The organism is Methylomonas sp. MgM2, assembly GCF_054172045.1.
This window is the reverse complement of the sequence record NZ_JBSYXO010000009.1, coordinates 1-115343: the sequence shown is the minus strand read 5'-3', so window position 1 is coordinate 115343 and position 115343 is coordinate 1. Positions and strand designations below refer to the sequence as shown.

Here is a 115343-nt window from a genome sequence, read left to right as displayed (position 1 = left end):
TGAACGACCGCTAAACTTCGAGACTTGTCGGACGACTCATAAGTGGGTAGCTTATGAGACGGGTAAAATCGTAAATCACTGATCTATTGTGATCCGCTGGTAATTTCGCTCGGCGAGTTGTCGCATTGGTACCGAGCTCTCCATCAAGCGACAACAAGGTCGCAATTGCCAATGATCAAAAACAATGCCATTTTTAGATTTCTCTCTCAAGCGTCCGGCGATCATATTCGATGGATTTTAATTGCCACGGACTTTTAGCCATTGACTCGTTAATTCGGGAATTTAGAAGCAATTAAATGATGCAAATGTGCCAATTCCAGGTTTTCGTGCTCGGCCTGGGTGTAGATTTTGATTAGGGTTAAACAATGAGGTATGAATTCGTTATACGCTTCATCATCTTTAGGAAGAAGTGCTTGGTATTCTGCCAAACGCTTTTTGTGTTCTTCTGACATCGCTTTCATTTCACGGGCCATCTGTTCATAATGGGCCGCAAGTGCCTCGTGCTCAGCCTTTGTCTTAGCTTTTTCGATGGCCACGGTCATATCCATGCGGTGAGGATATTGTTGGGCGCAACTTACCAGCAAGCTTAGGATAGCGGCGCTTACTATCATTTTCAGGATGCTCATAGCGTATCTCCTTCTCATTGACTACATAAATTCCGTGGCATTGAGCTTTGTGCGGCATATCGTGCTTGCATCACAGTTTCATCCGATTCAATCGGAGTGCATTACTGATTACCGATACAGAACTAAAACTCATCGCGGCGGCGGCAATCATCGGCGAAAGCAAGATGCCGAAGAACGGGTACAGCGTACCTGCGGCAATCGGCACACCCAATGCGTTATAAATGAAAGCGAAGAATAGATTTTGTCTAATATTACGCATGGTGGCTCGACTTAATTGCCGTGCGCGGACGATACCGCGCAAATCGCCTTTGACGAGTGTCACTCCCGCACTTTCCATCGCCACATCGGTACCCGTACCCATGGCAATGCCTACATGTGCTTGGGCTAAGGCCGGAGCGTCGTTGATGCCGTCACCCGCCATCGCTACAATAAAGCCCTCAGTCTGTAATTGCTTAACGATTTCAGCTTTCTGTTCCGGCAATATTTCGGCCTCAACCCGATCTATGCCGAGGTTTTTGGCGACTGCATGGGCGGTGGTTTTATTGTCGCCGGTCAGCATGACCACTTTGATACCGGCTTCGTGAAGAGCCTTCAGTGCTTCCGGCGTTGTCGATTTGACGGGATCGGCAACGCTGATAAGTCCGGCAAGTTTACCGTCCACACCCACGAACATGGCCGTCTGCCCCGCTTGACGTAACTCCTCTGCTTGTTGTTTCAAAGGGTTGATATCGATGTTCCGTTCATCCATTAATTGAATATTACCCAGTGAAACTAGGTGACCATCTATGTTGCCGCAAACGCCTTTGCCAGTGAGCGATGTAAAGCGCTCGCTGGTTGACAGTTCGATGTCTTTTTGTTCAGAACCTTTGACGATAGCCTTAGCTAAAGGGTGTTCACTGGCCTTTTCCAGACTAGCGCCGAAATACAAAACCTGCTGCTCCGAAAACACGGGAGTGGCCATTACCGCCATTAAACTTGGCTCGCCCTCTGTCAGGGTGCCAGTTTTATCGACCACCAGCGTGTCGACTTTTTCCATGATTTCCAGGGCTTCGGCATTTTTAATCAATACACCCAGCTGTGCGCCTTTGCCAGTGCCAACCATTATTGAAACGGGTGTGGCGAGACCCAGCGCACAGGGGCAAGCAATAATGAGTACCGCAACCGCATTAACAACGGCATGTGCCAAACGAGGCTCCGGCCCCCATTGCCACCAACAAGCCAATGTCACAATAGCCACTATCACAACAGCCGGTACAAAATAAGCCGCTACTGTATCGGCTAGCTTCTGAATGGGAGCCCGACTACGTTGCGCTTCACTGACCATTTTGACAATCTGGGCCAGCAAAGTATCGCTACCGACTTTCTCCGCCCGTAACATTAGGCTGCCTGTCGTGTTCATGGTCGCCCCTATCAACGTATCTCCCACATTTTTTGCCACCGGCATCGGTTCGCCTGTCACCATGGATTCATCGACATGGCTCGCGCCTTGGTACACCACTCCGTCTACAGGAATCTTTTCTCCGGGACGAACGCGCAGTATGTCGCCCTGTTGGACCTGTTCCAGTGCAATATCTTCCTCTCTGCCATCCTCATACACCCGCCGCGCTATTTTTGGTGCCAGTTCGAGTAACAGCTTGATGGCCATATTGGTGCGGCTCCGTGCTCGCAACTCCAATACCTGTCCAAGCAAAACCAAGGTCGTAATCACTGCGGCGGCCTCGAAATAGACCGCCACCTGGCCTAGGCTGTTACGCATAATGGCCGGGAATATTTCCGGCGCTAACAGTGCCACCATGCTATAAATCCAGGCAACCCCGATACCCAGTGCAATCAGGGTAAACATATTTAAGCTGCGATTTACCACGGAACGCCAACCTCTCTGGAAAAAAGGCCATCCGCCCCATAAAACCACTGGCGTCGCTAAAGCACATTCAAACCATTGCAGCCATTGATTGACGAAAGCATTGTTAATCAACGTCGGCAAAAGATCATGCGTCATCGCTAAAGTGAACACAGGTAAGGTCAATACTGTACACAACCAAAATCTTCGACTCATCGCCGCCAACTCGGTGCTATCCTCCGTTTCCCCCAGAAGGTTTCGAGCTTCCAGTGTCATGCCGCACTTGGGACAAGCACCGGGTTGTCTTTGCACCACTTCCGGATGCATGGGACACACGTATTCGGTAAGCGGTTGCGTTTCCTCGGTCTCTATCAACGCTAAAGTCATACCGCATTTTGGACAACTCCCTGGCTGTATTTGTCGAATTTCCGGGTGCATGGGGCAGGTATAGACTTGCGCTTGCGAGAGTGTTTTCATGACCATCTCCTATATTGTTCTGCCGAAAGATCATTCTTTCAGAGTACAAATCGCATCATCGGTAAAATGCCAATGCTAATTGAGGCCGCACGTTGATGACGCTAAACCGGTTCGAATTAATTTCATAGTGAAGTTCTTTATGTACATGATTTTTTGGAACATCTTTCAAAGTCTGTTTTTAAAAAATACGGGGCAATAAGCTGATGTAGCATGACTTCAATTTGTTGCTCTTCCAGCCTACCGATTTCATCATACAGCCGGCGTGCAATCGGCGTAAACGCACTGACTAAGCGTGGATCAAAGTGCTTGCCGCTACCCTGTTCAAGCGCATCGATGGCATCGGTTACAGACCATGGTTTCTTATATGGGCGTTTCGAGGTTAAGGCATCGAATACGTCCACGACGGCAAATATCCTCGCATTCAAAGGGATTGCCTCGCCACTTAAGCCTTCCAAATAGCCGCTACCATCGAATTGCTCATGATGATAGAGGACCACGTCCTGTGCCCCTTGCAGCCAACTCGATTTGTTCAGGATGTTGACCCCTAACGCTACATGCGACTTCATGTCCTCGAATTCTTCCGGCGATAATTTCCCGGGTTTCAGCAAGATCAGGTCGCGGATACCGATTTTGCCGACATCGTGTAAAAAAGCGCCTGCAATTAGATCGCGGATGTCGGTTTGAGCGAGACCGATAGCTTCACCTAGACGTAAGGCATAAAAGGTTACTCGATAGTTATGGCGATTGGTGTCGGAATCGCGTTCGGCAATCGCTCCGCCGAGCACATTCATCAGTTGGAGATTGCCTTTTAGCAAGTCTGCGGACAGTCTGATCAATTCTCTGTTCAGCATTAAGATGATCGGATATATCAATAGCGCCGCGAACGTAATGCCTAGCGTCGCAAACATTAATTTGCGAAACAGTCCGTACTTAATCGCGACGAGAGTCTCTTTGTCGACTTGATAAACCCCTTCGAAATAACCGATAGGGCTATTTTGAGCATCCAATAAAGGGACTAGAATCACCAAAAGCAATTTGCCTTGTATCAGGTGAAACTGATGTGAAAATTCACCTTGTTGCGGAAACCGATGGCGGAAGCGATTAAGGTCATGTTCGACAACCTCAAGTCCTTGCCGAATGGTTTCAAGTTGGAGTTGTTTGTTGAGGTCATATAACTCAACCACCAAAAAATGTTGATTAACTAATTGTTCCGCCAAATTTCGAAGATGAAGCCTGGCACCGGTATCCAAACTGTCCATATTATGAGCGGATTCACCGCTAAAACTTGCTGACTCTTTGAGCGCAAGTTCATGCACAAAATGTCGAACGCGATTGACCTCCAGCCAAAGGACGATGCCGCCAATCGCTAGGCTGAGACATAACCATCCGAAAAACAACCTGGTCAAAATCAATCGGTGTACCGTTCGACTGACCGAGTGAGTCGGAATCGATTTAAACTTAGCTTTTGTCTTTGACATTCTCAGACGAAGAAACGCTAATCGGGAAATCTGCATCAGGCATCACGGCGAAGGAGCAAATCCGCTCCTTCGCCAGCTGATAAGCTTCACATTTCGCGATGTGCTTTTGCCATACTTAAATTTGCTTCAACGGCGTTTTCATAGATTGAAATCAACGTTCTGCAATGGCCTTTTAAGCTTTCCGCTTGCTTCCCATACAAATAGGCGTGTGACTCATATTGACGCAGCAATTTTTTATGTTCATCGACTTTAAGCTGCATCTCTTTCGCAGTTTCTTCATAGTGTTGAGCCAACGCTTCGTGATCGGCTTTGGTCTTTGCGTCTTGAACGGCTTGACTCATGTCCATGGGATGCGGGTTTGTCTCGGCGCAGCCAGACAGTAAGCCAAGGGTAAAAAACAGGGGTATCAGTACTTTGGTTTTCATGGTGTCTCTCCATTAAAAGATGATCGTTGAATATCCAGCAATTATTAGATTAATACCGACTTATCATGGGCTTGGCTCCTTGTGACTGTTGTATGGATGAAATGATTCCGCTGATCTGTCATGGCACATTTCCTTGAATGAGAGATTCAGCTCGACAAGTTGTGCTTTTCCTGAAATTGCAGCACCAGACTGTAAATCACTGGAAATACCAACAGACTCAACATCAAAACCGTCAGCATGCCGCCGAGTACCGGCGCAGCGATGCGCTGCGTGACGTCGGCGCCGGTGCCGGTGGCCCACATGATTGGGACCAATCCCAGCATGGTCGTGAAGGCCGTGATCGCAACCGGCCTGACCCGCAAGGCTGTGGCCGTTTCGACGGCTTCCCGGATTTCAAGCCCCGTTAACGGCGACTGTTTCTCCGCACGGAGTTTGGCGATTTCAATGTCGATGAAATTCAGTACCATCGCGCCGGTCTCGGCGGCGGTTCCGGCCAGGGCGATAAAGCCGACGTAGACGGCCACCGATAAATTAAATCCGTACCAGTAAATGGTCCAAATGCCGCCGATCAGGCCGAATGGAATCGTCAACATGACGATGATGGGTTCGACGAAATTCCGGAACGAGAAATACAGTAGCAAGAAGATCAACAGCAAGGTTATCGGTACGACGACGCGCAGCCGCTGTGCGGCCCGTTCCATATATTCGAACTGGCCAGACCAACTCACCGTGTAGCCCTTTGGTATCGCGACCTGTTGTTCTAGTGTTTTTTTGGCCTGCGCGACAAACCCGCCGATATCGGACGTTTTGATATCGACGTAAATCCAGGCATTTAGGCGTGCATTCTCGCTTTTGATTGAAGGCGGGCCGCGTCTGAGTTCCAATTTGGCAATCAAGGCCAACGGTATTTGCGCACCGGTCGGCGTGGGAATCAGAACCCGTTTAAGACTTTCCAGATTATCGCGCAGTTCGCGCGGGTAACGCAGATTGACCGGATAACGCTCCAAGCCTTCTACCGTTTCGGTTACGTTCATGCCGCCGATTGCGCTTTGGATAATGTCTTGGACGTCGCCGACCGTCAAACCATAGCGCGCGGCCTGATCTCGGTCGATATCGAAATCCAGGTAATACCCGCCAACCGAGCGGTCGCCGAAAGCCGACAGTGTTTCCGGCAAGGTTTTCATCGTCTGCTCGATCTCCTTGGATAATCGTTGCAATTCATCCAAGTCCGGTCCGGATACTTTAATGCCGACTGGCGTCTTAATACCGGTAGACAGCATGTCGATTCGGGTTTTAATCGGCATGGTCCAAGCGTTGGCGATGCCGGGAAAATGAATGGCTTGATCCATTTCCTTCATCAGTTGCTGTGTGGTTTTGTTCGGGTCCGGCCACTCACTCTTGGGTTTGAGTCGAATCGTGGTTTCTATCATCGACAAGGGCGCAGGGTCGGTCGCGCTTTCCGCTCGACCGATTTTGCCGAACACGTGATGGACTTCAGGAAAGGTTTTTAAGATTTTGTCGGTTTGTTGCAACAGCTCTTTTGCCTTCGTGATCGATATGCCCGGAAACGTCGACGGCATATACAGGATGTCGCCTTCATCCAGAGGCGGCATAAATTCGCTGCCGGTCTTGGACAAAGGATACGCGGTCGACCCAAGCGCAATGGCCGCAATCACAAGCGTGACAACACGCCAACGCATGGCGACTCTTAACACGGGCGAATGAATGAGATGCAGAAAACGGTTAGCCGGGTTTTTATGTTCCGGAATAATGTGGCCGCGAATAAAATAACCCATCAATACCGGCACAACGGTGACCGTCAATATTGCCGCCGCCGCCATCGCATAGGATTTGGTAAAGGCTAGCGGACTGAACAGCCGGCCTTCCTGCGCCTGCATGGCGAAAATAGGGATAAACGAAACGGTAATCACCAACAACGAAAAAAACAGCGTAGGGCCCACTTCTTTCGACGCGGCGGCAATGGCCTGCCAGCGCTCTTGTTGTGTGAGCTCGGCTTTTTTCTTTTCGGTCGCTTCGACTAAATGCTTGTGCGCGTTTTCGACCATGACGATACCGCCGTCAACCATATCGCCGATGGCAATGGCGATGCCGCCCAAGGACATGATGTTGGCGTTGAGTCCTTGCAGTTTCATGACGATAAACGCGATCACCACACCCAGCGGTAAGGTGATGACGATGACCAGCGATGAACGCAAGTGCAGCAGAAACAAACTGACCATCACGCAGACGATGATCAGCTCTTGGGTCAACGCGTCGTACAAGGTGGCAACCGCGCGTTCAATCAGGTCGCCTCGGTCATAAACGGGAATGATTTCGACACCTTCCGGCAGGCCTTTGCTCAGTTCCTCAAGCTTGGCTCTGACCCCGATGATAGTATCCTTGGCGTTTTCGCCGAAGCGCATGATGACTACGCCACCGGCTACTTCGCCTTCGCCATTCAGTTCCACCACACCTCGGCGCAGTTCAGGTCCTATATGAACATGGGCGATATCCTGTATCCGAATGGGAGTACCGTTGGCGTCAACACCGACCGGTATGCTGTTGATATCGTCGATATTTCGAATGTAGCCCAGGCCGCGCACCATGTATTCGGTTTCGGACATTTCGATCAAACGGCCGCCGACATCGTTATTGGATCGCTGTATCGCCTGTTTGACTTTGCTCAGAGATATACCGTAGGCAGGCAGCGCGTTAGGATCGACTTCAATTTGGTATTGTTTGACGTAACCGCCGACAGAAGCCACTTCGGAAACGCCAGGCACGGTTTGCAACGGATAACGCATATACCAGTCTTGGATCGAACGCAGTTGGGATAAGTCGTGTTTGCCTGTTTTGTCGATCAAAGCATACTCATAGACCCAGCCGACACCTGTGGCGTCCGGTCCTAACGAAGGACTGACGCCTTTAGGCAAGCGACCGCTGACATAGTTGAGGTATTCGAGCACTCGCGAACGAGCCCAATACATATCCGTGCCGTCTTCGAAAATGATATACACGAACGAAAACCCGAAGAAGGAATAACCGCGAACCACCTTGGTTTTCGGGACAGCTAACATGGCCGTCGTCAAGGGATATGTAACTTGGTCTTCGACGACTTGTGGCGCTTGTCCGGGGTATTCGGTGAAGACGATCACTTGCACATCGGATAAATCCGGTATGGCGTCCAAGGGTATGTTTTTGAACGACCACAATCCCGCTAATCCCAGGATAACAGCGGCCAACAGCACGATGAAGCGATCTTTGAGCGAGCCGTTGATTAAGGCATTAATCATGTTGATGACCTCCCTGTTGCACGGCATGTGCTTCGCTATCCATGTTTTCTGACAAGCCAGGCGAGTGCCGATGTTCGGGTATGGTGTCCTCGGCCATCGGTTCGGTCGATTGGCCGGGCGCAATCATCTTGGCCGTAGCCTCGCGCAATTTCGACTCCGAATCGATTAGAAATTGTGCCGAGGTCACTACTTCTTCACCGACTTTGATACCGTTCAATACCGCGACTCGGCCGTTTGAGGCCAGTCCCAGCGTCACTGGGCGTGGTTCGAATTGGCCAGGAGCCCGCTTCACGAATACCTGATTGCGGGTACCGGAACGAACGATGGCTTCGCTCGGAATCGTCACCGCTTCGATTTGTTTACCGGCCAGAATGTCAACTTGAGCATACATATCCGGTTTCAAAAGCAGCTCCGCGTTATCGAACGCGAGCCGTACTTTGATGGATCGGGTTTTTGCCTCCGCATAGGGATAGATATAAGCCAAGCGGCCTTTGAAGATGTGGCCCGGGACGCCGGCCAACTGCATTTCCACGGAGTCGCCTACTCTGACCCAGGGTAATTCGTATTCATAGATATCGGCGTAGACCCAGACGGTGGACAGATCGGCGATCATGTAAAGTTCGGTGGCCGGCGTGACATATTGACCCTCGCGGACGCCAATATTCATGACGATGCCCGCCGCCGGAGAATGAATATGTAGACTTTTTTTGATTTGCTGCGTACGAGTCAGGTCGTGCAGTTGATGGGTTGGCACATCCAGTAGTTTCAGGCGTTCACGCGAACTTCTGAGCAATTCCTCGGCTCCACGGCGAATATCCTCGATAGGACTATTTTCCAAGGCTTTGAGGTTGTTCAGCGCTAGAATGTATTCCTGTTGGCTCGCCACCAATTGCGGTGAATAAATACTGAGCAAGTCGTCGTCCTTTTTGACCCATTCCCCGGTTTTATCTATCCGCAAGGTTTCTATCCAGCCTTCGGTTTTTGGATGTAGTCGAACCAAGCGCTCTTCGTCGTAGGCAACTCGGCCGACCGCCCTAACAATGTGCGATAGCGTTTCTTGGCGAGCGATGGCCGTACGGACACCGATATTTTGTTCGGTCACCGGATCGATTTTGACGGTGCCTGGCGGCGTGCTGGCGTCGCTTGCGCCATCGGCGTAGACCGGAACATAATCCATGCCCATGGGGTCTTTCATCGGCACCGGCGAAGTCACCGACGGGTTCATCGGACTGCGGTAAAACAAGGGGCGTCTGGTTACGCCGTTGGTTTTTGTATGGTCTAGGCCATCATTAGACTCGGGGCGAGTCGATGTATTTTGACGGTATCCGGTCAACCAACTTCCTATGCCGATTCCTATCGTTAAGGTTAAAACGGCAACCAGCCATATTGTCTTATTCATAAATTTCTTCCTCGCCGACCATAGCACTCAGTTGAGCAAGCGCCTGATTGGCTTCGCTTAAAGCCTTCCAGTATTGGGTTTCATAGTTGTATAAGGTGATTTGGCTGCGCACCAGATTCAAAAAATCGACCTTGCCCACCTGATAGCCGGCCAGCATAGAGGCAACGGTCTGCCGGGCCTGGGGAATGATGCCGCTTTTAAATAGAACCACCTGATTTTTGGTTTGATGAAAGTCGCTATAGGCGGTTGAAATATCCGCTCGCACCCGATTCCACTCGTCTTGTAATTCATACCGTTGCTGCATCAATTCGCTGGTACGTTGATCGACGGCCTTGGCCTGTTTGCTGGCCAAGAATATCGGCACCGTCACGCTTAATCTCATGCTGAGGAAATCCGCGCGATCGGCATTCGTGGGCGTGTTGTCACGAAGGCCATAAGAAGCGCCGACATTGAAATCCGGAAAATAGTCTTTTTTGGCTAGTTCCAGACGCGTTTGCGCCGCATTGACCGACTCGCGTCTGGATGCAAGCAATGCCCTGGAATTTTCCGCTTGCTCGAATAAGGCGGACTCCGACGTTAAGTTGGGCAATGTTTCCGGCACCGATAGCGGTAAATTGATTTGCCGGTCGGCCGGCCTATCGAGCAAGGCATTCAATTGTGCTCTGGCTTTTTCTCGTGTGCTGAGGAGAATCAGTTCGTTATCAAGCAGGCGGGATAATTCCAGCTGTGCTAACAACACATCCTGTTGTAGGCCTTCGCCCACTTGATATTTAGTTTGTGCGATCTCAACGAATTGCCGGAGTAAGTCCTGATTGGCTTTAATGATTTCCAGTGCACGGTCCAGATAAAACAGCGACCACCAGATCTTTTTGACGTCGCGCAATAATCGCCACCTCGCTTCGGTGACATCGTGCGCGGCGGCTTCAGCCGCATAGCCGGCGGCTTGTTCGCTTAAGTCCAATTTGCCGGGAAAGGGTATGCTCTGCGATACACCGAATAGCATTTGCGTCATCGGTTCCTGCCGGGTATCGAAGGTATCGGTCGGCAGGTTTAGGGCTCCGAAACTGATAACCGGATCGGGCAATGTGCCGACTTGCGACGGGATGGCGGACATGGCGAGTGCCCTTGCGTTTATTTGTGCCAAACCTGGATTATCCTGCACGGCAAGTTCTGTGGCGGCCTGTAAAGACAAAACAGGCTGCTCCGTACCGTAGGCGACACTACAGGCGAGCCACAATACCGCTATCAAACGACAGCGGGTAACGGGTAAATCTGACGACATAATGATCCTCAAAACGTCATATTGGGAACGACAATCGATGCAATCCGGCTGATCAACGATAGCGCGCTGAGAAACCTGAACCGCGATTGCCTTGAATGGCCTTATTAACTGACAAAGTCGAAAAAGGCCGTTCTAAAACGCTTAAAGGGTTGCTGTCGGTGGCTTAGTGTGAGGTGGGAGATGGACGGAGAGGAATTCCGGCTTTGTAGACGTGAAGTAGTTCGTTCCTCTCCGGAGTAAAGCTAATATGAACGACGAAGCAAGCGCACAATCGACGCAAACATGGAAATTGCAAGTAGAAGAATGATATTTACCGGGATGGCAGTGATGGTCGTGGCCAACGTTCGACATGCTGCTGTCGGTCGCCAAATCGTCAGCGGAAATGGCATGCACTATAGAAAATAGTTCGGAGCCGGAGTAATGCGCATACGTCACCCCGACAGGCATGACTGCCATGATGAGCATCAACAATACGACTAGCCTTCGTCTGAACATTTTAGATATCTTAGATTCTATCGTCGCTCAAATGAGCCTTTTTAAACCTATACCTAATTCGTTAGGAAAGCAAATACTTTTGAGATTTAAATCCCTTATGGTCTGTTGATTTACTGCGTATTACCGAATTTAGTAGCTTTCAGTGTTTCGGGATGAGCCCATCGCATCCTGTTGCGAAAACAACTCTGCGGCGAAACCAATTCTGGAGAGGCAGCGCGGCACATTAATCAAGGCTTTGGTGATCAACGCCGCCATATTCGCGGTCATTGTGCTGGCTGCTCGGTATGGGAAATCCGCACCTTTGCTATCCGATTCTCTGGATAATTTGGACGAAGCGATGACTTAGGGCCTGAGGCGGTTTGTTCTCGCCCGCAGCTCCCAAACCAAAGCTCGCATTGCACTGTTGAAAGGCGGATTGGTTTTTACTGCATCGGCGGGCGTGGTAGCACAAATTGTCAATCGCTTGACAAACCCTGAGTTACCGTCTTAATACGTCATAGGTATTTTCAGCTTGGCCGCTTTAGTTACCAATGGAGTTTTTATCTGCTTTGGCAGCATCGACATGAGTTCCAGTGTCCACGCAATGACATTGTCTCCAATTTGGTGGTCATTTCAAAATTACCAAATATGTCGATCGGACTTTGCTTTATGGGTTCCAACGCGATGTTTCGATATCGGTCACAAATATTAAGCATGAAACTTTAGTTTTCCGGCTAGGTCTCAGTTTGAGTTGGGAGATCGGGTCAACGCTAAGTCCGCTTGATCCTTGAACCTTTATCCAGCACTTTTGAGATCAGTACTCGCTTTTATTCAATGATTTGTTCACACCGGTTGTTTTTTAATCGACTTTAGTTGTTACTGCAAGTGTGCGTGGTAGCTAATTTCTATTGTCAAACTGATTCAAGGAGTCAATGATGGCCGCGAATAAAAAAAATATTATTGCCGAAACCACCAGTGAAGACTGTACTAACGAAGGTTGTTGCCCGTCCGATTTAACCACTAACATTGCTGAATGCGCCTATTACAAGGCCGAAAAAAGAGGGTTCGCGCCTGGCCATGAAATGGAGGACTGGTATGAAGCGGAACAAGAAATGCTTGCGAGTAAATCCGGCGTTTCATAAATATTCCGGTTAGGTTTTGAAATCTGACCTCCGCCGATAACTGCAAGTTACGGTAGATGGAACTGGTTGGCAAGAAAACGCTGTTCGGCGATGGTTTGACTCCAATTAATGTCAGAATGAACTGTACCCTAACCTGATGTCAGGCTGTGCCGTCAGGATAGAGTACTTTGAGCGTCTGTTTGGTAACGAATACCTGCCGTAAAAACACAGGTATATTGACTGTCGGGTTGGGGTCGTTGTTTGTCTCCCAACCCCCATTAGCCAACGTCAGCTAAGTGTTTGAAGATCAATATGCGTCTTCTGAAAACGTCTCTGCATATAGTTTAGGCAAAATTTCACCAGCCTTACCACACAAATTAGAGCGGGCAATGGAATTGAAACTCGTGGTTGTCGGATTGATTTGTACGATAGGAATGTTAGTTTTATCAGCCATATAGGGCAAATTGGCTGCTGGCCACACTAAACCTGAAGTACCGACGATAAACATCAAGTCGCAATCCTCGGTGGCATTTACTGATTGTTCCCATTCATGCATCGGCAAGCTTTCACCAAACCACACTACACCTGGCCGGATAAGTCCGTCACACTGCGCACAAGTAGGCGGGTCGATACGACTGTCATGATCGGCTATTGTTGTATCTGTTTCCGGCAATTGATAAGGTGTTCCACAACGTATGCAGCGTGGTTTATGTAGACTACCATGTAAATGCAAAACATCGTGACTGCCGGCGCGTTCGTGCAGATCGTCAACATTCTGAGTAACCAGTGTAAGCTTCGGTATTCGTTCTACCAGCTTAGCAATCGTCAAATGCGCTGGATTAGGTTTCGTCTTTAGCACGCGGTTTCGTCGCCATTCGTACCATCCCCAGACTAAAGCAGGATCAGCCAGGAAGCCGTCTTCACATGCAAGCTGTTCGGCATCGAAGTTTTCCCATAATCCGGTTAATGCATCGCGAAAGGTCGGAATGCCCGATTCCGCTGAGACACCCGCACCGGTCAGAACCACTAGATGTTGGGTCCGTTGTAGTCGCTCAATCAGTTCGCTCGGTATCATGATTAAAATGGAACAGTTAGGACAAAGCTTGAATCTACCGGTTTAGTCGACACTTCGCTGTCAGCTTTGCAAGACGAATCATTGCAATTCAATCAACCATTCTCTAAATATTGCTTTATCCAATATCGCCCAAATAATCCTTCTTGCCGATTTCTAACCCGTTATGCCTCAGAATGGCATAGGCGGTTGTTACATGAAAATACACATTCGGCAACACGAAGTCAGTCACGTAGGCTAATCCACTAAATGTCGATGTTCTATCATGTCGTGGTAACTGAATGGTGTTGGACTCAGTGCTATCGATTTGCTCGGCAGTAAACGAATGAATATGCTCCAGCGTTTTATCAATGCGTTCGATCAACTCGGGAAAAGAGGCTTCAATGTCATCGAACTTCGGCGGCTCTTGACCGGCTAACCGTGATACAGCGCCTTTGGCGACATCACTTGCAATCTGCACTTGGCGCTTCAATGGGTACATATCTGGATAAAGCCTGGCGTTGACTAACACAGAAGGATCAATCTTTTTTTCTTCTGCATAATTCATGGCTTTTTCCAGAATCAAACGTAGCTGATTCAGGCTGCGAACTATAGGAAGGACAGTGATGGCATACATGGATAACGACATTTGAAGGCTCCTAGGAAAATAGCTGATAGGTTAAATTCTACTGTTTTGCTTAAAATCCAGCACCGGGTGTTTTTAAATAGTCGTTTTCTTCAGGGGTTGATGGTCTGCCCAAGATCGCATTGCGATGGGGATAACGCCCAAATTGGCGAATAACCGCTTGATGCTTGACCTCAAAATCCCAAAAGGACTGAATCTGATTGTTTTCATACAACGTTGTTGCCACCTCATGAATAACCATCGACTCGCTGTGCATAAATGGCATATACAGGAAGCCGCGTTGTATTGCGGTAAGTTCTTGATCGGCACCTACGGCTATTGCTTCCTGAGCAAGAGCTAACGCCAAGGCATCATAGGCAAATGCTATCGCTGAGTCACGGTACATGTTTCGGGAGAACTGATCCAAAACAATGATTTCTGCTAACCTTCCTGTCGCCGTTGTTCGCCAGTTGAAGAGCTCACAGCGTATAGCCCTTGCGTGAATATCGGTAAAGCGTTTGGTTATGAGCTGATCGAATTCAACATTCTTAGCCCACCACAAGGATTTATCAATGTCTTCAAACCAAAAGTCGATGATCTGTTGTGGCATTTGGTTCTCCATTCAGTTATCAGCAATGACGTTGGCGTAAGATATTAACCGTTGGGGGGTAAGTAGGACCTTATGATATTTGCAGAACTGGAATACCCTGAGCATTATTCGGATTTCCACGACGAGTTGGTCGAATTTATACAATCAATCTTCCCAGATATTCAATACGGGCATCAAGGCGATTCGTGGATATGGATTACCGATGGCAAAGACAAAGTGGAAATAGATACATTTACGTCAATGAAACATCAGATCAAGTCTGCTCATAACGGCCTACTTGTCCAGAAGGTAATGGGCGTATTGTCTGCGAAATATAAAGTTAGGGTGTTTGAAATCCCAGAGCCTGAGGCTCATGAAGATTAAGCTCGTATTTAACTACCGCGGTGTAAAGTAAAAATGCTGGTATTGCGTTGTACCAAAAAGCTGCAAACGGCTATCAAATTGAAAAAGACCGACTTGGTTGATCCCAATGTCGAAACATCTAATTTTTGCTCGTGGTTCCTCAATTTAATCGAGATTGATGGTCGCCCCTGTCTACTGGCGGCTAACGATCAAACTCTTTTTAACTTTTTAATTACCGACATTCCTAAACTTGATACAGCCCAACTGATCGAACTGTTTAAATCATACCTGCATTGCGTATTAGCGGAAGAAGGATTCGACCAGACCTTTATTCACAAGCTGATGGATGATTTCGCAGATGTTCGGTTTGCTAACACCAATAGCCGACGGGTATTGGGCTCATTAAACGAGTTGGCCTTTTTCTACTTGTGCCGTAACTACTCGCCCCTCATTCGCAAGCCTTTCCGGCCAAAGCTAATTGAATGGCGGTGAGCGGGTTGTAGCCTTTATTGGCCATGGTCTGTAAATAACTCGAAATCCGGCAATAGGCCTGGGCATATTCTTCAGACCGAAAACAGCCGGAGACCTTTTGCTTGACCTTAGCCATTCTCAAATCTTGTTCAGCCCGGTTATTGGTAAACGCAACCGCAGGATGCCGGGCGAATAGCAACACGGAGATTTCATGGGCTTTCAATCGCTCCCACAAATTGTGGGCATCGGATTTAGCGATTTTACCGCGCTTGCCGCTGGGCTTGGGCGGAATCGGGGGCAATTCCTTTTCGCCCCGGGTGAGAATCGCGCGGTAGCGTTTTTGCAAGTTAGCCAGTTCCTGGTCGGACAGACATTTCTCCTTCTTTTTGGAGACTTGAATGCAAGTCTCCTGTAACAGCCGTTTCATGTTTTTCGCCCAGCGATACTGATGAGCATCCACGATAAAAGTCAGCTCGCGTAACAAGTGCGAGCCGCATAAGCCATGCTCGCAATCCTCGTACGCAAAATAAGAAGCCCAGCAATCATGAATGATCACTCCACCATAACGCGGAATGATATGAATGGCTTCAATCGCGGCTTTGCCTCGCTTTCGATGCAGCCGCTTGAGGGTAACATCACCGGAAGCATAAACATGAATCCACTGATTTTTCCGGTCGACCCGCAGCGAGGTTTCATCGACATGCATCACGGGGGTCGCCAATAGCTGTTGAATAGCTTGTTGCTCCCAAGTCTCCAGCGCTTGATGTAAACGCAAAACCCAGTTCAGCAAGCTGGCTTCGGCAATCACTTTGTCCATCATGACCCCGATCAGCTGTTGAACCCGGTTCAAGGCGACCATTTGACCGACCAACAGGTTGATCACGAACGCCTTCAGGCCATCGCCGTATTGCAGCGGCCCGACCAAGCCATCGGGAAACCGTCCTTTCACCGTAGCGTGGCAGCGGGGACAGACCTTGACCTCGGCGTCGACGTGCTCGACCACTTTCTCGAATACGATATCGATTTTGGTGCGGCGCTCATGATGAAGGCAAGGCACTTCCGTTAATGGTTCACCGCACACCTCGCAGATCGTCACCGTTGACACACTGACCGTTTCCACGGTACGCGAATTGATCGCGCTCCGTTTATCCAGCTGTTTGCCTTTACCTTGGCTGCCTGATATGAGGGCCGATTCATCCAGACCGGTTTGCGACGAAGGCAGGCTGGAGTTCCGATTATCCTTCCGGGTCGTCCTTTCCAGGAAAATCGCCAAGATTAGCTCAACGATCATAAACAGACTGTTCATTACCGCCAGGCTTTCCGGCGTGACTTTACCGGCTGCCCGGAGCGCTTCAAAATCGGCTTTTACCCGATCGAGTTCCTGTCGAACTGAGGATTTATCGAGGGCTGCCATTCACCATAACTACGTCTGTTTTCATGACGCTATTATCGCATGGCCTTTTTTCGACCTTCAGAGTGCTCACTGAACGACCGGAAATCAGAATTTTGAAACACGCCTTGCGTAACCCTCACGAAATCGCTTGGGCGTGATAGAACTGGTGAATTGATGGGGTATTAGCCGCTATCCCGGAAAACGGCTTTTCTGTATCGAAAAACCTGTCAAGTCTTTTTTGGCTTTTTTTCTTGGGGAAAGGGGGTGAGTAGTTACCTTGTGCCATTTGGAAGATGAAGGCGTTCACAGCCCACGTCTACCAGAGATCATTAAGAAAATGAATCGGGTGGTTATGGGTATGATTGATACTTATGCCATTCATGAAGTACACGATTTATTTGGATTAGAGCGACAAAAAATTGAATGGTGAGCGGAGGTTAAACATATACTCCAACCACACACTGATACCTAAACAAGGCAACTGCCGATTGATTCATCGCCCGAACCAGGCGCCATTGAACCTATTCTGCGGCAACTTGCCGCGTGACAACATGTCACATCCAAAATATTAGAGAACATTGATATTCTATCTTCATTGCAGAGATGTTTAGTTTATTGCAATAACTTCCTCCTCATAAATCCGGCCAATGTGCCGGATTTTTTTTGTGGCAATATGGCACCTACCTTCTCTTTTTGTTGCCTAATTTCCATAACTGGTAAGATATAAGGCAAATCAGCCGTGCCAAGATAGCTGTTTAACTTGCAGCAATTCGCATGGATAAATGTTTTAGCACCGCTTTACTTTATAAAGCGATAATGGATGCTTTATGACTCTCATCACATTAAAGGACTTAGAAGCCCATCTTTGGCATGCCGCGCATATCCTTACCGGCCCAATTGACGCCTCAGACTATAAAACATACATCTTCCCGGTATTATTCTTCAAGCGTATATGCGATGTGTACGACGAGGAATTTGCAGAAGCGTTAGAACAAATCGGTGACGCAGAGCTTGCCAAAGGCGATATGTTTCACCGCATTCAAATTCCAGAACAATGTCATTGGCGGCACGTATTCAATAAAACCAAAGATGTCGGTCAAGCGCTTAAAGAAGCGTTTCGCGGTATAGAACTGGCAAACGAACGCTTACACGGTATTTTTGGTGACGCAGGTTGGACCAATAAAGAACGGCTTTCAGATGAATTGCTGGGCACGTTATTGAATCATTTCAACAAAGTCAATTTGGGTGTATCCAGTGTTCGCGATGATGACATGGGTCGCGCTTACGAATACCTGATTAAACGCTTTGCCGATAAAGCCAATAAAAAAGCAGGCGAGTTCTATACCCCTCGTACCATTGTTCGCTTGATGGTCAACATTCTTGACCCTCAAGCTGGCGAAAGTGTTTACGATCCTGCTTGCGGTACAGGTGGCATGTTGCTGGAAACCATCCATCACGTTAAAGAACATGGTGGTGATCCTCGCTTATTAAAAATCAAAGGCCAAGAAAAGAATCTCACCACCGAAGCCATTGCCCGCATGAACTTATTTCTACACGGCATGGAAGACTTTGACATTGTGCGGGGGGATACCTTACGTCATCCCAAGTTCATCAAAAGCGATAAGCTAGAAACCTTTGACAACGTTATTGCCAATCCACCATTCAGCTTGAAAGAATGGGGTTACGAGCTATGGCAAAACGATCCTTATGGACGTAAACAATTTGGTTTAGCACCGCAAACCAATGGCGACTTTGCTTGGGTACAGCACATGTTTGCATCGTTAAACGATAACGGGCGCATGGCCGTAGTACTTCCGCATGGTGTGCTTTTTCGTGGTGGAGCGGAAGGCAAAATCCGCAAAAAACTTCTGGAAGAAAATCGGATTGAAGCCATTATTGGCGTTGCAACGAATTTGTTTTACGGCACCGGTATTCCCGCTTGCATTCTGGTTCTCAGAAAACAACGTCCGGATGAACATCAAAGTCATGTACTGATCATTAACGCTGAAGAAATCTTTACCAAAGGTCGTGCGCAAAACACATTGTCAGTTGCTCAAGCTGACGAGATTTATCAAATCTACCAAAGCCAAGAACAAGCCGGACCGCAGAATGCCAAGGAAATTGAAGGTGTCGCACGATGGGTCAATATGTCTGAAATTGAAGAAAACGACTTCAATTTAAATATTGCCCGTTACGTGCAAAAGCCGTTAGAAGAAGAAACCATCACCGTTGAACAAGCCTTGTTAGATTTTAAAAATAAACTAGCTGCCTTAGAACATGCGGAGCAAGAGCTTGAAGACCTGTTAATCAAAGAGGGCTTTGAAATATGACAAAGAGCTCCAGCAGGTTCTCTTCGCTTGTAGATGCCATTACCGAAGATATAAAAACGCATGGCTATTTATACAGCGGCATTTATTCTGACAAGCTCGTTGAAATCGGCGCAGACATTGCTGTTGGCTCCGGCCGATTAACACGAAACGTAGAGCAAATTGTCTCAGGCATGATTCACTCTTTGACATTTGATATACAAGTTTTTATCTGGAATGAATGTTTTGCGACGCGATCTGAAAAAGACTACCTAATAAATGAATTATCCAATCACATTACACATGGCGCCGGATACAATCTTTTTAAAGATGAAAATATCACGGCAACTCTTTGCACCGCATTTACAGAGGCCGTTTTAGAAAAGGCCAATATTGCCTATAGCAATTATCAACATGACTTTTGGTCAGATGGTTGCCATGATGAAAAATAAAAACGCATGAGCACCTTAAACAAAAAGAAACTAGAAGACCTGCTTTGGGGCGCGGCGGAATATTTACGCGGCCAAATAGATGCTTCGGATTACAAACAGTACATTTTTCCATTGCTGTTTTATAAACGGCTGTCGGATGTCTATTTGGAAGAATACAACGAAGCACTGCAAATTCACGAAGGTGATGCTGAATATGCTGCGATGCCGATGTTTCACCGCTTTAACATTCCAACCGAAGCGCGTTGGGAGGGGGTGCGTAATACCACTAAAAATATCGGTGAAGCGATTCAAACGGCTTTGCGCTTAATTGAATCCAGCAACGAACGCTTGCACGGTGTGTTTGGTGATGCGCAATGGACTAACAAAGAGCGCCTACCGGATCATCTGTTAGCTGATCTGATTCAACATTTCAGCAAAATTCCATTAGGTATCAACACTGTCAATCAAGATGATCTTGGCGAAGCTTACGAGTTCTTGATTAAAAAATTTGCGGACGATTCCGGTCATACCGCAGCAGAGTTTTACACCAATCGTACCGTTGTCCATTTGATGACACGCATCATGGAATTACAACCCGGTGAAACCGCTTACGATCCGACTTGTGGCACAGGCGGGATGTTGTTGAACGGCGTAATGGAACTGCGTAATCAAAACAAGGAATGGCGTAGCGTTAAGCTGTATGGGCAAGAGGTGAATTTGCTGACTTCAGCGATTGCTCGCATGAACATGTTCTTGCACGACATTGAAGAATTTGAAGTGCTGCGCGGTGATACGCTCAGCGAACCAAAATTTATTGAAAACGATCAGCTAAAACAGTTTGATGTCATTTTTGCCAATCCGCCGTACTCCATCAAAAAATGGAACCGCGATAAGTTTGCCGCTGATCCTTATGGTCGCAATCTGTATGGTGTGCCACCGCAAGGCTGTGCGGATTATGCGTTTTATACCCACATCATCAAAAGTTTAAATCCCAAAACCGGACGTGCTGCGATGTTGTGGCCGCATGGTGTGTTGTTTAGAGATTCTGAGCAAGCGATTCGTAAGCAAATTATTGAAGCGGATTTGATTGAAGCCGTCATCGGTTTAGGGCCCAACTTGTTTTATAACTCGCCCATGGAATCGTGCGTGGTGGTGCTGCGTCGCAACAAACCCTTAGAACGCAAAAATAAAATTCTGTTTATTAATGGCGTGGAACAAGTCACCCGCGAACGAGCGCATAGTCGTTTATCCGATGAAAATCTAAGTGTACTGACTGAAGCGTACTTTGAGCCTGATAAGCAGCCCACTATCGCGGCATTGGTGGTGATAGAAGATATTCGCGCTAATCAGCACAACCTGTCTATACCGCTCTATGTGCAAAACGATAGCGGTCACGAAGCGCAAGATATTGAACATGCCATTGAAGCTTGGAAAATCAGCCGCGTGAAGCTTAAAAAGCAGACTATTGAATTGTTTAAGATACTTCGTCGGTTTGATTCAAACTTAAATGAAAGCTCTAATATGTTAGAAAATAGCAATACTGATGTAAAGGAATTTATTAGTGTTGAACAATAAAATAATATTACCCGAGGGATGGAAAATCGTAACATTTGGCGAAATTGCCAAACATGTTTCAGAGCGTGTAAATCCAAAGCCAGGAGATGAAGTTCAGTATATAGGGTTAGAACATTTAGATTCTGGTTCGCTTTCAGTGAAAAGATGGGGCTCCGAAGTTCCTTTAAAAGGCCAAAAAATTAGGATGCTGAAAGGCGATATATTATTTGCAAAACGAAACGCATATCTAAAGAGAGTCGCTATTTCGCCTTTTGATGGTATTTTTTCTGCTCATGGCATGATTATCAGGCCAAAAGGAAATTTGATAATCCATGATTTTTTGCCTGTTTTTATGCAAACAGATCAGTTTATGAGCCGGGCTATAGCCATATCTGAAGGCTCTCTTTCCCCGACGATAAAATGGAAAACATTAGAAAGACAGAAGTTTTTTATTCCTCCAATAGATCAGCAACAAGCCACCTTAGAGTTAGTGAATATTTTAACCAAAGTGGAAGAAGCAAAGTTTCATGCTTTACTAGCTAGCAAAAGATTATTAAATATTCTTCTTAAAAACATAACAAATGGCAGCATTGAGTTTAAAAATTACAAGACTGGTATAGTTGGTGATTTTTTAACTCTTCAAAGAGGTTTTGATATAACAAAAAAGAATGCTAGTGATGGAAACATACCAGTCTGGTCTTCATCAGGTTTTTCTTATTATCACGATGAAGCAATGTTATATGGCAAATCTGTAATAACTGGAAGAAAAGGAAAATTAGGTGATGTATATTTTGTGGAAGAGCCTTGCTGGCCACATGATACGACTTTATTTGTAAAGAATTTTAAAGGAAATGATCCGAAATACATATATTGGTTTTTAAAATCCCTCAACCTAGAGAGACTTGATGCTGCTACTGCTGTACCTACCTTAAATAGAAATTCGGTTCATAGTTTAAAGTGCAAGTTTCCAGATAGTGAATCACAGATTGAATTCGCACAAGTGTTAGATGTCGTTGATGCAACAACTCAACATATTGAAGACTCCTATGTTTTATTCAAAGCTACAAAGATGGCGATAATTAACGAAAGACTTAGTATTATAGATGCGCTTGAATAGGAAATATAAATGTTCACAGAACAAACCGTCACCGAAAATGGAATTATTGACCGTTTAAAACAAATAAGCGGTATAAACTGGAATTACTGTCACGGTGATACTCTGCCTAAACAGGTCAGTGACATCTTTGTGGATGAATGGCTAAAAGCGGCTTTGTGTTCGTTAAATCCTGATATTGCCGCCAATCCCGATTATGCCGATGAAGTGATTTATAAGCTTCGCGGCGTTATTTATGAAGCTAGACATACCGGCCTTGTTAAAGCGAATGAAAACTTTAACGAATGGCTGATGGCGGAAAAGACTTTGCCGTTTGGTCAAGATGGCGATCATGTCACCATCAACCTGATTGACTTTAATACGATTGAAAACAACCATTTTGTGGTGTCGCAGCAGGTGCATTACCTTGCGGCCTCTGAAGTGTATTTTGATATTGTGCTGTATGTGAATGGCATTCCGTTAGTCGTCGGTGAAGTCAAATCGGCTACGCGTCCTTCTATCAGTTGGCAGGACGGTGCTGCGGATTTCATGGGTGGTCAAAAACACTACTGGAAAAATGTTGAACCGTTCTTTGTACCTAATCTATTGTGCTTTGCCAGTGAAGGCAAAACCTTTGCTTATGGTGCCATCAACGCCAGTGTTAAAGACTGGGGGCCTTGGCATAAAACCAGTCAACGCGATGAAATCCCATTAACGTTATCGTCTGTATTGGATAGCGCGGAAGGCTTGTTAAATCCGCAGACGTTGTTGCAGTTATTACATTCCTTCGCCCTGTTTTCTACGATTAAAACCGGTAAACACACACCACCCAAGCGAGCAAAAATATTACCTCGCTACCCGCAATTTGAAGCAGCCAAACAAATAGTGGACAGAGTTAAAGCCGGTTATCCGCGCAAAGGTTTGATCTGGCATTTTCAAGGCTCTGGTAAGTCGCTGCTGATGCTTTACGCTGCTCGCATGCTACGCGCGGACAATGAGTTAAAAAACCCGACCGTGTTGGTCGTAGTGGATCGTCGCGATTTGGATACCCAAATCAACGAAACCTTTGGCGGTGCGGATGTAAAGAATCTGATCAAGGTGCGCAGTTGTAAAAAGCTAGGACAACTGATTGAACAAGATAGTCGTGGCATTTTGATTACCACCATCTTTAAATTTAAAGACGTTGAAATTGACGTCAACGATCACAACGGTTTGAACGCACGCGATAACATCATCGTGTTGGTGGATGAGGCACATCGCACTCAAGAAGGCTCGTTAGGTGACAAAATGCGCTGGGCTTTACCGAATGCGCACTTTTACGGTTTAACGGGTACGCCTATTTCAAGCTTGGAGCGCAATACCTTCAAGCTCTTCGGCGCTGACGAAGACGAAGGGCGCTATATGAATCGTTACAGCTACAAACAATCTATTCGTGACGGCGCGACTAATCCAGTCAAGTTTGAACCGCGCTTGGCTGAACTTCGCGTTGATCAAGCAGCGATTGACGAAGAATTTCAGCGACTCATTGAAGAGAACAATCTGGATGACGACGAGAAAGCAGCGCTTTCCAAACGAGCCGGCAAACTGGCAATTTTGCTGAAAGCACCTAAACGGATGGAGGCCATCAGCGCGGACATTGCCGAGCACTTTGCAAGCCACGTTAAACCCAAAAAGATGAAAGGCATGGTGGTGGTCTACGACCGCGAAGCGTGTGTTCAGATGTATTACCTGCTGGGCAATTTAATGGGGTTTGATGCGGTAGAAGTGGTCATGAACATTGACCAAGCTCCCATCAAAGCCACTGAAGGCGATAAGAAAGGTAAGCAGAATAAAGATTGGCTGCGTTGGAAAGAAGAATTAGAACTGCCGGTTCAGGAAGCGGATTTTGAACGCTGGCAACAATACGACGGCGATGATCAAAAACAAAAAGACTTGATTGAAGATTACAAAGACTCAACTCATCCGTTACAACTAATTATTGTCACCGCAAAATTATTAACGGGCTTTGATCCACCTATATGTTATTGCATGTATCTGGACAAGCCACTCCGCGACCATACTTTGCTACAAGCAATGTGTCGCACCAATCGCTTATTTGAAACTGATGGCATCCGCAAAGAGCTGGGATTGATCATTGACTATCTCGGTGTATTTGAGAATTTACGTTCTGCTTTAGCTTATAACCCGGAAGAAATTGAAGGTGTTATCGAAGGTATAGAGGCGTTTAAAGAACTATTTCCACCGCAATTAGAAAAGTGTTTGGCATTTTTTCCCAATGTTGATCGCACGGTAGACGGGTTTGACGGCATTATGGCCGCGCAAGAATGTTTACCGACCAATGAAAAGCGTGATGCTTTTGCTGCCGCGTTTGGGGTGTTAAATAAGCTGTGGACTGCCATTAGTCCAGATCCATTTCTAGCACCGTATCGTAAAGACTTTAAGTGGTTGGCACAGATTTATGAATCAATCCGCCCAGTAGGACAAACCGGTGCTTTAGTTTGGGCGGCGCTTGGTTCAGAAGTGATAAAGATGATTCACGAGAATACCGACATAACACGCATTCGTGATGATATTGACGACTTGGTAATGGATGAGCACGCAGTATTTGTCCTGACTGAAAAGGAGCAGGAAAAGCGCGCAAGACAACTAGAAATCAATTTAATGGGTCGTTTACGCGGTCACGAAAATCCCAAGTTTGTGGCACTAGGCGAACGCCTGGAAAAACTACGTCAAGATTATGAAGCAGGTGTTATTAAAGCTATCGATTGGCTAAAAGGATTGTTGGATGCTGCAAAGCAAGCGGTACATCTGGAACGTGAGCTAGATGAAAAAGTCGTCACTGAAGAAGATAACATCCAAGCATTAACTAAACTCTTTCTGGAAACAAGGCCCGATAGCACGCCAAAAGTCATTCACGACATTGTGGAACAAATAGACAAGATCGTTAAAGCAACACGTTTTGACGGCTGGCAAAATTCAAATAGTGGCCCGCGTGAAATTCAGAAAGCGTTGCTATTGACCTTGGCACAATTTGGTTTGGGCAAGGACAAGGAGCTTTTTAATAAGGCTTATGGGTATATCGAAGAGCATTATTGATATGAATTTTCACTTAATTCCACGCGGGGACACAATACCAAAAACGGGTGTAAATACTGTGTACTTACAGGTAGACAGGTGGAATGATTATTCTTTCGTAACAATGTTTTATATGTCGATTCATGATGCAGAGGGTAATTACCATGAAATTGGCAATGTAAAAATTGGTTTTAAAGGCCAAACAACAGAAATTAGTACGCATACCACTCTCCAGGATAGCTTTGAGGCACTTGAAGAAAATTATTTTTCACTAGGCCAAGATATTGATTACTACCGGAGAATAGCAAACTTACCTGTCCAAATTCGAGTAACTGTACTGACTGGTCTTCGAGATATTGTGTATAACCCTGATCTCATTAGTATTGCGCGTGAGGAAGGTGTATTTAGTGTTTCATTGTTAAGGGAAGTTAGTCTGTCTGTTATCAAAGGTCAGTTTGCAAGAGTTTTGGTAGGTCAACCACCGCTTACAAATTTTGAATTTAAATTCGTTAAGCCAAAAGAGCATAACATAGCAGAAGTTGCTCTTAATTTCAAAGTAAAAGTTAATTCAACGCCCAGTACAAATATTCACGCAATTATCGGTAGAAATGGCGTTGGTAAAACTACGCTATTGAATAGCATGATTGAAGCCATTACAAGCAAAGGTAATGCTTCGGCAAAGTTTTTCAATATTGAAGGGTGGCAAGCACAAGCGATTAGCAGCGATTACTTTAGTAGTTTAGTTTCAGTATCGTTTAGCGCATTTGATCCATTCAGCCCCCCTCAGGAACAACCTGATCCAGCCAAAGGTACTTGTTATTTTTATGTTGGCCTGAAAGATCGTGAAGTGAACGGAAAGCATCGAACAATACCTGAACTCCGAGAAGACTGCGTTAGAGCATTAGTCAATTGTTTTTCTAGATCAGATAAAACTTCTCGCTGGTTACGAGTGATAGAGAAGTTAGGTTCCGATGATAATTTTTCATCAATGGAGTTAAGTCGATTAGAGGATCGTTACAGACAGTTGCGAAATACTTCAAATTCAGAACAAATTGATTCAAACGAATTCAGGAAACGATATTACGAAGATGTCGAAACTTTCTTATCCAGAATGAGTTCGGGTCATGCAATTGTTCTCCTCACTATTTCGCGTTTAGTAGCAACCGTTGAGGAAAAAACATTAGTCTTGATTGATGAGCCTGAGAGCCATCTTCATCCACCTTTATTATCAGCTTTTGTCAGAGCTCTTGCTGACCTGTTGCATGATCGAAATGGTGTAGCAATAATTGCGACTCATTCACCTGTTGTGCTTCAAGAAATTCCAAAATCATGTGTTTGGAAAATTAATCGTATCGGTTTATCGGTTGACTGTAGACGGCCAGAAAAAGAGACGTTTGGTGAAAACGTTGGAGTGTTAACTAGGGAGGTTTTCGGCTTGGAGGTTGTGAAATCTGGTTTTCATGACTTGCTGATAGCATCAGTTGATGATGGCGGTTCCTATGACGAGATTATTGATCTTTACAAAGATCAGCTTGGATTTGAGGCCAGAGCGATTTTAAAAGCACTAGTTACGCATCGTGATAGGAGTTTAAACAATGATGCAACTGAGTGAACCGAAGGATGACTTCACTAAGGTATTAGATGCTTGTTGGGAAGGTATAACAGGAAACAATTCGTTAAAAAATCGTTTAAGTGACAGTAGGGCCGCATTAGAAAATGAAGCTACGAATTATGTTGCACTAGGGGCGGTGGGTGAGCTTTATTCAATACATGCTACTGTCCATGCGAAAGACGTTGATCCAATAGTGGTTGCTGATCTGAGAAAGTCAGAATTAGTTAACTTATATGAGACATACTTCCGCGGTATAGAAAAACCAGGGCGCATTATTTATGATGCTTTGCTTGCATCAGCAAATGAGAAGTGCCCTTTTTGCGGTGGTATTGGTAGACCCCGAAATTTGGATCACTATTTGCCTAAAGCTTATTTCCCACAATTTTCAGTATTGCCTAAAAACCTGATTCCTTCATGCCGAGACTGCAACATGGATGGTAAAGGACCAGGTTTTGCAACAACCGCTGGCGATCAGATCATTCAACCTTATTTAGACAGTGCCCACTTCTTTGAGGAACAATGGGTTTTTGCAAACTATAAGCCAGGGAATAATGAACCCGGGGTTATCGAATATTTTGTAAATCCTCCTGAGCATTGGGACGAGTTTGACAAATGCAGGGTTAAAAAGCATTTCAATGATTTTGACATAAGCATTCGATTTTCTAAAGAAGCTGGTGCAAGGCTAATTACCCTGATGCCACAAATTGACTCCCTTTTGTCGATTGGATTAACTATTGAAGAGATTAAGACGACCCTACTCCAAACAAGCATTGACTCATCGCCTTTTGTGAATCACTGGGAAAGGGTCATGTGTTTGGCGTTAATGAATGCTTTGTAGTTAATGACTAGATAAACAAATATGAATTAAACGATGAACTTTGCATAAGCCGATGGATGGATTCACTATTACATTGATCTTAATGTAATTCAGAGTCGCAGTCAGATGACGCTGAGTGTTGGAACCCAATCTTTACTAGCGTTAATATAGATTAATACCAATAATCTAACCCCGGCTAATAAGCCAGGGTTGATTCGTATTTATTTGACGGCTAAATCTTTTTGAAGGCCTTGAGAAAGTTGTTGGGATGGGCGTGAAATCGAATGTGTCCAGCTGAATTCAACCGTTTAGAGTTTTCCTCAAATGCGGGCGCAATATAGCCCCATTCCGCGGTTCGAGAAAAATAGATGACATAGTCAATTTTGGCGCCTTTCCATTTATTCTCAACTTTGATTGATTCGTCGCTCGACTCAACTGTTTTAATCTGAATTCGATAGTAGTTGGTGTCGTCGGCAACAACTAAATCTGTTTTTTTGCCATGATCAATAGCTGGAATTAAGACTTCCCAACCATCACCCAACAACCAGGCGGCGACTAGATTTTCGTAGGAAAGCTGTTTGTGAACAGCAAGCGTTTGTTCTTTGATACTGGAATTTTTTACAGGCATAAGCATTACCGTGATTAAAGGTTATGCCGTATGACAGCCGTTGGTGGCCTCCTGTATACGGACCGAGGTAGCTCTTGCTAGACCTCCCGGTTACATCACCATACTGCTGTAACAGTATCGAATAGCTCAGGCTGCCAACCTTACGGTTTCGGTCGTATCCTATTTCCGTATTAAAGCTACTCTCAGACTCGCATGAGCCGTGATGGGGTATAGATAAAGGATAAATTACAAATTATCTGACTGTCAACTTTCGTCTAATAACATCGAAGAAGACATTAGTTGATCATTAACCGGCTAAAGGTCTTTAATTGTCGGATATTTTTCCTTCGAAGAATTCACACGCTCGCGTAAATCCAGTCCTGGTTTAAAATGTGTCGTATAGCGGTTAGGCAGGCTGACTTGCTCACCGGTTTTGGGATTACGACCCATTCTGGCGACACGTTCGGTAATCGAAAATCCGCCAAAGCCACGAATCTCGATGCGTCCACCATTTGCCAAGTTGGTGATCATATGATGAATCAGGCTATTGACCGCAAGATCGACATCACGTTGTTGTAAATGCGGTAGTTTTAAGACAAGGCTTTCAATCAATTCGGATTTTGTCATCAGTATGGCTTGCAATGGAGTTGTCACTAAGATTAGCCAAAAGATTTAGGTTTGCTTGATTCATACTCGTCGCCGATATTGCTTTCGGATTTTTATCAGTCGAGTACTCGAAAACCTATTTAGACTAGGTCCAATAATCCGGTCACCATAATCCCAGTTATTGACACGAATTCACCATTGACACTCTATTGGATTTACGTCCCACTGATAGATCGAGACAGCTCCATTGGTGTATTTATTGCTTAGATATACCTGGCAAAATCGCTAAAATTGATTTCGGTATTTTTTACTTGCCTAGTAAACGAACTGAATAGCAATAAAAACCCAATTAGGATTGATGTTATGCCATCACCGAAACCCGTTGAGCAACCTCTATTTCCCCTGAATACGCCCTTGTTCCCAAAATGCACTTTACAACTGCAAATATTCGAACAGCGCTATCTCAAGATGATATCTACGTGCCTGCGAAATGGATCGGGTTTTACCGTATGTTTACTGCGCGAGGGGTTTGAAAAACAGGAAGTGCTTACTAATGCCGATTCACCCACTCAGAACGAGCCGATTTTTTATTCAATGGGTACCATGGCTAAAATCATAGACTTTGGCCAAATGCCCAATGGTTTGTTATCTATTTCTTTACAGGGTGAGCAACGCCAACGTCTGGATCAAATTCACCAACAAGCCGACGGACTGTGGCTTGCCCAAACGAGCAAATTGGAGGAAGTAAACACCTGCAAAGGAGAAATTCTACCCGTTTGGACAGCGGTTTTAAAAAGCTTAACCGAAAGCGGAATTGTCACTGATTCTGAAGCGGAGCTGCACAACAACCCGGAACTAGCGATGAATTATTTTGCCATGTACGCTCCATTGCCATCCTATTTGAAACAATCGTTACTGGAAATAGACGATCTACAAATCCGTTGGCAGCGTTTGCAATATTTTACCGATCAAAGTTTAATGCAAGTCTAAACATTGATCATCGTTGCTCAAAATGGCTCGTAGGATATGTTGAACGAGAGTGAAGCATATCGACATTACCAAGCCAAGGCCTCCACCCAATCCGTTGCGGTCTATCGTTTAATTTGATTGTTATCGGTTATATCTACCCGTCTCCGATGATATGCAGGAACGAAAATCACATAATGACCATTAATCTAACAATTCGAGGTTACGATGTTTATCGCTATGAACAGATTCAAAATCAAACCCGGCCACGAACAAGAATTTGTTGAAGTCTGGAAAGGCCGTGATTCATATCTTCATACCGTTCCTGGCTTTTTAGAATTTCATCTTTTACAAGGGCCGAGCAACGACGAGTTCACGCTGTTCTCTTCTCACGCCAAATGGGAGTCACGTGACGATTTCGAAGCATGGACAAAATCCGAAGCCTTTAGGAAAGCACATGCAAGTGCTGGGAGCAAAAAAGATATTTATATAGGCCCGCCGCAACTCGAATGCTTCGAGGTTGTTTTATAGGGATATAGTTGCTGCTAATGAATGGAGCGCTTAACGAACCGGTCAAACTGATACATTAGGTGTGGAGCTAACTGTACCGAGACAAAAGTGACGCTCGATCAATTCATCTTCCTGAGTGTTAGCGATCGAAGTATATTTTGACAATCGACACTATTGAAACGGGATTTTGCGATGGACTATACCGCAATTCTGCAAGCGCTCAATCAGGCCTCGCTGTTTGATTTGCACCGCCTCCAATCAGCTATTTATCAAGAACTCATCAACCCCGAGCGAGTAGAGCATGTCAAGGCGCAGTTAAAAGTGGGGCAAGCCATCAGCTATTTCGATCCTCAGGCCAATGGTTTAATCGATGCCGTGATTTTGAAGATTCAGAAAACCCGTTGCCTGGTCAGAAACGTCAAAGACCAAAAGAACTGGAACATTCCGTTTTACTATATCAATGTCGATGATGTAGATACCGCTATACAGCCAGCACCCAACGCACGCGGCATTCCCAAGTCGGCATTACAAATTGGCGCTAGGGTTGGCTTTAAAGACCGGCACAACCAAGAGTTTTTTGGGGAAGTCATTCGGTTAAATCCTAAGACAGCGACCGTCAAAGTCAGCGAGCAACATACCTGGCTAGTCCAATATCAGTATCTGTTCTACGTGATTGATGGAGAATCATGCGATTCATACCCCACTCAGGAATCGCTATTCATTGATCACGATAGTTAGCGTGCAATGAATTCTCAGCCAACCGCAACCCATTCCGCCGATAATCCCGTTGAAAAGCTACATGGTTCGATTGAACGCGTGACTTTCCATAGTGAAGCCTCTGGTTTCTGTGTGTTGCGTGTCAAGGTCAAAGGTTATCGCGAACTGATCACGGTGGTTGGCTCGGCTGCAAGCGTCACTGCCGGCGAGTACATTGAGTGTTTGGGCTGTTGGGTCAACGACCGGCAACATGGTCAGCAATTCAAAACCATTTCGCTCAGAACCGTTCCACCAACGACCTTGGATGGCATTGAAAAATATCTCGGCTCCGGCATGGTCAAGGGTATCGGTCCGCACTTTGCCAAGAAGCTGGTCAAAGCGTTTGGCGAACAGGTATTTGATGTGATCGAACAAACGCCCGAACGTTTACTGGAACTGCCAGGGATTGGCAAGAAACGTCAGGAGCGGGTAACCAGTGCTTGGGCCGAACAGAAAGTGATTCGCGAGATCATGATGTTCTTACAATCGCACGGTGTTGGTACTTCCCGTTCGGTCAGAATCTACAAAACCTACGGCGAACAAGCCATCGAAAAGGTACGTGAAAATCCTTACCGACTCGCGCTCGATATCCATGGCATCGGTTTTAAGACGGCTGATACATTAGCTCAGAAATTGGGTATCGCGGCCAATTCTCTGATACGAGCACAAGCTGGTGTACGTCATGTGCTACAGGAGTGGTCTGGCGAAGGTCATTGTGCCGCAGTACGAAAAACGCTATGTGACATGACGACCAAGCTACTAGAGATTCCAGAGCCTATTGTTCAAGACGCCATTACAGCGGAATTAACAGAGGGCAACCTGTTTGGTGAAATCAGTGGAGCTGACGAATTTATCTTTTTGACGCCACTTTACCGGGCTGAAGTCGGTTGTGCGGCAAACCTGCAACGACTCAATCAAGGCGAGCCACCTTGGGGCAGCATCGATGCCGATAAAGCCATTCCTTGGGTGGAAGCTCAAACCGGCATGACGTTGTCGGAATCCCAAACTGTGGCAGTGCGTTTAGTGCTGCAACATAAAGTTTCCGTTATTACTGGTGGACCGGGTGTCGGCAAAACAACGCTGGTCAACAGTCTATTGAGAATCTTAACCGCCAAACGCATCAAGATTGGACTCTGTGCGCCGACTGGACGTGCAGCAAAGCGTTTAGCCGAATCGACGGGCATGGAAGCCAAAACCGTGCACCGCTTACTCGAGTTCGACCCGACTCAGTTCGCCTTCAAACATAACGATGAAAACCCTCTGGACCTGGATTGCTTAGTCATCGACGAATCCTCGATGATGGATGTCGTTCTGATGAATCAGTTGCTCAAAGCCATTCCAACGGACGCAGCGTTACTGATCGTCGGCGATGTCGATCAATTACCCTCGGTTGGGGCTGGGGCGGTTCTGGCCGACATTATCGATTCCGGTCAGATAGCAACGGTTAGGCTGACTGAAATCTTCCGCCAAGCCAGTACCTCGAAAATCATTACCAACGCCCACCGCATCAATCAAGGCCAGATGCCAGTTGCCGAGAAAACGGAAGGCTTGAGCGATTTTTATTGCCTGTATGCCGACACGCCTGAAGAAATCTTCGCCAAGCTGATGCAAGTCGTACTCGAACGCATACCACAGCGCTTCAAATTCCATCCTGTTAACGACGTACAAATCCTGACACCGATGAACCGTGGCGGCCTCGGTGCTCGGTCGTTGAATATCGAGTTACAAGCTCGATTAAACGGCCATAGCGAACCCAAGATCACGCGTTACGGCAATACGTATGCGCCGGGTGATAAAGTCATTCATCGCATCAACAACTATGACAAGGAGGTGTTCAATGGCGATATCGGCGTAGTCAAGTCGGTGGATTTAGAAGACAGCTTGGTCAAGATTCAGTTCGACGACCGGGAGATCGATTACGAATTTAGCGATCTCGATGAAATCTCATTAGCCTATGCAACCAGTATCCACAAGTCGCAAGGCTCCGAATATCCCGTCGTCGTGATCCCTTTAGCCATGCAGCATTACATGCTTTTAGAGCGTAATCTTCTTTACACTGGTGTCACACGGGGCAAGCAATTAGTCGTCGTCATCGCTCAACCCAAAGCGCTGGCTATGGCGGTCAAGAATCAACAGTCGCAACGCCGAATCACACATCTCACAGCTAGACTTAATCAAGCGTGAGCACTCAACATACTGACAGACTCATGCTAGACGTTGAGGTTACTTACGTTAATGCTAATTAACGCAAGTAATAACATCGAATACTGAATTACCGTTGTTACCCAAAAGATTTATTTACCCTATTTACGAACAAGGGTCTTCAAAGCAAAATTAATTCAACTTCACTTCTTATCCTTTTTTATCATTATAAAAACTATTAAATCATTTGCATATTGTATTGTAGCCACCTCCTCATAAAATAGATTTTTTTAACTTTTATGAGGTTCATAAGATGTCTAAATCACACAAAACAAATGAATATTATGACGAAGAGCATTTTTCGCAAATTCTTCCGGTCATTGGGTATGACTTGCCCCCTAGCAACAAAGCAGAAGCTAAATACTGGGTCGATCATGCTATAAATTTAGGGAAGGCAATTAAAGAAAACCATCATGAAATTAGAAGAGTTATATTTTTCTTAGTTTACTTTGAGGTTTATAAAAAATTGGGACTAGACGAACTTGAACTCTTTGAAAAAATCCGTCGCAAAAGCGGCCTTAATAAATCTACTATTTATGATTATATGAATGCAGCAATAGTAGAAGTTGAATTAGATATTACACAAGGAGTTATGTCCGTTGATGCATTAACTTATTTATACCATCATACAGAAGAAGATGAACGTAAGGATATTTTTGAATTAGGCATGGAAACTAAAAAGGTTGCTGAAGAGATAAACAAGAGTAGCAACAAAAAGAAAAAGAAGCGATCTCGCAATACAAAATCAAATGAATATTTGACCAAAAAACAAGTAGTAGAAGCCATCGAACAATATAATAAACATGATGGTGAACTACGTATATCCATTGATGATTCTGATCAAAAAAAACATCGACCGAAAGGTAATACAGCTAAATTAAATAAAGAAGAAGCGTATGACACTTCGATATATGAAACTCCTTTAGTTATTACATCGACCAAGGATAAATCCACTAAGGATTTAGGTACTAAACGTGAGCGTCCTTCTCAGCTAATAGAAGCTAAAAAAGACAAACTTTTTCATTTAAGTATTGTGAGAATGAAAGCCGCGTTAAAAATATTAGAACATCCTAAAACTGAAGGGAAAATAGCCTATTTTCTACTGCGTAAATTAGACAAAGAGGAAATTTCGAAAATAATTACTGCACTGAAAAAAGAGGTTCGAAGTCAATCATAAAATTAATTAACTATCCGACAAGTCCCCCTCTCTATCGGGGGGCTTCCAAGCCGCATCTTATCTTCACAGGACAAGGAAGTCTTGCATCAAGACCTCACTATCTCACACAGAAGCAAAATCGTGCCAACTTCAATCTAGCATGCCTGCACACCTATATCGGAGGTGTGTTAGGAGCTTAGCAATTTGCAACACAAATCATTACTCCCAACTAAATTGTCGTGAGTCACGACAGACCATCATCTTTGTGAAGTTGTTAAGCCAATTTAACGTGTCGTGAGTCACGACTCTCACCATCTTAACGTGGAGTGATTGCCCAAGTGCTGGGCGTTATAGGAGCGCAAAAAGTATTACCTACAATTCCCTCTGAATGGTTTAGCGGTTACACCGCTCACGGCCACTAGCCTACGCCCCTGTAGCAGTTAAGTGCTATCTACAACAGCTGGCTACCTAGCTTTCGAAGGATACGCGCAATCCAAGTAAGGAAAGACTGTCTTAAACCATATGGACAATTAGCGATATCCCTATGAATCTGTTTAACACTAAATCCGATAGCAAAATGCTTGATTATCGCGACCACCTAATCAATTTCGCGTCAACATGTAAAAACAACAGTTTAGAGACACGTCTATATATATAAATAATATAAGAAAGTGTCTCTAAACTAAAATGTGCACTAGACTGACGTGATTAACGGAATAACTTAATTTTGCAACTATTCTCGTGAATGCGCTGCAATGCTCGAACAACAACTTTATCGGGTGTTTCAGCCCTATGAAGACAATAGGATGGCCTACCTCCCCTAGGATTGAAACTGTATTTACTTACCACATAATCTCGCCCTGATATTCGAGCATGGTTGTCTTCATCTTGAAATAGATCCTTCCACCGCTGAACAGTTTTTTTAGTATCATCTTCCGATGCAAACATGTCGTCGTAATCACGATATAAATATTTAGAGTGCAAACTGATAACGTTATTTTCAGCCTTCTTTACGATCCGATTAATTTTGATTTCTGCCCTAGACCCAAATACCAGCTGATACACATCGATATCAAGTGGAACATTGCTTATGTTGATAATTGGACGCCTAGAATCGAAATGTATCAAACGCAATCGGTCGATGCCCTGCAGGGTTTCACATTCGCGCACCTGCCGAGTGATTACTTGTAAACGATGATCAGCAGGAAATAGAACAGGAACGCCTATTTGCTTCTTACCGACAAGCCGGTAGCCAACTGGTATTTTTACGACATTACCCAGTGTAAGCGGCTGATCGTGGTCATACCATAATCCTATCCCATACCGATCAATGGCATCTATTGGAGGATAAAATCGGCCAATCACGACACAGGCATCATAATTCTTGTATCTATCGACTCCCCGATAACTTCCAAAGTATATGGCTGTGCAATTATCAGGTAGCTCAAGCTTTTGTTCATCTAATAATCCTTTATACGTAATCACTAGAACGTTTTTATCTTTTTCGGAGTCATAAAAATAGTCTGCAACGAAGTTAATGCGATCTTGCGCTATTGCCAGTAACTCTGAATTATCCCTTTTTAAGGCTGTATAGGAAAAAGTTGCCGATACATACTGCCAAAGGCGGCACTGACGCTTGGCATAATATTCTTTGAATTCGTGGGCAGGGAAAAAGACATCCGCAATTTCGGAATCTAAATCGGCATCAATATAAATTGTTGGAATTAGCTTTTGGGAACGGTCTGGAAGAGTCCAATATATACGTTCCAATTTCTTCCTTTTCTGTACGCAATGCCAAGCAACAGTATCTCCATCACTCTGGTCAATACGCTTTTTGCTTACCTGCCGGTATAGAAAAATCGGCGCCAATCCTTGGTTAATTCGCTCATAATCGGCTTTTAACGTTTCGAGTAACACAATGCTCTTTTGGTAATTGTTCGCTTTCTTACTTGACTGAACAGCTGCCTTGAGCATGGTTTTAGGAGTAATTGACTTAATGCATTTACTTCGTTTACTTTTCAGTTCCGCTAATTGCGTTATGACTAAGTCAAATGGGCTATCATCATGCTTATTAAGTTCATGATAGAGATCGTCCGTTAGTAATGCTTGCTTGATGCAATTAGGTACTTTTAATGATGCAATCTGGGACGGCTTAATTTCGGTACTCTCTAATGCAGCTCGCCAAAATGATTCATCAATAATGAGTAAATCCGGTTTTCTTTTCCGTTCGTCGCTATTCCGCTTCAAAAAAAGATGTTGATGGGTGTAAATCGCTACAGCTGCGGATTTAGTATATTGCTTCCTATAGCCACATTCATCATAGAACGTGCAAAATTCAGTGCTGTCATTATTTCTGCAAAGCAAATCGGGTAGCGGGACGTTATTTTTCGACAATGACGTTGCAACTTTCCGCTTTGGACAATGACCTTCAGGGGCATCTTTCGAATCGCGGCCATATAGAATTTTGACGCTCCCTGTAAATTCCTGTGCTTGTTGAATGCGCTTTTTGAATTCTTTGGCAAGCTTAATGGACGGTAGATAGACCTCAACGAATCCATCATCGTTCGTAATTTCGACAATCTTGTCGATGACTTCACGAGTTTTACCAACTCCTGCCGAAGCTTTGATTGAAAGAACGTGTGAACAATTGTCTTTTTGGCTCCGATAATATGCGCGAATAGCCTTACGAATTTCACGACAGGCTTGTTCGGGCTCCAGGTACTGAGGCATTTGGTAATAAGGAGGCATATCCCTAATTAACCCATAATCGTTGACTGAAGCCTTTGTAACAATCCTCTGTATATCCTTCCAAACCTGATCCGAAGAGCTATAACGTGCACTCAAGTCGAACTTAGAGTCCAGAATAATACTGAATATGTTTTCATCCGATACTCCATACCGGTTTAGCTGGACTACCACATCGTTGACATATTCCGATCGCGATTGGTATTTTTGACTATCATATCCACCCCTAATTAGCTTTTTTAAGCTTTTTGGTATCTCCAGTTTATTTAAGTTGACTATCTGCTTTCTAGGGCACTTAGAGACAGTTTTGGGGTTAGACTGCTTATTTGGTATCGCTTGTTTTGGCTTCGATGATTGATTTTGAACAATAGAAGTATCAAATAGAGCACCATCGTTGACTTCAACGTGATAGTGATCAATTTGATCTTTTGGGCAAGATGGATAAAAAGACAGTCGACAAGGATCTTTTGTCTGAGAATCGACCGCATTTCCAAGCTTCGTAGAAAAATATTCGAATACATTAGCGTAGTCATCCTTGTTAATTGGTTTAACAAAAAAGATTATCACTCGTAGTCTTGGATGCTTATCAGAAGAAGTGTGCGTTGTATAAATAATGTTGAAAATATCTGGAAAAGCAGCACGAACTTGTTCAATCGTCAGTACGTTACCTTCTTCCTTGTTATCAATATCTAAACTAATTCCATATAACTTCCTGACATTTGCAGTATTTCTATAGGTCTTGCCTTCGCCTTTATCGCTTCCATAACTTGCTAGCGAATAACACGGACCATTTTTAAGAACAGTTTGTTCGCGTTTAGTTTTATCCTGATAATGCTTTAACGTATGCTCTTTAACCTCTACTTTTAAAAATCGCTTAATAAAGCTGGCAATAGTGACCTGTTCTGTTGTCATTCCTCCGCTTTGGACATTATCAAAATTAGTCACCCGGATTTTTTTCTTGCGCACATCTGGACGAACGTGCTTGGCATAGATACCTTGAACTTTGTGAATCTTAAGGATGTTGCTTTTCATTAAAATAACTCAGGCTATGTGTGTCCACCACACCACAGGATGTAATGCAAAAGGGCAGCTAAAAAATTAGTAACAGTTTTTTGCCAGAGGTTGGTGAAACACATTGCATAAAAAGGACTGAGCAAATACTCCGATTAAATATCAAAGTCGTTTCGTTCCGATGATTTAATGCCTCTGATTACTTTTAGGGACTATCGCAATTTGAGCGGATTCGGTTACTACCTGAATTATTGGCTTTAGTAACAAGCCTATTAATGTCGAATTTACCATCTAGCCTTTATATTTCCTGTTACCGTTAGTTGGGTTGGATCATCCCCGACTTAGTCGGGGAGCATCATCAATAATTTGACCGAGGCGCCAAACATTTATGAAATTTTCTCATATGCAGTCAATGTCACTGGTATTGCTGCAATGCTAATTCCGTCATTTAGCGCCACAACTTTTGGAAGCTATGAGTCTTCATCCGAATCATCCTTCAAGGATTTTAATTGTGCCGTGCTAGTTACCGGGCAAGCTCCCATAAATTCAAGCACTTCTGCTTTTTTGTACCTAACCCTGCCAATCGGCTTGTAGAACGGAAGATCTATTGCGCCGCTACTTCTCCAATTTGCAAGAGTTTTATCTGAGACTCCAATAATTTTTGCCGCATGTGCTGCGCTAATATAAATGTCATCGATAGCTTGGTTACTCATGGCTTTCACCTTTAGCGATTAGTAAATAATAATTTCTTTCATTCTGAACTTTGGCTACCATTAATCCGTATTTGAATTTGAAGCAAATTCATCCTCAAAGAACGGATTGTAGGCACCAAAGAACAAGGAATTCGTAAGGATTAATTTAATTGTTTTACAATGTATTCATTTCACCCTCCCATACGACTGATGAGCATTACGACGCCTATCGGCGCTAACATACTTGCCAAGTGTTTTAGCGAGAACAAAGAAAAATTACGCCACACATAGTTTTTGCTAAGCATTAATAGATCGCACGACTTATCACTTTTTGCCATCGGTTGAATAAGCTTTAAACTCTGTAAATTTAAGTTTTATGCGATCTAAAGAGATGCTTACCTTTTTTCCCTTTGACTCAGGAACCAATTAAGAAAATTTGTTTTATCTATATATAAGCGCCTCCCCACTTTTAGTATCGCGTCGAACTGTTGAAGACCGTTCTTGTTGCGTGTTTTGATTAACCAATTGATCTGCCGCTCGGTAAACAAGTCCGGATATAACGCGACAAAGTCTTTTACAGTTGTAATGTTGATTACTGCATCTTTATTGGTTTCGTATTTCTCTGCCATTGGCTTGTTCCTTCAGTACATCAATTACTGAGGCATTATCCAGGTTGCTGAAGGGGCGGCACCCCTCGATAATCGCCTTATTTACGAAGTAGTGGGGTTGACTAATGCTTGGATTTGCGCTATCTATAAAAGATAAGCTTCAAAACAGAGGATGCTGATGAGGCAATTGATAGCAATCAGAAAGTTGCCGAGTTTTGATCGTGGCTTTATCTCTCTCGCCACTAATAATTGGACTAAATCGTCACTATGGTCATGGCCTGCCTAGTCGGTGCCATGGTGTTCGCGACACATCATATTTTAAGTGAATCATGTAGACGACTCAATTGGCCAGGCTAAATATCTAATGTGGGCTTCCCACCTAAGCCGGGACACTTTGCAGAATCAAAGGGTTATGACTTACGCGTTGGCGGCCTTTTCTGGGCAATGGAAGCACGTCCATCTCGGCAAGCAACCATGAAAACAAATCCGGAAAATCCCTGCAGAACAAGCGCATCGCTGCCGTTGTTCCGTCAACGCGTTTGAGTCCGTAGTTATGAATCACCGTCAATGCCCGCAATCTTTTTTCGCTTAAGCCGCGGCCTGTGTAGACCATCTGTGATAAATAGCCGTTGCGCCCCTCGACGGTGGATGAACTGCGATGAAACTGCCACGCCATCCATTCGGCCCATTCCAGCCAGCGCTGTAATTCGCTTTCCGGCAGGGTTGGCGTGAAAGCACCCGCTTGGAAACGCTGTACGGCTTGCTGCCAAGCTTGGCGGTATTTTCCCGTTGTTTGTTTTGGGTTTTGTGCAGCTGTTGATACCAGTACACCGTTGGCAACAGTACATCAGCCAGTGTTGCGTGGCTTCATCCACCGCAAGACCGGCCAGCATTTCCATGACCAGGAGCCACCACGCTTCGACATTGGCGGCTAGGTCATTCAGTTGATTGCGAAACTTTTTCATCGTTTGTTTCGAGTCTGCGTTGTTGCAAGCGTTTCGAAGGCCTGAGCCCGCTGTTCCAAACTGGACACCATCTGTTTCGCCCGCTGAATGTCCTGGGTTTGTAGCGAAAAAGGATGCACGTCTTCGGCGATACCCGCCTGATTGTCGTGATAATCGGCCTGCACATCGTGTATCGCTTCATAGTCCCGTTCCGCATCAACGACTTTCATCAGCTCGGCAAGGTTGTCGTCGGGTTTCTGTTGCAACAGCGCTTCGGCCGTTTCCAATTGGCTTTTCGCGCGTTCGTGCCGCCTGCCCAATGTCGTACCCAACCATCAGCCGACATTCTGTTGAGCATTAAAAACGTCGGCACCGAACGCGCACTCGAAGCCATAAATCGCCAGCTTGATCAAGGTCTTGGCCCGGTCGCTGACCGCGTGGTTGACGTCAATGCCTAAGGCTTTCAGTCGCGGGATCGCTTTCTCGAACCAGGTATCGAAGCGACGATCATGGCTCAGCTCTTCCAGAATCAAGTAGCCGGACGATAGGTCCAACAGCACCAGGATCATCTCATCGCCCAAAAAGGTTTCATCCATCGCAACCACCGCTGAATGGGTTCGATCTGCGGGTTCTTTTGCGCAGTGCTGCTGAAACAAGGGTAGCTGGGTTTCCATCCGGCTCAATTGCCGGCGTAAGGGCGAGGCCGATACCCCGACATGGGTGTCGATCCGAATCAGCTCGAAAAAGCGCGATAACTTGTCTGCGCCGACATGGCACTCCAGACCAAAACAGTACAGCACCGCAACCATCAATCGTTGTAGCCAAGCCTCTCCGGCTTCGGTTTCCCAGAATGCCGACTCCGGATGTTGATTGCGCCGGGCTTGCGCTTGCCGATGCCGATGCCGATGGACGCTGCTTTTCGACCGATTGAGCCGGGCCGACAGTTGCCGAAGGCTTTTCTTGCTACCGGCTATCTGTTCATTGATAATCAATCGGCCCTTTGCTCGGATTTCTGGCGTTGTGTTGTTTTTTTAGTCATTAACTCATGATGCAGACCTGGGCAACGGGTGCTTGTTTTTGTCCCGGCTTAGGTGGGAAGCCCGAATGTGTAAAAATGATAAACTGGCCGGCGCTCTTGCTCAGTGAATAAATTGATCACCAATGTAAGAATCCGGTGTACGCGAATTATGGTTAGCTTTTGTGTTTGGTAGATATGTTTAACATGTAGGACGAATCGATTAATAGGTGAACGTTAATTTGGCTTGCTTGCCGGCCGCAGGGTTTGTATCCAGAATCATCCGAAATGGTAGAATTTGGGCCATCACTCTTACAATGGGCGGCCAGCGGTGCCATTTCGATAACCGATTGGGTTTCCTACAATTTCTCCTGACCAGCATGCAAATGGATAATTGCAACAATATACCTGCAACCAGTGCATTTGGACCAGGACTCATGAGTTAAACGCTCATTCAAAACTGCGATGGATCTCCTAGATCAAGAATCCGAAGGGCGATCGTTTCTGATTGACGCGCAACTCATCTAAAGCGTAGGCATTAGGATACGGATTCATGGCATGTTCCACGTTATTAACAATAGACATTAACAAACAATAGAGATAATTGACTTTTTATCGTCGCGCGAAGGGACTTCGATTCCATTACTAATTCGATTGCAAATTTCATTATCTATGGCAAATTTATATATTTCTTTCCATACCAGTTCACGGACATCTTTAGTAGCCAAACCACTTTTGGGCTCAGAAGTCGAATCAGGCTTCTGTTCAAAATGCGACAAAAACTCAACTAATCTTTCAATAACCTCAATAACCTTAGAAGCAGGATATTTTTTGGTTGCTACTTTTTTACCAAGAAATCTATTGTCGTAACTCCAGATTTTTACAAGCCTTTCATCGGTGACAGTAAGATCACAACCCTTCACTTTATTCCAGAATTCGTCCACAGTAGATAGTTTTATTTTTTTTAATCCATTGTTATTATTTAGAATAATAGCAATTGGCTTATAAAGCGATTTTTCCTTGCCGGTTGGCTTTAGATGCTCATCCGAAATTAAGTCATCAGTATCAGTATCAGTATCAGTATCAGTATCAGTATCAGTATCAGAATCAACCTTAACGTCAGTACTGGAGTAAAATAATCCTAGTGTTTCCGAAGATATTTGATACGACTTGAAACGCACACCATCATTGAATAGAAAACCTTCTTTCTTTAAGAAGTAGTAAAGGATTCTTAATACAAAATGCCGGTATTTTATGTAATCCGAATCTTTTTTTATTTGATATTCAGGATATTTAGAATTAATTGTTTTTTTGGCTATATCCAAAAACACAACAGCAACTTCTAACCTATTATATATGTAATTATCTAAAAGGCTTAACTCGTTAACAGGGGCTTGCACCTGATTCAGCTTTGTTAAAGCTCCTTCTATGTTATTACTTACTTCTTTAGATGGAATTGACATGGCTTTATTGTGCTCGCTTTCTCCATAAAAGAACTCCTTCAGTAAAGGAAGCAAGAATAAGATAAAGCGCTCACGTTGCCATTCCGTGTCATAAAACCTACGTATATTTTTTCTTAGATTAACTACACAGTCTCGCCTCTTTGATCGTTTAAGCGTCTTAACCTTGTAATTCAAGAAATCCAAGTGAGCTTCGTTATGAACAATTGATGAATTATTTATTTGGCTTTTCTTAATGCCAGATAATTTTAATCTTTTAACCGCATTCTTATCATATTCTCTATCCTTTTTCGGTTTAGGCCAAAAAACACTGATTGCCATTTCAAAGCAAGCATTTTTGAAAAGCCATTGATAAGCCTTCAACTTAAATAATTCATCGTTTACAATTTTTTCCCGGCTTTCAACTATATACTTCAGTCGCCCTGCGGTGTCATTAAGAATGCTAAGAACTGTCTCTGAAGGTGGCGGGGTTAATCCATTGCGCTTTTTAAATAAAGATTTTAATACACGTTCTAATTCGTCGAACTCAGGCTTAGTGGGTACCGAAGAGTGATCCGTCATGACCAATACTCCTTTCATATATTATATGCTGCTACGCGAATAACAGGCTATTCATGCTAAAGGGAACAGATTTTTCTATAGTGCATTACGAAATAGATTAGCTCTATTTGCTTAGTTATATTAGCCTATACTCCCTAGCTATCAACAACCTGTTAATCATTCCAATTTAAGGCTGATTCCGATTATCACTAAACACCTTATTCATAACTCGTTCCGCTAGGGCACTTTTGTGATCCGTGGATAAATGAGCGTATCGTTTGGTGGTCTGGGTACTTTTATGCCCTAGTAGTTCGGCAGTTTCATGCAAAGTGGCGCCATTCATAACGAGATAACTCGCAGCCGTATGTCTTAGATCATGGAAACGGAAGTTTTTAATGCCTGCACGGTTTAATGATTTATTCCACTGAACACGAAAGTTGAAAGGTTGATTTGGGTTAGAAGGCGAAGAGAATATAAGGCCTTTGCTTTGCTCCCGAAATTTCACCAATTCATCCATTGCTAGTGCAGGAATCGGGTTTATGCGTCGCGACCCATTTTTAGTCGTGGCCAACTTGGCAAGGCCTTTCTCAAAGTCAATGTCACACCAACGGAGATTTAGGATTTCCGACTTTCTCATGCCCGTAGTGATTGCCATCATCACCAGCAAATACATTTTATTCCAAGTTGATTTTTGGCATGCTATCAGTAAATTTTCCCGCTCTTTGTCACTTAAGAAGCGTTCAATTTCGTTTGGAGTGGAATCAACAGAAACGCCTTCGACGGGATTTTCGTCGAGATAGCCACGCTTGACCGCATATTTGAAGATGCTGGACAGAACAGCCTTTTGACGTAATACCGTATTACTGGAACGGTGCTTGTTAATTTCTACCGACTTTCCAGGCCCAAATCCTTTGAGTACCTTGCCTTTTGCGTAATGATCGAGGGCTTTTCGAACATCTGGTGATGTAATGGCTTTGATGGGTTTGCTTTTGAAAACCTCTTGCCAGTAGAGTGCGCGAGGTATTTGGTTCTCGTCTTTTTTATTCCACTTGGAAATGTATTCATCAACGAGTTCATGAAAGGTTAAAAAGTCCAGTTCGATACCAAGTTTGGAAAAAACATCTCTGCCACCAAACTTTTCGACCTGATCAGGAGTGAGATTGCTAATTTCGGATGGAGTTAGTGATAGAATCTCATCCAGCTTTGCATCGAAGTCAGAAGCCCATTGCTCAGCAACCTTCTTGGAAGAAAAGGTTTTAGCTTGGATGAAAGTGTAGTTTTTACGAATGTCGGCGCGAAAGCGACCGTTTTGAAGCTTGCGAATTGTTGCCATGTTGTCGGTCCAAAAACGTTAAACTGACAGTGCGCAAATTTTCATATGCACTATTTGTGCATTTTGTTGTGCACTGCTGGAGTTTAAAGCGTCTTCAACCGATGGCTTTTGGTTGATAACCTCTTGATTAACAAGAGAAGTTGATGGTGGGTCGTGAGCGATTCGAACGCTCGACCATCGCATTAAAAGTGCGGTGCTCTACCGGCTGAGCTAACGACCCTTCAATTGAATCGCCATTATACCCGATTTTTTTAGCCTAGCAAATATTTTTACAGTTTCGTTAAAGACAAATAGGGCCGGTTAGATCGTACAGATCTCTGACCGGCTCTCTACTCTAAGTTAACCGAGTTACTTACTAAACGTCAACCCATCTGGAGCCTTGTCTACCTTAACGACATCTCCCGGCATAAATCGCCCGGAAAGAATTTCGTTGGCGAGCGGGTTTTCCAGCTGTCGTTGTATAGCACGTTTTAAAGGCCGCGCGCCATAAACAGGATCGAAACCGGCTTCGCCGAGCAAGGCCAAAGCCGGTTCACTGATTTCCAAATCGATATCGCGCTCTTGCAAGCGGCGGCGCAATAGCCCGATCTGGATCTTACTAATGGCTCGGATTTGGTCCTGACCCAACGGATGGAACACGACGGCCTCGTCGATACGATTGATAAATTCAGGTCGAAAGTGCTGACCGACGATTTCCATCACTGCATCTTTCATCGTCGCATAGTTTTCTTCGCCTGCCAGCTCTTGGATGACATGCGAACCTAAATTTGAAGTCATCACTACCACGCAATTCCTAAAATCGACCGTACGACCCTGGCCATCGGTCAAGCGGCCATCGTCCAATACCTGCAGCAATACGTTGAACACTTCAACATGGGCTTTTTCGATTTCGTCCAACAGAATAACGGAGTACGGCTTGCGGCGAACCGCTTCGGTTAGATACCCCCCCTCTTCGTAACCGACATAGCCCGGAGGAGCGCCGATCAAACGCGCTACCGAATGCTTTTCCATAAACTCGGACATATCGATGCGCACCATCGCTTCCTCGGTATCGAACATGAACTCGGCCAAGGCTTTGCAGAGTTCGGTCTTACCGACCCCGGTCGGGCCGAGGAAGAGGAAGGAACCGTTCGGACGGTTCGGGTCCGCCAAGCCTGCGCGGGACCGCCGAATCGCATTGCTGACGGCTTTCAAGGCTTCGGTTTGGCCAACTACTCTTTTGGCCAATTCTTCTTCCATGCGCAGCAATTTCTCGCGTTCGCCTTCCATCATCTTAGATACCGGGATACCTGTCCATTTGGAGACAACCTCCGCAATCTCTTCCTCCGTCACCTTACTGCGCAGCAACCTGGTTTCCTGCATTTCGGCCTGCGAAGCCAAATCCAGTTCTTTTTCCAATTTCGGAATTTCACCGTATTGGAGCTCGGACATCCGCGTGTAGTCCTGGCTGCGACGCGCGGCCTCCAATTCCAAGCGCGCTTGCTCCAAACCTTCCTTGATTGTCGCCGTACCCTGCAATGCGGCTTTTTCGGCTTTCCAGATTTCGTCCAAATCGGAATATTCTTTTTCCAGCCCGGCGATTTCCTCTTGCAAGGTTTCCAAGCGCTTTTTCGAGGCCGCGTCGTTTTCATTTTTCATGGCCTCCCGCTCGATTTTCAACTGGATTAGCCGTCGATCCAGCCTATCCATCGCTTCCGGTTTGGAATCCATTTCCATCCGAATACGGCTGGCTGCTTCATCGACTAAGTCGATGGCTTTATCCGGCAGTTGACGGTCCGCTATATAGCGATGCGACAAGGTTGCGGCGGCAACGATGGCAGGATCGGTAATATCGACGCTATGATGAATCTCGTAGCGCTCCTTCAGGCCGCGCAGAATCGCTACCGTATCTTCCACGGTGGGCTCGTCCACAAGCACTTTTTGGAAGCGCCGCTCCAAGGCCGCGTCTTTTTCGATGTAATGGCGATATTCGTCTAACGTCGTTGCGCCAACGCAGTGTAATTCGCCGCGGGCCAATGCCGGTTTCAGCATATTGCCGGCATCCATCGCGCCTTCGGCTTTACCGGCGCCAACCATAGTATGCAATTCGTCGATGAACAGAATCACCTGACCTTCTAATTTGGCGATGTCGTTCAATACGGCCTTGAGGCGCTCCTCGAACTCCCCGCGGAACTTAGCGCCGGCAATCAATGCCGCCATATCCAACGCCAGTAATTGCTTACCTTTGATGCCTTCCGGCACTTCGCCGTTAACGATGCGTTGCGCCAAGCCTTCCACGATGGCGGTTTTGCCGACCCCGGGTTCTCCGATCAAAACCGGATTGTTTTTAGTACGCCGTTGTAAAACTTGAATCGTGCGGCGAATTTCATCGTCCCGGCCAATCACCGGATCCAGTTTGCCTTGTTCGGCGCGTTCGGTCAGGTTGATGGCATACCTTTTCAAGGCTTGACGCTGATCCTCTGCATTGGCATCGTTGACGGCCTGTCCTCCGCGCATGTTATCTATGGCCTTTTCAACCGCGGAAGCCGTTACCCCGCAGCGCTTCAAGATATTTTGCAAGGTACCGCTCGTCTCAAGCGCGGCCAGCACGAACAGTTCACTGGAGATAAAAGCATCTTTACGCTTTTGCGCCAGCTTATCAGTCAAGTTGAGCATGCGTGATAGTTCGTTTGAAATTTGCACGTCGCCACCGGAACCGGACACGCTAGCCAACCGATCGATTTCTTTGACTAGTTCATTGCGCAATGTGTTGACTTGAATGCCGGTCTGTTGCAATAAAGGTTTGGTGCTTCCGCCTTCCTGATCGAGTAACGCCAACATGACGTGCAACGGCTCGATAAATTGATGATCCTTGCCCAGCGCCAAACTCTGCGCATCGGCTAAAGCCTCCTGGAACTTGCTGGTGAGTTTATCCATTCTCATGCTGTGTACCTCTAAATAAAATGATCTTGCCGCTGAGATGAGGAACTATTTTGTTTTTTCAAGTCGGTTTATCGCAATCGAGTCAATTTTGTCTAAACTTTGGCGACTAGCACACGGGATCAAGGGGAACGTTTTATGCAAGCAAACTATACGCGCGATGCCGTTTTTCATGCCGAACGTTTACCCGTATTTGTGGGGCATAATCCCGATTGGGCTTTTGAACCGCACGCCGAAAAGCTATCGTTAACGAATGCTTGGTGGCTGTGCAACCTCAGTCAACTGGCATATTACGACGAAGCCGATGCAATTCCGGTTTTGGAACGCATGGGGCTAACATTCGAAGCTTTCATAGACGACAGAAAAGAACAAGACAGCAAAGGCAAATTGATCAAAGATACTCAAGCGCTTATCGTGTCGAATGATGAGGCTGTGATGGTGGTGTTTCGCGGCACGGAACCCGACGTGATTCAAGATATCCTGACAGACGCCAATTTACCGTTGGTTGATTTTCCCGGCAAAGGTAAAGTACACAGCGGTTTTTATGAGGCATTGAGCGGAGATTGTTGGCAGCACCTCGTGGAGGTATTGCAACGCAGACAGAATCGACACAAAGCCCTATGGATCAGCGGCCATAGCTTAGGTGCGGCCTTGGCAATGGTCGCCGCAGCACACCTTCAGCCAGCCGGAATATACGATTTCGGTTCGCCCCGGGTTGGCGACAGCGTATTTTGCGCCAGCTTTCAGAACATGAATTTCCACCGCTTTGCCAATTGCTGCGATCTGGTCACCCAAATCCCTTTGAAGGGTCTATTCGATTACCAACATGGCGGCATCTTGCAGTATTTCGACGGCGGTGGAAATTTACATACCGAACCGCACCAGGATTTTATCGAACGCGACCAATTTAAAGCGCGCTTCTTATATCCGTTCCAAGTCCGCCCCGTTCCCTGGCTGAGTTCGAGATTGCTATTTCGCAAATTGGTCGACCATGCCGTCGTTAACTACGCCTACGGTATTTGGAAAAATCTAAATCAATGAAGGCTACACAGGCCGAAGTCTATCGACACCATTTCAATAAAACCCCGGATCAATGGTCAGCGCTCGGCGAGAAGCAATAAGCATTAAAGCCTTGTATTTCCACGCTGATGCCCCTATCGGGTGCCGCCAATATAAAGTCTGAAATGGTTTCCAATATATCCTGATCAATGAATAGCGCTTTATTGCCGTCTATAATCAATTCGGCATCATTTGGAATAGAACTCAAGTGCCGACGCAACAAGGCTTTATTCAAAAACGACACGTCTTTATGCAGGCGTAGCAAACAATGGGAACCATGCACAGTCAGGGTCATGGCTTCATGGAAATTGGCCCGCAACACAAAGAAAATCCCAATTACCATACCGATCGTGATGCCTATCAGTAAATCGGATATCAAAATCGCGACGACAGTAATGATAAACGGCAAAAACTGATTCCAGCCTCTGTGGAAAAACTCGACAAATAGCTTGGGCTTGGCCAATTTATAGCCGGTTTGCAACAGTATTGCCGCCAAGCAGGCCAAAGGTATCGTGTTTAAGAACTCAGCCAAAAACACCACGCTGCTTAACAGGAGTATCCCGTGAAAAAAACTGGATAAACGGGTTTGACCGCCCGCGTTTATATTAGCCGAACTACGTACGATAACCGCGGTAATCGGTAATCCGCCGATCATACCGCTGATAATATTACCTAATCCTTGCGCTTTAAGTTCGCGGTTGGTCGGCGCTATGCGTTTATGCGGGTCCAATTTATCGACCGCTTCTATGCTCAATAGGGTTTCCAAACTGGCGATAACGGCCAAGGTCACGGCGATGCTAAAGATATTCGGATTGGCAATATAACTAAAATCGGGCATCTGCAACTGGTTGATGAAATTCGTCGCAGAGCCTAATTCCGGCAAAGTCACCAAATGTTTCTGATTAATAGACCATTCCGGCGCATAACGCATGGCCAGGCCGTTATAAACGATTCCCCAAACAACAGCCACCAATGGCCCTGGAATCAATTGCAAGATATTAATCCGTTTGAACAACTTACTTTCCCAGATTATCAGGATGAATAAGGAAACACCGCTTATTACCGTCGCGCCGGGGGTAATGCCTTCTAATGCATCAATCACCTCGAAAAAACTGGACTCGGCGGTCTCCTGCATATAACTCTCATCACCTTCAAAATCAACGTCGTAACCCGTGGCATGCGGAATTTGCTTGATGATCAAAATCAAACCGATTGCGGCCAACATGCCTTTGATAACCGAAACCGGAAAAAATGCACCGATCAAACCGGCTTTCAAATACCCCAATACCAATTGGAGAGCACCGGCAATCACCAAACTCAATAAAAAAGCGGAAAAGCTTCCCAGCGTATCAATAGCGTTAGATACGATAACCGTCAGACCGGCAGCCGGCCCCGAGACACTGAGATGCGACCCGCTGGCCAAAGAGACGACAATACCGCCGATAATGCCGGCTATCACTCCGGAAAACAGCGGAGCGCCTGACGCCAAGGCGATACCTAAGCATAAAGGTAGCGCAACTAGAAACACGACAATACTGGCCGGAATATCATGCCGTAAATCCGCCAGATAATAATGTACTTTGGATGTCATTATGGATTTCCAGTCTATTGTGTAAGTTGATATTAATCGGTGTACCGGTAAATCGGATGTATTTGCGTGTTATGGTCGAGTTTAATCAATTCCTCGATTAAACCATCTTCCAATCCGTAAACCCAGCCATGTATCGTCGGTTTATGGCCATGCGTCCAGGCCGATTGCACAATCGAAGAATGGGCAAGCCGATAAACCTGTTCGATGATATTCAACTCAATTAAACGGTTAATCTTTTTGGCCGGGTCGATCGATTCCAATTCATCCTGATGTAGGCGATATACATCTTTTATATGCAACAACCATTTATTGGTAATGACCAAGTCGGCTCTCTGAGGCTGCATGGCTGCTTTGACACCGCCGCAGCCATAATGGCCGCAAACGATGATATGTTTGACCTTTAACACCGAAATAGCATATTGCAATACGCTCAGGCAATTGAAGTCGGTGATGATGACTTGGTTAGCAATATTACGGTGTACAAAGATTTCACCCGGCTGCGCGTTGACAACCGTTTCGGCCGGCACACGGCTATCGGCGCATCCTATCCATAGAAAATCGGGTTTTTGCTCTTTGGCCAATTGTTTGAAGAAGTTCGGATCTTTCCTGCTAACCTCTTCAGACCAAGCTTTGTTTTCAAGCAATAATTTCGCGGGGGTGTGCATGGTTACCGTCCTTTTTTAAAGTGGGAGTAAATTGGTAGATTAAGTGCGACAGGGATTGTTCAACCACGGCGCCACATAGGTATCGATTTTTCATGGCGATTTACGCTCGCATTCAAGTCTCTGGCTTTAAATGATGTAACCATATTCAGTCTCCGGTTGGGATTGCCGCCAATTCCAGCGAACGCAAGGCCGGCAGATTCAAACGCTGCACCCAGGCCGATATGCTCGCGTGCTGATTATTGAATAAGCACTGTGGATAAACGCCTAAAACCAATACCAAAATCGCGGGCAGGGCCAGTAAAATCATTTCGCGCGGCCTTATATCCTGGACACGGGCAACAGCCTCGTGCGTTATCTGACCAAACCAACACCGTCTGACAAAGCCCAACATATAAGCGGCACCAATCACCGCGGCGAATAACACGATCAAAGCCAATACCGGATACGCTTGCACGGTGCCGACAAAAATCAATAACTCCGCCGGGAAACCATTAGTCGCAGGCAGGCCTATGCTAGACAGCGCAAACAGAAAAAACAGCACGGTCATACGCGGCATGGGCTTGGCCAAACCACCCAGGTGCACGAGCTCGTTGCTTCCTAAGCGCAGCTGTAGCATCCCGGCAATCAACATCAAGCTGCCGGAAACGATGGCGAAATTTAGCAACTGCATGATGGCGCCTTGCAAGCCGGACAAGGTAAACGAAGCGATACCGATTAACACCAGTCCTACGTGACTCACACTGGAATAGGCCAACAAACGGCGTAAATTGGTTTGTTGCAGCGCAATGAAGCCCCCGTAAATCAGGGTGATTGCGCCAAGGATGGCTAATAACCAACGATACTCCATCGCTGCAGACGGCGACAGTGGAATTGCAAATCGGACAATGCCGTACACGCCCAATTTTAAAGCGGTCAACAACGCGCTGAGCTGTGCCGGTGCTTCCATCGCCACCGTCGGTAACCAAGTATGAAATGGAAATAGCGGTGCTTTGACGCCAAAGCCTAATAACATTAATAAAAACACCAGGCCTTGTGTTTCGGAAGCGGCGGGATGTTTCAAAAGTTCCGGCAGACTAAACGCCAAATCTTGCGGAATACCGCCACCGACGAATTGAGCATGATCCAGCGCCAACAAGATAATCGCAAACAACAATGGCACGCCGCCAAACAACATATATAAAGTGTATTTCATCGCCGCGTAACGCCGTTCCGCACCTATCCCCCAGAGCCCGATCAAAAAGAAAATAGGCGGCAAGGTCAGCTCCCAGAATAGGAAAAACAACATCAAATCCAGCGAGGTAAACACACCGATCGTAACGCTTTCTAATGCCAACATCAGCCCCAAATGAAAACGACTCAATTGCTGAATCATATTCCAGCTGGCGAGCAAAGCCATCAGTGTCACAAGCGCCGTCATCGGTAAAAATAAAATGGAAATACCGTCAACCCCCAATTGGTAATGGATATTAAGGCTGGGCACCCAAGGCACGACTTCCAATAATTGAAAATCAGCGATTGCGGAGTCAAAACGCCGGACGGCCGCCAAAGTAAAACATAATTCGAATCCGGCTATCAGCAGGGCAAGCCTTTTGGCCTGCAAAGGATTGATACAAAACAATAACAAGACTGCACCGAACAACGGCCAGATCAAGCACAGCGTCAATAATGGAAAACTATCATTCATGGTCGATTTGATCGGTGGCCTTGATGCTCAGGATAGAATTCGCCGATTTCGCTGACTTCCTGGTCGATAAATTTCAGCCAGGGCGTCGTATAAAAACCGGTGGCGATCAGCAGCCCGCAAATCGTTACGGCGATGATGCGCTCTTTCAACACCGGATGATGCAAGCTGCTATATGGTTGAACCCAGCGTTTCGGGCGGGCGATGAACAAACGTTGAAAGGCCCACAGTAAAAAACCGGCCGCCATGACATTACCGAGTAAAATAGCGATGGCAATCAACCAGCCATGTTCCTCTATCGTACCTTCTATCATCAAATGGGCGGCATCGAAGCCCGGCGTACCCGGCATCACCATGGTGCTGAGTGCGGAAATCAGAAAGAGTAAAGCGATCGTGGAGTTGGTTTCGAACAATCCCCCCAAACGCGGCAAAAACGAGGTACGAGTCCGCTCGTAAATCAAACCGATGCTAAACAACATGCCGGCCGTCGCCAGGCCATAGGCTACCGATAACAAGATGCTGCCTTCCAGGGCAAAATCGTTGAACGAAAACACCCCGATAATCAACATGCCTATGTGGCTAATCACCGCAAATGCCAACAAACGGCGCATGTTGATCTGCATCAGCGCCAGCAAAGCCCCGTAGAAAATCGCGATCAACCCCAGGCTGACTACGAAATGCGCCCATTCCGCGGCGGCGGCAGGCACCACCGGAAGTATAAAGCGGATTACCGCATAAATACCCAACTTCAAACCATGCAGGAAAATCGCCGCGCTAGCCGCGGTGCCGTGTTCCGCCAGCAATGGCAGCCAGGCATGAAACGGAAATAAGGGCATCCGCACCGCAAAGCCGAAGAACAGCAGAATGAAGATTAATGTTTCATTCGGGATCGCTAGATTGTGATGTTTTAAGACCAGCCAATCGAAACTTAAGTCCAAGCCTTGCTGCATCAAACCGAAACTTAGCAATAAGAATCCGGCTAAACTCATGCTCAAACCCGATATCCAGTATTGCAATACCGTTTTGACCACTTGCTTGCGTATCGCGCCGGTCCCCGCCGATGAGGTCAGCAATACCACCGGAACCAATTCGAGTAGACACCAAAACCAAAATTGCATGGCGTTCAAGGCGACGAAGGCGCCGATCATGATGCCTTGATAAGCTAAAAGGCAGGCCAAAAACAGCTTGTCGTCGCGGTGGCGGGTAATCAGCGTGTAAACCAAGACCAACAAACCTAAAGTAGCCGCCAGCGGGATGAACAAAATATTGGTGCCGTCGACGCCGACACGATAAGCGATACCCGGCAGATTCAGGCTTTCCGCCAAATGTATGCCCGGCGCATCGGCATTGAACACTTGCAACAGGTAAATACTCAAACACACATTCAGGAGTGCGCCGCCGAAAGCTAAATACCACCTATATTGAGCGCCGGCCCGCAGCACACCGGCCATGGTCAGGAACGGCACCAATGTCAGCGCACTCAATAATGGGAAAAAGGTCTCTGATGGCCAATAAGCGATATCGGTCATGAAGCGTACCCCAGCGCCACCAATAGCGTAATCAACACAAATAAAGCCAGATAACGCGGGCTCAACAGCAATTGTTCGAAGCGATTGGCCGCCCGGCCCAAGCGCCGACCCAAATGAATCGAATCCCGGCCGATACCGCGCAAAATGAAGTGATATTCGAACAAACTCATCAAGGCTGCCGTCCACTGCGCCAGCTTGCCGGCCAGGCCGCTACCTTTTGCAAAACGGTCTTCCTCGCTGTCCAAATTGGCGCCCATGCGCTGTTCTTCCCATTGCGCCAACGACGAGACGGCTTTGATGGCCGGAGCGGGCGAACCGAGAACCGGGTCGATGACCTGCTCATCGATGCCTCGCATATCCTTGGCCAACTGTTGTACCGGCCTCACCAGCAACCAGTCCAGAGCAGGCTCCAACCAACCCCGTTGCAGCGAAGCCATGAAGGCCCAACGGCAATTCGCCAATACAGGAGAGATTGTTTTGATCGGCCGTGCTTGCGTGGCGTATAACAATGACGGCGCACTCAGCAGCAAATAAAACCGCACCACCGCATGGGCGCATAAATGCCAGGCAGCCAAGGTCCATAACCCCAAGCCGCATTCCAAAAACATCAAACCCAGTTGGGCCGAGGTGGCAAACACTTGCGAACTCTTGATGTCGGTTTGGCTCAGACCGACCCAATAACCGTAAACCGCGGTCAGCCCGCCGACTACGGCCAACACGTCCATGGCCGGCGGCGCTTGTTCGAATAAAGGCCTTAGTTGAATCAGCAAAAACACACCGGCATGTATCATCACGCCGCCATAAAAAATCGCGCTGGACGGCGTAGGGCCTTCCATTGCCCGCCCCAGCCAGGGCGTGAACGGTATTTGGGCCGATTTGGCAATGGCGGCCAACGCGAAGCTCAAAGCCAGCAAGGCGGCATCGCCGCGATCGAGTTCGCCGGCGTTTCCATTGATGACCTGCCAGTCGGCGCTTTCCAACCAGATCAAAGCCAATGCGATGCCCAAAATGAAACCGCCGTCACCAACCCGGTTGGTGACAAAAATCCGGGTGGCATTCTGCGCGGCGACCGGCCGGTCGTAGGCATAAGCGACTAAGCAGTAAGAACAAAAACCGGCCAATTCCCAGCCGACGAAGGTAAACACGGCGTTACCGGACAACACCAACAGCAGCATTGCGGACGCAAACAGATTCAACAAGAAAAAGAAGCGGTGAAAGCCGGATTCCCGGTGCAGATAGTTCACCGAGAAGCGCATGACGATCAGCAGCAACAGGGCAAACAATGCCGCTAGCGTCAGATTAAAGTCCGTTCCATGCAATTTGAAATCGATAGTCAATCCGCCCAGCCTGATCCAATCGCCGGCAAACTCAGGCCTGGCCATCAGTCCAAGCCGGTCGGCAAGCCATAATGCGAAAGCAATCAAAAACGACAGGCTAATCGCGCACACTGCAATGCGGGCGGTGATTTTTTCGCCGCATTCGTCGTCGATTATTCTAAAAAAATGTAGGCCGCCAATGGTAACTGAAGCCAATAACGGCAGCAAAGGGACAAACACAATCCAAATATTCATCGGCTAGCGGCTGCGGCTAAAACGGGTTGTTCAATCAACATCGGCGGCACAGGCAAGGTTTCGTCCCGGTAGCAATCCGGCGAATTCTTGCGTAGCGGTAACGCACGATCTTGGGCTTGCCAAGGCACGAAGCCCACGCCGCGCCGGAATACGAATATTTCACCATTGTCCGGGTCTTTGGCGCTCAAATGCAGCCATCCGCCGCCGACCAATTCCCGTATGCTTGGCTGTCCGGCATAAATTTGTTCCAATACCGCCGTTTTGGCTTCGACAACAAGCTGCAAGCGCATGGCTTCATGGATTTCGATCATTTGCTTCGGCAGGCCGGTGCGTAAATCGCTGCCGGCGCCTTCCATCACCGCACAAAAGCCGGTTAGGTTATGCGGCACCTTGGACCCGCACCCCAATCGCTCGTTGTTGACCGTGGAAAAGTAATATTCCAGGTTGATGCCGGCACCGACGGGACCGACGGCTAGTAATAGGCCTTCCAATGTCTTGCCGTCCGGATCTTGGGTCGGGTCGTAAGAAATCAAAAACAAGCGCCGGTCGAAAAATGCGCCTTGGCTCAACGAACGGCGGCCGACCAAAGCCGCGGCATTGGTGGCGTGACCCAGTTCCGGGCGGGCTTGGGAAAAGTCGCCGGCTCGATTCAGAAAATGCTTTAACGCTTGCCGGGGGCTGGGTTTTCGCGGCGCGGACGCCAGGCGGCGGCAGCGTTCGTGCGCGGACATGCGTTGGGCATGGGCCATCTCGCCGCTAAATTTTGCCAGCGCCGCTTGGCGGGCGGCGGGTACATCGGCTAGGTCGTACCAGGCGATACCTTCGTCGCAGGTATTGTGCTCGGCGCCGACAAACCAGGTGTCGTCCGGCACGGCAATACCCCGTTCGGCCAACAGTTTGCGCACTTGCGGACGATTGGCCATCGCCGCAAACAACCGTGCGTTCGGCCCGCCGTGGCGGCCGCTGCAAGCGCCGCAGTCATAGGCGGCCAGATGCGGATTGTTTTGGCTCATGGAACCGTGCCCCATCAGCACCACCAACTCGGCGAAACCGTAAGTCAGGCCGGTATTGCGCAGGAAGGCCGCGACGCGCTCGGCCTGTTCCCGGTCAGTGAAACCCAGTCGGGGCTGTTCGGGCGTCGCCGGGCCGTCATCGTCGCTTGCGGTAAATTGCAAGCGGGTATCGATTTCCGGCACGACCGCCGCGGCGGCGGCCGCCAACAAATTTTGTTGGCTTTTCGGGAATAGGCTTTTCAGCAGCAAGCCGCCTAAGGCCAGCGGGGCTACGGCATGAATTAACGGCATGCTTAGCAAGGCATCGCGGCGTAGGCCGTGGTGCAGCAGATAGGCCATATCTTGCTTCAGCTTGTTGCCTCGCCGGTGACCTTGCAGCGACGCATGTTGGCTCAGTTCCCGAACCTCGTGCGACGGCACGACCACTACCGGACATAGAGGCGTCGGTTTACTGTCGTCCAGACCCTGGTAATTCATAGGCACGCCGAAAAACCCGGCCGCCCCCAGCGTTTCTATCCGCGGATTCAGTTCCTCCAAGTGGCGGCGTATGCCTTCTTCGCGGTCGTCCATGCAAAAGATGATTTGCGCTTCCGGCCGTTGTTCGCGTTGGGCCCAGCGACCGCGGCCGCGATTGGCGTACAAGGCTTGCAATAAATCCTGTTGATAATGCCGCTCGTATGCCTCCAACCAGACCCGGCTGCGCTCGGCTTCACCGAAACCGTCGATGATGTTTAACCAGCTCATTAACTGCTCTTTGTCGAGCGCTTGTATATCGGCCGCCGTCAAGCCCAATTCCTTGCACAGGCGGAACAGGCGCCAACCATGGTTGAAAGCGCTCGGTTGATCTTTACGGTCGGCCAATGGACTATGACGCCAGGTCCAAATGCGTTCGGCCAATGCTTGCCAGGCCGCGGGACTGGTCGCGAAATTTGCCAACAACGCATGGGCGGATTGTGCCAGATATTCCGGCAAGCCGCCGTTAAATAAAGCTTGGCGGACCGCGAATTCAGCCGCATGTTTGTCAAAATAAGTCAGCAGTTTGTCCAGGCCGGCCTGGCAACGCCATTGTTCGCGGCAGACCGCGTGTAGCTGCAGTCTATCCAGGAACAAGCGGATCGCCAGATAATCAGCCAACTGCGGCTTGGTGGCATCGTCGGCCTGGTAAGACGGGTGGGTTTGCCGCCAGTTGATCAAGCCGGACCACCCCGGCAGTTCCAAAGCCAAGCGCCGCAAATAACCGGGCCAACGTGCGGGAGGAATGCCCAGGGCCTGCAATTGCTGCATGATGGCGTCGACGGCGTCTTCCGGCAAAGCAGCTTTCAGCGTCTGCCAATCCGGTATTTCCTGAAACGCCGGCAGCAGGTCGAAATCGGCGCAACGCAGCCAGGCTTGGTACAGGCCCAATGACTGGCGCTCCGGCAAACGCCACGCGGCTTGCCCTTCGTCCAGCACGCTGGCGCCTAAGCGGATCAGTTGCGGACGCACGCTGTCCAGGATATCGATGCCGGTCAATGCTTGCAGCAAACCGCGTAGCGTCAAACGATCGCCGACTTGAGCAAAGAAGGCCGCTATATCTTGTTTGGTTTGCAGCTGCATCGAATGGCTGTGGCTGTCCGGCCAGCTTTCGAGTTGCTCCTCGCTCAAATCCAATAGCTGTTCGGGATGAAGCTCCGGCGCCCGGATGTCGAGTTTCTCCATCAGACTCTGCCAAAGCCGTTTGGAGGCAGGGTCGCCGAATAGGTCAAGCTCCTGCACGTGCCAGTGCCATTGCGCCGGGCTGATCGGCGCCAAATCGCACAACAGAGCCAAACGGTAAAGTCGCTGTCGATCGCCAGCCGTTTCCGAGAAACCGAATTGCTCGGCCAAGACGGCGTCTATGTCGGCGTCGGCGATGCGGCCTTGCTTGTAAAAGCCGCGAAATTGTTCGGCGGGCAAGTAACAATCGATGCCGGTCAATGCCGAAAACTCCGCCAAGGCCTGTTCGAACGGCAGATGCTGGAAACCGTGTAAGGTGTTGTGATGCACGAAGTCGTGAATCGGCGCCTGACCGGGCAATACGTGATCCAGATGCTGGATCGCGTCGACTATGCTTTGTTTCAAAGCCTGCGGATCTGAAGTCATTACTTGCGTCATGACAGCCTCTCGCCAATGACTCTCAGCATTCTGAGGACTGTTTCATTCGATAAGGCGATCAACGGCGCCGGCATTAAACCGAACCAAACAATCCCGGCCACCAATGTGCCCGATGCCATCAGTTCGACCGGTTTCAGATCCGAAATTCGTTGCATTTGCGGTTTCACCGGGCCGGTGAACAGCATGCCGATGGTACGCATCGCATAGGCGGCGCTGATTAGTATGCTGAGACTGAAAAAGGCCATTAGACCGCCCCACTGCTGGAACCCGCCGATTAAAGCATGCAATTCGGCGATAAAGCCGACCGATCCGGGTAATCCCATCGCCGCCAATAGAGCCAGGGTTGTGAAGGCGGCGAAGCGCGGCATGACTTGCACCAGCGAACTGTAATCCTGAATATTGCGAGTGTGGGTGCGTTCGTATAACAAACCGACCAGCAAAAACAGCGCGCCGGCAATCAAGCCGTGGGCCGTCATCTGCAAGATCGCGCCGGTAAAGCCGGTTTGGTTCAAGGCGGCAATACCAAGCAAAACCACGCCCATGTGGCTCAATGACGAATACGCCACCATGGCTTTCAGGTCGCGCTGGCGCCAGGCCAGTAAGCCGCCGTAAATCATGCCGAACAAGGCCAGAAATACCAGGGCCGGTTGCAGCAGGCTCGCGGCCACCGGCAGCATGACCACCGTACGTAACAGACCGTATGCGCCCATTTTCAGCAGGATGCCGGATAGCAGTATACTGATAGGGCTAGGCGCTTCGACATGGGCCAAGGGCAACCAGCCGTGCAAAGGGAATATAGGCATTTTCACGCCAAAACCCAGTAAAAAGCCCAGTAATACCAGCACTTGTTCGACTACCGGCATGTTTTGCGCCGCTTGTCCCATCGAAACCATCAACGATCCTTGATGTTCCAAGTCGTATTGGCTGATCGCCAGCAGGCTGAGCAGCATGAATACCGAGCCGCCCATGGTGTACAAAACGAAATTCAGACTGGCGGCATGCCGGCGTTTGCCGCCCCAACGGTCGATCAGGAAAAACAAGGGAATTAATGTGACTTCCCAAAAGATGTAAAACAGGGCCCAATCCTGAGCCATAAATACGCCCAGCATGCCGAATTCCAACAACAAAATGCAGATGTGATAGCCTTTGACGCCCTCGTTTATCGAAATCGAGGCCAACAAGGCAATCAAGGACAGCAACGCGGCCAAGACCAACATCGGCATGGATAAACCGTCGACACCCAGCGCATAGGCGCTGCCCAGTTTCGGATTTAAAGGATAAAACTCACTGAACTGCATGGAACTGCTATTGATATCGAATGCCACCAATAGCCAACACACTAATAGCAAGGTAATACAGGCCATTACGTAGCTGATAGACCTAATCAGCCCAACACGATTTCCCGAGATTGGGACAATCATTAACGCGCCCAAGGCCGGTGTCCAAAGCAGCATGCTCAATATTGCCATTACCAATGTGATGTTAAGTCAGATTGGGCCTGCATTCTAAAGCTTTTGGTTGAAATGGGCCAATTTTCTTATCTTTGGTTTATTTCAACCATTAAGTATTGGCCTTACTCAGCGCGGCATCAAGTCTTTTAGCGACAATACCTTGGAGGTCTCGACCTGATCGATTTCGCAAACTTAATCGCTTCGTGTAACCTAGCCAGATTCCTCGTTAGATCACTGGAAAAACACAAACAAATGGAAATCCGTGTCATTTTTAAGTCATGCAAATTCATCTAATCGCCGTCGGCAATAAAATGCCGAACTGGATACAGCAAGGCTATAATGAATACGCCAAACGCCTACCGCGCGAATGTGAGCTAATATTAAAAGAAATCACGCCTGACAAACGCCGTAGCGGTGATATCGCGCGAATCACCAAAGAAGAAGGCCAACGCATGCTGGCGGCACTGCCACCACGCTCCCATATCGTCACGCTCGATATTCCCGGCAAACCCTGGAGCACCGAGGATTTAGCGACATCGCTGCAACGTTGGCTGTCGATCGGGCAACCGGTAGCGTTGATGATTGGCGGTCCGGAAGGTCTATCTCAGAATGTCAGAGACCGTGCTCAGGAATGTTGGAGTTTGTCTCCTTTAACGTTCCCACATCCGCTAGTGCGAGTGATAGTGGCGGAACAAATTTACCGTACGTGGAGTCTTTTAAACAACCATCCTTATCATCGTTAACTACATGGACTCCCAACTTGTTCTTGCCTCTGCCTCCCCTCGCCGTAGCGAATTGTTAAACCAAATCGGCATCAGCCATTCAATTCATGCAGTCGACATTGACGAAAGTCCGTGGACGGGCGAATCGGCATTGGCCTATACCGAGCGTGTCGCCAATGAAAAATCGGCGGCATGCCGCGCTTTACTAACGGGTAATTTACCGGTTTTGGCCGCGGACACTTGCGTAGTCTGCGATGGAGAAATCTTGGGCAAGCCCCGAAACGAAGCGCATGCGCTTGAAATGTTGAGCAAACTTTCCGGCCGCAGCCACGAAGTGTACAGCGCCGTATCACTTAGGGGTCATGGTCATTGGCAAGCAATGAGCGTTAGCGAAGTAACATTTAGAAAGTTAGGCGATAGCGAAATCTTGAGCTATTGGCTAACGGGCGAACCGTACGACAAGGCCGGTGCATATGCCATTCAAGGTTTGGGCAGCATATTCGTAGAATCGATTAGGGGTAGTTTTTCCGGGGTGATGGGCTTGCCGCTGTTCGAAACAGCACAACTATTAGCTAAACAAGGAATCAGAGTCATCACATGAGTGAAGAAATTTTAATTAACGTAACGCCGCCCGAAACCCGGGTGGCGGTAATCGAAAACGGCGTATTGCAGGAACTCATTATCGAGCGGGTTCGTCAAAAAGGTTTGGTCGGCAACATCTATAAGGGCGAGGTATGCCGGGTACTGCCCGGCATGCAGGCGGCTTTTGTCGATATCGGCCTGGAAAAAGCCGCGTTTTTACATTTATCCGATTTCAACAGCCAGGAATTGGAAGGTGGTTCGGAAAATATCGAACATTATTTAAAGGAAGGTCAGAAAATCGTCGTGCAAGTGACCAAAGACCCTCTAGGGAACAAAGGCGCGCGCCTAACCACTGATATTTCGATTCCTTCGCGCTATCAGGTCTATATGCCTTATGCGGCTAATTCCGGCGTTTCGCAGCGTATCGAAAGCGAAGAAGAAAGAGTCCGCCTGCGCGCCTGCATAGAGGGTTATCTACAAAAGCACGCCGTGCCCGGCGGCTTTATTGCGCGAACGGCGGCCGAATGCGTCGAGGAAGCGATTCTGTATTCCGACATGACTTTTTTATACAAACTCTGGGAATCCATTCTGGAAAAGAGTAAAAAAGCCAAGATCAAATCTCTTATTCACGAAGATCTGCCGCTCAGCGTTCGCACCCTGCGCGACTTATATAAAGAAGGCATAGAAAAAGTCCGGGTCGATTCCAAGGAAACCTTCTTGCGACTGATCGAATTCGCCGAAACCTTCGTGCCCGAAGTGGTGCCGGTCATCGAGCATTATTCGGGCGAGCGGCCCGTGTTCGATATTTACAATGTCGAGGATGAAATCAGCAAGGCGCTGGATCGCAAAGTCAAATTAAAGTCGGGCGGGCATTTGGTATTCGATCAAACCGAGTCCATGACCACGGTAGACGTTAATACCGGCGGTTATGTGGGCGGACGCAACCTGGAAGAAACCATCTTCAAAACCAATCTGGAAGCCGCCCAAGCCATTTCGCGGCAGCTGCGCCTGCGTAACTTGGGCGGCATCATCATCATCGATTTCATCGATATGCAGAGCGAAGACCATAAAAAACAAGTTATGACAGCACTGCAACGCAACCTTGACAAGGATCACGCAAAAACAAAGATCACCGAAGTTTCGGCACTCGGCTTGGTAGAGATGACCCGCAAGCGTACACGCGAGAGCTTGGAACATATTCTCTGTGAACCTTGCACTACATGCGGAGGCCGCGGCGTACTAAAAACCGCCGAATCGATTTGTTTGGAAATTTTCCGTGAAATCATTCGCGTGGTAAGACAATATAGTGTGCAACAAATACTGGTGCTGGCATCCGAGCAGGTGGTAGAAATGTTATTGGATGAAGAGGCGGATATGCTTGCCGAGTTGGAAGTCTTTTTAAAAGTGGCTATTAAGATCCGGGCTGAAGCCGAATACAACCAGGAACATTACGACGTCGTATTGCTGTAGGTCTTGCATTTCGTGATTGGTCATATAACCCGGGCAACCCGTCATCTGCTGTTTTGGTCGCTGATTGCCATAGCATTGCTATTGACCGCGGCACGCGTTTTTCTAGCCAGCTTAGATAATTACCAGCTGGAACTGGAACAAAAAATTCGCCACATCACCGAGACACCGATTCGCATCGGCAAGCTGGAAGCCGGCATGCGAGGCTTCAACCCGGAAGTCATCTTGCGTGAAATCAGTGTCGAAGCCGACGATTCCAAAGCAAAGCCCGACATTCAACTTCGAGAAATTCGTCTCGGCATTGATTTTTGGACCTTATTGCGCCGCCAAGATTGGCTGTCTTCCACTCGCGTCACTTTGGTCGGCGCGAAAGTCAGCATCACTCGAAATATCGATGGAAACTTTTCGATCAAAGGCCTGCAGGCAAGCGACGAACCGCCTGTTTGGCTATTAAGCGGCGGCAAATATGAAATCTTGGATAGTCAAATTAGTTGGCAGGATTTAAAACGGCATGGTGATCAAGTACATTTTGACCATATCGATTTCGTCCTGAAAAATCACTATGGCGGCCGCAGTCACGAAGTACATCTTGTCAGTGACTTGCCAAAGCAATACGGCGATAGCCTGCGCATCTCTGCGCTAATCACCGGCAATATAGCTCAAGGCAAGGATATTGGCGGCCAGCTTTATATCGAAGGCACGGATCTGCAAGCTTCAGCCTTGGTCACAGGCGATTTGCCATTTGGCTTAATCCTTCAATCAGGGGCGGGCGACATTAGAGTCTGGAGTCTATGGCGAGATTCCAATCCCTATCAAATTGATGGCTATATCCAGGCCCAACAAATCAGTATCAGCAAAAATCAAGGGCCACCTTTGCAGATGGACACATTCCAGGCCAATTTTTCATGGAGTAATAACGAAGATCGTTGGCGTCTGGCCGGTTATGACGTCAATATCTACACCCAACGACAACGCTGGCCCGAGGGTTCTTTCTACTTACAGCAAGATGTTCAAGGCGACCTATCGGCCATCATAAAGCAATTGGATTTGCCCGCAGCCATGTTTTTGGCGCCACTGTTTGTGCCTGTGGAGCACACTTATGCCGACTGGTTAAAACTTAACCCGAAAGGACGACTACGCGATGTCAGTGTATTCGTCAGTAACGATTTTGATAATTATGCAGTTCGCGGCCGCTTCGATGGTTTAAGTGTCGACTCCTTCGGTGCCATACCTCAAATACTCAACCTAAGCGGGGAAATCAGTGCGAATAATCGCTACGGCCAAATTATTCTTGATACCCACGATGCGCTGGCCAAAGTCGACGAACTGTTTAGAAACGCCATCAATATCAAACGAGTACAAGGCAGCGTTCATTGGTGGCAAACGCACGATGCCTGGCAATTCTATAGCCGAAACCTAGTAGCCGATAGCACCGAGTTTAAGACCGTCACTGATTTTAATCTGTTGATTTCAAAAGCCGGCGCCTCGCCCGTGCTGGATATGCGAACACGTTTCGGCGAATTCACCGATATTAGTCAAGTGCATCGATATTTGCCTGCCAAGATCATGAACGAAGGCGCCGTCGAATGGCTTGACGACGCTTTCGTCGCCGGCCAAATAAATCGAGGTGAAATGGTCATCGAAGGCGCACTCGATCAATTTCCGTTTGCTCGCGGGCAAGGCCGCTTCGAAACGGTGTTTACGATTGAAAACGGCGAGTTTCAGTTTAATCAGGATTGGCCTCATCTGCGCGATTTATACGCCGATGTGCAATTTTTGCGGAACGACTTGCAGGTTGCTATATGGGATGGCCGTAGCGAACAGGTCGAGATTGATCAAGCCGTTGTCACGATGCCGGACTTAGCGGACGGCGAATATGTTTATGTCTGGGGACAATTGAACTCCAAGATTATGAACGCCTTTGGACTTCTGGAAAAATCTCCTTTAAAGGAAAAAATTGATCCGATTGTGAATTTAATCGACGCAAAAGGAAGCACACGCGTCGATTTGGAGTTGAAAATTCCTTATGAATTGGAAGAGCCCGCCCAAGTCAACGTTAATGCCAGCTTAAATGGTGCAGAGCTAACATTAAAACCTATCAATCTGAAGGTGGACGGCATCAAGGGCGTATTGAAATTTACCGAAGACAGAATAGGCAGCGGACCTTTAAATGCTCGTGCATTGGGGTATTCAATACTAGGTGAATTGAATAGCGATGACGATGCCACTTATCTCAAAATAGATGGCGATTCCGATATCGAACACTTGGAAAATCAATTTACGTTTCTACAAAACGATTCGGTAACAGGCGAGTTTTCTTATCATGCAAAGTTGACGCTACCCTATAGCGACGAACGGCCCGGTTTATTGGACATTACCAGCTCGCTGAAAGGCGTCAACATTAACGGTTTAGCCCATCTCGAAAAAACGGCGCCGGATGAAATACCGTTACATTTGAATTTTGAGTTCGATAACGCAGCGTTAATGCCGTTGCAGGTAAGTTATGGCAACCGATTGCAGGCTTTTTTACTAGTCGACAAAAATCGCGATCGCCTATATTCCGGCAATATAGTAATCGGGCAAGGCCGTGCTAATCGTTACAACAATGCCGGCATAACGATTGATATCAAACAACCGACTTTCAACTTGTCCGATGCCATCGGTGGTTTCAGTGCGAGCGATGAAAGCAGCCTCCCTCCACTTAGAGAGATTACCATCGACACGGAAAACCTGCTGTGGGGGGAACAGGAGCTAGGCGCTATGCACTGCCAAGTCCGGCGCGTTAATCAAACATGGGACGGCATCATCGATAGCTCTCTGGCGAAGGGACGATTCCGGATTCCTGACAAGCTTAGCGGAAACGATCATATGCGATTTGATATGGAATATTGGAATCTTACAGGCATGGAGAAGATGAGCTTCGCAGGTGTAAATAACGTCACCGCAAGTTCATTACCACTAATCGACCTGAATAGTGAAAAATTGCTTTGGCACTCAGTGAATTTAGGGAGCTTACAGTTGCAAACCGAACGTTTAAGCAAGGGTATTCACTTTAAAACGATTCGTGTACAAAACGATAAAGGAATAATGGATCTTACCGGCGATTGGTTAGAACAACCTTCCGGTACCAGCACTCAGATCCGAGGTAATCTGAAAATGGATCACTTCGGCCGCCTATTGTCGCAACTAAGGGTTACGGATGATTTCAAGGAAACATCCGCCAATATCGATGTCAACGGCGAATGGACGGGCGGGCCTCATCAGTTTTCGATGGACCGTTTGAATGGACAAATACGTATCGAGCTAAGAGACGGCCGCATCTCTAGCATCGAACCGGGATTCGGCCGGCTGCTTGGCCTGATCGCTATGGAACAATGGGTAAAACGACTAAGCTTGGACTTCAGCGATATCTATCGTGAGGGATTGGCGTTCGACTCGATACTGGGAAATTTCAAAATAAAGAACGGTTTAGCTTTCACCAACGACTTATCGATCGATGCCATGGCCGCTACTTTCAATATTGCCGGTTTTACCAATCTGGTCAACAAGACCATAAATCAACGCGTGGCGGTGATACCAAAGAGTTCCGACGCAGTACCCATTGCTGGTACAATCGTCGGCGGGATTGCCAGCATCATCACGCAAGCGGTAACTGACGATTATAAAGAAGGTTATTTTTTTGGGTCACAATATCAACTAACCGGTAAGTGGAACAATGTCGAAGTAACGCCGCTTCACGAAGAGGATGGATTACTTAATAAGACTTGGAGAGGCTTGACAGAGTTCGACTGGCTCGATTCGATTACAAAATAATTATGCACCCCCGCGACATCTCTTACTCATTTTTATTTCGGAACAACATAAAAAAATAATAAGGATAATCTATGACAATCTGTGCTGCGATCCAAATGGCGTCAGGTCCTCAAGTCAACGCTAACCTATTAGAAGCCGAAAAACAAATCGCCGAGGCCGCGAGCAAAGGGGCCAAATTAGTGGCATTACCCGAGAATTTCGCCATCATGGGAATGAACGAGTACGACAAAATTAACGTGCGGGAGACCGATGGAGAAGGTCCGATTCAGGAATTTTTAAGCTCCGTAGCGAAGAAATACGGCATTTGGGTGATTGGAGGAACTATTCCAATGCACGCTACGGCCGATACCAAAGTCCGCGCTAGCTGCTTAGTTTATGACGATCAAGGGCGACGTGTCGCACGTTACGATAAAGTACATTTATTTGATGTTGCCGTACCGGACTCCGCTGAGGAATACCGGGAATCGGATTCCGTTGAAGCGGGCGAAGAATCCTGTGTGATCGACACTCCTGTTGGCCGCATCGGCTTGGCTGTGTGTTACGACCTACGGTTCCCAGAGTTTTTTCGGCCGATGACCCGGAAAGGCTTAGATGTTATCGTTATTCCGTCCGCATTCACCGCGAAAACGGGCGCCGCACATTGGGAAATACTATTACGCGCTCGAGCCATCGAAAATCTGTGTTACGTGATCGCGCCGAATCAAGGCGGCTTTCATGTTAACGGGCGCCAGACTTTCGGACACAGCATGATCATTGATCCGTGGGGAGTGGTTCTCGATTGTTATAAAACAGGGCCGGGTATCGTTACCGGCGATATCGATAAGAGCCGGCTGGAGAAAACGCGGGCGGCATTTCCGGCTCTTGATCACCGGCGGTTTTTTTGTTCATGAAAAAGATCGGGACATATGTTACGTGCTCGCTGCACGCGCTGCTTATGGTCGGATGCGCCGATACATCGGAGCGTTATCGCGATACGCACATACTCGAATTACCTCCGGAATTGCATATCGAACACACTCAATCCCAAGCTTCCGTTTCCGCTGACGACCTTGAGCCTAAGCCGGCCTCTCCGTTAGCGGGATTGGTCGACTTTCAGGACGATGGGAAGTTTCCGAAATTAACGTTGAAAACCCGTCTGGATCGCGCGTGGGAGATGCTAATCGTCGCACTCAAGATAGGCAACATAAAAGTCTTAGATAAAAACCGCGAGGAAAATCGTATTCAGGTTCGCTACGATCCGGATACCGCAGGAAAGAAAGAAACTCTTTTTGACATCTTTTCCGAGGACAATTATGCGGAAGCGGACTATTACATCACCCTAAAAGACGGTATCTTGGGCGTCGACGTCAACGCCGCCCTAAGCAAGCCTGATCAGTTAGAGTTCGGTGAAGACGGCTCCGCGGAATTAGTGCGATTTTTACATAAGATTATTGATGAAAAAATCATTAATCGCGACCGTAACGACGACGAAAATTGACATAATTCCTGTAGTACCGGATTCGGTCGCATAGACATTATTCATTTTGCAAAGTAACGCCTAGTGTTTAATTTAATAATTGGATTACCTTAGGATTTGGCCAAAAACAACTTCCCGTTTTGCCGGTGCGGACCCTGAGGCGTACCAAGAAGAGCCCCGGAAATCAAACCGAGCGATGCGGACAGAGTACATCCGAAAAATTATCGCAAGCCATAGCGCCGAACGGCGACTGACGGAGCGTGCGCCGATCGTATTGACCGGCACGGAAGGCAAGCAAAACTAACAGATAACCACCGGGCGTATCCAAGGCTCGGGCCGGCAAATGGCGCAGACTTCAGAAACAGGCTATTGACGCAGCCGGAAAAAATGCCGCCCGAAGGTTTGACGCGCTGGGGTTGTTCGGTTAAATGGCGGCGACGAGAGGTTAGAGGGTCACAACTTAAAAATACGGTAACTAATTTACGAAATTTATCACTAGCTTGGGTCAACGTTATCGAACTCTCATCTGTGCATGATAATCGGTTGTAATGATATGGAAGTGAAAAACTCATTTACAGCTTGAGACGGTCATAGAGGAATAATTCCGGTGCATGACGAACATAAAGCTTTTATCGCGTTGAAACAATCTTTGACTTCGTATTCGCCCAGCGATGAAACGTGGCAAGCCTTCCAAGGAATGACGGTATTCAGATCGTTGCAGAAGAAATATGGGTTGATGTCTGCGAAGACGCATTCGGTTATAAAATAGAGCCCTTGGTCCTGGAACCGTTAATCGGTGACAAGGATAGGCGTCATTTTGCGCGAGCAAGAACAATAAGAAGCGAATCGACGACGAACCCGTATATAAAAGCCGCCTAACGACAAGGTCCGGTGATGGAAAAAGCCCGAAAAACGGGAAAGGTGTGTCCAAAATTCGCCCAAAACGGCTGATTTGCATCATTGAGTACGATCAGAAGAAAAAACAGGCCGGCCTACGCCGAATAACCGTTGGAATTATGATCAGCGAGCCAGCGGAAATATGAAAAAAGCGTGCTTCCTTTCAAGCACTAATTAATCAAGATAAAAAGGATTGTTCACGCTTTAATCAAGCGCGAATCGATTTCGAAATTGCTCATTATGTGATCCACGGTGTTTTTTCTTTTCGAACGGGAGGTCATTAAATCAATATAAAGTAATATTATGAGTAAAGACGTTAGAGATGCTCAGTGCATTGAATTACATGGGAACGAAAAAATACCGAATATGGCGTCCTAAACTTTCTACAGAAGGGAAGGTGGTTTTCATTGTCTCGCTTTTCGTTTTGATTTCTGTGTTGTCGGGCAGCTTAATTTCTTGGTACGGCAATATTTTTGATGGTGTTCGGGCCTATGTCAGGGGTGAAGGATTATGGGCTAAAGCGCAGAAGGATGCGGTTTTTCATCTAAGCAGTTACTCCTATAGCCGAGACGAAGCAGACTACTACGCCTATCGGGATGCGCTTAAGGTTATCGGTGGTGATAAGCGGGCAAGACTAGCGTTATTACAGATTCCTCCGGATTACGAAGAGGCTAGGATCGGGTTTGTGCAGGGTCAGAATCATCCGGACGATATACAGTCCATGATTGATTTTTTTCTAAAGTTTCAGCGTATCTCCTATATGCGTGATGCAGTGATGATTTGGGAAACGGCAGACCAAACTATAGAAGCGTTAAAACTGGTCGGTGAACAAATTCGAAATGAAATTAAGTCGTCCAATGGACAAACGGAGCAGCTCGTTGATTCGAGAGTTCGGTTACGTGCTCTCAATGATGAATTGCTGCAATTGGAAAATCAGTTTTCGATGACCCTCGGCGAAGGTGCACGATGGGTCAAAAAGATCACCTGGCAGTTGACGCTGTTGGTGTTGTTAATTGTTTTAGGACTTGGCGTGCTGGTCAGTCGGCAAATTATCAAGAGTATCGCCAGCTCGGAACGGCAACTGTTAATCAGCGAATTACGCTTTCGCAGGCTTAAGGAGTCCAATACGATAGGTATTATCTCGTGGCGTATGGACGGATTGGTAGTTGAAGCAAACGACCTGTTTCTAAATATGCTCGGTTATGATCGGGCCGATCTGAAGTACAAACTTATCAACTGGCGAGAAATTACGCCATCCGAATTCAGGCAAAGGGATCGGCAAGCCATAGACGAGCTTTTAATGCATGGGCGCTGCGATCCTTTCGAAAAGGCCTTGATTCACAAACACGGACATGTCGTGCCAATCCTATTCGGGGCTGCGATGCTGGTTGGCGAGAAGGAAGTTGGCATCGCTTATGTCGTGGATTTGACTGAACGCAAACAAGCCGAGCAACAGCTAAAATTAGCGGCAACGGTTTTTTCGGCCAGTAGTGACGGAATCTTGATTACCGATGCGGTAATGCATATCGTCTCGGTTAACCAGGCCTTATGTAAGATGACCGGTTACGACGAACACGAGTTGCTGGGTAAACCGCCCACTATGCTGCAATCGGGTTACACCAGCCACAACGAATATGAACAGATGTGGCAGTCGCTGAATGATAGCGGACAATGGCAGGGCGAGTTGTTCGATCGCAAGAAAAGCGGTGCCTTGTTGCCGGTTAGGGTCAGTATTAACCGGATCACTAATGCCGGCAACGAGCTGACGCATTACGTCGCCATATTATCGGATATTTCCCAGCGCAAAGCGGAAGAAGCGCAACTGCGTCATATTGCCTATCACGACCCGTTAACCGGCTTGGCCAATCGCGTGTTGTTCGACGACATGCTCGATCGCGCTATTCAATTAGCCATGCGCAATCATTCGAAGTTTGCCGTTTTATTTTTGGATTTGGATAAATTCAAGCCGGTAAACGATGTTTTCGGCCATAAAGTCGGCGACCAGCTGTTGAAGCTTGTCGCGCAAAGATTGGTCAGAACTGTGCGTAATACCGATACCGTCACGCGCTTAGGCGGCGATGAGTTTGTGGTTTTGCTTGAGGCCGTGAGTACTTACGAAAAGGTGGAAAAAACCCTTAAGCACATCATCGATGCGATCTGCATGCCTTATTATATCGATGAAAATAACGTTAATATCGGCGTCAGCGCCGGAATTAGCATCTTTCCGGATCATGGAACGGATGCCAAGACTTTGTTACACCACGCGGATGTGGCGATGTACGATATTAAGAGTTCGAAGGTCGATCGAAGGATGACATCAGAATAAACTGACCGTCCTCCGTTGCTTGTAGCGAATTTTCCGTTGTTCCCGCTGAGCATCGGGTAGAAGGCAGGAAACCGCGGGAGTGGACGCGAAAACCGGTAACAGCTAATTTTGATAGCCGATTTCCCTGTTTAATATCGTTTGACTTTTGCGTTTATTCCGGCATAGATAATAAGTCCGCTTCTCTCTGGGTAAGGAGAATTTTATGTCGCAAACAAACGTTTATACTGATTCCGTTCGTCATCCTGTAGTGGCCATTGTGGCCGGCGTTGATAAAGACGTCGAACGCGGAGAGGATGTGTTGATGCTGGGCTATAGTTTGGTATTGATGGCGCCGATTTTTGCGCCGATTGCCCCACCCAAGGTATTACTGCCCTTGATGGCTTTGGCATTCGTGGTTTCGGTGTGCGTGGCCCGCTTGAATTTTCTTAGGATTCGGGATCGCTTGGCTTTGGCTAGCCTCAATTTAGACAGCGTCGATTTGTCGTTATTGCGCCCCATCAACGAAATTTTTGTCGAACATCCTAAAACCTCTTTAACCCAAGGCTTTAATCCACTGAAGAATTTAATGCGCACCGCCAAAAGTATTTTAGGTGCGATGATGATCAATCCGTTATGGATGCCGATTTTTTATGCGTTAGGTTTGCAGTTCGTCGAGGATAAGCAGTTCGGTCTCTTGAATCGCGCGGTCATCGAAGTGGAACAAAAAATCGTTCATTTGCGTTGATCCGCACGGACGGTTTGAGCTTGCGGTTCATTATTGAACTCTGATCAAGTAGCCGTCAGAGTTCTTGCAGTCGGGTTTGCTATGCGCCGAGGCGCTGATGCGGACAAAGCCATGTTGGAAATCGCGATTCAGCTTGCCTTTGACTTCTAGCTGACCGCTTCTTCTCGGGGTAATTTCCAGTTCCTTAGCTGTAAAATGATGCTTGATCTTGCCGGTGCTAACAGTGACTTCAATAGAACTGGCCGTCGTATTGGAAGAGGCAACGAATGAAAACGCTCGAAAGCTTTGCAGATATTTATTAGCCGCCGGCTGAAACTCGGAGAACGTGGGTTTATGACAAGTGTTGGAACTTGAACTACTACCATAGGCGTAAACAGCATCGACGTTCGCGAACAATAGTAAGATTGCGGATAACAAGTGATGTGATTTCATAGCATGCTCCAAGGTGAATTATTGTTGTTTGATGGATAAGATTACCAATCATTATTAAAAGAGCGAGGAATAGCAATGCCTTATTTGAAATTAAATACAAATGTCGATATTTCCAGGGAACAATCGCAACAATTGCTGGCGGAATTGTCCGGTCTGTTGGCTAAGGAAACCGGTAAGCCGGAGCGTTACGTGATGGTGGAGATCTTTGGCGACAGAAGCATGTTGTTCGGTGGTACTAACCAGCCGTTGGCTTACCTGGAATGTAAAAGTATCGGCTTATCGACAGAACAAACCAAAGCATTGGCCTGCTCAATTCCTAAGTTGTTAGGGACAAAATTATCATTAGCTCCTGACCGGATATATATCGAATTTAGTAATTGCCCTGCGGAATTTTGGGGGTGGAACGGTTCGACTTTCGGCTAGGTTGGCCTGCCGGAATACGATTAAAGGCTGAACGCTTTATTTGGCAGTCGATTTGATAATACTGTGTTTACTGATTGCACTGGTTTACCGACTATCAGTATGGTAATTTGCGCTGACACCGATAACTGCGGACATTCCCCGTTTTCCGCATCAAAACCAAGGAGACTCCCATGCAAGGCGATAAAAAAGTCATCGAATATTTGAACAAAGTTTTGGAAAACGAATTGACTGCGATCAATCAATATTTCTTGCATGCCCGTATGTACAAAAACTGGGGCTATCACAAGCTCAACGATAAGGAATATCACGAATCCATCGATGAGATGAAGCATGCTGACAAACTGATCGAGCGCGTATTGTTCTTAGAAGGTTTGCCCAATCTACAAAGTCTAGGCAAATTGCTGATCGGTGAGCATCCAAAAGAAATGTTGGAGTGCGACTTAAAGCTTGAAAACATGGCGGTGCCGCTGTTACGAGAAGCTATTGCTTATTGTGAAAGCGTTAATGACTATATCACCAGAGAGCTGTTCGAAGATATCCTAGAAAGCGAGGAAGAGCATATAGACTGGCTGGAAACACAGTTGGAGCTGATCGAACAAATCGGCATTCAAAATTATTTACAGTCGCAAATCTGAGCTAAGCGCGTACTTTTAGTCTGTTTTTAGTTTAGCGCTCGAAAATAGACTAGGCCTCGTTGCCGCCTTTTGTGAAGACTATGGCCATGCTACTCCTTAGGATATCGTCCAAAATAACTTCCCGATATGGCAATAGTCACTGGGGGCGTACCGAGTGAGGATGCCGGCAGCAAGGGCGCTGCCGTCAAGCCCCCATGGAAGGGTTCACGGGCTCATCATTCGGTATGCCCAGGGTTCGGACCGGCAAAACGGAAAGTTGTTTTTGGCCAAATCCTTAATTCTGTCGAGCCGGGGAAACAAGCTAGCTTATAAGCCACTAGATGAATGTCGTATTGTGCAGGACCGTAGTGATTCGAGGGTCCTGTAAAATCTTAGTGACGATGCAGCGAATGACTCAACATATGCAGAAACCGACCATGCTTGCCGGTTTTTTGTCCAAGTTGTCGGTATACGCTTAATTTGAAGACGTCCTCTACGACCACCCAAAACAAACAGTAGGCCCAAATCATCCCGACATATTCCCACGGTATCGGCGTTACAAACCAACCCATGCCGGCAATCAAAGCCGCAAATATTTGCGTACCGACAATCGCAAGCAGCAGCATCGGCGCCGGGAATGGCCGCGTCAAAAAACATTTCCGGGTTCGAGCAACGAATAGCGTTAAATGGCCGGAAACCACTAGTTTTAAGAATATGACTGTTTGCAATTGCTCCAGGCCGATCTGAAACTCGTTTTTGGCGACGATCAATAGTAAAAAGGTTTCCGTCACGCCCAGCACGCCCAGCACGCTGGCAACGGTTAACACGGTGCGCATGTCCCAACGCACCGGCGTAGGCGACAAGTGCGTATTGTCCCTGGCGATGGTCAGAATCGGTAAATCGTTCAACAACGCCAACAGGATAATCATCACCGCGGTGATCGGATAGATGTTGTAGATCAATATGGCCGAGACCATGAACAGCATGATGCGCATGGTTTCGGTGATGCGGTAAACGGCATAGGCGTTCATGCGCTCGAAAATACGGCGCGCTTCTTCGATCGCGTTGATGATGACGCTGAGGCCGTCGCCGGTTAAAACCAGGTCGGCGGCGGCTCTCGCAGCGTCCGTGGCGCCGGAAACGGCGATGCCGACATCGGCCTGTTTCAATGCCGGGGCGTCGTTAACGCCGTCGCCCGTCATGCCGACCAAGTGGTTGGTGGCTTGCAAGTCTTTAACCAACCAATATTTATGTTCCGGAAATACCTGGGCAAAACCGTCGGCGCGTTCCGCGCATCGAGCTACGTCGTGCATGATGTTTTGTTTGTTCTTGGCTTGCATGATTTGTTCGGCAGGCAGAATATTTTGGCCTAGATGCAGTTCTCCGGCGATTTGACGTGCAATTGCCAGATTGTCGCCTGTGACCATTTTGATGTCGATGCCATGCTCCTTGGCCTGCTTGATGGTGTCGGCCGCATCGTCTCGTGGCGGGTCGAACAATGGCAACAGGCCTAAAAACTGCCATTGGCCCTTGTCGTCGGTCCGGGCGATACCCAAAGCTCGATAACCTTTCGAGGCGAATTCGTTTACGACGGCTTCCGCCTGCCTACGTAAGGCCTCATCCGGCTTGCACAAATCGATGACCACTTGCGGTGCGCCTTTGCTAGCCTTGAAATGAAGACCTTGCTTGGATTTGATTTCCGCTTCGGTGCGCTTTTGCACAGGATCAAAAGGCATGAAATGGACTTGCCGAAAAGCCTGCAGGGCCTCTTTATCATCGATCGACTCAATAATCGCGCCATCGATGGCATCCGGATTTTCGAAGTCGCATGCTAATGCAGCGGCTTGAATCAGGCCGGTGTTATCGGTGCCGCCGAAAACGACCGGCTTGCCCATCGACAAGCGGTTCTGGGTCAAGGTGCCGGTTTTATCTGAGCATAGAATATCCATGCCCGCCAGTTCTTCGATGGCTTCCAGCCTTGACACGATGGCCTTCAATTTGGCTAATCGGATCGCGCCGACCGCCATGGTAACCGATAGCACGGCCGGAAGTGCCACAGGAATAGCGGCAACCGTCAGGATCAAAGCGAATTGCACTAATTCCATCAACGGCAAATGCCGTTCTATTCCCACCAATACTAATACGAACACTAAAGCCAGACTGATGAAAATGAGATAATCGCCGATCTGTATAACGGCTTTTTTGAAATGCGAAACGGTTTTGGCGCTACCCACCAACTTGGCCGTTTTGCCGAAAAACGTATTTGCCCCGGTAGCGGTAACGACACCGATAGTTTCACCTTGCTTCGTAACGGAGCTGGCGTAGAGTAAATCGCCTATATGCTTGTCGACCGGCAGTGATTCGCCGGTTAAAGCGGATTGGTCGACCGTCAGATAGTCGCCTTCCAGTAACAGGATGTCGGCAGGGATGACGTCGCCAAGTCGTGTTTTTACGATATCGCCTGGAACGAGGTTGTCGGCATCGACCGTTTGCCACGCGTTATCTCTAAATACTCGTGCTTTTAAGGCGAGATTTTTCTTTAATTGCTCGATGGCATTGCCGGCCTGATATTCCTGCCAGAAGCCGACAATCGCATTAAAAAACAACATGACTAATATGATTATCAGGTCTTCGTAGTTGCGGACCACGGCGGATAGAATCGCGGCGATTTCTATCATCCAGGCGATTGGTCCCCAGAAATAAGACAAAAACTTCAACAAAGGGCTTTGGTGTTTTTCCTGAATGGCGTTCGGGCCATAAAACTCAAGCCGTTCCTCGGCGCTCGAACCGGAGAGGCCGTTCCTGTTACAGCGTAAATACGTCAATACCGCGTCGGTCTCCAAGGTTTTGATTTTATCGGGGTCCAAAGGTGGTGGTAGAGGCTGGGTGTTATTTGTCATGGCGAGGCCTATATGGGTATGGCTTGAGTTAGGATAACTTCGATTCAGAGGCGCTGAATGAGGTTTCCGGGCCGCTCTGGCGAACTATACGGAACATCGTGTATATCTCGAAGATCAGTTTGTATACATTAAACGTCGAATGCAACACAAGTTAATCGCTAGCGTTTTTCATGCCTATTAAATGAGTTGAAAAATACTTTCAAATTCAGCGAATAACGCGCGTTAAGGCAAAAGGCCTGCTGAAAATGTTAGAAGAACGGTTAATATGCACCAGCCGTTTGTCGATTTCGTCCAACCTTCGCGAAGCTATTCTCCGTTTTTTGATCGACTCGGAAGGGTTTGGGTTGCCTCGCGAATTTTAACCGGTCGCGTCTTTTTGATTGATTTTTCGCTAAACATGCAGCACTCTTAATCGCTCATTTCGTTCCTATTAAACAACAAGAATTACAAGAGAGAAGCGCATGAAAAAGTTGTTCAACTACACATTGATCGGGATCTTGGCTCTGATTCCTATCGTTGTCATTTTGCAAATCATCCTGTTTGTTAAAGACCGAATTGCCGACTTGTTCGAATTCGTCTACGGGTATTCCGACAATTATTTCATCACCTTTCTGTTATTCGGGTTCAGCTTTGCCTTGATTACTTACATCGGTTACCGCGTTAGCTCAGGGCGTTTCTCTATGATCGCCTCTCTTGAAGGTGTGTTGGAGCGCATTCCTATATTGAGCACGATTTATCGCGTCACCAAAAAATTGGTGCAAATGATTGCCGGACACGAGTTGCGGGAGCCGCGTGAAGTCGTTTATGTCGAATACCCGAAAGATGGTTTATGGGTACCGGCTTATGTGACGAATAAGGTCGAAGACCGTTATATCCTGTTTGTGCCGACGTCGCCGAATCCGACATCGGGTTTTGCGATTATCGTGCACGAATCGAAAGTGGTTAAGTCGAGAATGAGCATTGAACAGGTCACCAGCTTTATCATCAGCGTCGGTGCCGATTATGAAAGGTTCAATGAAGCCAAACTGTTGCCTAAGTAATTCAACGGCCCGGCTTGTAGTGATCACATCGGTATCATAGCCGCAACGTTAGTGTTTTTTCCGATGAATACGAAGATTTATCGATTAGCCGAGTCAATAGGGCAATTACTTCATGCTAAGGAATGTAAACTTGCCTTGGCGGAATCGTGCACGGGCGGAGGCATCGCTCAAGCGGTAACCGACGTGCCGGGTAGCTCGGCCTGGTTCGACAGAGGATTCGTGACCTACAGCAATGTTTCCAAGATCGAGCTTTTAGGCGTCAAGCCCTCCACCTTAGAACGGTTCGGGGCAGTGAGCAGGGAAACGGCGCTGGAGATGGTCGCCGGCGCGCTGGCGCATAGTCGGGCGGATTTGGCTTTAGCCGTAACCGGAATCGCCGGTCCGGGCGGAGGAAGTCCGGATAAGCCGGTAGGAACGGTTTTTATTGCCTTTCAAATGAGGGCACAGCAAGGCGTTTGCGAAAGAAAACTATTTTCCGGCGATAGGCTGAGCATACGGAAACAGGTCATCGTTTCCGGTTTGCAATTGGCTCTAGATCGGCTGGTTACATCCGGCTAAGAACCGATTTTTCTACGGTCAAATTCGCTTCGGCAGGCCGAGTCCGTTCGAAAAAGGGTTTAGTCCCTCCGGTTCAATTACGTTAAAATAGGCACCTTTCGAATTGCCGGTTTTTGCGCCATGATAAAGAAAATTCTGTATGCGGCCTTTGCGGTATTGGGTTTAAGTGCTTGCGCTACCAGCCCGACCGGTCGAAGCCAGCTTCTCTATATGCCGGATGATCAAGTCAATCAAATGGGCTTACAAGCCTTTGACAGCATGAAAAGCAAGAATCCGATCAGCCGAAATCCAAATTATAACCAATTTGCCCAATGCGTTGCCTACGCACTTACCCGCGAAGTTGGCGGGCAATGGGAAGTCGTGGTGTTCGAGGATGAAACATTGAATGCTTTTGCGTTGCCGGGTAACAAAATCGGTGTACATTCGGGATTGATTGATCTGGTTGACAATCAAGATCAGTTGGCAACTGTGATCGGTCATGAGATCGGGCACGTGATGTCGCGCCACAGCAACGAGCGTTTGTCGCAGGAAACGGCGGTTAATACGGGAATGGCTATGATTCAGGCGGTGGCCCAACCGCAATCGGCATTAGGACAAACTACGATGGGATTGCTAGGCGTCGGTGCGGAATATGGAATACTGATGCCTTATAGCCGCGTACATGAAACCGAGGCCGATACCATCGGTTTGGATCTGATGGCGCGTGCCGGTTTCGATCCGCGTCAGAGCATTAATTTATGGCTGAAAATGGATCAGGCCGCTAAAACCCAACCGATCGAATTTCTGTCGACCCATCCGTCGCACAGCAGCCGCATCGACAATCTGAATCAACATATGAATAAAGCCCTCCAGCTACAGCAACAAGCTCAGCAAATGGGCAAACAGCCGCGTTGCATCAAATAATGAATCCTCGTTTAACACAGCTGCATTCTTATCCCTTCGAAAAACTGGCGGCGCTGAAGCAGGGTGTGACGCCGCCGGCCGATAAACACCACATTGCCTTGTCGATCGGCGAGCCTAAGCATGCCACGCCGCATTTCATTCAGGAGGCCTTGCTGCAACATCTGCACGGCCTAACCTTGTACCCGACCACCAAAGGCCTACCCGAATTACGCCAAACTATCGCCGACTGGCTGTGCCGCCGTTTCGGTCTGGCCGCCGGCGCGGTCGATGCCGAGACCCAGGTACTGCCCGTCAACGGTACCCGAGAAGCCTTGTTTTCAATCGTACAGACGGTGATCGATCCCGGCGAAAAGCCGGTGGTGGTGATGCCGAATCCCTTTTATCAAATCTACGAGGGCGCCGCGCTATTGGCCGGTGCCGAACCGTATTATCTGAATACCACCGAAGAAAACGGCTACTTGCCTGATTTCGACAGCGTGCCGGAATCGATTTGGCGGCGCTGCCAACTGGTATTCGTTTGTTCGCCCGCTAATCCGACCGGGGCGGTCATGACGCAAGCCGATCATCTGCAGTTGCTGGAGTTGGCGGAACAATACGACTTTTTGATCGCTTCGGACGAATGCTATACCGAACTGTACGACGACGAGGCCAGTCCGCCGCTGGGCTTGCTGCAAAGCGCCTGGCACAGCGGCAATACCGCGTTTAAACGCTGCCTGATCTTTCAGAGCCTTTCCAAGCGTTCCAATGCGCCGGGGCTGCGTTCCGGTTTCGTTGCAGGCGATGCCGAAGTGCTGAAGCAATATTTCAAATACCGTACCTACCACGGCTGTCCGATGCCGGTTTCCACCCAGCATGCCAGCATTGCGGCCTGGAACGACGAAGAACACGTGCGGCACAACCGGCGGTTGTATCGAGACAAATTCACGGCGTTTATCGACATTATGCAGGAGGTCTGCGAAATCGGCCGGCCACCGGCCGGTTTTTACGTCTGGTTGAAGACGCCGATAGACAATGCCGAATTCGCCAAGCGCTTGTTTGCGCAGCAGAACGTCACGGTATTGCCCGGCAGTTATTTGTCCCGAGACAGCGGCGGCATCGATCCGGGCGCCAACCATGTTCGGATCGCACTGGTCGCGCCTATAGAAGAATGCGTCGAAGCGGCGCAGCGCATCATGGCATTTATCAAAAACCCTAAGTAGGTTGGGTTAGCGTAGCGTAACCCGACAATCATAGTCATCAGTCGGGTTACGGCTAGCATCTAACCCAGCCAACCTTTTTTAACTAAACCTATGAGAACCCATGTCAAATTTGGAAACCATCATTAATGAGGCATTCGAAAACCGTGCCGAAATCAGTCCGTCCACCGTCTCCGCCGAAGTCCGCGACGCGGTTAACCAGGCATTGGACATGCTCGACCAAGGCACGGCGCGCGTCGCTGAAAAAAAAGACGGCGATTGGGTCACCAATCAATGGCTGAAAAAAGCCGTGTTGCTGTCCTTCCGCATCAACGAAAACAAAGTCATCGAAAGCGGAGACGTCCGTTACTACGACAAGGTACCGACCAAATTCGGCAAATACAGCGAAGAAGATTTCGCCAAAGCCGGCGTTCGCGTGGTACCGAATGCGGTGGCCCGCTACGGTTCCTACGTGGCGCCAGGCGCGATTATGATGCCGTCTTACGTCAACATCGGCGCCTACGTCGATAGCGGCACGATGGTCGATACTTGGGTAACCGTCGGTTCTTGTGCGCAGATCGGTAAAAACGTGCATTTGTCCGGCGGCGTAGGCATCGGCGGCGTGCTGGAGCCGCTGCAAGCCAATCCGACCATCATCGGCGACAATTGCTTCATCGGCGCCCGTTCCGAAATCGTCGAAGGCGTCATCGTCGAAGACAATTGCGTGATTTCGATGGGCGTTTACATCGGCCAAAGTACCAAGATATATAACCGCATGACGGGGCAAACCACTTACGGCCGCATCCCAGCCGGATCGGTCGTGGTATCCGGCAACTTGCCGAGTAAAGACGGCAGCCATAGTCTTTACTGTGCAGTCATCATCAAGCAAGTCGACGAAAAAACCCGCAGCAAAACCGGCATCAACGAATTATTGCGCGATTAACCCCGGCTTGCTGTCGAGGTCGAATAGTCACGCAAGAATTGATTCGTTACTTGCTCGCATTCGGTTAAAAGAGTGCGGCTCCAATATACATGGAGTACAGTCTTCCGGGGCCATCGGCCGGCTCAAAGAAAACAGCCATGGCACGGGTCAACATTACAGCATCGAACTGATACCGGACCTCGACGGCGAAACCGCCGTCGAGGTCCGCTGGCGGAAACAGATCAAGCCGGGCGCGCGGCTATCCCACCCCGGCGTCTATTGCCTGCGCAGCAATGAAACCGACTGAGATAGTGAACGCCTTTGGTGCACCTACATCATGCTGACCGATTTGGAAGCCGTGTTTCGCAGCCTCAAATTCGAACTCGGTTTGCGCCCGATGTATCACCACAAAGAAGAGCGGGTGGACGCGCCCCCTGTTCATCACCGTCTTGGCCTACCCGTTCGTGCAAATCATTCGCAAACACCTGCAAGCACACGGCATTCAGAGCCGCTGGAACACGCTCCGGGAGATTCTCAGCGTACAGCGCAGCATCATCGCCACCTTCCGGCGCGCCGATGGCCGTAGCCTACATGTCCGCAAAGCCACTCGGCCGGACCGAACTGGCGGAAATCCACCAAGCCCTGAGCCTCAACCCCTTGCCCGGAGGCGTACAAAAAACCATCGTTTAACGCAAAAAACAGCCAAATGACGCGTTTGTAGTGCCTTACGGCATTTTTTGAATCAGTAAGCAACTGATTAGAATAGGTTTTTAAAATTAGGCGTTAAAGATGGGTTAAAAAGTCACGGAATGCCGCAGGCGGAATATTTTTGACAGGCGGGACGGCCGGGCGCTTGCCAACAAAGCCGTTTTTTGGCGCCGGCTCTCGATTGACCGATTGGGCAGCCATCGAACAAACCATTCGACAACACCTTAGACGACAGGACGCCCGGCGTATCCCGGCTTATTGTTTAAGATGCTACTGGTCGGGATTTGGAATGGCGGCTTGAGTGAATAGGCGGTGGAACACATGACTAATTCCAACTTGCATGTCATGCGTTTTCTAGGGCTCGCGTTGGAAGATGACCTACAGGGTCATTCGGCGTTAAGGAAATATGGCTAAATATTAGTCTTTACCCCTTCCTCCTGTCCCGCTGCATACGTCAGCAAAGCCACGTTTTCTCGCGTGAAGAAACCCTGAAAATCACCGAACCGCTGCACATATTCGACAATCAATGAGGAAAAATCCGAGGCCGAGGAGAAAATCTGTTTCAGGCCTTCCTCCCTCGACCCCACTGTCTCCAATAAAAAACCCTTTCCTTGAGCGGCAATGGCTTCGACAATGAAGTCGATATTCTCCTTGCCGTTGGTTTGCCCGTCCTTCACTTCAACCGCGATATGGTGCAAGCGAGGGCCGTAATTACGGACAAACGTTTCGGTAGGACTCGGCAAGTTATCCAAATGACCGACGCAATACGGCGAATTATTGGCGGTAAAGACCTTGGCCGGGCTAGCCGACTCCGGCTGCTGCCGCACGTTTTTGGTTACATTTGTTGACGAGTTTTGATCCTTGATATCGTAACTGCCCCAATAGTAATAACTGGATAATGCCAGATACTCCAAGATTGCGGCTTCGCGATTTTGACTGTAGACCCGAGTGGCAAGATGATCGATTGGGTTGATCATATCGGCGATACCTAAGCGCTCCTGCATTTCCTTGCCTCTATCGTTGGCGGCCTGGGCCGCGCTCAAAATCATGCATTCACCGTGATGATAAACGCGAATACCGTCGACAGGCCGCTCCATATAGCCAACCAAATTTTGGGTGTAGGGGGACGGAGTCGACAAACTGACATTCAACGGCAGGTACAAATCGGCCAGTTGTCCGACCGAGAAAAACCGAAATTCACGCTGCTGCTGACTGGCGACTACGGCATGCCTGTCGTTAGCCAGTAAGATTTCGCCTAAATAACGGCTGTGCGGACGCCGGGCTCCTACCGGATATAAGTCGTTCAGCGCGCGAAAGATATCGATATGATCCGGATTTTTTACTTCACGCAGAAGAATATCGGGCGAATTCATGTCGATGCGCAATACATGTGTCATGTACTTGTCGCTGTCCAGCGTAACCAGATATTGGTAAGGCGTCATCAAGGCCAGCTCGGCAATGTACTCGACGGAATTGCCGGGCTCGACGCTGATCAGCAAGGCTTCGATGCCGCCTATCATCTCGGTGAGACCCGCGCGGTCGCGTTCCTCAAGCAAGCGCTGTAAATATTCTTCAAAAAAGTCCGAATTCTTCTTGTCGCCGTAGCGCGGCATGTTAGTCGAACAAAGCATACAACACTCCTAAAATGTCTTGACTCTTCGGGCTGGGCAAAACACGGCCCGATAAAAACCCGTTACCTGGGTCGCCACCTTAAATCCAAGGTCATTGGAAAGCTCGGATTAAGCGCCTCCTCTTTGGCCTGCATAGGTCCGGCACTATGTCCATGATCCCAGAAGCGGGCGCGACGACGCGCTTCGGCTTCGTTCGCATTCACGGGAAACACCTGATAATTGCGCCCACCGGGATGACCGACGTGGTAAGTGCAGCCGCCAATCGAACGCTCGTTCCAGCTATCGAGCAAATCGAATACCAGGGGAGCGTGAACGCCTATGGTCGGATGCAAAGCGGAAGGCGGCGCCCACGCCTTGAAGCGCACGCCCGCCACGTATTCACCCGGCACGCCGGTTGGATGTAACGGCACGATGCGTCCGTTACATACCACCCTATGACGGTTACCTATCATGCCGGATACTTTGACTTGCAAACGTTCCACGGATGAATCCACATAGCGAGCGGTGCCGGTGCCGCTTATCTCCTCGCCCAACACGTGCCAAGGCTCTATCGCTTGACGCAATTCCAATTGCACGCCTTCGTAGACCACACTCCCGTAATGCGGGAAACGGAATTCCAGGAACGGCGCAAACCAGGCGTCTTCGAACATGTAACCGGCGCTACGCAGATCCCGGCAGATGTCGCGCATGTCTTGTTCGATAAAATGCGGCAACATGAAACGGTCATGCAGCGCGGTATCCCAATAAACCAATTTGCCGCGATGAGGATTCTGCCAAAACCGGGCTACCAAGGCCCTCAACAGCAGAGACTGCACCAAACTCATACGATAATGCGGCGGCATTTCGAACGCTCGAAGTTCCACCAAGCCTAAACGACCGGTAGACGTATCCGGCGAATAAAGCTTATCGATACAAAATTCGGCACGGTGAGTATTACCGGTCAAATCAATCAACAAATTGCGCAACAAGCGGTCGACTAACCACGGCTGAGCGCATTCCGATCCCGTTTGGATTTTTTCCTCCATTTGTTGAAAAGCGACTTCCAGTTCATACAAATTGTCGTCCCGTGCTTCATCGACACGCGGCGCCTGGCTGGTCGGTCCGATAAACTGGCCGGAAAACAGATAGGACAAAGCGGGGTGCTGTTGCCAATAGCTGATTAGGCTCTTCAGCAGATCGGGCCTGCGCAAGAAAGGGCTATCGGCTGGAGTTGCCCCGCCCATCGTGATGTGGTTACCACCGCCCGTACCCGTATGCCGCCCGTCCAACATGAATTTTTCGGTCGCCAGCCTGGCCAAACGAGCTTCTTCGTACAAAGCGTGGGTATTTTTTTCCAATTCGTCCCAACCGCCGGCCGGATGGATATTGACTTCTATCACCCCCGGATCCGGGGTAACCGACAACGACGATAGGCGAGGATCCCGCGGCGGCATGTAGCCTTCCAGCCGCAAAGGCTGCTTCAATTGCTCGGCACAGTCTTCGATTGCGGTCAAGAGTGCGATCCAGTCCTCCAGGCGAGTCAACGGCGGCAAGAACACATACAATATGCCGCCGCGTTCCTCCAGCGCCAGTGCAGTATGAATCACCTGTTGCGCGGTGGGATTGGTTTTTACCGGCTCCGGCGTACGCGACGACTTGTCGCGCACGGATTTGTCACGGCTACGGTCTGCTAAATCTTCGCGCCGATCAAACGGGTCAACCGGCAATTCGACCTCAAATTCTTCCGGCGCTACCCAAGGCAAACTGCTCAAGGGCAGTCTTAGGCCTACAGGCGAGTCGCCGGGTAATAAATACAGTCGCTCGTGTCTCAAAGGCCACAAGCTAGATTGCCATATCACGTCCTTATCATGTTGAACCGCTTTCAGCGGCAACACAAAACCCTTCACCTCGGCCAAACCGACTCTTATTTGTTGAACCAGGCCGCTACGCGAGGCCGGGTTTTTCAAATCGACGCTATGCGGATCGATATTGACGGGAAGGCGGCTTTCTTCCTCCATTGCCAGCCAAGGATCTTCGTAAGCAGGGATTAAATAACCGGTATTCAGATCCAAGCGCGACGCCAGCGCTTCGCCAAAACGTTGCAAGGCCTGGGTATCGATATCGGATTTGTTCTCTGCAATCAACGCCTGATTCCGCCAAACCGGAATATTATCCTTGCGCCAGTATACCCCCAAGGCCCAACGCGGCAGGGGTTCGCCCGGATACCATTTGCCTTGGCCGAAATGCAAAGCCCCGCCCGGCGCGAAACGGTCCTGTAGTCGGCGCAGCAACTTGTTCGCGAGCCGCCATTTTTCCTCGCCTAAGGCAGACACGTTCCATTCCTCGCCATCCATGTTATCGACCGAAACGAAAGTCGGTTCGCCGCCCTGCGTCAAACGCACGTCACCGGCTTGTAATTCCTGGTCGATACGCAGACCTAATGCCCGAATGACAGCCCACTGCTCGTCGGTATAAGGCTTGGTGACGCGCGGATCTTCGTGGATACGGCTAACTTTCATCTCCACGTTGAACTGCGCTTCGCAAATGCTGGTCATGCCGACGACCGGCGCGGCGGAAGCCGGTGTCGCGCTAATCGCCAACGGTATATGGCCCTCGCCGGCCAAAAGACCGGACGTTGCGTCTAATCCGACCCAACCGGCACCGGGAATATAGGCTTCGCACCAAGCATGCAAGTCGGTAAAATCGGCACTCGGGCCTTCCGGACCGTCCAGCGGCTTTTCGTCAGCGACAAGCTGAATCAAATAACCCGATACAAAGCGAGCGGCAATGCCTAAATTGCGTAGACATTGCACCATTAACCAAGCGCTATCGCGGCAGGAACCGGATTTTTTCGCCAACGTTTCTTCGCTGCTCTGTACGCCGACTTCCATCCGGATGACATATTTGATCATTGCTTGCAGATTCTGATTCAAAGTCACCAAAAAATCGGTCGTTTTGATGTCTTGCGGCGTTTCCCGCACAAAATTGTCCAGAAACGCTTTCAATAACGGTCCCGGTGGCGGCGTTTCCAAAAACGGCGTCAGCTCGTCGCGCAATATCGACGGATATTTAAACGGATAATATTCGGCCCAATCCTCGACGAAAAAATCGAACGGGTTGATCACCGTCATGTCGGCCAACAAATCGACCGTGACGTCTATTTCCTTGGTCGGCTCCGGAAAAGTGATTCGAGCTACAAAATTACCGTAGGCGTCCTGCTGCCAATGGATGAAATGCTTCTCGGGTTTAACAGACAGAGAATAACCTGAAACCGGGGTACGACTGTGTGCGGCCGGCCTCAGGCGAATTTCATGCGGCGAGGCAACCACGGCTCGATCGAAAACGTAATGCGATTTATGATGTAAAGCAACGCGAATAGTCATAGGACAACTCTGTTAACAATTTTGATATTTAGCATCGCAAGGAAATTCACCAATGCCGATTAGTAAGGCGACGGAACCTGGTTAGATACATCCGCTTCGTTCAACCAGTCCGGGTTGGGCAACGATGCAAACACGCCCTTTAAGCCGTCGCTCCAGCGTCCGCTAATCTGCGAAAAATAAGGATCGTCTTGGGTGATGTGTTGTTGGAAAGCCAAACAGTAACTGGACGGTATATAACAGGCCAAATCGATGGGCAAGCCGACCGACAGGTTGCTGCGCATGGTCGAATCGAACGACACTAATACACACTTCACGGCGTCTGTCAGGGCCGTATCGGGCGTTATGACCCGGTCGATGATCGGTTTGCCGTATTTGGTTTCGCCGATTTGAAAGAACGGAGTTTCCTCGCCGGCTTCGATGAAATTGCCTTCGGCATAAACCATAAACAAGCGCGTATCCTCGCCCTTAATTTGGCCGCCGACGATAAAATTAGCACTTGCATCGACGTTATTCTGGGCCAAGTACGCGCCGTCATGCTTCCGGACTTCGCGCAACGCGTCGCCAAGCAACTGAGCCACATCGAACATCGATTCTACATTCCAGATATTGCGTTGTTCGTCATGGCGCCCGTATTGGTCGAGTAGATTCACCGCATTCTGCGTAATCGACAGATTACCGGAACTCAAAATCACGACGGCACGCTCGCCCGGGTTGACGAAGGTCCGCATTTTTTTAAAGCTGGCTATCTGATCAACCCCGGCATTTGTGCGGGAATCCGACGCAAATACTAAGCCGGCATTGAGTTTTAGAGCTACGCAGTAAGTCATGACGAATTCAATGAAATAACGGATTATTGCATTTGGAAGGTCATTGGTCGACGCATAGGGATAGGCTCGAAGTGCTCGCGTCTGGACATATAAGCGTTTCTGATTTCACCGCCAAGCAGCGCCATATGCCGCAGAAAATCGGTCAGATATTCGTGTAATCCCTGCGCAAACACATTCTCGATCAAACCGAAATGCAGGGCCGCGTGCCGTTCACCGGCAAGCCGCCTGGCCTCGTCTCCCGATGTGCCGTTTATTTCCATTAAAGCGCGTTCGACTTCGTTCATACAGGCGTGCAAAGAACGGGGCATGTCGTCGCGCAAGATCAACAACTCGGCAACTCGCAACGGCGAAATCACATCGCGATAAATTTTACGATACGCCTCGAACGCACTGACGGAACGTAATAGCGAACCCCATTGGTAATAATCGGCCGCCCCGCCAACGTCGTTTACGCTGGGCAGCAGAATGTGATATTTCACGTCCAATATCCGCGCGGTGTTATCGGCACGCTCGAGGAAGGTGCCCAGCTTGATGAAACTCAATGCGATATCTTTCAATATGGTGCCGAGCGTGACACCCCGAAACATATGCGACCGGTCTTTAACCCAGTCAAAAAAGTCGGGGAATTTGTCGACGTCCATGTTCCAGGTCATGCGGTTCAGCTCCAGCCAGGTAGCGTTGATGACCTCCCACATTTCCGATGTAATCGCACCGCGAACCGCCCGGGCATTTTCACGCGCTAATTTCAAACAGCTGTAGATGCTTGAAGGGTTTTCCGGATCCAATGCCATGTAATGGGTAACGGCGTCCCCTCTAGCCAACCCGTATTTGACTTCATAACTGGGCGCAGCGCCGGTAATATTCAAAGGCGCGTACCAGAGGTAAGCTTCCATCCCTTCGATATCCAAGGGCAATAAAGCCGATCGGTGCGCCACGTCCAGCACCCTGGCAGTATTTTCGGCACGTTCGATATGCCGCGCCATCCAAAACAAATTATCTGCCGTGCGAGCAAGCATCTCAGTTCTCCAGTACCCAGGTGTCTTTCGTACCGCCGCCCTGCGAGGAATTGACCACTAGCGAACCTTCGCGTAATGCCACGCGCGTTAATCCGCCCGGCACCAGGCGAATATCTTTACCCGACAACACGAACGGTCTTAAATCCACATGCCGCGGGGCAACGCCGGCATCTACCATGGTGGGGCAAGTCGATAATGCTAACGTCGGCTGGGCGATAAAATTGGCCGGTTCGGCGATGATGCGCTGCTTGTAGAGTTCTATTTCCTCTTTCGAACTGGTCGGCCCCACTAACATGCCATAGCCGCCGGAACCCTGTACCTCCTTAACGACCAATTCGGACAGATGTTCCAATACGTATTTGAGATCATCGCTTTCGCTCAGGCGCCAGGTGGGCACATTGGATAATATCGGTTCTTCGCCCAGATAGAAACGGATCATTTCCGGCACGAATAGATAAGTCGATTTATCGTCGGCCACTCCGGTTCCCACGCCGTTGGCCAATACGACGTTTCCGCTACGGTATGCTTCGAATAAACCCGGCACGCCCAGTGCCGAATCGGGTCTGAAAGCCATTGGATCGAGAAAGTCGTCATCCACACGGCGGTAGATCACGTGCACTTGTTGCGGACCTTCCGTGGTGTACATGTAAACTTTTTGCTGATGGACGAACATATCCTGCCCTTCCACTAACTCGACTCCCATCTGGCTAGCTAAAAAGGCGTGTTCGAAATACGCACTATTATACGAACCCGGCGTCATCACGACTATGGTCGGGTCGGATACATGCAACGGCGCCGCTTCTCTCAAGGTATCAAGCAGCATTTGAGGATAATGCTCTACCGGTTCCACAGTATGATTGGCAAACAATTCCGGAAATAAACGCATCATCGTGTTGCGATTTTCCAACATGTAGGACACCCCGGATGGCACACGCAAGTTATCCTCCAGTACGTAAAAATCATTCTCCGCAACCCTTACCAAATCAATGCCCGCAATATGCGCGTATATTTGGTTCGGCAAATCGATACCTTGCATTTCTTTGCGGTATAAGGCGTTGCCTAAAACCTGATGAGCATTAACGACACCGGCCTTGATAATTTCTTGGTCGTGATAAATATCATGCAAAAAGGCGTTGAGCGCGCGCACTCGCTGCTTTATACCCTGTTCTAACCGACGCCATTCAGCAGCGCCGAAGATGCGCGGCACAATATCAAACGGAATGAGGCGCTCGGCGCCGGCACTTTCGCCATAGACCGCAAATGTGATGCCCAAACGCCGAAAAAGTAATTCCGCTTCCGTGCTTTTGCGCTCCAGCGTACCTTCGGGCAATTGAGACAGCCAGTTCGCATATATTTGATAAATATCGCGCACCAAGCCGTCGCCGTTATGCATTTCGTCAAAGTATGTATTGCAAGGCTTCATATTCATACTCAATTTCTTTGCAAACTACATGCCAGGAATACTTTCAAACTATTTTGACCTGGAAAATGGCGTCGCCGCCGAGAGTTTGCACCAAACCGGCCTTTTTTGCGAATTAGACGCACCAAACCTGGGATTCTGAAGATCGAAACGGGCGCTACCTAACAACCGGATCAGCTCGCCCCCTCATTCGATTGACGGAAACGGTTTGCTGTCAGCTCTATTCAACTCGGGCATTGCCGCAAAACTTTCGGACAATTTTTCTTGCCAAATACGTCGCATTTGGACTAAATAATCGTCGTCTTCTTGAAAACTATAATATTCATCCAATACTAAACTATCTTTGCGATAAATCAGTAAATCTACCGGAGGCCCCACACTGGCGTTACTACGCATCGTAGAATCCATGGAGATTAAACTGCACAGAGCCGCCTCATCCAATGAAGTATTGATTTTCAAGAAGCGATCCAGCACCGGTTTGCCGTATTTATTTTCGCCGATTTGCAGATAGGGGGTTTGTGTAGAAGTGGTAATGAAATTACCCTCAGGATAAATCAAATAAGCGCCGTGCGGTTCACCGGCAATTTGACCTGCCAATAAGAAGGTTGCCGAAGGAAAAAAACCGCTTTGCCCGGCATTGGTGTGGCGTTGTTGTTTCTCCAGACTAACCTGGCCCAAGTATTCCGCCGCTTCTGCTAGATATTGAACAGTGTTCAGATTGACCGCAGTACATTCTTTAATATCACGCTTTATCCGATCCAACACGCTTTGCGTAGTAGCAAGATTACCCGCACTGAGCAAAACGATTATTCGATCATTGAACGTGGGTATCACATGCATTTTGCAATGCACGCTCACGTTATCAATACCCGCGTTCGTACGGGAATCCGAGGTCAAAACCAATCCGTCTTTAACCGATACCGCAATACAATAAGTCATGGCCAATCTTTACTTAAACATCGAGCAGTCGCCCAGTGTACTAAATCGGCCTATCTCGGCCAAGCGCGAATTATTGCTCGGATTGAAATCATCCAAGCACAAATTAAGAAAGGCTTCCGACCCAATTCACCCGGCGGACCGCCAGATTAATGAATCCACTTTGGGGCTTGGCCGATCCAGCAACTACTTCGCCACATCTTCAGATCGATAAGCGCTTGTCCAATTCAGCGCCCGGCAACTTATCATAATGCCGACGCCACACCGACTCACCCGGTCGCCGCCACGCCTTGCCTCAATTTCAGCGCGCAATTGGCTGATAAAATGCCTTCAGGACCGAATCTTGTGGCATTTTTATCTTTGCTGTTGCGTAAAGTCTTTCCTGAACCTCAAACTAAGCAATCTAGTGACTCCCTGAAATTGGCGCCGCCTTGTCGACCGCCAGCTCAATAATACTGGCTTTTTGCGCATTGCTGTTTGATCCACCCACAACCGATTTAACTATTTTAGCGGCGGTTTCCACAACAATCTTATGCGAAGCATCGTAGTGGCGGCGTAACACCGAATCGGTCGGATAGGGTTCATGCAATGCGGCCGTTTTCGCTGCTTCGTCAGCTAGAAAATGCCGCCTGAGCACCGAATCTTCCGGTATTTTGGCTGCAGCCGCTTGAATGGGGGCTTGCGGTTCCGAAACGGTCTCGGATTCCGCTGAAGCCTTAGAGCCGACTTTCCGTTCTACGGCGATCTTATGCGCAACATCGTAATGACGCCGCAATACCGAATCGGTCGGGTAAGGTTCATGCAGGGCAAGCGCTTCGGCAGCCAGATTTGCGAAATAATGCCGCCTGAGCACCGAATCTTCCGGTATTTTGGCTGCAGCCGCTTGAATGGAGGCTTGCGCTTCCGAAACGGTCTCGGATTCCGCTGAAGCCTTAGAGTCGACTTTCCGTTCTACGGCAATCTTATGCGCAACATCGTAATGACGCCGTAATACCGAATCGGTCGGGTAAGGCTCATGCAGGGCAAGCGCTTCGGCAGCCTGGTTTGCGAAATAATGCCGTCTGAGCACCGAATCTTCCGGTATTTGCGGAGTTTCTTTTGTTTGAATAGCCGGCTGGGATAACACTTCGGTTTTTATAAGCTCCGGAGGCCGATTTTTGCCCATGACCTGCTTCTGAACGGTGGGCTTTGATTCTTCCGCCTCGGCGCGGCCGCCGATTACTGTTTGACTTAAACCTATTGCCGACTCCGGCTTCGAACGGCGCTGTATTCTTTCCTCATTCGGAAAAGCCACTTGCTCTTTCCGCCCGCCACGCTTAACCGCGAGAAGGATAAGCAGCACAAGCACAAGGCCGGTCAACGCTATAATGATGGTTAATTGGGTGGTGTCTAAAGAATTGAAGATGACTTTAAAGTCTTCTAATGATGCCATGGTCCCCCTCCTGTTATTTATTATCTAATTCAGCAGGTCGCCGCAATGCATTCGGGTACTATCAAAAACAAATGCGAACAAGCACCTTGTTTTTACTACAAAAACACCGACAAAGAAACCCCTTCAACTAAAAAATTATTTCAAATGGCAAATACCCCGAAAGCGCTATGTTTTGCCCGAATTTTCTTTGCATTGGTCAAGCAACCATAGGATCATATCGGCGTGTCTGAATACGGAACACGCCATCTTACATTTCCGGCTTAAATTTAGGAGTGCCTACCATGAGCAATCAATCCTGCACCTATGTCATTTTCGGTGCAACAGGAAACCTGGCCCGCCTCAAATTAATGCCCGGGTTTTATCACCTGGACATGGAAAACAAGCTCCCCGAAGGCACTCGCATCGTTGCAGTAGGACGACGCCCCTGGGACAGAGAAAAATGGCTCAGCGAAGTTCGCACCATGTTGGAAGAAAAATTCGGCGGTAAACTGGATGAAGCATTGTTTAGTCGCTTCAGCCAACGCTTGTGTTATCACCGGGGCAATTTAGACGATGCTCAATGTTATCAAGACCTTGCAGAGACTCTAAACGACTCGGCAAACTTTCCCAAGAACATCGCTTTTTATTTGGCCATCAGCCCGGACGAATTCGGCAATGTTATCGAATCACTGAGCAATGTCGCCTTATTAAGCGAGGAATACGGCTGGCGGCGCGTGGTGATCGAAAAGCCGTTTGGTTACGATCTGGAAAGCGCTCAAGCGCTGCAAAAACGTTTGGAGCGCTATTTGAGTGAAGATCAGATTTACCGCATAGACCATTACCTGGGCAAGGGCATGGTGCAAAACGTCTTGGTCTTCCGATTCGGCAATGTCATGTTGGAACCCTTGTGGAACCGGAATTACATCGACCACATTCAAATCACGCATTCCGAAGAGCTAGGCATCAGTACCCGCGGCGAATATTACGACGGAGCCGGCGCCTTACGCGACATGGTACAAAGCCATTTGTTGCAATTACTGACCTTGGTCGCCATGGAACCGCCCGTTGCAATGGACGCCGAGGCTCTGCGCGACGAAAAAGTCAAAGTGTTGAAATCGATACGGCCTATTCCAAAATCCGCCGTCCACGCGCACGCTTTTCGCGGTCAATATGCCAAAGGCACGATCAAGGGCCAGCGAGTCAAAGGCTATCTAGAGGAGGACAATATTCCCGCGCATAGCACGACCGAAACCTATGCGGCGATAAAGCTATTGATAGACAATTGGCGCTGGCGCGGAGTCCCGTTTTACCTGCGCACCGGCAAACGCATGGCGGCGGGTCAATCCGCCATTTCGATTTGTTTCCGCCATCCGCCGTTACAGTTTTTCCGCGACATTCATGCGAGCTGCCTCAATCCAAACTGGGTGGTTTTAGGCATACAGCCCGAAGAGTGCATACGAATCGAAATGACCGTGAAAGAACCCGGTCTCGAAATGCGCACCCACACCACGAGTCTGGACGCCAGTTTCCGCCAGCCTGACCAGCGCCCGGTGGATGCCTACGAAGACTTGCTGCTGGACGTGACTCAAGGAGACCGATCGCTATTCTTGCGCTTCGACGAAGTCGAATACGCATGGCGCATCGTTGACCCGGTCTTGCAGACCTGGGCGACCGAACGCGATTATATTCCGACTTATCCCGCCGGCAGTTGGGGACCGACGGAAAGCAAACGCTTATTCGAAAAAGAAGGCCAGTTTTGGCGCAGCTCGCTTATGCCGGAGTGTGAACCATAAATGAAAGCAAGGAGAAGGCGATGACTGCCTCCTCCACGAAACTCAAGCACTCAATACTAACTTGCAGAGTCTTCTTGCCCTAGGAAGCGATATACCCTGGCGCCAATCACTGCACCAACGATCGGTGCCAGCCAGAATAACCAAAGTTGAGCTATTGCCCAGTCACCGACAAAAATCGCCACGGCAGTACTTCTAGCGGGATTCACGGAAGTATTTGTGACCGGAATGCTGATCAAATGAATCAAAGTTAAACATAATCCGATTGCGATCGGCGCAAATCCTTGGGGTGCTCTCGCATCGGTTGCTCCCATAATCACCAGTAAAAACATCATTGTCATGACCACTTCAGTAATCAATGCCGATAACAAAGAATAACCGCCGGGCGAATGCTCTCCATAACCATTGCTAGCAAAGCCGGCAGATACATCAAAATCCGCCTTACCGCTGGCAATCAAATACAATACCCCTGCAGCGACGATACCGCCTAAGACCTGCGCCACAATATAAGGAAACAGCTCCTTTGCCGAGAAACGTCCACCCGCCCAAAGACCAATCGACACTGCCGGATTCAAATGACAGCCCGATATATGACCGATCGCAAATGCCATAGTCAACACCGTCAGACCAAAAGCAAACGCCACCCCTAAAAGACCAATTCCAACACTAGGGAAAGCCGCCGCTAAAACAGCGCTACCACACCCACCTAGCACCAACCAAAAAGTTCCGAAAAACTCCGCACTATATTGTTTCATATTTAAACCTCGTAGATGTTATTGTTATATCGTCAGTTAATATGCAATTAGGGCATTGCCGAAAGTTACACGGATAAACAGGTAATCCAAATGATATTAAAAATATAATAGGTAAACCCGCAATAACTAAAATTTAGCGTTGTGGAGGTTTTGATTAACGTAAACCCTAAGTGCCTCCACGGACCGAAGTCTAACCACCTATACTTCAAAGTCAAATAAATTCACTATAAGCAATGACTTACAACATTGTTTGACTTGAATCATCAAACCAAATTCTGCGGATTCTATTGATTTAGTGTTTTATAGAATCTATTGCAAAAGCCATCGCGGAAGCGACGCTAGGTCGCGGTAAAAAGAGCTGCATCCGTGCAGCGTTTTTTGGCCATCAGTGTTTAATGCCAACCGCCGTATTGCGTGGTCGGATCGCCGCGGAAACCGGAGGTGGTTTTATTCGCGGCCGGCACCGTTCCCGTCCCTTCCGCCGCACGCACTAAATTTTTATGGGTATAGCCGCCCAATGCCTTCGCGTCCTTGGCAATGCGCGTACTCAAGGTATTGATATCAAATTTACTGGCATCAGCATGGACCACCACGGAAATCATCCGTTCGTCGTCGGAGGCGTCTGCCGTTGGGTAATAAGCCAAAATAATCGGCAATACCGTGCCGGCGGGCACCTCGATACTGTAGTGCGGCCCTTCGCTTAATTCGATTTTCGACAATTCCTGACCTTTTTCGGTCAACGCTTTAACGATACCGGTTTTTACCGGCCCTTCATCGTTGGTTATCAGCCCTTCTAAAATTTTAATCTTTTCGTATTTTTGTACTTTCGGTTTACCGATCGCCGACGTTTGGGGGTTCGAGCCGGAATCGCAGCCGAACAGCCCAATGCCGCCGATCAATAAAACACAACTAATCCCGAGAATGGGTTTCGATATAGGTGTCATTATTTTCTCCCCGTATTTTTTGCAAATGAATTCCTGTTCCAGTGTAACTCAATTGGACAGATGATGCGGCCGATCAGATTACGGTTGAATTTCTAGCCTTTCGGCTTTATAGTGATTCGGTTTTTATACTTGCAAATCAACACCATGCCATCATTCGATATCGTTTCCGAACTGGACAGCCACGAAGTAACCAACGCCGTCGATCAGGCCAACAAGGAAGTTTCCACCCGTTTCGACTTTAAAGGCAGCAACGCCAGCTTTGAACAGCAAGATGACAGTATTCTGATGAAAGCCGAATCGACATTTCAACTACAACAAATGCTGCCGATTCTATATAGCAAAATGGGCAAGCGCGGCATCGACATCGGCAGCCTGGAAAGCGGCAAGATTCAAGACACGGGTAAAACCGCTCAACAATCCATTGCGTTAAAACAAGGCATAGGCAGCGACTTGGCGAAAAAAATCGTCAAGTTGATCAAAGACAAGAAACTGAAAGTACAGGCCGCGATTAACGGCGATAAAGTGCGCGTCACCGGTAAAAAACGCGACGATTTGCAGGAAGTCATTCAGATGCTGCGTAGCGAGGATCTCGGCCAACCCCTGCAATTCAATAATTTCCGGGATTAAAGTCATCCATTTTTGTTTCATGCCGGCGGCGGGGTACGGGCTTCGCCGCCGGTTTTATTTTATGCTTAGCCTTTCAATTACATATGACCGTTTTTGACCGTCGCCTCGAGTTACAACGCGCGGCACAACTTAACCGAGAATGCCAATGCGTGTCATTAGACCGGCAGCAACTACGCCGCGAATTGTCCAAACAAACCGATGGCGATGTGTTGTATCGCATGATTTGTGAAGAAAGGCCGCATTTGATCGCCGACCAGGCAGTGTTTGTCGCTTCGGCCTGCATACAGAGACAGCGCGATATCATAGCAGCTATAGAGCGCGTCATTGCATTACCGGCTTACCAAGAACGGGTATTGGCTTACGCGCCCAAATCCGCTGAATTTGTACCCAAATCAGAGGGGGTTTTTCTGGGTTATGATTTTCATTTGAGCGCCGAAGGATCGCGCCTGATTGAAATCAATACCAATGCCGGGGGCGCCTTGATCAACTTGATGTTGACTCGCGCCTACAGCGCTTGCGACACCTGCCCCGGTAAACCGACCGCACTCATCGCCAAAAATACCGAGCGGGCCATCATCGACATGTTTCAAAATGAATGGCGTTTATCCGGCCGCGACCAGGCGTTAACCACCATCGCAATCGTCGACGAAGCACCACAGCAGCAATACATGCTGCCGGAATTTCTACTATTCCGTAACCTGTTTGCCGAACACAACATCCGGGCCGTGATTTGCGCCCCCGGTGAACTTAGGTTTCATGACCAACGTTTGTGGCATAAAGAGACTGCTATCGACCTGGTCTATAACCGTCTGACCGACTTTGCGCTGGAACAGCCGGGTCAACAAATTTTGCACGACGCCTATTTGGCCGGCGCCAGCGTTGTAACCCCACACCCCCGAAACCATGCCTTGTATGCCGACAAGCGCAATCTTGCCCTGCTTACCGATCCGGATACACTAAAGGAAATGGGAATTGACGCCGACACCATCGAGCTTTTGCTGCACGGGATTGCCCAAACCGAAATCGTAAAACCGGAAAATGCCGAATCTTTATGGCAGCGCCGCAAGCAATTGTTCTTTAAACCGGCCAAGGGTTACGGCAGCAAAGCCGCCTATCGCGGCGACAAACTGACTAAACGCGTTTTTGCCGAAATTCTGCAATCAGATTATGTGGTACAAACGCTGGTGCTTCCGAGCGAACGCCAATTGCAGGTCGCCGATCAAGCGGTGGAATTGAAATTGGATTTGCGCCATTACGTTTATCAAGGCCAGACTCAAATCGCCTGCGCCCGCCTATATCAAGGCCAAACCACCAATTTTCGCACGCCTGGCGGAGGGTTTGCCCAGGTCGTCGAAGTCCCTATCACCGATTAGCGCACGACAATCGTAAAAGCCTTTTCCGTCGTGTTATTGACTGTTTACTCTTGAATCTACGGTCGGCCTATCAGGCCGAGCTACCCAAGCCACTAAAGCCGTGTTATGGTTTGAACCACTTAGATAACCATTATTCTGAATCCGGGGCATTTTCATGACCACGCCACTTGTTATCGCGAAAACGGCTACGCACGAGCTTTGTTTATTATCGAATATGGCGAATCGCCATGGCTTGATTGCCGGGGCAACCGGCACCGGCAAGACCGTCACGCTACAAACCTTGGCCGAAGCCTTTTCCGAAATCGGGGTACCGGTATTCATGGCCGATGTAAAAGGCGACCTGTCCGGACTTAGCCGGACAGGAGGCGGCAATATTAAAGTGGAAGCCCGTATCGATGAAATGAGATTGACCGATTTCGGTTATCGAGCCGCACCGACTTTATTCTGGGATGTGTTTGGCAAAAAAGGCCACCCTCTGCGAACGACGATTTCAGACATGGGCCCTTTGCTGCTGTCGCGCATGTTAAATTTGAACGACACCCAGTCGGGCGTACTCAACGCAGCCTGCAAAATTGCCGACGACAACGGCTGGTTATTGCTCGATTTGAAAGACCTGCGGGCAATCCTGCAATTCGCCTCGGACCATGCTTCCGAGTTGCGCGCCGAATACGGCAGCTTATCCGCGGCCAGCATAGGCGCCATCCAGCGCACTCTGTTACGCATGGAGCAGGAAGGCGCCGAGCACCTATTCGGCGAACCGGCGCTCGATTTCAACGATTTATTACAGACCGACGCCGGCCGCGGCGTGATCAATATATTGGCTGCAGATACGCTATACAATTCACCGCAGGTGTACGCCACCTTACTGTTATGGCTGCTATCCGAACTGTTTGAGAACCTGCCTGAAGTAGGCGATATGGAAAAACCTAAGCTGGTGTTCTTTTTCGACGAAGCCCACTTGCTGTTCGACGACGCGCCTGCCGCCTTGCTGCAAAAAATCGAGCAGGTCGTACGCCTGATCCGCTCCAAAGGCGTCGGCATTTATTTTGTCAGCCAGAATCCGCTGGACATACCCGATACGGTCCTGGGCCAGCTCGGCAACCGAATTCAACACGCACTACGTGCCTTTACCCCGCGCGACCAAAAAGCCGTCAAAGCCGCCGCCGAAACGTTCAGAAGCAATGGCGAACTGGACGTTAGCAAAGCCATTTCCGAACTAGGCGTCGGAGAGGCGCTGGTATCCTTCCTGGATTCCAACGGCGTACCGACTCCGGTTGAACGCGCCCTGATCAAACCGCCTTGCTCCCGCATAGGGCCGATAGACGCAAATGAGCGCCGCCAAGTGATCGAAAACTCGATGATCCACGGGCATTACGAAAAGTCGATCGACAGGGAATCGGCCTACGAAATTCTAAAAGAACGAGCCGAAAAATCCCCTGATCCACGACGGAATTCTCCCGGTTTCGACTGGGGCGACATCCTAGCAGGAAACGGCAGCAAAAAGCGCCGGCCAAGCCGCCGCAATAGTCAAAGCGTCCTGGAAACCGCCGCCAAGAGCGCGGCCCGCAGCATAGGTCACGAGGTCGGCAGACAAATCATGCGCGGCATACTAGGCTCTTTGCTCGGAAATGGGAGCAAACGCTAGACATAGGATTCTTTCGACTAATCTATTAACCGGGGCATTATGATCGCGCTGGCATTGCCGACGAACATCAAAAGCATTCCATGCGGGAGCGGCACTCGTCGCGGCGAAGCGCCGCTTAGGCGATGACTTTTACAATAAACACAATATTTTCGCTTTAACCGAACTACTCATGACGACAATCAGCATTCAACAAATAATGGCCGAAAGCGGCGTCGCATTCGGCACCAGCGGTGCACGAGGCTTGGTCAGCCAAATGACCGCTCAGGTCTGCGCGGCTTATACCTTGGCCTTTTTAAACAGCCTTAACTTGGCCAAGCCGGGACAAAAAATCGCTGTGGGCATGGACTTGCGCCCTTCAAGCCCGGCCATCGTCCGCGCTTGCGCGGCAGGCATCCGCCAATCCGGCTGCGAGGTCGACTTTTGCGGGGTCTTGCCTACGCCGGCTCTTGCACTGTATTCGATGACTCATGGCATGCCGGCTATCATGGTAACCGGTAGCCATATCCCATTCGACCGCAACGGCATCAAATTTTACCGGGCGGACAGCGAAATCAGCAAAGCCGATGAAGCGGCTATTAGCTCGGCCCAAGTCGATGTGGCCGATATCGATGACGACGGCGTGATGCCGCCGCTTAACCCGGCCGCATTGGAACAGTTCAAACAACGTTACACCGGCTTGTTCCCCGCGAACCTGCTGTCCGGCTGGCGTGTCGGCATATATGAACATTCCAGTGCCGCCCGCGATTGCCTGCGTGAAATCCTGCAAGATTTAGGCGCGGAGGTCGTCGGCCTGGCGCGCACTAACACCTTCGTTCCGATCGATACCGAGGCGGTCAGCGCCGAAGATCGCCAGCGCGGCTTGGACTGGGCCGCACAACACCGATTAGACGCTTTGATTTCCACCGACGGCGACGGCGACAGACCGCTCATTGCCGATGAAACCGGCAATTGGCTGCGCGGCGATATCGTCGGTTTGTTGTGTGCGAAGTTTCTCGGCGCCGACACTGTGGTTACGCCCGTCAGCTGTAACACGGCCATCGAGCTATCCGGTTTATTCAAACAAGTCGTACGTACGCGTATCGGATCACCTTATGTGATTGCCGGGATGGAACAGTCTCCAAGCGGCGGCGGCGTCGCGGGTTTCGAAGCCAACGGAGGCTTTTTGGCGGGTATCGGCTTGCATGTCGGCGACCGTCTATTGAGGCCTCTGCCGACCCGCGATTCGATATTACCGGCCCTGGCTTTGCTGGCCATGGCCAAACAAGAAGGCACTAGGTTATCCGCCCTACCGGCCGACCTGCCCGAACGCTATACCGCAAGCGATCGCTTACAGAATTTTCCTGCCTCGGACAGCCAAGCCTTAGTTAGACAACTGCAAATCGACGAAAACGCTTGTCGAAATTTGTGGGGTAGCGAACTCGGAACCGTTACCAGGCGCGATTTGACCGACGGCTTGCGCCTTACCTTTGAAAACGGCGAAATCATACATTTAAGACCATCCGGCAACGCGCCGGAGTTGCGCTGCTATGCCGAAGCCAACAACATGGACCGAGCGCAGCAATTAGTTAACACCAGTTTGCAGCGCATTGCTAAACGGGCCATTTAGTCAAAAAAGAATCGGCGAACGATTCTTCGGGAATCAGGATGTCGAATTTTATAGCCAGGTTTTTTTAGCAGAAACAGACCGATTTTGCCATAACCGCGTAAATTTCATAGTCGGCACTGAAAATACCGGTTTAATCTAACGCAATAAGAAAGGGGCCTGCGCCCCTTTCTTATTGTGGCTTTGCCTAATAACGGTAATGGTCAGGTTTATAAGGCCCCTCTACCGGAACATTAATATAGGCGGCTTGCCTATCCGTCAGTTCGGTCAACTGAACGCCGAGTTGCGCAAGATGGGCTCGCGCCACTTTCTCGTCGAGTTTTTTCGGTAATACGTAGACTTTGTTTTCGTATTGATCCGCATTGGCCCATAGTTCGAGTTGAGCCAAGACTTGGTTACAAAACGAATTGGACATGACAAAGCTAGGGTGACCGGTCGCACAGCCAAGATTGACCAACCGGCCCTCTGCCAACACGATGATGCGTTTACCGTCGGGAAAAATCACATGATCGACTTGCGGCTTGATGTTTTCCCATGTGTATTGACGTAATGCGGCGATTTCGATTTCCGAGTCGAAATGGCCGATATTGCAGACGATGGCTTGGTCGCGCATGGCCTTCATGTGATCGTGAGTAATGACGCTGACATTCCCGGTGGCGGTCACGAAGATATTCGCCACGGGGGCAGCCTCTTCCATCGTCACAACGCGGTAACCTTCCATAGCAGCCTGCAAAGCGCATATCGGATCGATTTCGGTCACCCAAACGGTCGCGCCTAAGCCCCGCAAGGATTGCGCGCAGCCTTTACCGACGTCGCCGTATCCGCAAACGACGGCAATCTTGCCGGCCACCATCACGTCGGTCGCGCGTTTGATGCCGTCGACCAAGGATTCGCGGCAACCGTAAAGGTTATCGAACTTGGACTTTGTGACTGAGTCGTTGACATTGAAGGCCGGAACTTTAAGCGTTCCTTTCGCCACCATTTCGTATAAACGGTGCACGCCGGTGGTGGTTTCTTCGGACAAGCCTTTGACACTGGCCATCAGCTCCGGAAATTTCTCGTGCATCATCACGGTTAAATCGCCGCCGTCATCCAGTATCATATTCGGGCGCCAGTTATTAGGTCCGAGAATGGATTGCTCTATGCACCAGTTGAATTCCTCTTCGGTCTCGCCTTTCCAGGCAAATACCGGTATACCGGCTGCAGCAATGGCTGCGGCCGCATGATCCTGCGTTGAAAAAATGTTACAGGACGACCAACGAACCTCGGCCCCCAGCGCCGTCAAAGTTTCGATCAACACGGCGGTCTGAATGGTCATATGCAAACAGCCGGCGATACGTGCGCCTTTCAGAGGTTGCTCCGCACCGTATTCGGCGCGCAACGACATCAAACCCGGCATTTCGGTTTCGGCGATGTTGATTTCCTTACGGCCCCATTCCGCCAAAGATATATCGGCTACTTTGTAATCTGCTTGACTCATGCTATCGCTCCTTATTTAAATACCAGCATTTAAATACCAGCCGCGTCTCTCAACGCTTCGGCTTTGTCTGTCTTTTCCCAAGTGAAAGCAGATTCGTTGCGGCCGAAATGGCCATAGGCTGCCGTGCCCCGGTAAATCGGCTTCAACAAGCCCAATTGCGCAATCAGGCCTTTAGGGCGCAAATCGAAATGCTCGCGCACGATTTTGACCAGACGCTCTTCTTCGATTTTACCGGTTCCGAAAGTTTCGATACTGATCGAAGTCGGCTCGGCCACACCGATCGCATACGAGACTTGAATTTCGCAGCGCTCGGCCAAGCCCGCCGCAACGATATTTTTCGCCACATAGCGCCCCATATAGGCCGCGGATCTGTCGACTTTTGACGGATCTTTGCCGGAAAATGCGCCGCCGCCATGACGGGCCATACCGCCATAGGTGTCTACGATAATCTTACGCCCCGTTAAGCCGCAGTCGCCTACCGGTCCGCCGATAATGAACTGCCCTGTCGGATTGATCAAATATTTGGTGTCTTTATGCAGCCATTCTTGCGGTAATGTTGGCAGGATGATTTCATCCATGACGGCTTCTTCCAATAGCTTGCCGCCAACATCCGGCGAATGTTGCGTCGACAGTACCACCGCATCGATAGCCACCGGCTTATTGTCCTGGTAGCGGAACGTTACCTGGCTTTTCGCGTCCGGACGCAGCCATGGCAAGGTTTTGTTCTTACGCAGTTGGGCTTGCCTTTCCACCAAGCGATGGGCGTAGGTAATCGGCGCAGGCATCAGAACGTCGGTTTCGTTACTGGCGTATCCGAACATCAACCCTTGGTCGCCCGCCCCTTGTTCGTGATTTTCGGTCTCATCCACCCCCATAGCGATATCGGCCGATTGCTTGCCGATCGCATTCAATACAGCGCAGCTATTACCGTCGAAACCAATGTCGCCGTGATCGTAGCCGATTTCGCAGACCACCTTTCTTACTAGTTCTTCCGTATCAACCCAAGCTTCGGTCGTGACTTCGCCCGCCAGAATCACCATTCCGGTTTTTACCAGCGTTTCGCAGGCCACTCGGGACCTTGGGTCCTGCTCCAGCAAAGCATCGACAACCGCATCAGAAATCTGATCCGCTATCTTGTCGGGATGGCCTTCGGACACGGACTCGGAAGTAAATAGGTAGTTTTTATTCACGGTGACACACCTCGCGATAAATATAGTGTGAATATAGAAAAGGCCGTTTAATACGGCCTTGAATTATGGTGGGCCCTGTAGGACTTGAACCTACGACCTGCCGATTATGAGTCGGATGCTCTAACCAACTGAGCTAAGAGCCCTAATATTATTCGCCATCGAGGAAACAACGCAATTGCTCTGACCGAGAGGGATGGCGCAGTTTTCTGAGCGCTTTGGCCTCAATTTGGCGTATTCGTTCGCGGGTTACGTCGAATTGCTTCCCTACTTCTTCCAAGGTATGGTCTGTATTCATATTGATACCGAAACGCATACGCAGCACTTTCGCTTCCCTTGCGGTCAATCCAGCCAATACGTTCTGGGTCGATTCACGAAGACCGGCGATTGTAGCAGATTCGACCGGCGAAAGCATCTTCGAATCCTCGATAAAATCGCCTAAATGCGAATCCTCATCGTCGCCAATCGGCGTTTCCATCGAAATCGGCTCTTTAGCAATTTTCAGCACTTTACGGATCTTGTCTTCCGGCATTTCCATACGTTCCGCCAGTTCTTCCGGCGTTGCTTCCCGGCCCAGTTCCTGCAAAATTTGCCTCGAAACACGATTTAGTTTGTTAATGGTCTCGATCATATGAACCGGAATCCGGATGGTTCTGGCCTGGTCGGCAATGGAACGAGTAATGGCCTGACGTATCCACCAGGTCGCATAGGTTGAAAATTTATAACCTCGGCGATATTCGAATTTATCGACCGCCTTCATCAAACCAATGTTACCCTCTTGGATTAAATCCAAAAACTGCAAACCGCGGTTGGTATATTTTTTAGCAATCGAAATAACCAAACGTAGATTAGCCTCGATCATTTCTTTCTTCGCGCGTCTAGCCTTGGCCTCTCCCAATGCAATGTTGCGACAAATGTTTTTTAGCGTCGCAATGCTCAAACCATATCGAGCTTCAATATCAGCAAGCTTTTGCTGCGCTTGTTTAACCTGCTCTTCATTGGCAATCAAGACATCAGAAAATTTCGGATTTTCTGCAGAAAACTGTTCCAACCAACCGAGATTCGTCTCATTTTCGGTAAATGCATTAATAAAATCACGGCGTTGCACTTTAGCCTTTCTGACAAAAACTTCCATTACTTGTCTTTCTTGCTCTCGAATCGCAGCAATGACTCCATCGGCAACAGATGTCATTTTTTTCAGATACGGCGGCGCCCATTTAAACTCAGAGAAAATTTCGTCGAGTGCATCAAACGCTTTTTCGGTTTTATCGTGACCATAACCGTTCTTTTTGACAGCCGCGATAGCCGCTTTTAAAACTTTTCTGAGCGCATCAACTCTTTCTTTAATTTCTTCATAATCGACGACTTTGACTTCTTCATCACCTTCTTCGTCCGAAGGCGCTTCAATCTCGTCACTTTCGACCTCGATCTCTTCGTCGATATCGGAATAGTCGACAAATCCCTGCACCAAGTCGCCCAAACGAATGCTGGACTCTTCGTCAGCTACGTTATCGAAGTCTTCTACGAAGGTCTCAACTATAAAACCAGAACGGGCAATTGCACTAACAACTTGGCGCTGCCCTTCCTCTATACGCCGGGCAATTTTTAGCTCTTGCTCACGCGTCAATAACTCCACTGACCCCATCTCCCGCATATATAGCCGCACCGGGTCGGTGGTTCTACCGAACTCGCTATCAACGGACGCTAAAGCCGCAACTTCGGCCACATCTTCTTCATCATCCGAAACCACTGCATCCGCAGAAATCAATGAATCATCATCGGGAGCCACCTCGTAAACCTGGATCCCCAAATCGTTGATCATGCCAATAACTTCATCAATCTGATCAGGATCCATGATGTCGCTAGGCAAATGATCGTTAATTTCGGCATAGGTTAAATACCCTTGCGCCTTGCCTTTCGCTATCAGCTGTTTCAGTTGAGATTGCTGTTGTTCTTGATTCATTCGTTACTCACAATACGTTTTAAGCACCAAGCGCCGCAGAACAGGGCATTATAGTATTAAAAGACAAACTAGTCACCTATAAGCGTTGATCAAATAAAGCGCGTAGCGCTTGCCTTTCTGCGGCATTCAGACCTTCCCGCTTTTCCTTAGCCAATAACTCACTCAATTTCTCCTGCCTCGAATACCTCACTAATTGAGTCAGCGCGTCGGAAAACTCGATTTCCTTTCCATCGTCCGGCACATTTAATTCGAGAGCGGCCAAGGCCTTGACGGCCTTTTCGTGTGGCGACTCACGATACAGTTCTAATAAAATTGCGCTATTTTTCGGTTTTTCAAGGGCAATTTTTTGCAAAACATCTTCCAATAGCTCTAAACCGGCAAATTGCAAGCCATCCAAACAAAAATTACGACCAGCGACCACCCGGTCTAGTTCGGGATCCTGAATTAACAATGCAAGCACTCGGCGCACTAATGACGAGCGCTGCCGATCCTCTTTTTTCGCCACCCGCCCTTGCATCCTAAGTGTAGACCGATTTTGCCCAACATCCACAACCTGTTTGCCGGTCATTTCGCCCAGACGAGCGATCATCATGTCCTTAAAAATGCCCGAGGGAATCTGTTCCAATCGCTGGCCGGCAGATACCATTAGCTGCGAACGACCCTCTATGGTCGACAAATCCAGTTGTCCACTCAGCGATTCAAAAAAATAATCGGACAACACATTTGCCTCGTTGACTCGATCCATAAACCCCGCCTCCCCGCACTCTCTAACCAATGAATCCGGATCATGCCCTTGCGGCAACAGCATAATTTTAACTTGCCGGCCATCGCGCAAACAGGCCAGCGAAATTTCTACCGCCTTCCATGCCGCTTTTCTTCCGGCATCATCCCCATCAAAACAAAACACAAGCTCCGAGCTATAACGAAACAACAAATCGACTTGGTTTTTTGATGTTGCCGTACCCAGTGTCGCCACCACATTCGAAATACCGTGCTGGGCAAGCGCAATCACATCCATGTAACCCTCAACTATCAGAATACGTTCGGGCCGGGAATTCTTTTGCAACAGCTCGCATAAACCGTAGAGCTCTTTTCCCTTAGAAAAAACGGCTGTCTCCGGGGAATTAAGATATTTAGGCAAACTACCGTCCAACACGCGCCCCCCAAACCCAATGACTCGTTTACGCTTATCCCGGATCGGAAACATTAAACGACCGCGAAATCGATCATAAATCTTGCCGCCATCCCTAACGACCAACATGCCGGCGTCAATCAAGGCATTGCGATCGAATCTCTCCATTACCGCACCCCAAGCTTCCGGAGCGTACCCCAAGCCGAAATCACGCGCGATCTCGCCGCTTACTCCGCGCTGCTTGAGATACGCTACCGCTTTACCGCCTTCTGCGCCGCGCAGTCGCTCGACATAAAAAGCCGCTACCGACTCCAACACGGAATAAAGTCTGGAGAAGTCCCCATGCTTAACAATTGCAAAATCGCCACCCATCTCCCTCGGCACTTCGACACCGACGAAAGCCGCCAGATCTTCGACAGCCTCAACGAAACCTAGGTGACTGTAATCCATTAAAAAACCAATAGCATTGCCACTCGCTCCGCAGCCGAAACAGTGATACATCTGCCGCTTGCGATTCACAGAGAAGCTGGGGGTTTTTTCGGCATGAAAAGGGCAACGCGCAACAAAGTTACTGCCGACCTTTTTGAGAGGGACGCGCGAATCGATTAGATCGACTATATCGACCCGCACCAATAAATCGTCGATGAACTGCCGCGGTATCCTGCCGGACATATTACCGACACGAGAAGACACTAAACTGCAAATCGAGCCTTGATCCTAGCGCTAACGTCCGCCATGTCGGCACGACCTTGCATTTGCGGCTTAAGGACAGCCATCACCTTACCCATGTCTTTAATGGATTCAGCACCCGTTTCCGCAATCGCTTTAGACACCATCTGGTCAATCTCTGCTTCGCTTAACGCTTGAGGCAAGAAATCTTGAATCACCAAAATCTCCGCCTCTTCAATTTCAGCCAAGTCTACGCGATTTGCGTCACGATACTGCTTGATAGACTCTCGGCGCTGTTTGAGCATCTTGTCGAGCACAACAACAACCCTGTCGTCATCCAGCTCAACCCGCTCATCCACCTCAATCTGCTTGATGGCGGCCAACATCATGCGAATAGCGCCTAATCTGGCCTTGTCGCCACTCTTCATTGAGGCCTTCATATCGTCTTTTATGCGCTCCTTTAACGAGCTCATAGCAATAACCTTAAGTTTGAGGGCGACCGCGGCGCAGGTTTTTCAGCGCATAACGTTCGCGGGCCAATTTTTTTAAATGGCGCTTAACTGCGGCAGCGCTTTTACGTTTGCGTTCGGTAGTTGGTTTTTCATAAAACTCACGGCGACGCACTTCGGCCAGCACACCTGCTTTCTCGCAAGCACGTTTAAATCGGCGAATGGCAATATCGAAGTTTTCGTTTTCTTTAACTTTAACTGATGGCATTATCAAAAATCCGAAGTATGTTAGTATTTTAAAACATTGGCGACAAAATTCGCCCTATAAAACCAACCGATTATACCTATAAATTACTTTTATTCAAAAATTATGTACGTTTTAGGCATAGAAACTTCTTGTGACGAAACGGCCGCCGCCATATACCACAACCATAATGGGTTGATATCACATAGTTTATATAGTCAAGCGGTAACTCACAATGCATACGGCGGCGTAGTTCCGGAGCTAGCATCCAGGGACCACACTCGCAAGCTAATTCCGCTGGTAAGAAAAGTATTAATAGACAGCAAATTGACCCATTCAGACATTGATGGCATCGCTTATACCGCCGGCCCCGGCCTAATGGGAGCGCTACTCGTTGGCGCAACCACGGCCCGAAGCCTAGCATGGGCATGGCAAGTGCCGGCTGTCGCAATACACCACATGGAAGGCCATCTTTTGGCACCTATGTTAGAAAATAACCCGCCTGACTTTCCATTTGTCGCATTGTTGATCTCAGGCGGACACACAATGCTAATCGAAGTCGGCGGGATAGGCCGCTATAAATTACTAGGCGAGTCTCTAGATGACGCCGCAGGCGAAGCCTTCGATAAAACGGCTAAATTGCTCGGCTTGAATTATCCCGGAGGACCCGCCTTATCCAAGCTCGCATTGCAAGGCAAACCGCGATTTCAATTCCCACGCCCCATGACCGACCGACCCGGCCTCGATTTCAGTTTCAGCGGACTAAAAACGTTTACTCTCAATACCTTCGAAAACAGCAGCAAAAGCCAAGTTGATAAAGCCGACATTGCTTTCGCTTTTCAACAAGCCATAGCCGAAACGTTGACTATAAAGTGCAAACGCGCATTATTGCAGACCGGCCTCAAAACCTTGGTGGTGGCTGGCGGCGTCAGCGCAAATCAAGAAATCCGCCGCCAAATACTAGCGCTAGGCAAAAAGGAAAATATCCGGATTTATTTCCCGAGACCCGAATTTTGTACCGACAACGGCGCCATGATCGCATATGCCGGCTGCCAACGTTTGCAGGCAGGACAAACACAGCAACTGGAGATATTTGCCCGTCCACGTTGGCCTATAAGCGAGTTATTAAGCATCTGATCAGGTCTCCGTCCCTTCCAGCAATCGTTCAATATTGCTCTTGTGCCGCCACAACAGAATCAGTGAAATTAACACGAAGGTCACCAGCACATTCAGATCGCCAACGATAAACCAAACGTAAACAGGCGCCAGCACGGCAGCTACCAGAGCGGACAATGACGAAATCTTGCCAATTTTGTAAACGGCAAACCAAGTCCCGGCAACAGCCAACCCCAACAGCCAGTGCACTCCCAACATCACTCCAAATGAAGTCGCGACACCTTTACCCCCCTTAAATTCAAAAAAAATCGGGTATAAATGCCCTAAGAACGCGGCAAACACCACCAACGATAGCAGTAGACTATCAACATCCAATATCTGCGCCAGTAGAACAGGCAACAAGCCCTTTACCGCATCGCCCGCCAAGGTGATTGCCGCCGCTTTTTTTCCGGCAATGCGCATGACATTAGTCGCTCCCGGATTACCCGACCCATTTTCCCGCGGATCCGACAAGCCCATCATTCTGCAGACAATGATGGCACTCGACACCGAACCCGTTAAATACGCCAAAGGCACCAGCAACCATTCGAACATTTAATTAACCTCACTCTCCAAAACGTGTACACTCGAGTCATCTGCTCGATACAGATAAAACAAAAATTATAATAACTGGAAAATACTCATGGACATCATATTTTTAGGTGGGCTTGAAGTCGAAACCGTAATTGGCATTTATGATTGGGAACGGAACATCAAACAAAAGATCATATTGGACATCGAAATGGCGTTTGACATAACAAAAGCCGCCGAAACCGATGACATTACGCATGCGCTTGATTACAAAGCCGTTTCCGATCGCGTCGTATCCGTTGTCGAAGCCAGCAAGTACTATTTAGTCGAGACATTAATCGAACATATCGCAAAAACCATACTGCACGAATTCCCCACACCTTGGGTAAAAATCACCCTGAACAAAATAGGTGCCGTCAGTAGAGCGCGCGACGTCGGCATCATCATTGAACGCGGAAATAAATAGCATGCCTATCGGTTATATTAGCATCGGCAGCAACATCGACAAGGAGGTCAATATCCCGTCCAGCCTTACGGCTTTGGCGAAAGCCTTTGGTGAAATCCAAATATCCAGTATCTACCAGACAGAACCGGTTGGATTTGTCGGCGATAGCTTTTTCAATTTAGTGGTTCGCTTCGAATCCAATCTGAGCGCCAAAGAGGTTGCAAAACAATTACGTCAAATTGAACTAGATCACGGCCGCACAAGAGAATCGCAAAAATTTTCCGCTCGCACGCTGGACTTGGATTTAATCTTATACGGCAACCAAGTGATTAGCGACGGACGCTTACAAATCCCTCGCGATGAAATCGAGCGCTATGCTTTTGTACTCGAGCCGTTGGCCGAAATTGCACCGGACGAAACACATCCAGTGACCGGAAAAACCTACCGCGAACTCTGGCGGCAATTCGATAAATCCAACATAAACCCCATCAAAATCGACTTAGCCACGCTTTTAAGAAAATAACATCCTGCCTCCGTCGACCGTCAATACATGTCCCGTAACATAATTAGCTTCCTCCGCCAAAAACCATACCGCCTTGGCGATATCGTCAACTTCGCCATAACGCTGCAGCGCGATTTTCTGTACAATCCCAGCCTTGACTTCATCGTCAAGCGGGTGCTCGGGCCATAAAATGGCTCCCGGCGCTACCGCATTAACTCGCACGTTCGGAGCCAACTCTTTGGCTAGGCACTTCGTCATTGCAACCAAACCTGCCTTAGCGATGCTGTATACCGGAAAATCAAGCAACCCTCTTTCGGCGTGAATATCAACGATATTGATGATACATCCCTGCTTTTCCGCGAGCGGCGATGCCAGTGCTTGCGATAAAAAAAACGGCGCCTTGAGATTCACAGCCAATAAATTGTCCCAATCTTGCTCGGTCACTTGCCCTACCTTTCCAGCATAAAACAAGGAGGCATTGTTAACCAAAACATCGATACCGCCTCTGGCCCGCACCCAATTCGCCAATCCGGTTACTTGCTCAATCGTTGACAAGTCCGCTTGAAACACGTGCGCGGAATTCGGGCGCAAACCATGAAGCTCCGACGCCAACTGTTCGGCTTGGTCCGACGAAGTGAGGTAATGCAGCAACAGGTCGTAGCCGCTCCGATGCAGCTGCCGGGCAATCGCTGCGCCAATACGCTTAGCTCCTCCCGTAATTAGCGCAACACTTGTCATTCTATTTGCGAAACGCTTGCTATCAGTTTCTTTCTTATTACATAAACGACGGCAACGGCACAAACAACCGGCATCTGCGTCAGTAAAAACTCAAGTATCGAATGCTTAGTGACTGCGTCCGCTAAAGGCACAACCAGCAGAAACTTCGCTAACCACCATGTTAGCCAATAGCCGATCAAGCCTATGACAGCCCAGTTGACCACTGGCGCATTATTATTTTTCGCCGCCAAGTAAAACCAAATTAAAGTCAGAATACCAAACAACTTAGCCAGAAATAACATACCCCCTCCCGTTCTATTTATTGTAAAAAGTCAAACGCCCACAGCGTCACAAATGTAATCAAATTATGCCGAAACATCAAATACGAACAGTAGCTCAACTCCAGCGCCAAATAGCTCTCGCATGAGATCTATCTGAGACATATAATCCGCAGCCGTTCTGATAAAAAAGATTAACAGGGGTATCTCGTGAGGAAAAATAATATTTTTGCCGTGCTGTTCTTACTATGCCTGAGCAACATGACCTTGGCTCAATCAACCGGCCATATCGGCCATGGCGGCGGAGGTGATAGCTCAGCCTGCGTCAAAGCAAAAATCAGCCGGTACACTCCCGAACACCTGGCTACTGTAGCCCCAGGTTCCGAGTTTTCATTTTTTGCATCCGGCAGTAACGGCCCGGACCATATTCATGTCAATATCAAACAACGCCCTATCCACGTAGCGGTCGAAGATAAAGAAACGTTTTATATCGTTAGAGGAAAATTACCGGAAGATATCAAAAACACCGTGGTACGCATTTCCGTTACCGTAAAAGCAAAATCGGGCAAATGCGACGCAGAAGGTGGTTGGTTATTAAAAGTCGGAGAATAATTGGAACAGGGCGTCCGTGATACCGCTCTGTCGGGCGGTATATTTCTAATCCCACTCAAATAATGTCCAAAGATTGATATTGGTTTGTGCATCCAAATCGCTCTTTTTCACATCCAGAGTACCATCACCATTCAGATCCAAAAAATAATACGGAGGTCCCACTTGCGGTATGACCTTGACCATGTAAAGTTTCCCGCCCCGTCTATATTCCTGAATGGTATCTTTGCCCTTCCGGATAATCGTAATATCAGGCTCCATTTCCTCCCCTGATTGTATGCGTGGCGGAAGCTCCGGCGGCTCAGGAAGCGCGGGCGGCTCTTCCAATTCGGACTCTGACCAAACCTCAACAGGCGAAAAGACCATCAGGGAAAATATCAAAAAACGGAGCATTCTAATCGGTAAGTCAGTCAGTTTAGGTAGGCATCATAAACCAGTTTCGCAAATCACGTTGCGTGTAAAGCATTTTATCTCCTTCAGATCAAAGCAAAAAGCCAACACCCTTTGCAGAGCATTGGCTTCGTCGAACTGTAACAAACGTATTTTAGGCTTGTTTAAGCAAGTACTTTTCTACGCTGGTTCTCCTAACGAAACCAGGCTCCTCGAGTGCCTGTCTGACCATATAACGCTCGACACCGGAAACCGGGGAAGATTCCCTAGTGATCATATGTTGTTTGGAAACATATTTGGCCACACCGGTCATCTCCGCGACGTCTTTTTCCTGCAACTCCTGGCGCCGGACGTATTTCGCTACGGAGCTGATTTCAACTCTGGGCTCAACCGCCAATAATTGTTTGGCCAGATACTTGCTGACGCCGGTCCGCGGCTCTTGATATTTCGCCAGCGTGACTTGCTTTGCCAAATACTTCGCGACACCGCTCATCGGCTCGACCTGGCTTTGCAACCGAATTTGCTTAGCGATATAACGGGCGACCCCGGTAGTCGTGACATTGCCAAGGGCCTCTTGTTTAGCGATATATTTTGCGACGCGAGAGCCTTCGAAGGTTTCATCAAACGACGGTTCTTGCCTTTGTTGGGCCGCCTCAAACTGTTCGGCTTGCTGACGAGCTTGTTCGGCTTGCAGCTTTTCCTGCTCGACATAACGAGCAACAATCGCGGCAGCCGCGGCTTTTTTTGCTTCCAGCGCTTGCTGGGCGACAAATTTAGCAACGCCGGTACTCGGTACTTGGCTTTTCTCCAACTTTTCAAGGCGTCTAATATAATTCGCCACACCCGTCGGTTTAACAGCCTCTTTATCCAGCAGTGTTTGCTTACTGACGTATCTCGCTACACCCGTCGTTGCAGGCGTGTCTTTCGCGAGCAATTGGTTCTTCAATACGTACTTAGCCACACCAGTCACTCTAGGAGCGGCGCCGTCCCGCATATGCTGTTTGGTCACATACTTCGCAACCCCAGTGACGATATGACCGTCATGCTCTTGTCTGGTGACGTATTTTGAAACACTGGTCACAGGCATTTCACGCGCATGGATTGATTGCCGCAACAAGTATTTGGCAACTTTGGTAACCGGGTTTTCGTTTTGATGGGCGAGATATTTCTCGACTCTGCTAGGCTCAGGTTCTGGCTCGGGCTCGACTATTTCTTCGACTTCCATTTCCTCGGCGACGTCCTGGACCTCAAGCGACGGCTTATTGGCTTCTTCCAATGCCAACTGTTTTGCCAAGTATTTAGCAACGCCGGTTAATGGCTCTTCTTCGATGACTTCTTGTTTTGGCTCCAGCTTTCGTAAATAACGGGCGACGCCAGTCAGCTGATCGTCTTCTCCGTAGGCTTCGCCTCTACTTTCGACAACACCGCCGGCAGACGGCTTGTCGAAAAATAAGGGCGGCAAGATGCCAAATAAGCTATTCATCAAACTGTTTTTTTTCATTTGAGAATACTCCTGATTGAATTAATGAAGGCGCAACAGCCGCTCGGCTAATTACTTCCTGCTAGCGCAACCCGCCTATAACAAAACCGGTCACAATCGCTTTCTTAATTTGCTTCGCTAAACAGTACTTTGGGCTGGAAATTGCTTGCTGGGTATTTAGGATCGAACTCCGCAACCTCTTCTTTTCGGGAAGAAGATTCTTGATTAACGCATGGTACCGAAGCGTTGCTGGAGCCAGTAATCGGTGACGATGAGGCGACTACCGATTCGTCTTGGAAGAGCACTTTCGGTTGAAAATCCGCAGCTGGATACTCCTCGGCCCGAATTGCCGCAGCCGCCAACATCAACCCGATGAATAGTCCTAGGTTCATTTTCGTTTTATTCATATTGCTTACCTAAACTCCTAAATTAAAACACCGGCCCTTGCATAGGCAAGGACCGGCTTGCTTCACATTAAAGCACAGCTTCCACATTGGCAACGACATTTTCGACGGTAAAGCCGAACTCTTTGAAGAGCTGGCCGGCCGGTGC

The 115343-nt window shown here is 48.3% G+C and carries 92 protein-coding genes and 2 tRNA genes; 41 read left to right on the top strand and 53 right to left on the bottom strand.

The genetic code is table 11. From position 1 onward, the window contains the following. Positions 1–269: 269 nt before the first annotated feature. The 7 genes from ACW73I_RS09315 to ACW73I_RS09285 all read right to left on the bottom strand — a co-directional run bounded on the left by ACW73I_RS09315 (position 270) and on the right by ACW73I_RS09285 (position 10820). Positions 270–626 carry a hypothetical protein gene (locus tag ACW73I_RS09315; protein ID WP_458029005.1) on the bottom strand — a complete coding sequence of 119 codons (357 nt, stop codon included), beginning with the start codon at positions 624–626 and terminating at the stop codon, positions 270–272. A gap of 70 nt (positions 627–696) precedes the next feature. Then, a complete protein-coding gene (locus ACW73I_RS09310; protein WP_458029004.1) occupies positions 697–2943 on the bottom strand; it encodes a copper-transporting P-type ATPase in 2247 nt (748 codons plus the stop codon). Positions 2944–3080: 137 nt separating this feature from the next. Next, positions 3081–4421 carry an HD-GYP domain-containing protein gene (locus tag ACW73I_RS09305; RefSeq protein ID WP_458029003.1) on the bottom strand — a complete coding sequence of 447 codons (1341 nt, stop codon included), beginning with the start codon at positions 4419–4421 and terminating at the stop codon, positions 3081–3083. A gap of 86 nt (positions 4422–4507) precedes the next feature. Beyond that, entirely contained in the window at positions 4508–4846 is a 339-nt protein-coding gene (locus tag ACW73I_RS09300) for a hypothetical protein (protein ID WP_458029002.1), read from the bottom strand. A gap of 146 nt (positions 4847–4992) precedes the next feature. Continuing rightward, on the bottom strand, positions 4993–8139 hold the full coding sequence (locus tag ACW73I_RS09295; protein ID WP_458029001.1) for an efflux RND transporter permease subunit: 3147 nt from the start codon (positions 8137–8139) through the stop codon (positions 4993–4995). Next, a complete protein-coding gene (locus ACW73I_RS09290) occupies positions 8132–9538 on the bottom strand; it encodes an efflux RND transporter periplasmic adaptor subunit (RefSeq protein ID WP_458029000.1) in 1407 nt (468 codons plus the stop codon). Before ACW73I_RS09290 ends, ACW73I_RS09295 begins: the two co-directional genes overlap by 8 nt. Then, positions 9531–10820, bottom strand: a complete 1290-nt coding sequence (locus ACW73I_RS09285; RefSeq protein WP_458028999.1) for a TolC family protein — start codon at positions 10818–10820, stop codon at positions 9531–9533. The genes ACW73I_RS09290 and ACW73I_RS09285 overlap by 8 nt, the downstream gene beginning before the upstream one ends. 637 nt (positions 10821–11457) lie before the next feature. Between ACW73I_RS09285 and ACW73I_RS09280 the strand changes: the two genes are divergently transcribed. Then, positions 11458–11661, top strand: a complete 204-nt coding sequence (locus ACW73I_RS09280; protein WP_458028998.1) for a hypothetical protein — start codon at positions 11458–11460, stop codon at positions 11659–11661. 565 nt (positions 11662–12226) lie between these two features. Further along, positions 12227–12436 carry a DUF2934 domain-containing protein gene (locus ACW73I_RS09275; protein WP_458028997.1) on the top strand — a complete coding sequence of 70 codons (210 nt, stop codon included), beginning with the start codon at positions 12227–12229 and terminating at the stop codon, positions 12434–12436. 286 nt (positions 12437–12722) lie between these two features. On the opposite strand, the gene ACW73I_RS09270 is transcribed toward ACW73I_RS09275, so the two are convergent. From ACW73I_RS09270 to ACW73I_RS09260, 3 genes are all read right to left on the bottom strand, one after another. Next, complete coding sequence (locus ACW73I_RS09270; RefSeq protein WP_458028995.1) at positions 12723–13490, bottom strand: SIR2 family NAD-dependent protein deacylase; 768 nt, start codon at positions 13488–13490, stop codon at positions 12723–12725. Positions 13491–13605: 115 nt separating this feature from the next. Continuing rightward, positions 13606–14115 (bottom strand): DUF1993 domain-containing protein, encoded by a 510-nt coding sequence (locus tag ACW73I_RS09265; RefSeq protein ID WP_458028994.1) that lies wholly within the window; start codon positions 14113–14115, stop codon positions 13606–13608. Positions 14116–14164: 49 nt separating this feature from the next. Next, complete coding sequence (locus tag ACW73I_RS09260) at positions 14165–14701, bottom strand: DUF924 family protein (protein ID WP_458028993.1); 537 nt, start codon at positions 14699–14701, stop codon at positions 14165–14167. A gap of 72 nt (positions 14702–14773) precedes the next feature. On the opposite strand from ACW73I_RS09260, the gene ACW73I_RS09255 reads away from it, so the two are divergent. Together ACW73I_RS09255 and ACW73I_RS09250 are read left to right on the top strand one after the other, a co-directional pair. Further along, complete coding sequence (locus ACW73I_RS09255) at positions 14774–15064, top strand: hypothetical protein (RefSeq protein ID WP_458028992.1); 291 nt, start codon at positions 14774–14776, stop codon at positions 15062–15064. Positions 15065–15097: 33 nt separating this feature from the next. After that, positions 15098–15535 (top strand): DUF6933 domain-containing protein, encoded by a 438-nt coding sequence (locus tag ACW73I_RS09250; RefSeq protein WP_458028991.1) that lies wholly within the window; start codon positions 15098–15100, stop codon positions 15533–15535. Here the strand turns inward: ACW73I_RS09250 and tnpC are convergent. Then, positions 15492–16928, bottom strand: a complete 1437-nt coding sequence (tnpC, locus tag ACW73I_RS09245) for an IS66 family transposase (RefSeq protein ID WP_458028990.1) — start codon at positions 16926–16928, stop codon at positions 15492–15494. The two genes, ACW73I_RS09250 and tnpC, sit on opposite strands and share 44 nt — an antisense overlap. Positions 16929–17734: 806 nt before the next feature. Between tnpC and ACW73I_RS09240 the strand changes: the two genes are divergently transcribed. From ACW73I_RS09240 to ACW73I_RS09210, 7 genes are read left to right on the top strand one after another with little or no spacing between them, the layout of a single operon-like run. Continuing rightward, entirely contained in the window at positions 17735–19237 is a 1503-nt protein-coding gene (locus ACW73I_RS09240) for a type I restriction-modification system subunit M (RefSeq protein ID WP_458028989.1), read from the top strand. Then, positions 19234–19665, top strand: coding sequence for a hypothetical protein (locus tag ACW73I_RS09235; protein ID WP_458028988.1), 432 nt, complete (start codon positions 19234–19236; stop codon positions 19663–19665). The genes ACW73I_RS09240 and ACW73I_RS09235 overlap by 4 nt, the downstream gene beginning before the upstream one ends. Positions 19666–19671: 6 nt before the next feature. Further along, the gene (locus ACW73I_RS09230; protein WP_458028987.1) at positions 19672–21219 is read left to right on the top strand and encodes a type I restriction-modification system subunit M; all 1548 of its coding nucleotides are present in this window, start codon (positions 19672–19674) and stop codon (positions 21217–21219) included. Further along, positions 21206–22315, top strand: coding sequence for a restriction endonuclease subunit S (locus ACW73I_RS09225; protein WP_458028986.1), 1110 nt, complete (start codon positions 21206–21208; stop codon positions 22313–22315). The genes ACW73I_RS09230 and ACW73I_RS09225 overlap by 14 nt, the downstream gene beginning before the upstream one ends. A 9-nt stretch (positions 22316–22324) precedes the next feature. Next, positions 22325–25387 carry a type I restriction endonuclease subunit R gene (locus ACW73I_RS09220; RefSeq protein ID WP_458028985.1) on the top strand — a complete coding sequence of 1021 codons (3063 nt, stop codon included), beginning with the start codon at positions 22325–22327 and terminating at the stop codon, positions 25385–25387. 1 nt (position 25388) lies between these two features. After that, positions 25389–26978: an AAA family ATPase gene (locus ACW73I_RS09215; protein ID WP_458028984.1), complete on the top strand. Its 1590-nt coding sequence runs from the start codon at positions 25389–25391 to the stop codon at positions 26976–26978. Next, the gene (locus ACW73I_RS09210; RefSeq protein ID WP_458028983.1) at positions 26962–27816 is read left to right on the top strand and encodes an HNH endonuclease; all 855 of its coding nucleotides are present in this window, start codon (positions 26962–26964) and stop codon (positions 27814–27816) included. Before ACW73I_RS09215 ends, ACW73I_RS09210 begins: the two co-directional genes overlap by 17 nt. Positions 27817–28027: 211 nt before the next feature. Here ACW73I_RS09210 and ACW73I_RS09205 read toward each other — a convergent pair whose 3' ends face one another. Together ACW73I_RS09205 and ACW73I_RS09200 are read right to left on the bottom strand one after the other, a co-directional pair. After that, positions 28028–28423, bottom strand: a complete 396-nt coding sequence (locus ACW73I_RS09205) for a group I intron-associated PD-(D/E)XK endonuclease (protein WP_458028982.1) — start codon at positions 28421–28423, stop codon at positions 28028–28030. A gap of 294 nt (positions 28424–28717) precedes the next feature. Beyond that, positions 28718–29029 carry an integration host factor subunit beta gene (locus tag ACW73I_RS09200; protein WP_458028980.1) on the bottom strand — a complete coding sequence of 104 codons (312 nt, stop codon included), beginning with the start codon at positions 29027–29029 and terminating at the stop codon, positions 28718–28720. A gap of 342 nt (positions 29030–29371) precedes the next feature. Here ACW73I_RS09200 and ACW73I_RS09195 point away from each other — a divergent pair, with 342 nt between their 5' ends. From ACW73I_RS09195 to ACW73I_RS09175, 5 genes are all read left to right on the top strand, one after another. Then, a complete protein-coding gene (locus ACW73I_RS09195; protein WP_458028978.1) occupies positions 29372–29998 on the top strand; it encodes an LON peptidase substrate-binding domain-containing protein in 627 nt (208 codons plus the stop codon). A 216-nt stretch (positions 29999–30214) separates the two neighbouring features. Next, positions 30215–30505 carry an antibiotic biosynthesis monooxygenase family protein gene (locus tag ACW73I_RS09190; protein WP_458028977.1) on the top strand — a complete coding sequence of 97 codons (291 nt, stop codon included), beginning with the start codon at positions 30215–30217 and terminating at the stop codon, positions 30503–30505. A 171-nt stretch (positions 30506–30676) separates the two neighbouring features. Beyond that, complete coding sequence (locus tag ACW73I_RS09185; RefSeq protein WP_458028975.1) at positions 30677–31222, top strand: hypothetical protein; 546 nt, start codon at positions 30677–30679, stop codon at positions 31220–31222. Positions 31223–31228: 6 nt separating this feature from the next. Next, a complete protein-coding gene (recD2, locus tag ACW73I_RS09180; RefSeq protein WP_458028973.1) occupies positions 31229–33424 on the top strand; it encodes an SF1B family DNA helicase RecD2 in 2196 nt (731 codons plus the stop codon). Positions 33425–33695: 271 nt separating this feature from the next. After that, a complete protein-coding gene (locus ACW73I_RS09175) occupies positions 33696–34619 on the top strand; it encodes a hypothetical protein (protein WP_458028972.1) in 924 nt (307 codons plus the stop codon). 687 nt (positions 34620–35306) lie between these two features. Here ACW73I_RS09175 and ACW73I_RS09170 read toward each other — a convergent pair. From ACW73I_RS09170 to clpB, 9 genes are all read right to left on the bottom strand, one after another. After that, a complete protein-coding gene (locus tag ACW73I_RS09170; protein WP_458028971.1) occupies positions 35307–38375 on the bottom strand; it encodes a hypothetical protein in 3069 nt (1022 codons plus the stop codon). Between the two features lie 449 nt (positions 38376–38824). Continuing rightward, on the bottom strand, positions 38825–39067 hold the full coding sequence (locus ACW73I_RS09165; protein ID WP_458028970.1) for a helix-turn-helix domain-containing protein: 243 nt from the start codon (positions 39065–39067) through the stop codon (positions 38825–38827). Positions 39068–40033: 966 nt separating this feature from the next. Continuing rightward, the gene (locus ACW73I_RS09160) at positions 40034–40480 is read right to left on the bottom strand and encodes a DUF6399 domain-containing protein (RefSeq protein WP_458029043.1); all 447 of its coding nucleotides are present in this window, start codon (positions 40478–40480) and stop codon (positions 40034–40036) included. A gap of 135 nt (positions 40481–40615) precedes the next feature. Next, positions 40616–40930, bottom strand: a complete 315-nt coding sequence (locus ACW73I_RS09155) for a hypothetical protein (RefSeq protein ID WP_458028969.1) — start codon at positions 40928–40930, stop codon at positions 40616–40618. 3 nt (positions 40931–40933) lie between these two features. Continuing rightward, complete coding sequence (locus ACW73I_RS09150) at positions 40934–41590, bottom strand: hypothetical protein (protein WP_458028968.1); 657 nt, start codon at positions 41588–41590, stop codon at positions 40934–40936. Between the two features lie 607 nt (positions 41591–42197). Continuing rightward, positions 42198–43634, bottom strand: coding sequence for a hypothetical protein (locus ACW73I_RS09145; protein ID WP_458028967.1), 1437 nt, complete (start codon positions 43632–43634; stop codon positions 42198–42200). Between the two features lie 166 nt (positions 43635–43800). Continuing rightward, complete coding sequence (locus ACW73I_RS09140) at positions 43801–44946, bottom strand: tyrosine-type recombinase/integrase (protein WP_458028966.1); 1146 nt, start codon at positions 44944–44946, stop codon at positions 43801–43803. A gap of 144 nt (positions 44947–45090) precedes the next feature. Beyond that, a tRNA-Lys gene (locus tag ACW73I_RS09135) sits at positions 45091–45166 on the bottom strand. Positions 45167–45294: 128 nt separating this feature from the next. Beyond that, a complete protein-coding gene (clpB, locus tag ACW73I_RS09130) occupies positions 45295–47868 on the bottom strand; it encodes an ATP-dependent chaperone ClpB (protein ID WP_458028965.1) in 2574 nt (857 codons plus the stop codon). A gap of 135 nt (positions 47869–48003) precedes the next feature. On the opposite strand from clpB, the gene ACW73I_RS09125 reads away from it, so the two are divergent. Next, complete coding sequence (locus ACW73I_RS09125) at positions 48004–48906, top strand: lipase family protein (protein ID WP_458028964.1); 903 nt, start codon at positions 48004–48006, stop codon at positions 48904–48906. 49 nt (positions 48907–48955) lie between these two features. Here ACW73I_RS09125 and ACW73I_RS09120 read toward each other — a convergent pair whose 3' ends face one another. The 7 genes from ACW73I_RS09120 to ACW73I_RS09090 form a co-directional block, all read right to left on the bottom strand. Further along, positions 48956–50515 carry a SulP family inorganic anion transporter gene (locus ACW73I_RS09120; RefSeq protein WP_458028963.1) on the bottom strand — a complete coding sequence of 520 codons (1560 nt, stop codon included), beginning with the start codon at positions 50513–50515 and terminating at the stop codon, positions 48956–48958. Between the two features lie 32 nt (positions 50516–50547). Next, on the bottom strand, positions 50548–51180 hold the full coding sequence (gene can / locus ACW73I_RS09115) for a carbonate dehydratase (RefSeq protein ID WP_458028962.1): 633 nt from the start codon (positions 51178–51180) through the stop codon (positions 50548–50550). 145 nt (positions 51181–51325) lie between these two features. After that, positions 51326–52864 (bottom strand): complex I subunit 4 family protein, encoded by a 1539-nt coding sequence (locus tag ACW73I_RS09110; RefSeq protein WP_458028961.1) that lies wholly within the window; start codon positions 52862–52864, stop codon positions 51326–51328. Then, complete coding sequence (locus ACW73I_RS09105) at positions 52861–54390, bottom strand: complex I subunit 4 family protein (RefSeq protein WP_458028960.1); 1530 nt, start codon at positions 54388–54390, stop codon at positions 52861–52863. Before ACW73I_RS09105 ends, ACW73I_RS09110 begins: the two co-directional genes overlap by 4 nt. Beyond that, the gene (locus ACW73I_RS09100) at positions 54387–55961 is read right to left on the bottom strand and encodes a proton-conducting transporter transmembrane domain-containing protein (protein WP_458028959.1); all 1575 of its coding nucleotides are present in this window, start codon (positions 55959–55961) and stop codon (positions 54387–54389) included. Before ACW73I_RS09100 ends, ACW73I_RS09105 begins: the two co-directional genes overlap by 4 nt. Beyond that, positions 55958–59107 (bottom strand): DUF2309 domain-containing protein, encoded by a 3150-nt coding sequence (locus ACW73I_RS09095; protein WP_458028958.1) that lies wholly within the window; start codon positions 59105–59107, stop codon positions 55958–55960. The genes ACW73I_RS09100 and ACW73I_RS09095 overlap by 4 nt, the downstream gene beginning before the upstream one ends. Beyond that, positions 59104–60576, bottom strand: coding sequence for a complex I subunit 4 family protein (locus ACW73I_RS09090; protein WP_458028957.1), 1473 nt, complete (start codon positions 60574–60576; stop codon positions 59104–59106). The genes ACW73I_RS09095 and ACW73I_RS09090 overlap by 4 nt, the downstream gene beginning before the upstream one ends. Before the next feature lie 260 nt (positions 60577–60836). Here ACW73I_RS09090 and rlmH point away from each other — a divergent pair, with 260 nt between their 5' ends. The 8 genes from rlmH to ACW73I_RS09050 all read left to right on the top strand — a co-directional run bounded on the left by rlmH (position 60837) and on the right by ACW73I_RS09050 (position 72545). Then, positions 60837–61301 carry a 23S rRNA (pseudouridine(1915)-N(3))-methyltransferase RlmH gene (gene rlmH, locus ACW73I_RS09085; RefSeq protein WP_458028956.1) on the top strand — a complete coding sequence of 155 codons (465 nt, stop codon included), beginning with the start codon at positions 60837–60839 and terminating at the stop codon, positions 61299–61301. A gap of 4 nt (positions 61302–61305) precedes the next feature. Further along, positions 61306–61881: a Maf family protein gene (locus tag ACW73I_RS09080; RefSeq protein ID WP_458028955.1), complete on the top strand. Its 576-nt coding sequence runs from the start codon at positions 61306–61308 to the stop codon at positions 61879–61881. Continuing rightward, positions 61878–63332 carry a ribonuclease G gene (rng, locus tag ACW73I_RS09075; protein WP_458028954.1) on the top strand — a complete coding sequence of 485 codons (1455 nt, stop codon included), beginning with the start codon at positions 61878–61880 and terminating at the stop codon, positions 63330–63332. The genes ACW73I_RS09080 and rng overlap by 4 nt, the downstream gene beginning before the upstream one ends. 12 nt (positions 63333–63344) lie before the next feature. Continuing rightward, positions 63345–67142 (top strand): YhdP family protein, encoded by a 3798-nt coding sequence (locus ACW73I_RS09070; RefSeq protein ID WP_458028953.1) that lies wholly within the window; start codon positions 63345–63347, stop codon positions 67140–67142. Positions 67143–67213: 71 nt separating this feature from the next. Further along, a complete protein-coding gene (locus ACW73I_RS09065; protein ID WP_458028952.1) occupies positions 67214–68032 on the top strand; it encodes a carbon-nitrogen hydrolase family protein in 819 nt (272 codons plus the stop codon). Beyond that, the gene (locus tag ACW73I_RS09060; protein WP_458028951.1) at positions 68029–68619 is read left to right on the top strand and encodes a hypothetical protein; all 591 of its coding nucleotides are present in this window, start codon (positions 68029–68031) and stop codon (positions 68617–68619) included. The genes ACW73I_RS09065 and ACW73I_RS09060 overlap by 4 nt, the downstream gene beginning before the upstream one ends. Before the next feature lie 1309 nt (positions 68620–69928). Beyond that, positions 69929–71821 carry a diguanylate cyclase domain-containing protein gene (locus ACW73I_RS09055; protein ID WP_458029042.1) on the top strand — a complete coding sequence of 631 codons (1893 nt, stop codon included), beginning with the start codon at positions 69929–69931 and terminating at the stop codon, positions 71819–71821. Positions 71822–72023: 202 nt separating this feature from the next. Next, positions 72024–72545, top strand: coding sequence for a hypothetical protein (locus ACW73I_RS09050; RefSeq protein ID WP_458028949.1), 522 nt, complete (start codon positions 72024–72026; stop codon positions 72543–72545). Positions 72546–72575: 30 nt separating this feature from the next. Here ACW73I_RS09050 and ACW73I_RS09045 read toward each other — a convergent pair whose 3' ends face one another. After that, the gene (locus ACW73I_RS09045) at positions 72576–72977 is read right to left on the bottom strand and encodes a hypothetical protein (RefSeq protein ID WP_458028948.1); all 402 of its coding nucleotides are present in this window, start codon (positions 72975–72977) and stop codon (positions 72576–72578) included. Positions 72978–73052: 75 nt separating this feature from the next. On the opposite strand from ACW73I_RS09045, the gene ACW73I_RS09040 reads away from it, so the two are divergent. Both ACW73I_RS09040 and bfr read left to right on the top strand, forming a co-directional pair. Next, complete coding sequence (locus ACW73I_RS09040) at positions 73053–73400, top strand: phenylpyruvate tautomerase MIF-related protein (protein WP_458028947.1); 348 nt, start codon at positions 73053–73055, stop codon at positions 73398–73400. A 170-nt stretch (positions 73401–73570) separates the two neighbouring features. Beyond that, complete coding sequence (gene bfr, locus ACW73I_RS09035; protein WP_458028946.1) at positions 73571–74035, top strand: bacterioferritin; 465 nt, start codon at positions 73571–73573, stop codon at positions 74033–74035. 371 nt (positions 74036–74406) lie between these two features. Here the strand turns inward: bfr and ACW73I_RS09030 are convergent, their stop codons facing one another. Beyond that, positions 74407–76914, bottom strand: coding sequence for a plasma-membrane proton-efflux P-type ATPase (locus ACW73I_RS09030; protein WP_458028945.1), 2508 nt, complete (start codon positions 76912–76914; stop codon positions 74407–74409). A 461-nt stretch (positions 76915–77375) separates the two neighbouring features. Here ACW73I_RS09030 and ACW73I_RS09025 point away from each other — a divergent pair, with 461 nt between their 5' ends. The 5 genes from ACW73I_RS09025 (at position 77376) to dapD (ending at position 81533) form a co-directional block, all read left to right on the top strand. Continuing rightward, positions 77376–77954 (top strand): DUF502 domain-containing protein, encoded by a 579-nt coding sequence (locus tag ACW73I_RS09025; RefSeq protein ID WP_458028944.1) that lies wholly within the window; start codon positions 77376–77378, stop codon positions 77952–77954. Positions 77955–78017: 63 nt separating this feature from the next. Continuing rightward, positions 78018–78512 (top strand): CinA family protein, encoded by a 495-nt coding sequence (locus ACW73I_RS09020; RefSeq protein WP_458028943.1) that lies wholly within the window; start codon positions 78018–78020, stop codon positions 78510–78512. Between the two features lie 120 nt (positions 78513–78632). Beyond that, positions 78633–79415: a M48 family metallopeptidase gene (locus tag ACW73I_RS09015; protein WP_458028942.1), complete on the top strand. Its 783-nt coding sequence runs from the start codon at positions 78633–78635 to the stop codon at positions 79413–79415. Further along, positions 79415–80614: a succinyldiaminopimelate transaminase gene (gene dapC, locus ACW73I_RS09010; protein ID WP_458028941.1), complete on the top strand. Its 1200-nt coding sequence runs from the start codon at positions 79415–79417 to the stop codon at positions 80612–80614. Before ACW73I_RS09015 ends, dapC begins: the two co-directional genes overlap by 1 nt. A 100-nt stretch (positions 80615–80714) precedes the next feature. Continuing rightward, a complete protein-coding gene (gene dapD, locus ACW73I_RS09005) occupies positions 80715–81533 on the top strand; it encodes a 2,3,4,5-tetrahydropyridine-2,6-dicarboxylate N-succinyltransferase (protein ID WP_458028940.1) in 819 nt (272 codons plus the stop codon). 1097 nt (positions 81534–82630) lie between these two features. On the opposite strand, the gene ACW73I_RS09000 is transcribed toward dapD, so the two are convergent. The 7 genes from ACW73I_RS09000 to ACW73I_RS08970 form a co-directional block, all read right to left on the bottom strand. Continuing rightward, complete coding sequence (locus ACW73I_RS09000) at positions 82631–83851, bottom strand: hypothetical protein (protein ID WP_458028939.1); 1221 nt, start codon at positions 83849–83851, stop codon at positions 82631–82633. Positions 83852–83913: 62 nt separating this feature from the next. Continuing rightward, complete coding sequence (locus ACW73I_RS08995; protein WP_458028938.1) at positions 83914–87213, bottom strand: transglutaminase family protein; 3300 nt, start codon at positions 87211–87213, stop codon at positions 83914–83916. Between the two features lie 59 nt (positions 87214–87272). Next, positions 87273–88040, bottom strand: a complete 768-nt coding sequence (locus ACW73I_RS08990; RefSeq protein WP_458028937.1) for a peptidase — start codon at positions 88038–88040, stop codon at positions 87273–87275. 23 nt (positions 88041–88063) lie between these two features. Then, positions 88064–89056 (bottom strand): alpha-E domain-containing protein, encoded by a 993-nt coding sequence (locus ACW73I_RS08985; protein WP_458028936.1) that lies wholly within the window; start codon positions 89054–89056, stop codon positions 88064–88066. 1 nt (position 89057) lies between these two features. Beyond that, a complete protein-coding gene (locus tag ACW73I_RS08980) occupies positions 89058–90485 on the bottom strand; it encodes a circularly permuted type 2 ATP-grasp protein (protein WP_458028935.1) in 1428 nt (475 codons plus the stop codon). A gap of 177 nt (positions 90486–90662) precedes the next feature. After that, positions 90663–91415 carry a peptidase gene (locus ACW73I_RS08975; protein WP_458028934.1) on the bottom strand — a complete coding sequence of 251 codons (753 nt, stop codon included), beginning with the start codon at positions 91413–91415 and terminating at the stop codon, positions 90663–90665. A gap of 400 nt (positions 91416–91815) precedes the next feature. Then, positions 91816–92844 (bottom strand): hypothetical protein, encoded by a 1029-nt coding sequence (locus ACW73I_RS08970; protein WP_458028933.1) that lies wholly within the window; start codon positions 92842–92844, stop codon positions 91816–91818. Positions 92845–93125: 281 nt separating this feature from the next. Between ACW73I_RS08970 and zwf the strand changes: the two genes are divergently transcribed. Then, positions 93126–94616 (top strand): glucose-6-phosphate dehydrogenase, encoded by a 1491-nt coding sequence (zwf, locus tag ACW73I_RS08965; protein ID WP_458028932.1) that lies wholly within the window; start codon positions 93126–93128, stop codon positions 94614–94616. Between the two features lie 56 nt (positions 94617–94672). Here the strand turns inward: zwf and aqpZ are convergent, their stop codons facing one another. Beyond that, complete coding sequence (aqpZ, locus tag ACW73I_RS08960; protein ID WP_458028931.1) at positions 94673–95368, bottom strand: aquaporin Z; 696 nt, start codon at positions 95366–95368, stop codon at positions 94673–94675. Between the two features lie 392 nt (positions 95369–95760). Next, positions 95761–96312 carry a hypothetical protein gene (locus tag ACW73I_RS08955; RefSeq protein ID WP_458028930.1) on the bottom strand — a complete coding sequence of 184 codons (552 nt, stop codon included), beginning with the start codon at positions 96310–96312 and terminating at the stop codon, positions 95761–95763. 144 nt (positions 96313–96456) lie between these two features. Here ACW73I_RS08955 and ACW73I_RS08950 point away from each other — a divergent pair, with 144 nt between their 5' ends. The 4 genes from ACW73I_RS08950 to ACW73I_RS08935 all read left to right on the top strand — a co-directional run bounded on the left by ACW73I_RS08950 (position 96457) and on the right by ACW73I_RS08935 (position 101563). Beyond that, on the top strand, positions 96457–96939 hold the full coding sequence (locus ACW73I_RS08950; protein WP_458028928.1) for a YajQ family cyclic di-GMP-binding protein: 483 nt from the start codon (positions 96457–96459) through the stop codon (positions 96937–96939). A 149-nt stretch (positions 96940–97088) separates the two neighbouring features. Further along, positions 97089–98312: a hypothetical protein gene (locus tag ACW73I_RS08945; protein ID WP_458028926.1), complete on the top strand. Its 1224-nt coding sequence runs from the start codon at positions 97089–97091 to the stop codon at positions 98310–98312. Between the two features lie 154 nt (positions 98313–98466). Next, positions 98467–99957 (top strand): helicase HerA-like domain-containing protein, encoded by a 1491-nt coding sequence (locus tag ACW73I_RS08940; protein WP_458028925.1) that lies wholly within the window; start codon positions 98467–98469, stop codon positions 99955–99957. A 169-nt stretch (positions 99958–100126) separates the two neighbouring features. After that, positions 100127–101563 (top strand): phosphomannomutase, encoded by a 1437-nt coding sequence (locus tag ACW73I_RS08935; protein WP_458028924.1) that lies wholly within the window; start codon positions 100127–100129, stop codon positions 101561–101563. Between the two features lie 184 nt (positions 101564–101747). Here ACW73I_RS08935 and ahcY read toward each other — a convergent pair whose 3' ends face one another. The 7 genes from ahcY to rpsU all read right to left on the bottom strand — a co-directional run bounded on the left by ahcY (position 101748) and on the right by rpsU (position 108708). Next, complete coding sequence (gene ahcY / locus ACW73I_RS08930; protein ID WP_458028923.1) at positions 101748–103040, bottom strand: adenosylhomocysteinase; 1293 nt, start codon at positions 103038–103040, stop codon at positions 101748–101750. A 29-nt stretch (positions 103041–103069) separates the two neighbouring features. Further along, entirely contained in the window at positions 103070–104230 is a 1161-nt protein-coding gene (gene metK / locus ACW73I_RS08925) for a methionine adenosyltransferase (RefSeq protein WP_458028922.1), read from the bottom strand. Positions 104231–104296: 66 nt separating this feature from the next. Further along, positions 104297–104373, bottom strand: a tRNA-Ile gene (locus ACW73I_RS08920). Positions 104374–104378: 5 nt separating this feature from the next. Continuing rightward, on the bottom strand, positions 104379–106190 hold the full coding sequence (rpoD, locus tag ACW73I_RS08915; protein WP_458028921.1) for an RNA polymerase sigma factor RpoD: 1812 nt from the start codon (positions 106188–106190) through the stop codon (positions 104379–104381). Positions 106191–106266: 76 nt separating this feature from the next. Continuing rightward, positions 106267–107994: a DNA primase gene (gene dnaG / locus ACW73I_RS08910; protein WP_458028920.1), complete on the bottom strand. Its 1728-nt coding sequence runs from the start codon at positions 107992–107994 to the stop codon at positions 106267–106269. Positions 107995–108014: 20 nt separating this feature from the next. Beyond that, positions 108015–108464 (bottom strand): GatB/YqeY domain-containing protein, encoded by a 450-nt coding sequence (locus tag ACW73I_RS08905; protein ID WP_458028919.1) that lies wholly within the window; start codon positions 108462–108464, stop codon positions 108015–108017. 10 nt (positions 108465–108474) lie between these two features. Continuing rightward, positions 108475–108708 carry a 30S ribosomal protein S21 gene (gene rpsU, locus ACW73I_RS08900; protein WP_458028918.1) on the bottom strand — a complete coding sequence of 78 codons (234 nt, stop codon included), beginning with the start codon at positions 108706–108708 and terminating at the stop codon, positions 108475–108477. Between the two features lie 102 nt (positions 108709–108810). Between rpsU and tsaD the strand changes: the two genes are divergently transcribed. Next, positions 108811–109821 (top strand): tRNA (adenosine(37)-N6)-threonylcarbamoyltransferase complex transferase subunit TsaD, encoded by a 1011-nt coding sequence (tsaD, locus tag ACW73I_RS08895; protein ID WP_458028916.1) that lies wholly within the window; start codon positions 108811–108813, stop codon positions 109819–109821. Here the strand turns inward: tsaD and plsY are convergent, their stop codons facing one another. Next, on the bottom strand, positions 109822–110394 hold the full coding sequence (plsY, locus tag ACW73I_RS08890) for a glycerol-3-phosphate 1-O-acyltransferase PlsY (RefSeq protein WP_458028915.1): 573 nt from the start codon (positions 110392–110394) through the stop codon (positions 109822–109824). An 88-nt stretch (positions 110395–110482) separates the two neighbouring features. Here plsY and folB point away from each other — a divergent pair, with 88 nt between their 5' ends. Both folB and folK read left to right on the top strand, forming a co-directional pair. Continuing rightward, on the top strand, positions 110483–110836 hold the full coding sequence (gene folB / locus ACW73I_RS08885; RefSeq protein WP_458028914.1) for a dihydroneopterin aldolase: 354 nt from the start codon (positions 110483–110485) through the stop codon (positions 110834–110836). 1 nt (position 110837) lies between these two features. Further along, entirely contained in the window at positions 110838–111338 is a 501-nt protein-coding gene (folK, locus tag ACW73I_RS08880) for a 2-amino-4-hydroxy-6-hydroxymethyldihydropteridine diphosphokinase (RefSeq protein WP_458028913.1), read from the top strand. On the opposite strand, the gene ACW73I_RS08875 is transcribed toward folK, so the two are convergent. Further along, positions 111327–112055 (bottom strand): pteridine reductase, encoded by a 729-nt coding sequence (locus ACW73I_RS08875; protein WP_458028912.1) that lies wholly within the window; start codon positions 112053–112055, stop codon positions 111327–111329. The two genes, folK and ACW73I_RS08875, sit on opposite strands and share 12 nt — an antisense overlap. Then, positions 112052–112336, bottom strand: coding sequence for a hypothetical protein (locus ACW73I_RS08870; protein ID WP_458028911.1), 285 nt, complete (start codon positions 112334–112336; stop codon positions 112052–112054). Before ACW73I_RS08870 ends, ACW73I_RS08875 begins: the two co-directional genes overlap by 4 nt. 186 nt (positions 112337–112522) lie before the next feature. Here ACW73I_RS08870 and ACW73I_RS08865 point away from each other — a divergent pair, with 186 nt between their 5' ends. Beyond that, positions 112523–112924 carry a hypothetical protein gene (locus ACW73I_RS08865; RefSeq protein ID WP_458028910.1) on the top strand — a complete coding sequence of 134 codons (402 nt, stop codon included), beginning with the start codon at positions 112523–112525 and terminating at the stop codon, positions 112922–112924. A gap of 45 nt (positions 112925–112969) precedes the next feature. Here ACW73I_RS08865 and ACW73I_RS08860 read toward each other — a convergent pair whose 3' ends face one another. The 3 genes from ACW73I_RS08860 to ACW73I_RS08850 all read right to left on the bottom strand — a co-directional run bounded on the left by ACW73I_RS08860 (position 112970) and on the right by ACW73I_RS08850 (position 115198). After that, positions 112970–113248: a DUF2782 domain-containing protein gene (locus ACW73I_RS08860; protein WP_458028909.1), complete on the bottom strand. Its 279-nt coding sequence runs from the start codon at positions 113246–113248 to the stop codon at positions 112970–112972. A gap of 217 nt (positions 113249–113465) precedes the next feature. Next, positions 113466–114812 (bottom strand): hypothetical protein, encoded by a 1347-nt coding sequence (locus ACW73I_RS08855; RefSeq protein ID WP_458028908.1) that lies wholly within the window; start codon positions 114810–114812, stop codon positions 113466–113468. A gap of 104 nt (positions 114813–114916) precedes the next feature. Beyond that, on the bottom strand, positions 114917–115198 hold the full coding sequence (locus tag ACW73I_RS08850) for a hypothetical protein (protein ID WP_458028907.1): 282 nt from the start codon (positions 115196–115198) through the stop codon (positions 114917–114919). Positions 115199–115343 lie beyond the last annotated feature (145 nt).

What these genes read in the sequence shown, in the direction of transcription:
- ACW73I_RS09185 (WP_458028975.1), top strand. Translation starts at nt 30,677, where the DNA reads ATGGACTATACCGCAATTCTGCAAGCGCTCAATCAGGCCTCGCTGTTT.
- ACW73I_RS08875 (WP_458028912.1), bottom strand. Translation starts at nt 112,055, where the DNA reads ATGACAAGTGTTGCGCTAATTACGGGAGGAGCTAAGCGTATTGGCGCA.
- ACW73I_RS09260 (WP_458028993.1), bottom strand. Translation starts at nt 14,701, where the DNA reads ATGCCACAACAGATCATCGACTTTTGGTTTGAAGACATTGATAAATCC.
- folB (WP_458028914.1), top strand. Translation starts at nt 110,483, where the DNA reads ATGGACATCATATTTTTAGGTGGGCTTGAAGTCGAAACCGTAATTGGC.
- ACW73I_RS09230 (WP_458028987.1), top strand. Translation starts at nt 19,672, where the DNA reads ATGAGCACCTTAAACAAAAAGAAACTAGAAGACCTGCTTTGGGGCGCG.
- ACW73I_RS09235 (WP_458028988.1), top strand. Translation starts at nt 19,234, where the DNA reads ATGACAAAGAGCTCCAGCAGGTTCTCTTCGCTTGTAGATGCCATTACC.
- ACW73I_RS09145 (WP_458028967.1), bottom strand. Translation starts at nt 43,634, where the DNA reads ATGACGGATCACTCTTCGGTACCCACTAAGCCTGAGTTCGACGAATTA.
- ACW73I_RS09060 (WP_458028951.1), top strand. Translation starts at nt 68,029, where the DNA reads ATGAAAAAGATCGGGACATATGTTACGTGCTCGCTGCACGCGCTGCTT.
- ACW73I_RS08905 (WP_458028919.1), bottom strand. Translation starts at nt 108,464, where the DNA reads ATGAGCTCGTTAAAGGAGCGCATAAAAGACGATATGAAGGCCTCAATG.
- ACW73I_RS09095 (WP_458028958.1), bottom strand. Translation starts at nt 59,107, where the DNA reads ATGACGCAAGTAATGACTTCAGATCCGCAGGCTTTGAAACAAAGCATA.
- ACW73I_RS08995 (WP_458028938.1), bottom strand. Translation starts at nt 87,213, where the DNA reads ATGACTATTCGCGTTGCTTTACATCATAAATCGCATTACGTTTTCGAT.
- ACW73I_RS09110 (WP_458028961.1), bottom strand. Translation starts at nt 52,864, where the DNA reads ATGAATGATAGTTTTCCATTATTGACGCTGTGCTTGATCTGGCCGTTG.
- ACW73I_RS09025 (WP_458028944.1), top strand. Translation starts at nt 77,376, where the DNA reads ATGAAAAAGTTGTTCAACTACACATTGATCGGGATCTTGGCTCTGATT.
- ACW73I_RS08935 (WP_458028924.1), top strand. Translation starts at nt 100,127, where the DNA reads ATGACGACAATCAGCATTCAACAAATAATGGCCGAAAGCGGCGTCGCA.
- ACW73I_RS08940 (WP_458028925.1), top strand. Translation starts at nt 98,467, where the DNA reads ATGACCACGCCACTTGTTATCGCGAAAACGGCTACGCACGAGCTTTGT.
- ACW73I_RS09275 (WP_458028997.1), top strand. Translation starts at nt 12,227, where the DNA reads ATGATGGCCGCGAATAAAAAAAATATTATTGCCGAAACCACCAGTGAA.
- ACW73I_RS09300 (WP_458029002.1), bottom strand. Translation starts at nt 4,846, where the DNA reads ATGAAAACCAAAGTACTGATACCCCTGTTTTTTACCCTTGGCTTACTG.
- ACW73I_RS09120 (WP_458028963.1), bottom strand. Translation starts at nt 50,515, where the DNA reads ATGACATCCAAAGTACATTATTATCTGGCGGATTTACGGCATGATATT.
- ACW73I_RS08975 (WP_458028934.1), bottom strand. Translation starts at nt 91,415, where the DNA reads ATGACTTATTGTATTGCGGTATCGGTTAAAGACGGATTGGTTTTGACC.
- ACW73I_RS09175 (WP_458028972.1), top strand. Translation starts at nt 33,696, where the DNA reads ATGTCTAAATCACACAAAACAAATGAATATTATGACGAAGAGCATTTT.
- can (WP_458028962.1), bottom strand. Translation starts at nt 51,180, where the DNA reads ATGCACACCCCCGCGAAATTATTGCTTGAAAACAAAGCTTGGTCTGAA.
- ACW73I_RS08985 (WP_458028936.1), bottom strand. Translation starts at nt 89,056, where the DNA reads ATGCTTGCTCGCACGGCAGATAATTTGTTTTGGATGGCGCGGCATATC.
- ACW73I_RS09100 (WP_458028959.1), bottom strand. Translation starts at nt 55,961, where the DNA reads ATGAATATTTGGATTGTGTTTGTCCCTTTGCTGCCGTTATTGGCTTCA.
- ACW73I_RS09015 (WP_458028942.1), top strand. Translation starts at nt 78,633, where the DNA reads ATGATAAAGAAAATTCTGTATGCGGCCTTTGCGGTATTGGGTTTAAGT.
- ACW73I_RS09050 (WP_458028949.1), top strand. Translation starts at nt 72,024, where the DNA reads ATGTCGCAAACAAACGTTTATACTGATTCCGTTCGTCATCCTGTAGTG.
- ACW73I_RS09165 (WP_458028970.1), bottom strand. Translation starts at nt 39,067, where the DNA reads ATGAGTAACCAAGCTATCGATGACATTTATATTAGCGCAGCACATGCG.
- tsaD (WP_458028916.1), top strand. Translation starts at nt 108,811, where the DNA reads ATGTACGTTTTAGGCATAGAAACTTCTTGTGACGAAACGGCCGCCGCC.
- aqpZ (WP_458028931.1), bottom strand. Translation starts at nt 95,368, where the DNA reads ATGAAACAATATAGTGCGGAGTTTTTCGGAACTTTTTGGTTGGTGCTA.
- zwf (WP_458028932.1), top strand. Translation starts at nt 93,126, where the DNA reads ATGAGCAATCAATCCTGCACCTATGTCATTTTCGGTGCAACAGGAAAC.
- ACW73I_RS09090 (WP_458028957.1), bottom strand. Translation starts at nt 60,576, where the DNA reads ATGGCAATATTGAGCATGCTGCTTTGGACACCGGCCTTGGGCGCGTTA.
- ACW73I_RS08970 (WP_458028933.1), bottom strand. Translation starts at nt 92,844, where the DNA reads ATGGCATCATTAGAAGACTTTAAAGTCATCTTCAATTCTTTAGACACC.
- dapD (WP_458028940.1), top strand. Translation starts at nt 80,715, where the DNA reads ATGTCAAATTTGGAAACCATCATTAATGAGGCATTCGAAAACCGTGCC.
- ACW73I_RS09045 (WP_458028948.1), bottom strand. Translation starts at nt 72,977, where the DNA reads ATGAAATCACATCACTTGTTATCCGCAATCTTACTATTGTTCGCGAAC.
- ACW73I_RS09195 (WP_458028978.1), top strand. Translation starts at nt 29,372, where the DNA reads ATGCCATCACCGAAACCCGTTGAGCAACCTCTATTTCCCCTGAATACG.
- ACW73I_RS09065 (WP_458028952.1), top strand. Translation starts at nt 67,214, where the DNA reads ATGACAATCTGTGCTGCGATCCAAATGGCGTCAGGTCCTCAAGTCAAC.
- ACW73I_RS09220 (WP_458028985.1), top strand. Translation starts at nt 22,325, where the DNA reads ATGTTCACAGAACAAACCGTCACCGAAAATGGAATTATTGACCGTTTA.
- ACW73I_RS08870 (WP_458028911.1), bottom strand. Translation starts at nt 112,336, where the DNA reads ATGTTATTTCTGGCTAAGTTGTTTGGTATTCTGACTTTAATTTGGTTT.
- ACW73I_RS09000 (WP_458028939.1), bottom strand. Translation starts at nt 83,851, where the DNA reads ATGCTTTGTTCGACTAACATGCCGCGCTACGGCGACAAGAAGAATTCG.
- dnaG (WP_458028920.1), bottom strand. Translation starts at nt 107,994, where the DNA reads ATGTCCGGCAGGATACCGCGGCAGTTCATCGACGATTTATTGGTGCGG.
- ACW73I_RS09215 (WP_458028984.1), top strand. Translation starts at nt 25,389, where the DNA reads ATGAATTTTCACTTAATTCCACGCGGGGACACAATACCAAAAACGGGT.
- ACW73I_RS08850 (WP_458028907.1), bottom strand. Translation starts at nt 115,198, where the DNA reads ATGAATAAAACGAAAATGAACCTAGGACTATTCATCGGGTTGATGTTG.
- ACW73I_RS09250 (WP_458028991.1), top strand. Translation starts at nt 15,098, where the DNA reads ATGCTGGTATTGCGTTGTACCAAAAAGCTGCAAACGGCTATCAAATTG.
- ACW73I_RS09105 (WP_458028960.1), bottom strand. Translation starts at nt 54,390, where the DNA reads ATGACCGATATCGCTTATTGGCCATCAGAGACCTTTTTCCCATTATTG.
- bfr (WP_458028946.1), top strand. Translation starts at nt 73,571, where the DNA reads ATGCAAGGCGATAAAAAAGTCATCGAATATTTGAACAAAGTTTTGGAA.
- recD2 (WP_458028973.1), top strand. Translation starts at nt 31,229, where the DNA reads ATGAATTCTCAGCCAACCGCAACCCATTCCGCCGATAATCCCGTTGAA.
- ACW73I_RS09310 (WP_458029004.1), bottom strand. Translation starts at nt 2,943, where the DNA reads ATGAAAACACTCTCGCAAGCGCAAGTCTATACCTGCCCCATGCACCCG.
- clpB (WP_458028965.1), bottom strand. Translation starts at nt 47,868, where the DNA reads ATGAGAATGGATAAACTCACCAGCAAGTTCCAGGAGGCTTTAGCCGAT.
- ACW73I_RS09205 (WP_458028982.1), bottom strand. Translation starts at nt 28,423, where the DNA reads ATGCCTGTAAAAAATTCCAGTATCAAAGAACAAACGCTTGCTGTTCAC.
- ACW73I_RS09305 (WP_458029003.1), bottom strand. Translation starts at nt 4,421, where the DNA reads ATGTCAAAGACAAAAGCTAAGTTTAAATCGATTCCGACTCACTCGGTC.
- ahcY (WP_458028923.1), bottom strand. Translation starts at nt 103,040, where the DNA reads ATGAGTCAAGCAGATTACAAAGTAGCCGATATATCTTTGGCGGAATGG.
- ACW73I_RS09290 (WP_458029000.1), bottom strand. Translation starts at nt 9,538, where the DNA reads ATGAATAAGACAATATGGCTGGTTGCCGTTTTAACCTTAACGATAGGA.
- ACW73I_RS09080 (WP_458028955.1), top strand. Translation starts at nt 61,306, where the DNA reads ATGGACTCCCAACTTGTTCTTGCCTCTGCCTCCCCTCGCCGTAGCGAA.
- tnpC (WP_458028990.1), bottom strand. Translation starts at nt 16,928, where the DNA reads ATGGCAGCCCTCGATAAATCCTCAGTTCGACAGGAACTCGATCGGGTA.
- ACW73I_RS09295 (WP_458029001.1), bottom strand. Translation starts at nt 8,139, where the DNA reads ATGATTAATGCCTTAATCAACGGCTCGCTCAAAGATCGCTTCATCGTG.
- ACW73I_RS09140 (WP_458028966.1), bottom strand. Translation starts at nt 44,946, where the DNA reads ATGGCAACAATTCGCAAGCTTCAAAACGGTCGCTTTCGCGCCGACATT.
- ACW73I_RS09240 (WP_458028989.1), top strand. Translation starts at nt 17,735, where the DNA reads ATGACTCTCATCACATTAAAGGACTTAGAAGCCCATCTTTGGCATGCC.
- ACW73I_RS09200 (WP_458028980.1), bottom strand. Translation starts at nt 29,029, where the DNA reads ATGACAAAATCCGAATTGATTGAAAGCCTTGTCTTAAAACTACCGCAT.
- ACW73I_RS08990 (WP_458028937.1), bottom strand. Translation starts at nt 88,040, where the DNA reads ATGACTTACTGCGTAGCTCTAAAACTCAATGCCGGCTTAGTATTTGCG.
- ACW73I_RS09170 (WP_458028971.1), bottom strand. Translation starts at nt 38,375, where the DNA reads ATGAAAAGCAACATCCTTAAGATTCACAAAGTTCAAGGTATCTATGCC.
- rng (WP_458028954.1), top strand. Translation starts at nt 61,878, where the DNA reads ATGAGTGAAGAAATTTTAATTAACGTAACGCCGCCCGAAACCCGGGTG.
- ACW73I_RS09255 (WP_458028992.1), top strand. Translation starts at nt 14,774, where the DNA reads ATGATATTTGCAGAACTGGAATACCCTGAGCATTATTCGGATTTCCAC.
- dapC (WP_458028941.1), top strand. Translation starts at nt 79,415, where the DNA reads ATGAATCCTCGTTTAACACAGCTGCATTCTTATCCCTTCGAAAAACTG.
- rpoD (WP_458028921.1), bottom strand. Translation starts at nt 106,190, where the DNA reads ATGAATCAAGAACAACAGCAATCTCAACTGAAACAGCTGATAGCGAAA.
- rpsU (WP_458028918.1), bottom strand. Translation starts at nt 108,708, where the DNA reads ATGCCATCAGTTAAAGTTAAAGAAAACGAAAACTTCGATATTGCCATT.
- ACW73I_RS09315 (WP_458029005.1), bottom strand. Translation starts at nt 626, where the DNA reads ATGAGCATCCTGAAAATGATAGTAAGCGCCGCTATCCTAAGCTTGCTG.
- ACW73I_RS08855 (WP_458028908.1), bottom strand. Translation starts at nt 114,812, where the DNA reads ATGAAAAAAAACAGTTTGATGAATAGCTTATTTGGCATCTTGCCGCCC.
- ACW73I_RS09285 (WP_458028999.1), bottom strand. Translation starts at nt 10,820, where the DNA reads ATGTCGTCAGATTTACCCGTTACCCGCTGTCGTTTGATAGCGGTATTG.
- ACW73I_RS09265 (WP_458028994.1), bottom strand. Translation starts at nt 14,115, where the DNA reads ATGTCGTTATCCATGTATGCCATCACTGTCCTTCCTATAGTTCGCAGC.
- ACW73I_RS08950 (WP_458028928.1), top strand. Translation starts at nt 96,457, where the DNA reads ATGCCATCATTCGATATCGTTTCCGAACTGGACAGCCACGAAGTAACC.
- ACW73I_RS08980 (WP_458028935.1), bottom strand. Translation starts at nt 90,485, where the DNA reads ATGAATATGAAGCCTTGCAATACATACTTTGACGAAATGCATAACGGC.
- ACW73I_RS09125 (WP_458028964.1), top strand. Translation starts at nt 48,004, where the DNA reads ATGCAAGCAAACTATACGCGCGATGCCGTTTTTCATGCCGAACGTTTA.
- plsY (WP_458028915.1), bottom strand. Translation starts at nt 110,394, where the DNA reads ATGTTCGAATGGTTGCTGGTGCCTTTGGCGTATTTAACGGGTTCGGTG.
- ACW73I_RS09020 (WP_458028943.1), top strand. Translation starts at nt 78,018, where the DNA reads ATGAATACGAAGATTTATCGATTAGCCGAGTCAATAGGGCAATTACTT.
- ACW73I_RS08955 (WP_458028930.1), bottom strand. Translation starts at nt 96,312, where the DNA reads ATGACACCTATATCGAAACCCATTCTCGGGATTAGTTGTGTTTTATTG.
- ACW73I_RS09040 (WP_458028947.1), top strand. Translation starts at nt 73,053, where the DNA reads ATGCCTTATTTGAAATTAAATACAAATGTCGATATTTCCAGGGAACAA.
- ACW73I_RS09030 (WP_458028945.1), bottom strand. Translation starts at nt 76,914, where the DNA reads ATGACAAATAACACCCAGCCTCTACCACCACCTTTGGACCCCGATAAA.
- rlmH (WP_458028956.1), top strand. Translation starts at nt 60,837, where the DNA reads ATGCAAATTCATCTAATCGCCGTCGGCAATAAAATGCCGAACTGGATA.
- ACW73I_RS09190 (WP_458028977.1), top strand. Translation starts at nt 30,215, where the DNA reads ATGAACAGATTCAAAATCAAACCCGGCCACGAACAAGAATTTGTTGAA.
- ACW73I_RS09210 (WP_458028983.1), top strand. Translation starts at nt 26,962, where the DNA reads ATGATGCAACTGAGTGAACCGAAGGATGACTTCACTAAGGTATTAGAT.
- ACW73I_RS09270 (WP_458028995.1), bottom strand. Translation starts at nt 13,490, where the DNA reads ATGATACCGAGCGAACTGATTGAGCGACTACAACGGACCCAACATCTA.
- folK (WP_458028913.1), top strand. Translation starts at nt 110,838, where the DNA reads ATGCCTATCGGTTATATTAGCATCGGCAGCAACATCGACAAGGAGGTC.